The sequence below is a fragment of the Shewanella sp. SNU WT4 genome (assembly GCF_006494715.1).
In the GTDB taxonomy this organism is placed as follows: domain Bacteria; phylum Pseudomonadota; class Gammaproteobacteria; order Enterobacterales; family Shewanellaceae; genus Shewanella.
On the sequence record NZ_CP041151.1, the window covers coordinates 1672474 to 1787816 of the forward strand.

Here is a 115343-nt window from a genome sequence, read left to right on the forward strand (position 1 = left end):
ACTAATGCAAATGCGCGCGAGTTAACTCCAGCTATTCCCGCTAAGCAAGTGTCTGAGCAAGCGCCAGAGCAAGCACCTGAGCCAAAACCAGAGCACGCAACTCATTCATCCTCTGTGATGACCTTATTTGTCGCCGAGATGAGCTGCGCTAGCTGCGTAGCTAAAATCGAGCAAGCCTTTGCTAAGCAATCTGGGCTTGATGCCAAAGTAAATTTGGCGGACAAACAAGTGCGCATCAGCGGCGCCACTGATGATGCGCAAGTGTTAGCTATCTTAGCGTCGGTCGGTTTTCAAGGGCAGTTGATTGTTGATGCGAGTCAAGCGGCGGCTGATAAAGCGCGCCACGATAAGGCGCAGTATCGCACTCGTATTTGGCAAGCGGGCTTTGGTTTAGCGGCGGGAGTGCCGTTAATGCTGTGGGGGCTGCTCGGTGGCAGCATGACCATAGATTCAAGTGCATCGCAATTAGGCTGGGGGATAGTGGGACTGTTAACCTTGGCGTTAATGGTGCTAACGGGTAGCCATTTTTACCGCGGATTTTGGCGTTCATTAAAGGCTAAGTCTGCCAATATGGACACCTTAATTGCCTTAGGTACCGCCAGTGCTTGGCTGTTTTCTATGTTAGTGGTGCTAGTGCCTGAGGTATTTCCCGCAGGCACTGGCCATGTGTATTTTGAAGCCAGCGTCATGATTTTAGGCCTGATTAATTTAGGCCACGCGCTTGAGCTTAGAGCTCGCGGTAAAACTAGTGAAGCCGTGCAAAAACTCTTAGGGCTGCAAGCCAATACTGCTGTGCGTGTTGGCCCGCAAGGCGATGAAGTGGTCGCCATTAGTGATTTAGCCTTAGGTGACGTGCTTAGATTAAAACCAGGGGATAGAGTCGCCCTTGATGGCGTAGTTGTCAGTGGCGAAAGTTTACTGGATGAGTCCATGTTAACGGGAGAGCCTTTAGCTGTGAGCAAAGCCTTAGGCGATGGCGTGAGCGCTGGCACAGTTAATGGCAATGGCGCCTTGACCTATCAAGTCTCTGCCATAGCGAGCGACACCAAACTTGCTAAAATCATCAGCTTAGTGCAAGAAGCGCAAACCTCGAAAATGCCCATTGGCCGCTTAACCGATAAAATAGCCGCCTATTTTGTGCCTGTAGTGGTAGTGATTGCGCTGCTGGCAAGCGCCATCTGGCTCGGTTTTGGCCCAACGCCAGCCTTGAGCCACGCCTTAGTGGTATTAGTGAGCGTGTTAATCATTGCTTGCCCGTGTGCATTAGGGTTAGCAACGCCTATGTCTATCATGGTGGCGGTGGGGCGCGCGGCGCAAATGGGAGTGCTGATTAAAAATGGTGAAGCGCTACAAACTGCCAGTAAAGTCACCACTGTGGTATTAGACAAGACGGGCACTATTACCTTAGGTAAGCCGCAAGTCACTGACATAATGCTGTTTAATCAAGCATCATCTGTTAATGCAGCCTTGACTCAAGAGCAAGTGCTAAGCAAGGTGGCAAGTCTTGAGATGGCCTCATCCCACCCACTTGCGGCCGCGATTATTGATAGCGCGAGTGTTCTTGCAAGTCATGCTAGCAATCAGGCTGATGTGACTGATTTTATTAACCATCAAGGTCAAGGGCTGAGCGCCAACATTGGGGCTGCTACTTGGCTGGTGGGTAATCAAAGTTTGATGTTAAACCATGATATAGCTATTAGCGCTGAGGTTGACGCGCAGCAATTGGCATTTACTGCTGAAGGTAAAACCCCGGTGTGGGTTGGCGCCAGTGGCGAGTTAGTCGCGTTAATCATGATTAGCGATCCGCTCAAAGCCGATGCGAAAGAGGCAGTTACTAAGCTTAAGCAGCAAGGGCTGCGGGTAGTGATGTTATCTGGGGATAATCAAGTCACAGCGCAAGCCGTGGCCAAAAAGGTGGGTATTGATGAAGTGATCGCCCAAGTCTTACCCCATGAAAAACAAGCCGTCGTTTTAGATTTACAGCGCCAGGGCGAAGTGGTTGCTATGGTGGGGGATGGCATTAATGATGCGCCAGCCTTGATGAGTAGCGATGTCGGTATTGCTATGGGCTCAGGCACTGAAGTCGCCATTGAAAGTGCGGATATTACCTTGCTATCACATCAGTTAATGACCTTAGTGGACGCGCTGGCATTGTCTCGTGCCAGTATGCGTAATATCAAACAAAACCTATTTGGCGCCTTTATTTACAATACCTTAGGTATTCCTATTGCCGCTGGGGTGTTATTTCCAGTGTTTGGGATTTTATTAAGCCCAGTCGTCGCGGGCGGGGCAATGGCGTTATCATCCTTAACTGTGGTGATGAATGCCAATCGTTTAAAATCAACGCGTTTGCATTAAGGCTGGGTTTCACTGGCATAGCGTAAGCGTGTGCTGCGTAAGTCGTGAGCTGAAGCGGTAATCCTTTAATAAATAATAACGGCGCCATTAGGCGCCGTTATTGTTTATCGCGGGCGGATTAATCGCGCTCAGTCACTACATCGCGGCTAAATACTTTCTCGCAATATTTGCAGCTTAACTGAATATCACCTTGCTTAAGTGTAACGCCAAAGCGGGTTTCAACCGCCGGCTCAACATGGGTAATACAGTTAGTATTAGGGCAGCTAAACACCCCAGTAATATGGCTAGGTAAGTTTAGCGGCAACTTAGCAACGACTTGATAGTTCTCGATTTTGTTAACCGTCGCATCGGGTGCGTACAAGGCTAAGCGCTGCGCTTGGGCTTCACTAAACCAAATGTTTTCAATCTTGATTAAATCTTTACGCCCCAAGGCTGATGAGGGTAAATTTAAACCAATAGTGACGCGCTCTTCAGAGTTTTGCAGCTTAAACAGCTTAATCACTTTAAAACCGACATTGGCAGGGATGTGGTCAATGACAGTGCCATCTTTAATGGCTTCAACCTGCAGATGATTATCGTTACTCATGACGACTCCTATTAAATGTGTTCGTTTAAGACTAATGCTAACAAGGCTTGGCGGGCATACACCCCGTTTTCAGCTTGCTCGAAATAATAGGCATGAGGGGTCTTATCCACATCAACGCTAATTTCATCCACTCGCGGTAAAGGGTGCAACACTTTAAGATTGCTTTTAGCATGAGTGAGATTGTCAGTGGATAGAATAAAGGCTGACTTAATATGGGCATATTCCGACTCATCAAAACGCTCTTTTTGTACGCGCGTCATATACAGAATATCAAGTTGTGGCACCACCTCATCAATCGTGGCGTGAATGCTATATTCCATGCCAGCATCTTCTACGGTTTTTAATATATAGTCAGGCATAGCTAAAACATCAGGCGCAATAAAATAAAAGCGGTTATTGCTAAATTTGGATAGGGCTTGGGCGAGAGAGTGCACCGTACGGCCATATTTTAAATCCCCGACCATAGCAATATGTAAATTATCTAAGCGGCCTTGGGTCTCATAAATACTGAATAAATCCAGTAAGGTCTGAGTTGGGTGCTGATTGGCGCCATCGCCACCGTTAATAATGGGCACGCCTGCTGAGAATTCAGAGGCGAGGCGCGCGGCACCTTCACGTGGGTGGCGCATGATAAAGGCATCGACATAGGATGAAATCACTCGCACTGAATCCGCTAAGGTTTCGCCTTTTTTACCTGCTGAAGTATTGCCGCCATCAGGGAAGCCAATGACACTGCCACCTAAGCGCTGCACTGCAGTTTCAAAGGATAAACGAGTGCGAGTGGATGCTTCAAAAAAGCAGCTGGCAATCACTTTATGTTTTAGTAGCTCAGGTCTTGGCTCAACTTTTAATTGACCAGCGGTTGCGACGACTAACTCCATTTCTTGGCGTGATAGCTCAGGAATAGAGATGATATGTTTGTTATACAGCGGATTAGGCATAGTTATTTCCTTGGCGGTGAACCCAAAAAAAAACCTCCAATAGGAGGTTTATTCATTTTCTTGCCAACAATAGCAATACAGACGCCCCGCCTGAGGGGAGGCGGTTAACAGCAGTAATAATCATCTTGTTCGAGCTGTTAAGGATCACAGGGTTAATTTCCATGTTAATCATACGATGCATTGTTAGGGCAAAAATCAAATTTTGGTGAATATACTCCGATTAAATAAATATTCAAGCAGCTTGGCAATTTTTTTTAAATAATGATTTTTAAATTCATTAAGACAAAGGAAGGTTCGAATAAAGTTTAAGCTAAACTAGTTTGAGTTGATAAATGGAGGCTTGATTTAGTGAGGCGTAATTTAGGTCGATTGATTGTATTTAAGACAGTAATTGGGACTGTGTATATTGAGGCTATATATAGTTAGGTTGTATATATTTAACGCTATTTATTAGTTGCGGATATATTAGCTGTGGCGATATTAATAACACGGTTGCTGATATCGGCACAGCTAATAGATGCATTCTACTATTGCAAGCTAGATTAGGTAGCAGCTTTGCTGTAACACTGATATTTACTACCCCAGCCAACAATCATAAGTTTTTTCAACTGTATGACTAAGGCTGGAATAGTTCTTAGCTAAATTACTTTACGCCACAGTTGTTGACAGTCACACCACTTTTAACATGGGCAACCTTGCCAGGAATTGGCTCGAAATCAGCAGCTATGATATTTGGGTTTTTCTCAAAATAGTCGCGCAGTACCGCAGCATCGGTTTGCTGGGTATCTAACACGTCAATTTTAGGATAACCATCACCACCATCGGCGCTAAAGCTGATGATAGAGAAGCTATAGGTTTCAGTCGGTGAGAATGTCTTGCCATTGATTTCACTGATGTCTGCAGTTTTAGAATCGCAATAGATAGTGACTGAAATATTTTTCAACTGCGCATAAGCGCCGCCAGTTTTGGTACCGACTTCACCTAAGTACTTAGCGACTTCGGCACCTGTCATAGTCGCCTTAGTCACGAAGTTACCAAATGGCTGCACGGTTAACACATCACGGTAAGCGATATCGCCAGCTTCGATAGAAGCGCGGATGCCACCTGAGTTCATTACGCCAAAATCGGCATCGACTAAGTGATAGCTGCGGTAAGCTTCACCCAGTAACCAACCTAAGTTAGTTTGTTGGCTACGAACCATGTCACGATCGCCGTTGAGCTTAGCATCGGTATGGGAAATCTTAACATCGAGTAATTTTTGACCTTTATCTTTATAGTATTGAAGCTCTTCTAGTACTGCTGAGTCTTGCTCGATTTTATCGCCCACTAAAACCTTATTGCCATTAGCATCTTTTACTAGCAGATTTACAGGAACTAAGTCGTAGCTGACTAAGTCGAGCTTGCCATCTTTCATTTCAAAATCAGCGCGGCCAACATACTTGCCCCATTCATGAGCTTGCATGATCCAAGTTCCATTTTGCTGATCTGGGCGGCAATCATTGCCCGGTTTGAAATCTGCATAGTTCTTGTTATCTGGCTCCATACACACAGGGTTTTGTGAGTGACCACCAATAATGGCCTGCAGCTTACCTTCCGCCACTGAGCGCGCCAGTAACACATCACCAGGGGCTTCAGTGCCATGGTTGCCATCGGCATAGTGACCCATGTGAGTGGTGGCAAACACTAAGTCCACTTTTTCATTAGCTTCAATTTCTTTGAGGGTCTTTTGAATTTCTATCTTTGGATCGGCAAAATGAATCGTGGCGATATTACTTGGATTCACCAAATGGGCCGTATCTTTAGTGGTTAAACCAATCACTGCGATTTTTAAGCCGTTAACATCAAAGACGCGGTAAGCATCAAACAGGCGCTCACCCGTTGGCTGGCCTTGATTATCTCTAAGGTAAATATTAGCGGCAAGCATAGGGAATTTAGCTAATTGTGCCTGCATATCTAAGATATCTAAGGAATTATCAAATTCATGATTACCGACGGCCATAGCATCATAACCAATCAGGTTCATACCGATAAAATCAGGCACAGCATTTTGCATGTCTGATTCTGGTACGCCGGTATTAATATCACCGCCAGAGAGCAGTAATACTTCACCGCCATTACGTTGTACTTCATTCCGAATTTGATCGATTAGGGTTTTACGGGCAGCCATGCCGTATTCACCATCTTCGTTTTGCCAGAAACGACCATGGTTATCGTTGGTATGTAAAATGGTGAAACGGGTACAATTTTCACCACAACTGGTGTTGCTATTATCATCATTGTCATTACAACCGACTAATGCCGAGAGAACAGCAGCAGCAACCAAGCCTTTAACTAAAATGTGACTCATTTTATCAACCTCATCGTTTTATTTTAATAATTACTTATATACATGCGGTTTAACGAGGCGATATTAGCTTGTTGATGGTGTAATGATATAAGTTTTTTGATGATGGATGTCTCATTTCATTAATCTATTGGCAGTAAATTACGGATTATTGTTGTTGAAAAAGCACTGGTGCTGATAATGGTAAATGCTGGCTCACCCAGTTATTCGTAGCTGTGCAAGCTAATTTTGTACAAAGGTTTGGCGCTGGCGATTGTCTTATAATAAAGACAGTGCTTGGCTGTGGCTCATTACCATTGTTGCTAAAAAGTAGTGTTATTTGTTGCTGAAATCGAGAGCTAGCACAATGGCTACATTGGCTAAAGATGATAGATATCACTAAGCCGTCATTTAGTGGCGGCTTAGATTTACACATGCAGCATTAGGCAGTAAACATCAAATAGGCTGAACAAAGTTAGCTCTTTAATCCCAAAACGTGAGAGCTCAACTGGCGATACCTACATCGAGGGCTGCAAACCAATCTAAGAATTGTTTGACCTGCTCGCCCCTAAATATGCGCCCATGTTGCGGGCACATATATTGAATATCTAAACTGCGCACTCTTGCTATCCAATTATCTTTGGCACGGTTGGAAGGCATCCAACGTTGATGGAAAAACTGCATTTTTTGCGTGTGGCTATGGAAATTATCCACATATATCCCCGGATTATCATCTTCAAGGGCGGCGCCAACATCACCAGACATAAGCACTTTGGCTATAGGGTCATAAACATGCATGTTGCCGGATGAATGTAAGTAGTGGGCAGGAATAAACTGTAATTCAACTTCGCCCACCAGTAATTTGCCGCCTTCATCGGCAATCGGCTCAAACTTAATATTATTCATGCCAAAGTGGCGAATAAAACTCTCCCATAGCCAAGGCGAGTAAAGCTTAGCTTTCGGCAGCGTTTGATCCCATAAACCTAAAGACGAAATAATATCTGGGTCTTGATGCGAGGCAAATAGATAGGTGAGGTGCTCTATAGGTAAGTGGCGCACTAAGCTTGCCAGCATAGGCGCAAATAATTCGATCCCACCAGGGTCCATCAATAAGGATTGGTGGCCACTTTGAACTAGGTACTGATTGGTATCAATAATCTTGTCATTGCGCTCAGGATCGCGCCCAAAATACAACCACTTGTGAGTAGGGGTTTCTACGATAACTTCAGTCTTCATTCGTTGTCCTTAACGTTAATTTGCATCAAATAAGCGGATAGCCGTATCGACCCGTTCACGAATTTGCGCGGCCACGACATCGACCTTATTAGCGACATCGACAAATATGGCTTGAAAATGTGTATCAACTCGGCACGCTTCGACCCTACAAATAGAAGCTAGGGCGTTAGCGCTGCGTAAATTTTGTTTTAAATCAGCAAGTTGAACCTCCATCTTAGATAAAACCTTGTTGAACTCAGTATTCTGTTCCTTGTAGTGAGCCCGAGTTTTATCTATGGCCTTATTCATGCTGTCACAATAAGTAGCGTCATGAGCCTTGATGCGTGCTAACTCAAAATAATGCAGCGCCGAGGCGGTTCTGGCGGTATTGGTGGCGATTTTACTGGCATCTTTGGCCAATTCGTTGATTTCATTGGCAGCTTTCTTAGTGTAGCTGGCAAGTTCATCAATATAGTGGGTCAAAGCTTTAAAACCTAAGGCGGCGCTACCAATGCGACTCGATGCGGCTTGGGCATTACTGGCGGTAAGATTGATTTCTTTACAGCTGGCCAAGGTTTGGCTGAGCTCTGCTGCGACTAATGCGGCCGTGACGTAATAGGGGCGCTTTCCATTTGCTAAGTGTTTCATATCCATATCCCTAAGAGGCATAAAGATGAGTATAGACACAGATACTTATAATCAAGAAAGCGAGATAGAAAAATGTGAGAATTTCTAGCTTGTTATGACGCAGTCATCCGCGCGCGTCCCTCTTTGGTTGTTGTAATTGCCACTCAATTTAGGGATAGGCATGAGCCATTGATGTGATGCTATTGAATGGATAGCTGAAATTGTGCAATTTGTAACCAGAGGTGTTAGGTGATAAATTGGTTGGTTGTTAAGGAGCGAGTGTGATTGCGATAGCTGTAACTATGGAAAGTCACTCTCATCAGTCACTCTCATCAGTCACTCTCGCAAGTGACTCGCATATGAATCTATCGCAAGTAGCTAACGTAAGAAACTCTCGTAAGAAACTCTCGCAGTAAACGATGATAAGTGGCTAGGCAAGTCACGGAAATAAACCACTTAACCAGTAATGCAGCGGCAGGATGTACGCCAGTTTAGGGATGAATATGAAATCAATAGTAAAATACTCAAGTATTGCCATGGTGATGCAGTTATCACTAGGCACTATGGCTGTGGCTAGTGACGCGACTAAGCTTAATTTTTCTGATGTCTATCAGCAATATCAAGCCGCTGCGGCCGCCAATAATGGCGTAGATACCTTAACATACGCGCAAACTGCCTATGAATTAGGTCTAGTGAAGTTTGGTAGCGATGACATTAATCGCGCCCACCTTGCCTACAACTTAGCGCGGGCTTTAAATCAACAAGGGCAATGGCAACAGGCCTATGAACTGTTATCGGCGCAAATACCTGCGTACCAAAAAACCTATGGTAATAATGGCTTAGAGCTTATTGATGTATATATTGAATTAGGCACGGCCAGTGTTCCTCATCATAAGCGACAACAAAGCTATTACCGTAAAGCCTTAGAGATTGCTAGCGCCCATAAAGAGCAGCAGCCTGGCATGTATGCCCAAATTCAGTTAGATGTGGGTGCCCTGTTGCTGACGGTAGGGGCAGAAAAAGCTAAGGTGATTATTGAAGCGCAAGAATACCTCACTCAACATTTTGCGGCGAATGATACTAAAGTCATTACCGCTAACTACTTAGCGGGTAAATACTACTTATCTAAAGGTAAGTTTTCACAGGCCGTGACTGAGTTTGAGCGCAATCTAGCCGTATTTGCAGAACTTAAGGGAGCGACTCAGCCATTTGAGCTGCAAACCCGCGCCGCGTTAATTTTCGCTCTTGAAAAGCAAGGCAACAGTGACGCTGCCACCGAGCACTGTTTAGCCATTGGCGCTATGACTCCTTGGGCGGATACTCAAGCGCAAACACCATTGTTTAGAGTCAGTCCTTTGTACCCTATGTCGCTGCTTCAAAAAGGTCAGGAAGGTTTTGTTGAGTTAGCCATTACGGTTAATGACATGGGATTTGTCACCAATCCCCAAGTGCTAAATTCACAAGGCGGTAAGGCATTTGAACGCGCAGCGATTGCGGCGTTAAGTCAGTGGCGTTATGCGCCAAAATTTGAACAAGGGGTTGCGGTTGATTCGACAACCAGTGTGCGTCTAGATTTTAAAACATCTGAGTAAATATTATTGGTGATAAAACAGTTATGCCTGTCATATCAAAGGCTGGCATAGCTTGATTGTTTTGCTCTCCAAGACTTCGCTTCAAATACTCTGCTGTTAATGCCTACAGCTTAATAGGTGTGTCATTGATATGACGGCCAACGGTTGCTAATAATCCCCGAAACTCGCATCGATAAATAATCCTGTGTATTAACTGCATTCATTAAATTTTGTTACTACAGTTATTTGGTGCGTCTGAATTCATGGAGGAAAGGTATGCGTTTAGCTATTGGAAAGAAGCTCATGCTAGGATTCGGCCTAGTGCTATCGCTTATGGTCTTATCATCCATTCTTAGTTTTATTCAACTGCAAAAAATAGCCAGTATAGAAAGTCGAGTCGTAGATTTACGCTTTCCAACCATAGTCAATGGCCGCGATCTCCTTAATGGCATTAACCAGTCACTGGCCGATCTCAGAGGCTATATGATCTTAGGTGCAAACCCTGAGATGGCCGATAAAATGAAGAGTAATCGGGCGCAGGCGTGGGACACAATTGATACTGCGGTGGCTGAGTTTGACCGCTTTGCCCTTAACTGGACAGTGCCTGAAAACATTAAGCTGCTTGCCACCTTAAAAACAACCCTAGAAGAATTTCGTGTTGCCCAGCAGCAAGTTGAAGATATAGCCCACAGCAATAAAAACATTCCTGCTTTTGATATGTTAGTGACCCACGCCGCGCCAATTGCAAGCCAAACCTTAGCGGCCATCACAGCGCTGATTAATATGGAAGAACAGTTACCAGCAACGCCTGAACGTAAAATGTTATTGAAAAATTTGGCCGATTCTCGCGGTACATTGGCCATGGGGCTTGCCAATATTCGGGCGTACTTATTGACGGGTAATGAGAAATTTCGTCAAGAATTTGAGCAGCAATGGCAGACCAATACCGAGGCGCTGACTAAGCTTGAAGCCGCTAAAGCCTTGCTAAGCTCTGAGCAGTTACCGCAGTGGGAAAATTACATTAAGCAGCGGCTGGCTTTTTCAAGCTATCCACGCCAAATGTTTGATTTACGGGCATCAAAAGACTGGAATCAGGCCAATAGTTTATTAGCGAGTGAGGCTGCTCCTCGGGCGGCCACGATTAAGCAAATTCTTGCGAGCCTAAGAACCTCACAAGATCAGCTAGTCAAAGAGGATACCGCCTTGTTAGCGGCAACTAACGCTGTGGCCATTCGCAATCAAACCATAGCCACAGTGATTGCCATTATCGTGTCACTATTCATCGCCTTATACATTGGCCGTCAAATCACCACCGCGATTAGACAAATCTTAGATCGCACCACAGCTATTGCGCAGGGGGATTTATCGGGTCGGCCATTGATTGTGAATGTTGATGATGAATTAGGCGATCTCACCCATGTGCTTAATGGTATGTCGCAATCTTTAAATAGTTTGTTAAAGTCGGTGGATACCGCGGCCAACGATGTTTCTAGCGCAGCCATACAAATCGCGAACGGTAGTCAAAAAACCACAGCAGCATTACATGAGCAAAATCAGCAAGCGCTCACAGTGTCATCGGCAATGGAAGAGATGAGTGCATCGACTAAAGATGTGGCGCACTCGAGCGCCCATGCTGCTACCGGTGCCAATGCCACTAAGTCGCTTGCCTTAACGGGTAAAGAGGCGGTCACTAAAACCATTGTTGATATTGAACTGGTATCAGAGATTATGGAAAGTTCTTCATTATCGGTGAAGCAGTTAGGTGAGCGCGGCGATGAAATTGGCTCAATAGTGTCTGTGATTAATAGCATTGCTGAACAAACGAACTTGCTGGCTTTAAACGCCGCCATTGAGGCTGCGAGAGCGGGGGATTATGGCCGCGGTTTCTCGGTAGTGGCCGATGAAGTTCGCAATTTGGCGCAGCGCACCGTGAGCGCTACCGAAGAAATCAAGCAATCCATTGCTGCCATGCAGCAACAAACCATTATTGTGATTGAGAAAATGGATGGTAGTACTCAGCATGTGCAGCGCGGTTTAGGACTGGCGCAAGATGCGGGAACGCAGCTTGAACGCATAGTCGAGCAAGCGCAGCAAGCGGCCGATAGCATTCAAGCCATTGCCTTGGTCGGTGAGCAGCAAGCCAGCGTCTCGGAAGAAGTGGCACATAACATCACCAATATGGCGGCGGTTATCAACCAAACCTTAGCCGTTACTATCGATGGCGCACATGCGGCGACGCAGCTAGAAGTGAAAGCGCAAACTCTTAACCATTTGACCCGTAAGTTTAAATTAGGTTAAGCCTAGATGGCGAATGGCGAATGGCGAATGGCGAATTGTGAGTGGCGCGACTTTTATCTGGATTATCTATGCCGCTAAATGATGGCGCTAACGTATGGGCTTTGGCGGATACTCGCTGTGTTAACCATTTAAAATTGCAGTGTTAGCGGTTTATAAGGTGCGTCATCTCATCGCTATTTTTAAGCGGCGCCATGACTCAGTGGGATTGAGTCATGGCAAACATTTGGTTTTCCACTTATGAGACTTGAGGATAGTGGGCTTTTAAAAAGTTAAGGTGCGGCGCTAAGGTTAACGCGTTGGGACGCAGCCCTTGAATCAAGCCTTGCACTTGTGGCCACGGCAAGCCTGATTCTAATAATAAGATGGCAGCCATCAGGCCAGTGCGCCCCGAGCCGCCGCGGCAATGAATAGCAAGGGTTTGCTGCGCGGCCATGCGCGCTAACAACTCGTTTTTTACCATGGCAAAGCCAGATAAGAATGGCTGCTGTGGCGCCTCATCATCTTCAATCGGTAGCTGATACCAAGCTAAGCCTTGCTGAACAATGTCATGGCCAAGTGCCGTTACCCCTAAAGTCGCGATTTCATCATCAGGTAACACGCTAATAATGGCATGGGTACCAGCCGCGTTTAAGCTGGCAATGGCATCCCTTAAGTTGGCGTCTTTTGTTCCTGGGCATGGGGTGAAAATAAACGCGGCACCATTAGCTAACGTTAGAACATCAAAAGGATGGGTCATAAATACTCTCTGCATGCTTGATTGAGTTAATAGTGGCGAAATTAAATCCCCAATTTTATGTAGAGTCTCAAAGATCACCACTTATTTTTTATGGGCTTTTTTAGCTCACGCACTTTACTTGCTCGGCATATGCAAACCAGTGATTGGTGCGGTTAGCAAACCACACTAAGCTTAGCATCACAGGCACTTCGACTAATACCCCAACCACAGTGGCTAACGCCGCGCCTGAGTGTAGGCCGAATAATGAAATCGCCACTGCGACCGCTAATTCAAAGAAATTAGAAGTACCTATCATACAAGCGGGCGCCGCAATATTGTGGGCTAAACGCATTTTGTAGGCGATGAAATAGGTGATAGCGAAAATACCGTAGGTTTGGATTAATAACGGAATAGCTATCATCACTATAGCCTGCGGATTTTCAATAATGGTTTGCGCTTGCAAGCCAAACAGCAGTGCTACTGTGCTAAGTAAACCGATAATTGACCAAGGTTTGAGTGACGCGAGCAGTTTATTAAGTGCGCTATGATCATTATTGTCACCATCCTTGTTATCCACCCGTTTACGGGTAATAGCCCCTGCCACTAGTGGTATGACTACATATAACACTACAGATAATAATAAGGTGTCCCAAGGCACAGTAATATCAGACACCCCAAGTAGCAGGCCCGCTAATGGCGCAAAAGCAAAAATCATTATGATGTCGTTTACTGAGACCTGCACTAAGGTGTAGTTGGCATCGCCCTTGGTTAGTTGACTCCACACAAACACCATAGCAGTACAAGGAGCAACGCCAAGTAAAATCATGCCGGCAATATATTCACTGGCGGTTTGTGGGTCGACCCAATCGGCAAATATGCCTTTAAAGAACAGCCAACCTAAAAACGCCATGGTAAAAGGTTTAATTAACCAGTTCACCACGATAGTCAACATCAGGCCCTTAGGTTTAGCGCCCACATTTTTAAGTGATGAAAAATCAATTTGGATCATCATAGGGTAAATCATTAGCCAAATTAACAAGGCGATGATGATGTTGACATGGGCAAACTCAAATGCGGCCACAGCGCCAAAGAAACCAGGCATCAGATTACCCAGCAGCACGCCCACCACAATGGCAAGTCCTACCCAGATACTGAGATAACGCTCGAAGATCCCCATATTAATAACCTTATTAGTTATTGAACGAATAACGCTAAGTTGTCGATTGCGCCTGCAGCGATTGCCTTATCTAAGACACTCCTTTTAGGTGTCAACATTGCTTATGCGATTTCCCATATATCTTAATATAAAATATATATGAAAAATCGAATATGTCAACCGCGATGTGGTTAACTAATGAGCAGAACGAATGACTTGGGCTACTTGATTAAGTCGTAAGCTATCGAGCTTAGATGGCTAAAATATGCATGTTTGCTTGATGTCTATTTTAAATTATCTGAACTGAATATTAATAGTTATTAGTGCATTAAGTGCTCACTTTAATGATGGCCGGTTAGGATTTAATAATCATAAAATATAAATATTAACCATTATTTATATTTTTTGGTTAAGTGTGTTGTTTTTAGCTTTGCTTATGAATTTAAACAAAAAATTAATGCTGCAATAGTTTTATATTTTAATAGCGAACAGTCAGTGCGGCTTATTATTTATTGGAATATTTTTTATTTAAAAATAACCCTTAGTCTGTGATCAGAATCCCTAAACATTTACTGTTTTTCTGGGAATATCGCTGCGTTAAAAACAATCAATAATAAAAGGATTTTATGCATGACTGTGTATCATAAATTTTCGGCGATCGCTTTTGCTGTTGCTGCGGCATTACCGATGATGGCGCCCGCCGGTGTATTGACATCTGAATATGTAGACGGTAGTTCTTATAACACAGGGCTAGAAATTTATAGTTCGGGTGATAGCGTGCAAGTGTTATCACCCTTTAGTTGTCAAGCTGCAATTATTACCCCTATTTATGACGTTCAAGGCGAGGGGGCATCTAGCCCGCTTATTCCTCAAGGCTCATTTACATCAAAGCAAGAATACACAGTTAAAGGTGTAGTAACAGCCCGCGGTGAAAGCTTGTTTAAAGGTTTTTATCTGCATGATCTTGAAGGCGATAATAATCCAAAGACCTCAGATGGTGTTTTTGTGTATTTGGGCGGAGCAGTACCTACGGAACTTGTGCCTGGCATAGAAGTATGTGTGCAAGGACTAGTTGAAGAGAAGTTTGGGTTAACGCAAATCAATATCAGCAAAGATAAAAAGTTTGCTATTGGTGCCAAAGTACCTGTGCCTACAGCCATTCCTTTAAAAATTCACTCTGATGAAAGCTTAAGCGAGGCATTAGAGCGTTACGAGGGCATGAAAGTAGTGCTCGATGCTGGCAGTGATCTTAAAGTCAGCCGTAATTTTAGTTTTGATTACAGTGCCAAACGCAATAACTTAGTCGCCTCATACCGAGCGCCTTTAATGAAGCCAACTCAGTTATACCCTGCGCTCAGCAATGAAGCGTTGGCATTGGCCAAGGCCAATTTAGACAATCAAGTAGTGATTGAATCTGACCTTAAAGCCCCCAACGGTGTTATTCCTTACTTCCCTGATTTTAATGCTGAAACTGGCTATATCCGGGTGGGTGATCAAATCCAAAATCTAGAAGCCATGGTTGGCTATAGCTATGGCAGCTATCGTCTGGTAGCAACTAATACTGTAACTTCTACCGATTTTGTCCGTCTACAAGATAGAGTGACAGCCCCCGCTATTGCCTCTCAAGGCGACATTCGGGTAGCAAGCTTTAACGTCCTCAATTTCTTTAATGAGGTAGTTGGTGGTGACACTAATCCTACGGGGAAAAACCGCGGCGCCTTGAGTGAAGCTGAAATGGTATTGCAGCGTACGAAAATAGTGAACGCGCTTACTGCTATGGATGCCGATATCGTTGGTTTGATGGAAATTGCTAACAATGGTTTTGGTGAGTTAAGCGCGATTCAACATCTGTTAGATGCGCTAAATGCGCAGTTAAGTAACGAAGACGCTTATGCTTTTGTGTCATTGCGCGACCAAGATAAGTATCAGCAAAAATACTTTGGCAGTGATGCTATTACAGTCGGTCTCCTTTATCGACCAAGTGTAGTGAACCTAAAAGGTGATGCCAAGGTGATAATTACGCCTGAGCAACATACCAAACCCGGTACCATTTCGCGGCCTTTAGCTAATGGCGAACAAGAAATGAATCCGGGTAATAGTGCCTATCAGCGTCATAGTTTGCTGCAAACCTTTTTTAGTGAACGAGCAGCCATTAACTGTGGTAGTTAATCATTTTAAATCAAAAGGTTCCGGCTGTTTAGAAGATTGGTTAAGCTTTGAAGAATCAAAAGACCCCGCCGATATGCAAGGTAAATGTAATGAGTTTCGGGTCTCTGCTGCCACTGTATTAGGTGAAGCAGTTAAACAGATTGAAGGCGATGTATTAGTGATAGGTGATCTTAATGCCTATGGCATGGAAGACCCATTATTAGTTTTGACGGATTATGATGCTAAACATTCACAGCGAGACATAGTTACAGCATCGCATACGACCTTAGGGGCTAATACCTTTGAAGAGCAGGGGCGTATTATTGATAAGGGATATGGTCTAATTAATTTAAATACCAAATTTCATGGTCAAGGTACGTATTCATACAGTTATAACGGTGAGCTAGGTAATTTAGACCATGCATTAGGTAATACAAGTGTTGCGGCGCGAGTTATCGCGGTTGAGGATTGGCATATCAATGCATCTGAATCTAATTTATTTGAATACGGCACTAAATATACTGGTGATCTAGTTAAATCAGAAAATGCCTTTTCAGCCTCAGATCACGACCCAGTGATCATAGCACTCGAATATCCTGACTCGTCTGATGATGGCAGTAGTGGTGGATCATTGGGTATATTTAGTTTGGTATTGTTAGGGTTGCTCGGTTTTAGGCGGGGCAGTAAAAATAATAGCCATAGCTAAATAAACGAATAACTCATCAGTCACGCTGACGAAGTAATATTGTTCAGCGTGACCTGATGATATCTTAATACTGCGTACTGAAGGATCCCCTCATAAATCGGCCATAGCATAGCCATATTTGAGTAACTGATTGGCGAATAATACCCACGCCGCCAGCAATTCTTTCTCCGTGATTTGATAATCAGGCCGCCTGAGTACCTCCAATCCCAAGCGAATCGTTGAGAGTACCGTTCGATGCCCAATGGTATTGGCCTGAAAATGCTTATCCCAGCCCTGTTGCTGTGCATGTAAACCAACTAGCCACAACAGGCATTGAACCATTAACGCAATCAGTAGGATGATGTCGAATCGCTCTGGACTGTTGGTACGACTTTGGCGTAAGCCAAAGCCGTATGCCGGGCTTTTGAGGTCACGAAAGGTCTCTTCAATTTGCATACGTTTGGCGTACCGGTTTACCAGCTGTTTTGGGCTCCGAGATCCTGGTGGTAAGTTGCTGGCTAACACCCAAGGTTCTCTCGCCGCTGTTGAGTACGTTTTTGCTGATGGATGGTGGCAATTCGTCCTGGTTGAACGCTGATTTGTACGGCCCTTAGGTTTGCTACGATACAGCGTGAGATAACAATTGATAGGGTTAGATTTGGTTAAGAGCTTACACCCTAGGCTCTTCGCTCGACTGTTGGCCAAGTCATGTGTACTGCGCACTGCACGCCAATTTTCGGCGCCAATATCTGCAAATTGAACTGTACCGCGAATACGGCTTAGCCAAAACCAACCATGCGCCTCAACCTCTTTGTACCAAGGCACTTTGAACCCCGCGTCAGTCACGATGAGAGGGGTAACATGCAAAGGTAAAATCTTGGCTAAGTCCGCTAAAAAACCGTTGTGGGCGGCCTTAGAGCATTGTTCTGATAGGGGATAGGATTTCTCATATAGGGTAATAGAGCGGCCATTGAAGGCTATTGAGGCGCGCAGAGCCATGATGCGTTTATGCTCTCGGATGTCTGACCAATCGACGAGCACAATCGGCATAGGGTTACCTGAACAGATGAGGCTGGCATGCCATTGGTAGACAGCTAACCGCTCTTGATGCAGATGCATGTTGCCGAGCAAACGATCAATGCGCTTGATGTTGTGCTTGGTTCGGGCCGTGGTTGGTAAATTTCGACCTAACTCGGTCAAGGTTAGCGTCTTGCATTCAATCAGCGCCTTAGAGGCCAGCATCAAGCTGTTTAATCGTTTTAGGTGAAGTTCTGGGCAGTATTGGTGTAAAGAATGTTGTAGGATATTGGCTTCGCGCATCTTGTTGTCCAAGTGTAGTTTTTGACGAAACCATTTGATCATGCAACAAGATGCGCTTCCACCCTAATTTGATGATTTATTTGTAAATTATCAGGGGATTCCTCAGTACTGCGTATTCTTTCATCAGTACTATGGCGCTGCATAATAACAATAGTCAGTGGTACAAATTACTGGTGTGATTGCCAAAAAGTTAACTCTATTACTAACAAATGATTGGTACTATTTACGCCTATACTTGTATTAATCCTCGAGACATCATAAACATATATCATATTCAGTGGGCACTATAGTGGTTTTTTAATTCACGCCAATACGAACTGTTGCATAACTATTGTGTTGTCGAGTTCGAGACCATCTGAGGCACGGATGCCTTAGTTAAGCCCACATGGATGTGCTTGCGGCGGGTCGAGAAATTGACAACACAGTAGCCCGCCGCAGGCGATTGACTACGACAACGAATAGATAAGGAAAATAGCATTACCTTTACTCATAACCATCGGATTACAAACACCACTTAATGAAAAAACCTATCGCCAATAACAAAGCCAAACACTGAGCAATTTACGGCTACAAATCACCATCATACTCATACACTCACAACTCAGTCTTGCCCATGACAAGACTTCGCCATGCTGCTATACTCCGCCATTTGTTTAGGCCGACCGTTTGGGTTGGTTACATACCCTCAGCTTGAATTTGGAAGCGAATTTTGATCACAACAGCGAATATAACCATGCAGTTCGGCGCTAAGCCACTGTTTGAAAACATCTCAGTTAAGTTTGGCGGCGGTAACCGCTATGGCCTTATCGGCGCGAATGGTTGCGGTAAGTCAACCTTTATGAAGATCCTCGGTGGTGAGTTAGAGCCTAGCGGCGGTAACGTATCTATGGATCCAAATGAGCGTCTGGGTAAGTTAAGCCAAGATCAGTTCGCTTACGAAAACTTCAGCGTTATCGATACCGTGATCATGGGTCACAGAGAATTATGGGCCGTCAAGCAAGAGCGTGACCGCATTTACTCTCTGCCAGACATGACTGAAGATGATGGTATTAAAGTTGCTGAATTAGAGATGGAATTTGCCGAGATGGACGGTTATACCGCTGAATCTCGCGCGGGTGAAATTCTGTTGGGTGTGGGTATTCCATTAGAGCAGCATTTTGGCCTGATGAGCGAAGTTGCTCCTGGTTGGAAACTGCGGGTACTGTTGGCGCAAGCCCTGTTTGCTGATCCAGAAGTCTTGTTGCTTGACGAACCAACCAACAACTTGGACATCGACACTATTCGCTGGTTACAAGACACCTTGAACCAACGTAACAGTACTATGATCATCATTTCGCACGATAGATACTTCTTAAACTCTGTATGTACTCATATGGCAGATTTGGATTACGGTGAGCTGCGCGTTTACCCAGGTAACTATGACGAATACATGATGGCGGCCACTCAAGCCCGTGAACGTCTGTTATCTGATAACGCTAAGAAGAAAGCTCAGATTGCTGAACTGCAAACCTTCGTATCGCGCTTCTCGGCTAACGCGTCTAAAGCTAAGCAGGCAACGTCTCGCGCTAAGCAAATTGATAAGATTAAGCTGGATGAAGTTAAGGCTTCAAGCCGCGTTAACCCTTATATCCGCTTCGAGCAGGAAAAGAAATTATTCCGTAATGCTTTAGTGGTTGAAAACTTAACTAAGGGCTTTGATAAGCCATTAATTAAAGATTTCAACATCATAGCCGAAGTGGGTGAGCGTATTGCGATTTTAGGTGAGAACGGCGCCGGTAAGACGACCTTAGTTCGTACCTTGATCCACGATTTAAGCCAAGACAGCGGTACTATCCATTGGTCTGAAAATGCCTCCTTTGGTTACTACGCGCAGGATCACGCCAGTGATTTTGAAAATGACATGACAGTATTCGACTGGATGAGCCAGTGGAAGAAAGAAACCGACGACGAGCAAGCGGTACGTGGCATTTTAGGCCGTATGCTGTTTGGTGCTGATGATATTCGTAAGTCAGTAAAAATTCTGTCAGGTGGTGAGCAAGGTCGTATGCTGTTTGGCAAGATGATCATGCAAAAGCCTAACATCTTAGTGATGGACGAACCAACCAACCACTTGGATATGGAATCGATTGAATCATTAAACAATGCGCTGGAAATGTACGAAGGCACCTTGTTCTTCGTTTCTCATGACCGCGCATTCGTATCGTCTTTGGCTAACCGTATTTTAGAAATCACGCCACAAGGCATCACTGATTTCAAAGGCACTTATGACGAGTTCTTACGTCATAAAGGTGTTGATGCTTAATCGTTATTGTTAACGCTTAGGTCATACAGAAAAACCGCGCCGAGGCGCGGTTTTTTATTGGCTGCTTTTTAGGAATTGGCAATAGGTTAGAAATTGACCATAATCGGCAGCAGCAAGTTTAGGGCATTCCAGCATTGGCATGTGGCCTATGCTGGTATATACCCGAGTGCTCGCTTGGGGTAAATGTTGCTGCCACACCGGCAGAGCGCTGATATCTAAAATATCATCTAACTCGCCCCAGCATATACAGGTCGGGCAGCTGGTTTTGGGCACAAAACTGCCATGGCTTGCGGTAAATTCAGCAAACACTCGCTTAAGTAAAGGGCGCCTTTTTTGGTGATAGCTATAAATGGCGTTAAGGATAGGCGCAGGTACCCAAGGTGGCTTGGCCATGGTTTGCTGATAAAAGTGTTCAAACTCAGCATAGGTTTCACCAAAGAATGGGTTCCTACCGGCTAAAATCGCCCGACTAAAGGCGTTGTCCTTGGGCGCAATTATGCCTGAAGGATTAAACAAATAGGCACTAAGGCAGCGCTCGGCAAAATGGGTAGCCATATAGGCGGTAAGCTGTCCGCCCATGGAATTTCCAACTAAGTGGCATTCTGCTATGCCCAAATTATCTAATAACTTAATCAGGCGAAGCGCCTGATTTTTCATATCAAATTGGCAATTATCATCGACCTCTGAATCTCCATGGCCAGTTAAATCCACCATCAGTAATGAGTATTCTTTGGGTAAATGACGGGCAAATGGGCACCAGACAGTTTTGTCGGCACTAAAACCATGCAGCATGACAATCCAAGGGGCATCCTTATCGGTACTGGGGGCTAAGCGCCAATAAGCATGCTGCTTTAAGCCTGAAACTGGGGTAAATAAAGTGTCTACCTGCGCCCAGTTGGCATAAAGTTTTCTGGTCCACTGTAAGGCTTTATTGGGGTAGCGCTGAGCACCAAACCATAAGCCTGTGAGTATTAGGGCAATGAATATGATCAATGACGCCATAGTGTCCCCCTTAATCTGAGGTTGAAGGTTAACTGTTAACTTATATGATCTTGGCTGCTTAAGTCTTAAAACATGACTCTTTAAGTCACTGGGCTTAAGGTTGCAAAAGTGTTGCACTAAGCTAGCTTAACGCTTGGTTGATGTGAGCACAAATGCCGCAACCGAGTTGATAAACTGCTGAATGCATAAACCGGGCGAGCTGGACTGCTTGGTTATCTTTGGTTCAGTGGGCCTTTATGGAGTCATAGTTAGCAGCGGGAGTGCGGTTTAGGGATTTTTCAGTCAACGGCAAAACTTGCATTTTTGGCTGTGATTGGCCAGTGAGCGGGATATTTTTGACACGCACTTGAGTCATATTGTCTCGCTCAGTGAGTTAAGTGCTGAACCCTTGCTCCTAGCTAACTGATTGCCATTCTCATCAAGATGCTTGCCGCTGAAAATTCAAACTGCCACCAAGACAAAACCACAATTCTAGCGCGGTTAAAGGTGCGGTATTGATGTCGGCGGCTATTAATTCTGCGTTTAGCCTGTCAATGCATAAAATTCTCTCTGCGCAAAAGTGGACATTCTGTCTAAGATTGTTGAGACCATTTGTCCTTGTCGGTCGCGTCATGATTTTATGGTGTTGCACTCTGAATTCGCCAGCTAGCATACCGCTTTGCGGCATATTATTTTGCATTCGGCGCATATTTTGGTGTTTGCATCTTTCGCTGTCTTTATGTGATCTCTGTCGTTAGTAATAATTTGGTCTTATAGCGGACTTTGGGGATAATCGCGGCAGTCGGTTAGCCTTGTTTCTGTGCGCAGGAATAAGATGACAGGCAATATCTGCAAATATTCACTGACGACTTATGTTAAGCGTCAGTAATAAATGAATACACCAAAGTGTGAGGGTCTTATGGACAGACGACAGTTTTTTAAACTGTGTGCCTGCGGTGCGACAACCTCAGCAATCTCGGCCTTGGGCTTAATGCCCGGCACTGCGATGGCTGCGCCCCGTGAGTATAAGTTGCTAAAAGCCAAAGAAACCCGCAATAACTGTTGTTATTGCTCTGTGGGTTGTGGCTTGTTGATGTACAGTTATGGCAGTAACGGTAAAAATGCCGAGAAAGCCATTTTTCATATCGAAGGTGATGCTGACCATCCGGTCAATCGTGGCGCCTTGTGTCCTAAAGGTGCGGGTCTGGTTGATTATGTCAACAGCCCTAATCGCAACCATTTCCCTGAAGTTCGCGAAGCTGGCAGCAATGAGTGGAAACGCATTAGCTGGGATGAGGCATTTAACCGCATCGCCCGTTTAATGAAAGATGACCGCGATGCCAACTTAATCGAAAAGAATAGTGATGGCACCACAGTTAACCGCTGGTTAACTACGGGCATGATGACCTCATCTGCTCAGCCTAACGAAGGCGGGTTTATTACCCACAAGTTTGCTCGTTCGCTTGGCTTAGTGGCCATCGATACTATTGCGCGTAACTGACACTCCCCAACGGTAGCAAGTCTTGCTCCAACATTTGGGCGCGGTGCCATGACCAACCACTGGATCGATATTAAAAACTCCAATGTGGTAGTGATCATGGGCGGTAATGCCGCCGAAGCACATCCTGTCGGTTTTGGCTGGGTTACAGAAGCCATGGAACACAATAACGCCAAGTTGGTGGTTGTGGATCCACGATTTACCCGTAGTGCGGCACTAGCCGATTGCTATGCCCCTATTCGCAGCGGTACCGATATTGCATTTTTACTCGGTGTAAGCCGCTACTTGATTGAAACCAATCAAGTGAATCATGAGTATGTAAAGGCTTATACCAATGCCAGTTACATAGTGCGTGAAGATTTTGAATTTACCGATGGTTTGTTCAGTGGTTTTGATGAAAAGACTCGAACCTATGATAAAGAAACCTGGTACTACGAACTCGACGAGCAAGGTTATGCCAAGGTTGATGACAGCCTGACGCATCCACGTTGTGTTTGGAACTTATTGAAAAAACACGTAGATCGCTACGATTTTGACACGGTAAGTAATATTACAGGTACGCCTGTGGCGGATTACGAGAAAGTATGTGCCCTGATTGGTAGCACTCACACTCATGATAAAGCCGCGACCTTTATGTATGCCTTAGGTTGGACTCACCATTCAAAAGGTGCCCAGAACATTCGTTCTATGGCCATGGTGCAGTTGCTGCTGGGTAACATTGGCGTATTGGGTGGTGGGGTCAATGCCTTACGTGGTCACTCAAACGTTCAAGGCGCCACAGATATGGGGCTTTTGTGCCAAAACTTACCTGGCTATCTTAAGTTACCTAACGATAACGACAGAGATCTTAAGACCTATTTAGGTAATTACACGCCTACGCCTTTGCGTCCGGGCCAGACTAACTATTGGTCTAATTATCCTAAGTTCTTCGTGTCGCAAATGAAGAGTTTCTGGGGTGATAACGCCACCGCTGACAATAGCTATGGTTACGACTGGTTACCTAAGTGGGATATACAGTACGACTTTACCAAGCACATAGACATGATGTTCCACGGCAAGGTGAATGGTTATTTCATTCAAGGCGTTAACGCGATTAACTCCATGCCTAACCGTAACAAGGTATTAGCGGCTCTGTGTCAGCTTAAGTACATGGTAGTGCTTGACCCGATTGCGACAGAAACCTCAGTGTTCTGGCAAAAAGCGGGCGAGTTCAACAATGTTGAGCCAAGCGAAATTCAGACTCAGGTATTCCGTTTACCGACGACCCTATTTGCCGAAGAAGAAGGCTGTATCGTGAACTCAGGTCGCTGGATGCAGTGGCACTGGAAGGGTGCTAATGCTCCGGGTGAATCTAAGCCTGATGCGGAAATTTTATCTGGCATCTTGCTGAAACTTAGAGAGCTCTATCGCGATGAAGGCGGGGTATTGCCTGAGCCTGTGCAAGCCATTAATTGGAATTATCACGACCCTAAATTCCCTCATGGTGAAGAAGTGGCAAAAGAGCTTAACGGCCGTGATTTAACCACAGGTAAGCAGCTTGATAGTTTCAGCCAACTTAAAGATGACGGTACTACCGCTTGCGGTTGCTGGATTTATAGTGGCAGCTGGACCGAAGCTGGCAACATGATGGCGCGCCGAGATAACTCAGATCCATCCGGTAAAGGTATTACTCCGGGCTGGGCATTCTCGTGGCCTGCTAATCGCCGCGTGCTGTATAACCGCGCCTCGTGTGATGTCAATGGTAAGCCTTGGGATCCAAAACGTGTGATTGTGCAATGGCATCAAGATAAATGGCACGGCATAGATCAAGGCGACTTTAACATGAAGTTATCGCCGCAAGATTCTGCGCATCCATTCATTATGCAGCCAGAGGGCGTGGGCCGTTTCTTTGCCTTGAAGATGCTCGCTGAAGGACCATTCCCTGAGCATTACGAGCCAGTGGAATCGCCGATTGGTACTAACCCACTGCATCCTAATGTCGTGAGTAACCCAGCGATTCGTATGTTGCCAGGTGTAGCTGAAACCTTAGGTTCGCATAAGGATTTCCCTTATGTGTGTACCACTTACTCGCTAACTGAACACTTTAACTTCTGGACAAGCCATTGCCGTCTAGCCGCGATTTCTATGCCAGAAACCTTTGTGGAGTTAGATGAAGTATTGGCAGCCGCTAAGGGCATTAACAATGGCGATTGGGTCAAGGTGAGCTCTAAGCGTGGCAGCATATTGACGAAAGCCTTAGTCACACAGCGTCTGCAACCGTTAAAGGTGAATGGCCAGTTAGTGCATACCGTGGGGTTACCGCGTCACGGCGGCCATAACGCCTTAACTCGTAAGAGTTATAGCTGTAACGTACTGACCACAGAAGTGGGTGATGCTAATACTCAAGTGCCTGAATTTAAGGCGTTCCTTGTGGATATCACTAAGGCTGAGGGGATGTAATTATGTCTTCACAAGATATCATTTTAAGTTCAGGAACCTCTGAACTGACCCCAGCGGCGCAGGTGCGAAAAAAGCTGAGCAAGGTCGCTAAGTTATTTGATGCCACTAAGTGCAACGGTTGTAAGGGTTGTCAGGTTGCGTGTTCTGAGTGGAACGACTTGCGCGCCCCTATTGGCAGCTTCCAAGGCAGCTATCAAAACCCGATGAACTTATCATCTGAGTGCTGGACCTTGATGAAGTTCAACGAGGTTAAGCAAGACGATAAGCTGCGTTGGCAGTTTACTCATAGTGCTTGTATGCATTGTGAAGACCCTGCGTGTTTGACAGCGTGCTCGACTAAAGGCGCCATCATTCAACGCTCTAACGGTGTAGTGGATTTTGACTCTGACAAGTGTATTGGCTGCGGTTATTGCGTCAGCGCTTGTCCATTTGATGTGCCTAAGCTCGATCCTATCGATCAAAAGGCCTACAAGTGCACCATGTGTTCAGACCGCTTGCAAGTCGGACAAGAGCCCGCCTGCGTTAAAACCTGTACCACAGGCGCACTCAAGTTTGGTACTCGTGAAGACATGCTGTTTATTGCCGATTTACGGGTAAAACAGTTGCAAGAGCGCGGTTTCGCCAATGCCGGTATCTATAACCCTGAGGGCGTAGGTGGCACAGGCATGATGATGATTTTGCATGATGTCAACGAGCCAGAAAGTTACGGTTTATCAGCCGATCCTAAGACCAGCTTACCGGTGAAGTTATGGCAAGACGTAGTCAAGCCATTGGGCGCCGTCGGTATTCTGGCAACAGTAGCGGTGGCCTGTTTGCACCGCATTACTGTGGGTCGCAATATCGTTGAAGAAGATGAGCCGGCGGCGTTTGATCATAGCCATGATCAGCAAGACGCTAGCGCCACGCCAACAACCAAGACAGATAAGGAGTAACGCTCATGAATAAGCAGAATATGATTTTGCGCCATAAGTTGTTCGACCGCATTTGTCATTGGTTTATCGTCGCCACGGGTTTTGTCACCTTTATGACGGGCTTTGCCTTCTTCTTCCCATCGTTTCAATGGTTGGGGTCAATTGCCGGAACGCCGCAAATGGCGCGCTTTGTTCATCCGATTGCCGGATTAATGATGTGCTTACCATTAATGCTGATGTTGGTGCGCTATTACCACCATAACAAATGGGAAAAGAACGATCTGAAATGGATGCTAGCCATCAAGGATGTGATGTTTGAAAACGAGGACAAAATCCCCGCTATCGGCCATTACAACCCTGGACAAAAAGTGCTGTTTCGCACCTTTGTGGTGACATCCATAGGGTTAACTATCACGGGCTTTATTATGTGGCAGCCTTACTTTGCCCCTTATTTTGCCTCATCAACCATAGAGTGGGCCATTCTCATTCATGCGGTTTGCGCAGTCATCATGTTGATTTTTGTGCTGGTACATTTCTGGATGGCGACTTGGGTTGAAGGATCGGTTGCTGGCATGTTGTACGGCAAAGTATCGCGGGCTTGGTGCAAGAAGCATCACCCTAACATGCTAAATGATCCGGAACTTAAAACAATTAAGCAGGAAAAACACTGATATGAGCACAGCAATACTTGATGCCAATAGCATAGCCAAACAAGGCTTAACCATTAAGACCTTGTATCCGGCCAAACCGCACAGCGTTTATCAGCGCCGCGCTGACAGGCTCGCTGAACTGGCTGAAGATTCAGGTTTACCTGAGTGTTTTCGCCTGCTGGAGCAGTTAGTCACAGCGCAAGCGGTAATTGCAGCAAGCACGGATGCTAAGCATCAGCATTGTTTTGGCTCCAAACCCCAAGTGGATTTAGGCCAAGAGCAACCACTGGCGCAGGCTAACTTTGTGTGGGGCAATTATTGGCAGGCGGTATTGCTGGAGCTTATCGGGGAAATGCTGCCACAGGTATCCCCATCATTAGTGACACTGCTTAAAGACTTAGCGGCAACGGATGCTGATAGCTTGCAGTCTTATGCTAAATCGCTGCTTTGCGGCCACTTTAGTGATGTACCAGCGCAATACAGCTTATTTATTTGGGCGGCATTGTCTGTGTACTGGTCCCATTGGGCGGTAGCGGTAGGGGAAACCTTAGCCTCACGCGGCGTGGCCTATAAAACCTTATGCCCAGTGTGCGGCAGTCACCCAGTGGCTAGCGTGATTAAAGATGAACCGCGCTCAGGCTTACGTTATCTGCATTGCAGCTTGTGTGAGAGTGAGTGGCATCAAATCCGCGCTGAGTGTACTTGCTGCGGCGAAAACAAAGGCGTGTTCTTGTGGGCCGAAACAGAAACTAAAGCGGCCATTCGAATCGAAAGCTGCGACACCTGTAAGGGATACACCAAGATGATGTTTACCGACATCAATCCCAGACTTGAAGCCGCCGTGGATGATTTAGCAAGCTTAGTGATGGATAAGCATGTGGTAGAGCAAGGCTATTGCGCAACGACAGTTAATCCTCTGTTACTGGCTCATGAAGAAGAGACGACAAGCTAGGCATTAGGCATTAAGCAAAATGTGCCAATAAGTAATCAACTTCTTGCCGTGATTGTGGCTGCCTTGTTAAGGCTCAATCACGGCAAGATTTTTAAGACCAATTCAAGAAATAGAACAGACCTATGACTCAAGCTATCAATTCCAGCCAAGCCTTATATCGGTGTTTACCCGCCATGGATAGTTTGTTGCTGATACCTCAAGTGATAGGTTTTAGTGATACCTATGGTAAGCCCTGGATTAAATCCTTGCTTACGCAGATGCTAGTTGACGTCAGAGCCAGCATTGCCACACAGCAGCAATTGCCACACTGGTGCCAACAAAGCGCAGGGGTAGTAATAGAGTTACAGCAGCGCATAGATGCAGGTCATCGCGCGAGCATGAGCGCTGTGATGAATCTTACTGGCACTGTGCTGCATACCAATCTTGGGCGCTCGCAAATGTGTGAGGCGGCCATTACCGCTGTGACCAATGTGATGCGTCACCCTGTGCCGGTGGAATTTGATATGGGCCAAGGAAAGCGTGGCCATAGAGATACAGCGGTTAGCAGCTTAATCCATGAACTTACCGGCGCGAAGGCGTGCTGCGTTGTCAATAACAATGCCGCTGCCGTACTACTTATGTTGGCAGCCACTGCAGCTGGCAAAGAAGTGATAGTGTCGCGCGGCGAACTGGTTGAGATTGGCGGCGCCTTTCGTATTCCCGATATCATGGCGCAAGCCGGCTGCAAACTCGTGGAAGTGGGCTGCACTAATCGCACCCATTTACAAGATTATGCCGCGGCCATAACTGATAACACCGCCGCCATTATGAAAGTGCACACCAGTAATTATCATATTTGCGGCTTTACCGCGGCCGCCGATGAAGCAGCCTTAGCCCAATTATGTCGTGAGCGCGGCATAGCCCTTATTTCTGACTTAGGCAGCGGCGCCTTAACTGACTTATCACGCTTTGGTTTATCAAAAGAGCCAATGCCGCAGCAGATGCTAAAAGATGGCGTAAATCTGGTGAGTTTTTCAGGTGACAAGTTACTGGGCGGCCCACAAGCAGGCTTAGTGGTCGGGGATAAAGACTTAATCGCTAAGCTGCAAGCACATCCATTAAAGCGCGCCTTGCGCTGCGATAAGATGACGCTCGCCGCATTAGAAGCCACCTTAAAGCAATATCGCCAGCCAGAAACCTTAGATAATCAGTTACCTATCTTTAGAAAGTTGGCGCGCCCCTTATCAAGCTTAAATTCGTTAGCTCAAGAGTTAATTGGCCTGTGGCCAAATGCTGCCAAAGTTGTTAGCCATGCTTTGGAGTCACACTCAGAGGCAAAAGATGCAAGCGTGCTCGCGCAGCACTTTAACGTCACTATTGAGCCTTGTCATACCCAAGTTGGCAGCGGCTCGCAGCCCGATGTGTTACTGGATTCTGTGGCCTTATGTTTTATGCCAAGCGCCAATGGCACTATGAGCCTCAGCCAATTAGATAGCCTGTTTAAAGCGCAGGCCATTCCCATTCTTGGGCGAATTACTGCTAATCGCTTATGGCTAGATTTGCGCGGCGTTGATGATGAATACTTGCTGAGCGCGGCGCTTAAGGCCGTAAGTTGCTCGCCCGTTTCAATGCCAATTCTACAGGCAGCGCCTGAGTTTATTATCGGAGGCGCGCAATGATAGTAGTGACGGCTGGCCATGTGGATCATGGTAAAACCAGTGTGCTACACGCACTGACAGGCATGAATGCTGATAGATTGCCAGAAGAGCAACAGCGCGGCATGACCATAGAGCTTGGGTACGCCTTTATGAATGTCGGGCTTAAGCAGCCGCTCGCCTTTGTTGATGTGCCAGGTCACAGCAAGTTTATTAATACCATGTTGGCAGGGGTTAGCTGCGCTAAACACGCCTTATTGATTGTGGCGCTCGATGATGGCGTGATGCCGCAAACTCGCGAGCATTTAGGCATATTGCAGCTTCTTAATCTTGATAATTTGCTGGTGGTGTTAACTAAGCAAGATAAGGTTGAGCGCGCACGCATAGTGCAAGTTACACAAGAAGTGACTCAGTTACTTAGCCAATATCAGCGCGCTAGCGAAATTCTGGTGGTATCAGCCCACACAGGCTTTGGCATAGATGCATTAAAGCATTGCATTATGCAGATGGCGATTGAGCATTATGCCTTACTTAATCAAGGCATCAATAATCGCAGTTTTCGCCTTGCCATTGATAGAGTGTTTAGCGTTAAGGGCGCAGGACTTGTGGTCACAGGCACAGTGATTAGCGGCCAAGTGCAAGAAGGCCAAAGCCTGTATTTATCGAGTCAAACTAAAGCGGTAAAAGTTCGCGGTATTCGCCGTCAAAGCCAGCTAGCCAATGAAGCTTATGTGGGGGAGCGCGTTGCTTTAAATCTCACCGGCGTTGATAAGCATCAAGGCGCTAAGCGCGGCGATTGGCTGACATCACAAGCTCCAGCTTTTGAGCCCAAGCACAGCGTGTGCGGAGTGATTGAATTACATCAACCCATTAAGCATTGGCAACAAGTGCAATTGCACTTAGCCCATAATCATACCGGCGCGCGTTTAGGCTTATTGCAGCAATTATCAGAGACACAAGCTTTAGTTGAAATGCAGTGCGAGCAGCCCTTAGCTATGTGGGTGCAAGATAAGCTGATTGTGCGTGATGCCGCCGCAAAAACCACTTTAGGGGCGCTGCGGGTATTAGATATTGCGCCGCCCACTAAGGCCAAGCGTTCGCAAGAGCGCTTAAGCTTGTTAGCTGAATTAATCGATTGTGTTGAACCTGCCAACTTTTTAGCCGTATTGACCGCGCAGGGCTGCGTTAAGCAATCAGACTTTATGTGGGCGCATCAACTGGCCGAGACCCATTTATCTCTTAATGGTCTTAATGGCCTTGAAGTGAATGCGCTTGAATCTACAGCCATGCAGTCTCAACTCATTGAGATTGAAGGCTATATCTTATCAAGGGTGTTAATTGACAAGATTAACAGCCAGTTAGTGGCGCTAATTACGGCATACCACGAACAAGCACCAGAATTATTAGGCTTAACAGTGAATCGCTTGCAGCGCATGACCCATGGCCAATATCCACTGGCGGTATTAATGCGCTTATGCCACGACTTATGCAGCGTTCAAATACTGCAAAATACCCGCGGTTTACTGCATTTGCCTGTGCACCAGTTAGGGTTAAGCGCGGCAGAAGAGCAATTGTGGCAACAAGTTAAACAGCAAATGCTGGCATCGGGCGCGCCGGTATGGAGCACTGATATAGCGACAGCGCAAAATATTGGTATTGATGATGCGCGCAAACTGTGCCGCAAATTAATTCAGTTAGGCCACATATCCAGCCTAGTCAAAGATAGATTTATGCTGACGACTCATATTTATCACTACGCCAACATTATTCGTGACCATATGAATACTTATGGTGAAGTGACGGTAATTAATTTTAATGCTGAGGTTAAATTAGGCCGTAAAGCCAGTATTCAAGTCTTAGAATTTTACGACAGATGTGGATTAACGTGGCGCAAGAAGAAAGATAATTCGCGGGTAATACGAGATGCCGAAATATTTATTAACAGCGCTGTGGTTGAATGAACTTGAAATTAACATTGAGAACAAATCAAGAAAGGATTTAGCGGAAGAACATAAGCTTGGCGGAAGAACATAGGAGTTGAACCTACCTGGGGCTGCTGGCAGCCCCACCTGGATTTGAAATCCAGACGTTTCACCGGAAACGACGTTCTTCCTTAACACTTGCCCGCATACTAAGTAATTAGTGATGGTGGCACAACAACTATTTTTTTATAAGTTTAAAAATGTGATCTAAATATTGATTTGTCAAATGGTGGCGAAGTTTAGATATATTTAACTAAATGATATGGATTATTACTATTATGGCATCGTCATGTGAACTGAATAATGTTACCCATCAATTTGACGTTAAGTGTTTTCGCAATCAACGCGCGCAGCACTTAGTGGAAACTGTGGCAAGTGAAGTCAGGGTTGCCTTGATTTACAATGGCATATCTCATGTGGTCATGATGGCATCGCCTATGTTTATTAAAGAATTTGCCATAGGTTTTAGTCTGTCAGAAGCCATCATTACTCAGTTAAGTGATATTCGCGGCATAGAAATAGAAACAATTTCTTCAGGTTTGTTAGTGTACATCGAAATTAATCAGCGCTGTTTTATGCAATTAAAAGAGAGTCGGCGCAGCATGGCCGGAAGAACCGGTTGCGGTTTATGTGGCGTAGAACAAATAGAGCAAACTATTAAGCCAATAGTGCAAGTGTCAAACAATAAAACATTTAATTTAATTCATCTAAAAACGGCGTTAGATAATTTACACCACCATCAAACCACATTTAATTTAACCGGCGCGACACACGCCGCGGCTATGTTAACTGCAATGGGTGATATATCTTCCTGCTTTGAAGATGTCGGCAGGCATGTTGCCTTAGATAAATTAATTGGCCATATTGTCGCGCATGACAAGGCGAATAATGCCGCTATTTTATTAACGAGTCGCGCGAGTTTTGAAATGGTGCAAAAAGCGGCCATGGCCAATATTAGTATTATATTTGCTATCTCATCAGCAACCTCGCTGGCAATAGAGATAGCGCAGCAATCTAATATTACTTTAGCGGGATTTTGCCGCGATAGTCGCGTGACTATTTATACTCACCCTGAGCGCTTACATTTAACTCCAGAGGCGCAAACCGTCAGCCCATTAGTTGCGGCTGTGATAGATGCTAAACGGCAAGCTATTTAAGCTTACCTGAAATGGCAAAGGCGAACTGATAAAAAGCAAATCTACAGGGTGAAGTCAGAATAAAGGCGCTGCGGTCAAACCGCAGCGCCTTTGTTTTTAGGCGGTTATGCTAAACACTAAACACTAAACACTAAACACTAAACACTAAACACTAAACACTAAACACTAAACACTAAATCCTGTTGCTTAATGCCAATGTCGAGACCTTGTTATTTATTCACCACCGGAGCGCTAGGCTTTTTAGCATAAGCTAGAGCGAGCAGGGCAACACCGACCGCTAAGAAGGGCAGGCTTAACCATTGGCCTGCGCTTAATAGGCTTTCATGGTAGGCCGCTTGACTCACTTTAATGGATTCGATGGCGATACGCGCGCCAAAAATAGTCACTAAAAACAGCCCGAAAATCGCGCCGTGGCGCTGCTTCATTTGGGTGAATTGATAGATGGCATATAGACCAATAAAGATGACTAAATAGGCAAGGGCTTCATAGAGTTGCGCTGGGTGTCTTGGCAGCATATCCACTCGAGCAAAGATAATGCCCCAAGGTTCTTGGGTTGGCTCGCCTAAGATTTCCGAGTTGGCAAAGTTGGCCATACGCACAAAGAAGCCAAAAATGGCGGTGGCAATGGCCAGTCTATCGAGTAAGAATAAGAACGGCAGTTTGACCTTACGTTGGTAATAATAGAGCGCCAAAATCGCCCCTAATCCGCCGCCATGGCTAGCTAAGCCGCCTTCCCAAATGGCAAAAATCTTGAGGGGGTTAGCAAAGTAATAGGCGGGATCGTAAAACAAACAATGAGCTAAGCGGGCGCCGACGACTATGCCGATAACGCAGTACAAGAGTAAATTATCTAAGGATTGAACATCTAAGCCTTCTTTGACATAGATGCGCTTCATCACCTGAAACCCGGCTAAAATTGCCGTCGCAAACAAGGCGCCGTACCAATGGATTTTGAGCCCCATAAATGAAATCAACACTGGGTCGAGTTGCCACACGAAATGTTCCAATTTGCTTTACTCCATTAAACCTAGGTGCATCGACGCACGTAAAAGCCTTGTTTTACTTGGTTGCGCGCCAATAGACAAGTTTTTCAGCACCTTATCTTGGCAAACTTTTGTTAACTTACGCTATAAGCCGTTGCTACTTAGCCGCAAGTTGCCTGGCATTGTGGCTAATAGCATTTTGGCTAATGGCAGGGCGCGCTTTAGGTTATGCTAGTGGCAAAGAGCAGCGATGCGGCTTTATTTGGGTAATGAGCGAAGCCGGCTAACACCATTAAACGGGAAACATCTCATGGGAAAGATTGCCATAGTCCTTGGCGCTACGGGTGCCGTGGGGCGCGAATTAGTGCAGCAATTAAGTCAAACCGATGGCATAGACAAGGTGGTGGCCATTACTCGCAGCCCAGTCACTTATGCCAATGACAAGATTATTAATGAGGTGATTGATTTCAATCACATGGAATCTTTTGCCTCAGTATTTGCGGGCGATATTTTTTGCTCGTGTTTAGGCACTACTTTAAAGCAGGCCGGCACTATTTTCGCCCAGCGGCAAGTGGATGTGGATTATCAATACCGCGCCGCGACGTTGGCTCGGGCGCAAGGGGTGAGTCAGTATTTACTGGTTTCAGCCAGCGGCGCCAATGCTAGCAGTCGCAATGCTTACCTTAAGATGAAGGGCGAGCTTGAACAGTTAGTGATAGCGCTGCATTTTGCGCGCACTGTGGTTATTCAACCGTCACTGTTATTGGGCGATCGCAGTGATTTTCGCTTGGGTGAAGTGATTGGCAGTAGGCTATTGCCTTGGCTGTGTAAGCTGCCAGCGCTTGCTAAATATCGCCCGATCACAGGGCGGCAAGTGGCGCAAAAAATGCGCCACCTTGTGATAACCGCCATGGATGCTAAAACCATTACTCAAACCAATACAGTCACTAATAACGAGGCCGCGAGCGTGAGTTATCACAGGTTAGATAAGCTGTTTGACCTTAGCTGAGGCGGCAGTAATTTACTGCGCCAACAAACCATTTAAACTTGCTAAAAAACCGCTAAAAAACGGAGTGACAGTTACCTGCCACTCCGTTTTTTTACTCAATGCGCTAGCAAGTCAGCATAAAGCACTAAGTTATCAAGCCTTGCGCTATGACTTAGTCACTAACCACTCAATGGTTTCACCGGCGCGAATGGGCACCACTTGGCTGTCACCAAGCGGATAGCTTGCAGGCACAGACCAGGCTTGTTTAGTGAGGGTAATGGTATCTTGATTGCGCGCTAAGCCGTAAAAATCTGGGCCGTTAAAGCTAGCAAAGGCTTCAAGCTTATCAAGCGCATTCACGGATTCAAAGGCTTCTGCATACAGCTCAATGGCAGCATGGGCAGTGTAAGAGCCCGCGCAGCCACAGGCCGCTTCTTTCTTATCTTGATAATGCGGCGCCGAATCTGTGCCTAAAAAGAAGCGTGGGTTGCCAGAAGCTGCAGCACCTAGCAGCGCTTGCTGGTGGATATTGCGCTTTAAAATCGGTAAACAGTAAAAATGCGGGCGAATACCGCCAGCCAGCATATGGTTACGGTTATAGAGCAAGTGATGAGCCGTAATAGTCGCGGCTACATTGTCCGAGGCATTAGTGACAAACTCCACCGCATCTTTAGTGGTGATATGCTCGAGCACGATTTTAAGCTCAGGGAAATTTGCCACTAATGGTCGCAAAATGGTGTCGATAAAGAGTTGCTCGCGATCGAAAATATCAATGGCGCTGTCAGTCACTTCACCATGCACTAATAGCAACATGCCAACCTCTTGCATGGCCTTAAGCACAGGGTAAATCTTGTTAACATCGGTGACGCCAGAATCTGAATTAGTGGTGGCGCCAGCAGGGTAAAGCTTAGCGGCCACAATTTTACCCGTGGCCTTAGCGCGGCGGATATCATCAGGGCAGGTCTTATCAGTAAGATACAGCACCATTAATGGCTCAAAATTAGCGTGCGGGCGCGCCGCCACAATGCGCTCGTAATAGCTCAGCGCAGTATCAGTATCTGTGGCTGGAGGCACGAGATTTGGCATTACAATCGCGCGGCCCATATAGCGGCTAATATCGCGCACAGTATCCTTAAGCTGCGCGCCATCGCGTAAATGAACATGCCAATCGTCAGGGCGAGTAATAGTTATAGTTGTCATCGACTTCTCTTTGGTCATTTTGATGGCGGGATCTTATGTGTCTGCGCTTTCTGGGTAAAGTAAAAAACATCAATTGCTTGAATTAAGCCTCACGGTGATGCATTGCGTGTAGCTAGGCTGAGGTTGCCTCTATCGCAGGCATTTTGACTTAATGCTTTGCTAACGGGGCGGCTGCGGGTAAAATGCGCCGCTTATTCACTGCTAGCAAGCCTGTAATTGGGTATAAGCCGTTAGTAGTGCGTTCTATTGTTATCGATATTATCGCCAGTTTGCCCAAGCAAGATGGCTGAGGACATTCAGTGAAAACCGCCAGCGCCGTTCATATTTTAGTTAAACATCAAAAGCTTGCTGAAGAGATTATTCAGCAACTCAATAAGGGTGCTCGATTTGATACCTTAGCCAAAAAGTATTCCTCTTGCCCATCAGCTAAAAGCGGTGGTCACTTAGGCGAATTTAAGCGCGGCCAAATGGTGCCTCAGTTTGATAAAGTCTGCTTTTCGGGTGAATTAATCGTGCCGCATCTGGTAAAAACCAAGTTCGGCTGGCACGTAGTTAAGGTTTTGTACAGAACATAGGTAAACCAGCCAAGTTGCTGGCAATGATTACGTTACTAAGGTTTTGTACCGCACTTAAGCTTTAGCTGCATTTACCTCTAGTTCCCCCTATTGGCTGAGTCCATTAGCCAATTTGATGCGCTTGCCTTGTGATGCTTTCACCGCAAGCGCCGCTTAACTTGTTACCTATCAATGCTTACTCCTTACTGCTTACATCTCACTTCTTAGTGCTCATATCAGTTGTTATAGCGCATTGATCACCCCTAATAACTTGGGCGAGCTTATGGTGCTTAACCAAAAGCTGACTTGATGGCGCCTTGCAGTAGCGCTTGCCAATGATTGGGGAATACTTGAGTGAGGGTTAGCGCCTCACATTGCTGAAAGGCCATAAAGCTGCTGAGCGCTTCCATGAAGGCCGCTATCACGGCATTAGCATCAAGACTGCCAATCACTTTATCCATTTCAGCTAAATGCAGAGACTTAATTTCTAACAGCTTGATACTGCGATGGGCTTTACAGTCCATACGGCCGATAAACTGCTCGCCATATAATAACGGCAAACAAAAGTAACCGAATTGGCGTTTGGCAGCGGGGACATAGCATTCGATTTGATAATCAAAGCCAAAAAGTGAGCGCAGGCGCTCGCGCTGGATAACGCAGTTATCAAAGGGCGAGAGTATTTTAAGTAGCGGCTCAGTGTCAGCTATTGGGGTATCTAGGCTGCCATTTAGCATCACTAATAACTCGCCGCTAGGCAGGGTAATTTCAAGCAAGTGTTGGCTTGCAATTTGCTGCTGCACTAAGCGCTTCATGGCTTGGCGCAGCGCTTTTGCGCAGATAAGTAAGGCCGGATACTGACATTGCGCCGTGGCATTTAAGCTGCAGGTTTAATAGATGCTGCGCGCACTCATCTGTGCTCGGCAGGCTAATATCAAGGCCGGCTGGCACTACTCGCTCAGTTAAATCATAGGTTTTTTCAAATCCTTGACGCTCACGCACCATAACATCGCCTTGCATATACAGTTGCTCTAAGGCTTTTTTGGCGGGTTTCCAATCCCACCATGCTGAGTTAGTACTTGAATTAGTACTTGAATTAGTGCTTGAATTAGTGCTTGAGTTACTGCCTGTGTCAGTGCTTATGTGACTGCTTGTGGCAGTGCTTGTATGAGTGGCAATGTCGCGCGAGCGCAGCGGTCCATCGGTATTAATGCGGCTTAAAAGCTCAGCCATCAGTTTATGATCGCAGTTTTTATACCAAGAGCGTTGGCCAGTTTTTATCGCCAGTTTATCGGGCAATGAATAGCGATAATCGGCGATAGGGATTAACGCCGCGGCGTGACTCCAATATTCAAAAATAGCCCCTGTTTGTAGCAGGCTATTAGTCATGGTAGAAGTCACTTCTGGCACGCGCGAATGCAGCACATGTTGATGGGCGCGCTCCACCACAGCTATGGTATCCAGCTGCACATAACCCAAATGGTTAATGGCTTGCAGCGCGCCGCTCATCCCCACCCCAAACGGCTGAGCCTGCAATAACCCTTGCGCTTTCAATGCCAAACGGCGCAGGCGCTTCATATCTTCAAGGCCCTCAAGCTTTATAGTCATAGGCTCACTTAGTGGTTAATGACACTGCGGATTGGTTAATGCTCAAGACACTACAAACGATTAAGCATGATTGCAAAAAGTGTAGCTTCATACACTTTTTATGCGTGGCGGCGATTAATTAGGGGGGAAGTGTAGCATCGTACACTTTTCTTAAACTTCTTCAGTGGATAGGCGGCAAAGCAGGGCAGTTAGCTCAGTTATCGCTAGGCGTATTATTAAGCGCTGTCATGCCTGTGACACGCAGCAAGTACATCCTTGTATGCTCGATGGCGGCATCCATGCCGCCAACGGTCACTTTCACGCCAGCGCTTAATATCGGTTAATCATCAGTGATTGATAGACAGGAAACTGATTTAGAGTTTGCATTAGGTTTAAATTTTAATTTAACTATCTCACCGTCTATTTTTGCACCTACATCCATGTCAAAGTAAATGCGTTCAAGCTTTAATGATTTAAGATCAAACTCGAATAGTTTAGGTAAAATATTTTTGTTGCAAAAGCGTAATAGATTTGAGTTGCCTTTTTCTTTGTTTTTTAATATTTCATTATATGTACTTAAATTGGTAGTTATTGCAAATGATTTAATATGTTCACCTATTGAAACGTCTTCTCCATTGAGCAAGTTTGAAGCGTAGGTTAATGAATCGTAATCGTCTGCTGATATTTCAAAGTAATCATAAATAGGAGCAGGTAAGTGATATTTTTCTGCGATTTTTTTATAGCACTCAATAACATGGATAATATTGCCAAATTCTTTTAAATGCTCTATCTCTGATTCATTATTTTCTCCAAGTTGCAACGGCCCAATGGTTTGACCTTCGTCTAATTCCAAACCAATAGTTAATCCTCCTCCGTTTTGCAGGGTATCTTTAGCCATTAATAGCCTGTCTCTACTACACAAATTATTAGCAAAAAATGGAACTTTCTTGACTGGCGATGATCAGATCATGCAAATTCACTCACTTCATCATTTTTAATGTCAATTTTTAACCCGAACAAATGGGCATATGATCACTTTCATCATGCTGAGCTAGGTGATAAACGACGAGCGGCAAGGTTAACCGTCGTCGCTGAACACATGGCGGTTGGCAGCGGTAAATCGGTTGCCAGATCTTGTAATGGTGAAGATGCCAAACTCGAAGGAGCCTATCGATTGATCCGCAATGATAATGTTAGCCCATCTATGATCAGAGCCGCCGGTTTTGCTCGCACCGCCCAAGCGATTGAAAATATAAATGAAATACTTGCTCTCGAAGACACGACAGCCCTGAGTTATAAGCACAGTGTGGCGTCTGAATTAGGGAAATTAGGCAAACCTACCGATAAGTCTCGTGGTTGGTGGGTTCATTCTGTCTTGCTACTGGATAGCCATACTTCTCGGACCTTGGGCTTGATCCACCAAGATTGGTGGTGTCGACCTGATAATCCCAACGAGGCCGATGAAAAAGAGAGCGGTAAATGGGCCGATGCATCCTATTTTACGCGGCAACGCTTGCAGGCTCACATGTCGCGAGTGATCTCAGTGTGTGATAGAGAAGCGGATATCATGCATTATTTATCGGATAAACAATCACATAGTGAACGGTTTGTGGTGCGGGCAAAACATGCAAGAAACCTAGTAGAATACGAGGCTAAGCTGTTTGAGCACATGGATAGTCATCCCGTTACCGGCGGATACACCATCGCCATCCCACAAAAAGGCATAAAGGAAGCCAGTGGGAAAAGCAAGAATCGTCCCTCGCGAACAGCCAAACTCACCCTCAAAGCCAGTGCGGTTAACATCAAACATAATCGTCAGCAGCATGCGATTAATGTGGTGTACGCACAAGAGCTCAATCCTCCCCAAGGTGAAGATGGACTATCTTGGATGCTACTGACCAGTGAGCCGATTGACACGTTGGCGCAGCAACTTCATGTGATTGATATTTATACCACTAGATGGCGCATTGAGGACTTTCATAAGGCGTGGAAAACCGGCGCGGGGGTTGAAAGGTTACGCATGACATCGCCAGACAACCTTGAGCGAGCGGCCTCGATACTTTGCTTTATTGGTGTGCGGCTACTGCAACTTCGGGAAGTGATGAGCCTGCCAATTTATCTGAGAAAAAGAGGGCAAATCGAAGCAGCGCAAAGCATGGAAAATCAAAGCTGCAGCAATGTCTTAGAGAATGATGAATGGCGAGTACTGATGCAGCTCTACAAGCCAAGGGGACATAAAGGCAAAGAAGCCCCAAATATGAAGTGGGCTTATCAATCCTTGGCCAAACTAGGAGGCTTTAATGATAGCAAGCGCACGGGAATGGCCAGCTGGTCCACGATTTGGGAGGGATGGGATGATCTTCAGGCTCAGGTAAAGGGGTATCGCTTAGCCAAAGCCCTATTTGAAGCCGGAGAAACGCTATGAGATCTGATCAAGAGACAGACACTGCGCTGGTCAGTTTATAAGGTTTTCCTTGTGTTATTTATATCTAGCATTGCGCCGCAACCATAAAGCGAGTGCACTAACATTAGTCTCAAAAAAATAGTCTCAAAAAGATAGTCCCAAAAATGAGAACAATAATCCCGGTTAACCCCCCGAGCTTAATAAACATAAGTGTGAAGAACTAACAAGGAATGCTTAATGATGGATGTGACTTATTGTGTCAATCGCCCAATTACGCCGGAGCAATTTGTGGCGTTATTAGAGCAGACAACCTTAGGCGGCAGACGACCTACGGCTAATCGTGAGTGCATGGCCGGTATGCTAGAACATGCGGATTTATTGATATCAGCATGGGTTGGCGACACTTTGGTGGGGCTTGCCCGCAGCGTGACCGATTTTCATTTCTGCTGCTATTTATCTGAATTAGCAGTATCAGAACGCATTCAGGCAAGCGGCATAGGTAAAGAATTAATTCGCCAGACATTTGCCAACTTACAGCCGACCTGTACTTTAACGTTACTCTCTGCCCCTCAAGCCACGGAATATTATCCCAAGATAGGTTTTACTCAGCACGGCAGCGCTTGGGTGATGGCTAACGCTAATGAGCTTAAATAACCACAGCAGCCTTTATGGCGAGCACTAGCTACTTACTGGCAGAGTATTAATATGCGCTGCGCTTAAATTTAGTCGGTCATCAATAGGGGTAAATTAGCCTAAAGTGGAGTACTATGCTGCCACTGCGTTGATTGAAGACAGATATGACTATTCCCATTACCGATGTAACCCACACCGAACTTACTTGCGCCAACTGTCAGGCTTGCTGCTGCCGCTTAGAAGTTATGATCATTACTGACACTGGCGTCCCCGAGCAGCACATAGCGACCGATAAATGGGGCGGTGAGACCATGTTACGTTTAGACGATGGTTGGTGCTCGGCGTTAGATCGCGAAACCTTTATGTGCACCATTTATGAAAATCGCCCTTGGATTTGTCGTGAATTTGAAATGGGCTCTTATGATTGCCACGATGTGAGAGTTGAGGCTAACTGTTTGCCGAGTTAAGTCGGCAAACAGTATCACAATTGATATCTATAACTATATCAATAGCAAGGCGCGGCAGTCAGTCGCCCCTTGCTATCATAAGTGCCATCCATGTAACTCTGCGCGCGATGGCCAATGCCGACAATGGCTTATTTAAAAACGCATTTAAGAACTGATTTAAGTTCTTCTCTCTGCGCTTATGTCAGTGCTTTTATCTAGGCCTTATATCGGGCATTGATCATCGCTGCATTGTGACTGTGTTGGCTTGTTAGCTCCGGTAATTTCGGCAGCATTTGTGGCAGGTGCCCTTTGTTCTTCTAGTAATCCGCCAATAATACTGCCCACTTGCATATCACTCATGCGCCCTAAATAGTTGACTCGCACATAGCCATTTTTATCAATGATGATTAAAGTCGGCGTGCCCTGCATTTGATAACTTGCCATAGTGCACGGCAGGTTGCTGTTAGCGCTTGGCCTATCAATAGCGATAGGAAATGTTAGGCGATACTCATGCACAAAGGCATGTAGTGCTTGGCTAGTCATCACTGCGTGATGCTCAAAAACCGTATGTAAACCTATCACTTGCACTTCATCTTTACTGTACATGGCATGAATGTTATTGGTCTGCGGCAACCCATGGGAGACGCAGCCTGGGCAGAGCATTTGAAAGGCATGTATGACCACCACTTTCCCCCGTAAGTCTTGCAGCGACAACCCTTGCGGGCAGTTAAGCCACTCACTCACTTCTAATGGCGGCGCTACATAGACGGCGTGCTTATTCATGGGGATGCTCCTACTGTTTGGCGGCGTATAACTTATGTGCTGATGTTTAATGGCTATAGATAAATCCTAGCTGATGGCTGAGGTTTGTACGGCGAAGATGGGGTTGATATCTGTAAACGCTGAGATGTTAGCTCTAGTGCGCTATCGCGCCGCATTAAGCGTTTAGCATTAATGACAAGATTAAGACAACCGCCTGCTGGCAGTTGTCTTAAGTACGAGTGGATGGGGGCAATAGGGCTAGCTTAGATCCCAGCGGGTTTATCAATGTCAGTCACTTGCGGTTTATTTTGCGCTAATGCACCAACGACAGTTACAGCCAGACGAGTTTGCTGCCATGAACTGGTCGGCTTGCTATCTGGGGTAAACTGATACTTTCCAGGCTCAGTTTCTATCAGCTTGCCAGTGCAACTGGCTTTAGCATGAGCAGCATTACTGCAAAGCACAGCTTTATGCCAAGGCAGTGAAAACGCGCTGACATTGGCTTGGTTTTTACCAATATAAATCACCTTATAGTCAGCTTGGCTGGCACCTATTACTGGCGTGCCGTCGGCTGTGGTGAGGGCAAAATCAAAGGAGTGATCTGTGTGATTAAAGCCGCCTAAATCCAAACTAAAGGCAGTGGCTGCATCAATATGAGTGGTGGCAATGGCGATAGTATCATCATCACTGTCGCCGCAGGCCGATAACCCCAGTAACAGGGTTATTGCTAACGCGGGCGCCGCTAATATCTTCTTCATGGCTGCCTCCTAGTGGCAATCAGAACATGACAAGTCTTCATGCACAGGCACGCCGCCAGACATATCATGCGAGCTATGGCATGACTGACATTCAATGGTTGAATTAACATCTGAACCTAAATAAGCATCAGGCTCACGTTTAGTGGAACTGTGGCATGAAGTACATTCTTGGTTACCTGGCGCTACCAGTTCGGCATCTAGTGTGCCGTCGAGGGATTGATTTAAGTAAGTCACTAACATAAAGGCTATTTCAGCAGTGACTTGGGCGCAGCGTTCAAACTTGGCCTGATGGCTAGAGCCAAATTGACTGGCCTTGGACCATAAAGTCACTGACGTGTGGCATAGGGTTGAGCGAGCAATGGATTTACCCAGTAAATCAGGTCCAAGTAAGGTGCCATCATTGGTTTTACGCGTCGGCGCGCCAATGGCTGCTAAAAAGTCGGCATCACCTCTTGGCATTTCAGATTTTTCATAAAAACGGAATAAGGCGCGGCTCACCGCTGATTGATTAATCCCTGACAATAAGTTGATTGCCATAGCGCCCGCATTCACGCAGCCGCAAATCGAGCCCATGCCAAAGACTCCGCCTTTGCCAAAGGTTGCCATATTGGTGGGAATGGCCGCAAAGCGGCAAGCATCTTCATGGCCTGCGGCGGCTAACGCTTTGACTATGGAATCGAACACGCCATACATGCAGCCACCGCGATCGTAACCGGCATAGGCTAATTTTGCGACCGCCATAGGGTCGAGTTTCACATAAGTCAGTAGCTTGGCATCGTTACCATTGCTGCCTAAGGCTATGTCTTCATTGCCGTTACATTGAGGCGCCGCTAATACTGAAGGTGCCAGCAGGCTACCTGCGCCAAAGGCCGAAAGTGTCGCAAATCGCTTAATAGCATTACGTCTATTCATCATTTTGCATTCCTTTTAGTTATGATGTTTTATTGTTCTGCTGACATAGTAGGAGTGAAATGTCAGCGATTTATTGACGTGTAGCACACTTTCTTTCGCGGTTATGTCTCGCGCCTGATTTTGGGGATGTTTTTGCTAAAAATTGGCCTTAGGCTCCATTTCTTTGTTCTAGTAATAAGAATTATTATTTTGGGTAATGTCATTGATTTTATTGATTAAAAAATAAAATGGTGGAGCGCTGTAGTAAATGGTGAGCGAGTTAATAGACGCCTTCGGGTTAGTGATTTATTGGTATTAAGCTGAGTGGTTTACAGCACTTAACGTGATGTCTGTAAACCTTAATGCTCAAAGCGTAGACAATTCAGTGTGTGGCCAAATTCAAGTTTTCGGGCTTTGTTAGTAAGTAATTGCGCGCAAATGCTGTACACTTGCCGACCATTTGTTGCTGAGGGGCGGGCGTTATTCCCCAATAATCTTTAGCAATTAAGTTTAATTAGGCCATGGAATATGGCGCTTTAGGCGCAGTATCGTAAATGGCGCCGCCAATTTTTAGGTCGTTAACATGAAAAAATTATCTCAAGTCTCGTTAAGCACTGTGCTGCTGTTAGCCGCAAGCGCAATGGCGCTGCCACAACAGGCGCTGGCGGATGAGCAAATCACTTTAGGTCGCACTATTTTGCTGGGTATTGGCGATCAAGGCGCAAAAATCCCTTTACTGGCCTGCCGTCGAAGCGATGCCATTAAGGTGAAAGCCGAGCGTGATTTAGAGTTAGAGAAAGTCGTGGTGACTTTTAACAATGGCAAAACTAAAACCATTAAGTTCAACCGCCACTTAAAGAAAGATGAAACCACAGATTGGCGCAAATTTGGCTATAAGCGCTGCGTTGATAAGCTGGAAGTGTTTGGTAATTCAGACGGCTCTAAGGCTGGCGTTAAAGTCTATGGCCGTAAATAACTTAGCTAAGCTAACGCTTGCTCTTGGTTAACAGCTTGCTTTACAAATACTAAAAAACGCCTAACTCCAATAAAGTTAGGCGTTTTTTTTATCTGCAGCTGCGTGGGCTGATGTTTGAAATCACTATGTGAGTAACAGGTACGTCCGTAAAGGCACCCACAGTAGTCGTGCGCACTATATTGATTTGATCAACCACATCCATGCCGGCAATCACTTGGCCAAAGACGGCGTAGCCTGCAGAACTCGCACTGGCATCAAGCTGCGGATTATCTAGCGCATTAATAAAAAATTGCGAGTCAGCAGAGTTGGGGGAATTATCAAAACGCGCCATAGCAAGGGTGCCACGTAGATTACGAAATCCAACCTTAGCTTCATTGATAATGGGCGCGCGCGTGGGTTTAGCCACTAAGTCCTTGGTATAGCCCCCTGCTTGGCTCATAAAGTTATAAATTACCCGATGGAAAATGGTGCCGTTATAAAAGCCATCATCCACATACCGAGCGAAGTTTTTACCTGTCACTGGGGTATTGGTCATATCGACGGCAATAGCAATGGCGCCTAAGTTAGTGCTAATTGTGTAGCATTTATCTTGCGCCATGGTCGGCGGGCTAGGGTCTGGGTCCTCGGGCGGGAAGGTGGTAAAAATATCGCTATCACAAGCAGTCAAAGTCAACAATAAACCCAGACCAACCACCGGCTTTAACATGCAATGTCCTTATTGATGAAGGGAAAAATAGCCAAGTGGCTACGTCTATGGCCGCACAATAGGCTGAAAAATACCCACAAACAAGTTAAATGTTACATAAATACAAAGTGTCACATCTGGATGTAACAATTGACGATGCGATTTCCAAAATGGAAATCAGCCTTAAGTGTTTTTTCAATAGTGGCTAGACTCCTGCCTAGTTAATATACCCGCACAATTAATAAGGGTAACTCTCATGACTCAGGCTAATATCGAAAAAATTATCACTAATGCTAATTTATCCGCTAAACAAAAATCTCAGTGGTTGGCGTTAGAAGCTGAAGGCATGATGCCTTATCCTTGTGATGACCCAAAGGTGCTAGCGGCCATGAGCGCTGGGGTCATTTGCGATATGTTTGAAGGCAATGCGCCGTTTAAACCAAGATATGTATTGCCAGATTATCAAGTGTTGTTAACCCAAGGCTCTGAATACTTAGAGTTAGCGCCAGCGACAGATTTTGATGATGCCATCAATCTGCTTACCATCATTTATCACCATGTGCCGTCAGTCACTGGCATTCCAGTATTTTTGGGTCACTTAGATAGCTTATTAATGCCGTATGTGGGCGAGTTAACAGCTGAGCAGGTATACACCAAGTTACGCCGCTTTTGGATAATGCTTGATAGAACTCTGCCCGATGCCTTTATGCATGTGAATATTGGCCCGAGGGATAACTTGGTATGCCGCACTATTTTAACCATAGATGCTGAGCTTAAGCAGATAGCGCCTAACTTGACCTTCTATTATGACCAGCAAGTGACGCCTGACGATTTACTGTTGCAAGCCTGCGCCAATATTGCCGAATGCAGTAAGCCGCATATCGCTAACACCCCAATGCATAACCAAGTGTTTGGTGAAGGCCGTTTTGGTATTGTTAGCTGTTACAACGCGCTGCCACTGGCTGGCGGCGCCAATACCTTAGTACGTTTGAATCTTAAAGAATTGGCTTTGCTTGCCACGAGTCGCGATGACTTCTTTACCAATCTGTTACCGGATTACAGTGAGCGAGTGTTTAGCTTAATGGCGGCACGAAGCGCTTATTTACATGAAAAATCAGGCTTCTTTAATAGCTTTTTAGTGACTGAAGGCCTAATTGCTGAAGACAGATTTGTACCTATGTTCGGCATTTATGGCATGGCTGAGGCGGTTAGCGCCTTGCTTAGCCTTGAAGGCAATGATGCCAGATATGGCCATGATGATAACGCCAATAAACTCGCACTTGAGATATCAGCGCGCCTGCATGACATAGTCACCAACACCGAGGCACAATTTGCATGGCAAGGGCGCGCGTTATTGCATGCCCAAGGCGGCATTAGCTTAGATATTGATGTGACGCCAGGGGTGCGCATTGCTTATGGCCATGAGCCAGATCCTGTGAGCTATGTGCTAGCCACGGCGCCGCAGCATAAATACTACCCTTCTGGCATTAGTGATATTTTGACTATCGATGCCACCATTAAAGCCAATCCCGCCGCCTTAAAAGACTTATGTTTAGGTGCCTTTGCCAATGGCTACCGCGAGTTTACCGCTAACGTTGCCAGTAACGATTTAGTGCGGATCACAGGCTATATGGTGAAAATGTCTGATATCGCCACTTATCAAGAGCAAGGCTCGCGCACTAACACTACCTTTTTAGGCGCAGAAGCGGCTGATAAAACCAAAGTGTTAAACCGCGCTCCAAGAGTAGTAAGCCAAGAAATGTCACCATTATTTATGGCTGCTGCTAAGTAAGGGACTGATGATGGCCGAGCGTATTACGTTAGTAGAGTTGACGGATGACACTCGGCCACTTGTGGTTGAGGCAAGGGCTGAAATGGGGGCTGGCTTAGACGGTGAGTCCGGCGCTGAGTTAGTGGCCAATGTGAGCCGCATCTTACCTTTTTCTTGTGTCGATGGTCCGGGTAATCGGATGGTGATCTTTTTGCAAGGCTGCAATTTTAATTGCGGTTCTTGTCATAACCCGCACACCATTAAAAATTGTAATCATTGCGGTGATTGTGTGGCAACTTGCCCCACAGGCGCCTTAAGTGTTGCCGGTGGCGTTAATGAAAACGCTGGCAAGACTGATATGACGGCCACAACAACTCACAAGCCTGCTCAAAAAGCTGCTCAAAAACCAAAAGTGCTGTGGCAACCTGAGTTATGTACCAATTGCGACAAGTGCCTAGAGGTTTGCAGTTATCAATCAAGCCCGAAAATAAGCCGTTATACGGTAGCGCAATTGCTTGAATTGTTATTGCCGCGCGCGGCCTTTTTAAGTGGCGTGACTGTTAGTGGCGGTGAAGCCAGTATGCAGCTTGATTTTGTAGTGGCGCTATTTAAGGCGATAAAAAGTCATGACAGTTTAGCGCATTTAAGCTGCTACATAGATACTAATGGCCATTTAGCCATGAGTGGCTGGCAGCAATTAATGCCATATCTTGACGGCGCTATGGTGGATGTTAAGGCGTGGGATGAAAGCGTGCATAAAACCCTCACAGGGCGCAGTCATCGCCAAGTGTTTGCAAGCATTGCCTGTTTAGCCGCGGCCAACAAACTGGCGGAAGTGCGGTTACTGCATATTCCAGCGCATAGTGATTTTGAGCACTGGTTCAGTGACGTCGGGCAGTGGCTCGCCGCTTTACCCCCAGACATCATTATTCGCTTAAATGGCTTTAGGCGTCACGGCGTGCGTGGCAGCGCCGCCACTTGGCCTGAATGCACTAAGGCGCAGATGGCTGAATTTAGGCAAGGCTTAATTGCGCACTCAGGGCGCGATATAGCTATGCCCTTTATGGGCTAAATGGGCGTTAAAGAGTTTCACTCAGCTCACTAATTAGCTGCTGTTGCAGCCACTTAATCGCAGGGTTGTTTAAGCTTTGCGGGTGCCAGACTAAACTAAAAGCGACCTTACCATAATCAAAGGGTAAGGTTTTTTGCACTAAGACTTTAGCCTGTAAGGCGCGGCTCGCCCAGACTTTAGAGCAAGTAAAAAGTAACTGACTGTGCTGACACATGGAGGCCGCGCTACCAAAATCCGCCACAGTTAATGCCATATCCCGCGGCCTAAATTGCTGCGCTAGCAGTAATTCAAAATAGGGCTGATTTAGCTCAGTATCATTAATGCCAATATGGCGAAAATTAAGATAATCCGCCGTGGTTATTGCATCAAGTTCCGCCAGCGGATGATTGGCGGCCATCAAACACACCATTTCATCTGTCATTAGTGGTTGCCATAATAAGTCATCATGACGGGTCGGCGGCTGACTTACATCGTGGGGTAAAATCACGACATCCACTAAGCCTTTGAGTAAGGCATCTATGCCGTACTGCTCTTTGGAGTACAAGGTCAATTGTGCCTGCGGGCAATGAGCCAATAAATGCTGACATAAGGCATTGGCAAATAACTCCACACTGCTTTCACGCATGGCAATGCGAAATGAACCTTGGAAGCTTGCGGGTTCAAAAGTTTGTTGCTGCAACAGACCTTGCATGCTGCTTAATACTGAGTGCAGGGCGGGGGCGAGTGTTAAGGCGATTGGGGTGGCGGTAAGCTTATTGCCTTCACGAAAAAACAGCTCATCGCCTAACAATAAGCGTAATTGCGCCAAGGTTTTACTGACAGTCGATGGGCTTAAACACAAGTTTTCAGCCGCTTTAGTGACGCTCATGGTTTGCAGTAACACTTGCAATACGGTCAAGTGTTTAAGGTTAATGCGTGAAAGTTGCAGCGTGTTCATGGGCAATCTAACTGACAAAAAATGCAGTATACCTAATCCCTTAGGGATTGGCTGTTATTCACTGGTATTAGCGCTATATTTGGCTGTTATAAGAGGCGAGTCTCACATGGTCGCCATTTCTTTGGGTGTTACTGTTAACTCAGCTAAGCGCAGGTGAATGATGACTATTACTATCCGTCGTGCCGTTTGCCAAGATATTAAGGCAATTGCGCCCTTGTTTGATGCTTATCGCCAATTTTATGAGTGCCCGCCGGATTTGGCCTTGGCCGAAGACTTTATTGGTAAGCGTTTAACGAGTGGCGAATCAGTGATTTTTGTTGCCAGCCAAGGGGATATATTACTTGGGTTCACTCAGTTGTATTGGAGTTTTTGTTCAGTCGAAGCCATTAAGATAGTTATCTTGTATGACTTGTTTGTGGCTGACAGTGGTCGTCAGCAAGGCATTGCTCGGCAGTTAATGCAAACTGCGTGTGATTACAGCTTTACGGCTGGCGCTGGGCGGGTGGATTTATTAACCGGTAAAACCAATGTCATAGGGCAAGCCTTATATGAGTCATTGGGTTTTTATCGCTCCTTGGATGATTTTTACGGTTACAGTTGCCATAAAAGCTAAGAGTCATTGTAAAAAAACGCTGCGGTTAATCGCAGCGCTTGTGTCTTAGCTCATTGGTACTCGGCCAAAGCCCCAAAGCCAAAAATAGCATTAGCCCATAGGCTTATTCAGAAACTGATACGTGCACGTCATAGCCAGTGTATTTACGGATATTGATGACGCCAGTATCAAACAATAAATACTGCCCCTTAATCCCCATTAATACGCCGCTGATTAACGGTTGCTTATCCGCGTTAAATGATTTTACTTTTGTTGGGAACACAGTCACTGGGAAATCAATGGCTTGAGTTGCTTGATGCAAGACTTCAATGCTATCTGGGCCTTGCTCTGCTAACAGAGATTGTAAGCGCGCTTCAATGTGCGGCAGTAACAATTTTGCCTGCGCGGCTAAATCTAAATCTTCAGCATTGCCCTTAAGCATGGCTTGCCAATGGGTCTTATCATTGACTAATTTTGCCAACTCCACTTCCACTAACCCAGATAATTGGCGGTTTGCGACTTTTAAAATCGGTAATCCTTGGGTGGCGCCTTGATCTAACCAGCGAGTCGGGATTTGGGTGTGGCGAGTAATGCCGACTTTTAACCCTGAGGTATTGGCCAAATAGACATAATGCGGGGTGTAGCAGTTTTTCTGGCCCCATTCAGGCTCGCGGCAAGTGCCTTGATCATAGTGACAAGTTTCGGGCTTCATAATACACATGTCGCAACTGGCCAGTTTTTGCATACAAGGATAACAATGGCCTTGCGCATAACTTTTTTTGGTCTTTTTACCGCAATGGCAACAGAAAATCTGACCGCTGAAATTCAAGGTCAACGTTTTGCCGATCACAGGGTTGAGGTGTAATGATTGATCTCCGACCGGCAAGTGGTACTGCACTCCATTGTCAGCATCGAGGTGAGTGCGCATCTTTACCAATGTGCCTTGCATATTTATTTCCTTGTCATAAAAAAAGCGCGAATTAACGCGCCATTGTATCAGGAATCGCTTGTGCAGGCTGGTAGGTTCTAATCGATTTTATCTATCACTACGTCGTCACCAAGTTGGTAAAGACTATCCATTAAGGCCTTGGCCTTAGTTTCAGACAGATTGGCAAGGCTCAACTGCGCCCTAAATAAGGGGACGCCTGTGTGTTCGGCATGATCCAGTTGGCTGGCGAAATATTCAATGTTAATATTTAGTGAGCTGATTATATTAGCAATATCTCTAACTAAACCGATTCTATCGTAGGCCACGATTTCCCAATTGACACTATGATTGACCTGAGTTTGCCCAAGCTTTTGATACTGTAGACTCAGACCATCGATACATTCGATATTTTCAATCAGAGCATCAATTTGATCTTCTGGAGCGGCAATCTGAATGATGGCGGCAAATATGCCATCGAGATGGATTAACTGCGAGTCGAGCCAAGTGCCATGGTGGCGGCTAATGTCGCTAGCGATGAGTTCAACCAGACCCGTTCTATCGGGAACTTGCAGCGTTAACAGATATCTTGCCATGGGAATGTCCTTATATTGTCTTAGTAACATGATTGTCATATTAGCGTCATATAATGGCGTCAATAAGGTTGTTGGCATTTGAGTCTAGTGATAACACATCACAGTTTTGGATCTCAATACTCGTACAAGCAATAAATAATAGAGGTACTAAATGGACAGCCATCCAAGTCCACTGATGAAACCCGCTAAAAACATCTTAAATAGCACTCGTGGTGCTAAGAGTCGTCTCATTAAAGATAAACTTACTGAGGCCAGCGTTACCTTAGGTGGCGTGTTAGTGTTTGTGGCGCTATTACTGATATTTTTCTATTTGCTGTATGTGATTAAGCCCATTTTTGATGGCGCGGATGTCAGTCTGCAAAAAAACATTCCCTATCAGTTAACGGATAACAAGAGTGTGCTGGTGGGGAGTGACGAGCAAAATGAAGTCTTGTTCCGCTTAGCCGATACTGGCCAAGTGGAGTTTTTCCGTGCGTTAGATGGCAGTGTGATTGAAACCACGACTCCGCCCCTGCCTGCCAATACCAAAATCACTAGCATAGCAGTATCAACTCCTGAGACTAAGCGCTTTGCATTAGGTTTAGATAATGGCCAAGTCGTGATTGGTCAGATTGATTTTGGTGTGAGTTATCCAGGCAATGTGCGTTTAGTCACGCCTAAGGTCAGATACCCGATAGCGCCAGTACAATTGATGACGGGTGAAAGCGTTAATCGTTTAGCGTTTGCTGCTAACTTAAAGAAAATGAGCTTTACCTATCAAGACGCTAAGCAGCAGTGGTGGCTAACGCGGGTGGTGGGTGAAGAAAACCGCATGACCGAAGAGGTGGAGTGGACGCAAACTAGCGTTGCGCTGCCAGAAACGCCTAAAAACGTGCAAGAAATGTTGATGACCCCAGATCAGCGCCAGTTATTCATGCATTCAGGTAACAAGCTATATATTTACGACATTCGCTACGAAGATGAAGTGAATTTATCTCAAGTCGTTGATTTAAAGCGTGCTAATCATAAGATCACCGATATTAACTTATTAGCCGGTGCCAGCTCAGTGCTGGTGGCTTATAGCGATGGCGTGATTAATCAATACTTCCAAGTATTAAGTCCTAAAGGGCGCTTATATGAGTGGATACGTGACTTTAGATTAGAGTCTGGCGTTACCCACATGGCCGCAGAATTTTATCGTAAGAGCTTTGTGGCGATAACTGATAAAGGTGAACTGTCACTGCTCTACACCACCAGTCAGCGGCAATTATTTGATGAGTATTATGACTTAGGTACAGTCAACAGCATGGGCTTTAGCCCGCGCTCAAATGCCTTAGTGGTGGATGCTAACAATAGACTGCACCTGTTTAAGGTTGAAAACTCACACCCTGAGGTTTCTTGGAGCTCGTTATGGAGCAAAGTCTGGTATGAAGGCTACCCTGAACCCAAATATGTGTGGCAATCGACCTCAGGCTCAGATGATTTTGAAGCCAAGTTAAGCTTAATGCCGCTAGTGTTCGGTACCATGAAAGCGGCCATGTACGCGCTATTATTTGCCATACCAATCGCCATCGGCGCGGCTGTGTATACCGCTTACTTTATGTCAGCCAAAGTGCGCGGCATAGTTAAGCCGACCATTGAAATCATGGAAGCCCTGCCCACAGTGATCTTAGGTTTCTTAGCAGGATTATGGCTCGCGCCTTTGATTGAACACAACCTGCCGGCGGTAGTGGCCTTAATTATCTTACTGCCGTTAAGCATGATTATCAGCGCCTTCTTATGGTTCTTAACCCCAGCCCAATTTAAAGAAGTGGTGCCTGATACTTATCGCGAGCTGTTATTGATACCGATTTTGGTGTTAGTGGCCTATGGCTGCTTTAGTCTAAGCCCATTGGTGGAGCTATGGCTGTTTAATGGTAATACTCGCATGTTTATTACCAATGATTTAGGTATCACCTTTGATCAACGTAACGCCTTAGTTGTCGGTATCGCCATGGGTTTTGCGGTTATCCCAACCATTTACTCGATTGCTGAAGATGCGATTTTCTCGGTGCCACGCCATTTATCTAACGGCTCATTAGCCTTAGGGGCTACTCAATGGCAAACCTTAACGCGGGTGGTGTTATTAACCGCAAGTCCAGGCATATTTTCGGCGGTAATGATGGGCTTAGGTCGCGCTGTGGGGGAAACCATGATTGTACTTATGGCCACAGGTAATACCCCAATTATGGAGTGGAGCGTGCTTGAAGGTATGCGCAGCTTATCGGCCAACATTGCGGTAGAAATGCCAGAATCGGCCATAGGCAGTACTCATTACCGGGTATTGTTCTTAGCTGCTTTCGTATTGTTTATATTCACCTTTTTCTTCAACACTATTGCAGAATTGGTGCGCCAGCGCTTACGTGAACGTTATAGCTCACTGTAATCGCCAATAACTTAAATTGATTAAAATAATGATTAGCGGGAGTCACAATGGGTAACTGGTTTAAATCCGGCTCACCTTGGATTTGGATGACAGGTGGGGCAGTTAGCTTAAGCCTAATTTCTGTGCTGGGATTGCTGTTATTAATATCATGGCGCGGCTTAAGTTTCTTTTGGCCGACCACAGTATACGAATGGCAATTGCAAGATAGCCAAGGCAATAGCTCAAGTTTAATCGGCCAAATTTATGACCAAGAGCAAGTGCCAAGCGAGCGCTTAATCGCCTCAGGTTATGAGTTTGCGACGCCGCCAGATGAGTTTATTACGCGCTATTTAATTAAAACCGGTAACCGTGAAATCGTAGGTTTAGATTTTCGCTGGGTACTGGCAACTGACATAGTTAGCCGCTCTGAGCCAAAAGATATTGCGATTTTTGAGCGCGCTAAAAATGGTAATTTTTATGGCTATCCACAGTCGGTGTTAGTGGATGGTGAAGCGCTAACCACCTCTAACTTAGCGTTAAGCCTAAATGAGCATGTGGGCAGAGCCCTTGAGTTAGGTGAGCAAGCACTTACGCTGCAAAAGCGTGATATTGGCGCCATTAACCATGAACTTGAGCGTTTACGCTTAAAGCAACGTAAATTGCAGCTTGATGGTGAGTTAACGGACGCCGCTAAGCTTGAAATTCAAGCGCAAATCGATGTGCTTAATAGCGATTATCTGGTGTTAGAGCAAACCTTGTTTGATTATCGCAAGCAAGCTGAGCGTGATAGCGTGGTGGTTAAAGATATGCGCGGTCAAGACGTGCGCTTAAACCTAAGCCAAGTGCTCGCTATCTCTTACCCTAACGATTTACATTTTGGCCAAAAGGTCACCCATTGGCTAAGTGCTATGGCAGGCTTTGTGGTGGATGACCCGCGTGAAGCCAATACCGAGGGCGGGGTATTCCCAGCCATATTCGGTACCGTATTCATGGTGATGTTAATGGCCGTGATAGTGACGCCATTTGGGGTTATCGCTGCCGTGTTCTTGCACGAGTATGCCAAAAAAGGCCCTATCACTAAGATGATCCGCATTGCCGTGATTAACTTAGCCGGCGTGCCTTCGATTGTGTACGGTGTGTTTGGTTTAGGCTTCTTTGTATACATGATGGGCGGCTCTATCGACCAACTGTTTTACCCTGAAGCATTGCCAGCGCCGACCTTTGGCTCCCCTGGCGTACTATGGTCAGCATTAACCTTGGCCATTTTGACTTTGCCTGTGGTTATCGTCTCCACCGAAGAAGGCTTATCGCGCATTCCAAGTGCAGTGCGCCAAGGCAGCTTAGCCTTAGGGGCAACCAAAGCTGAGACCTTGTGGCGGATTGTTATTCCTATGGCAAGCCCAGCCATTATGACAGGTTTGATTTTAGCGGTAGCCCGCGCGGCCGGTGAAGTAGCACCGTTAATGCTGGTGGGCGTGGTGAAATTAGCCCCGACCTTACCGTTAGATTGGAACTTCCCATTCGTGCATTTAGATAGAAAGTTTATGCACTTAGGTTTCCATATTTATGATGTGGGCTTCCAAAGCCCCAATGTCGAAGCGGCGCGGCCATTAGTGTATGCCACCTCATTCTTATTAGTGGGGGTGATTATGGCCTTGAACATTACCGCCATTGGCATACGTAACCATCTTCGTGAAAAATATCGCTCATTAGAGCATTAATTTTGCAGCATTAATTTGGCATTAGTTTGGTTTTAGTTTGCTACTGAGCACTAGGAATAAAAACATGATTGCACTTGATACCAGTACTATGAGTACCAACAGCTTAGATGTCGCCAATTTACCTGCGGCCGATATTGCCCTAGAAATTGTTAATTTAGGGCTCAAGTACGGCAATAAGCCGGCGTTAATTGATGTGTCGATGAAAATACCTAAATCTAAAGTCACCGCCTTTATTGGCCCGAGTGGCTGCGGTAAGTCGACCTTGTTGCGCTGCATTAACCGCATGAATGATTTGGTCGATAACTGCCATATCACAGGTAAAATTAACCTTAATGGCCAAAATATCTATGATAAAGGGGTGGACGTGGCTGCGCTGCGCCGCAACGTGGGCATGGTGTTCCAACGCCCGAATCCATTTCCAAAATCAATTTATGAGAACGTGGTGTACGGTTTAAGACTGCAAGGCATAAATAATCGCCGCGATTTAGATGAAGCGTGTGAGCGTTCGCTTCGCGGCGCAGCCTTGTGGGAAGAAGTAAAAGACAGATTGCACGAAAACGCCTTTGGGTTATCGGGCGGTCAACAGCAGCGTCTGGTGATAGCGCGCGCCATTGCCATTGAACCTGAAGTGTTATTGCTCGATGAGCCAACCTCGGCCCTTGACCCAATTTCAACCTTGACCATTGAAGAGCTGATTTCAGATCTTAAAAATCAATTCACTGTGGTGATAGTGACCCATAACATGCAGCAAGCGGCGCGGGTGTCAGATCAAACCGCCTTTATGTATATGGGTGATTTGGTGGAATACGGCGATACCAATACCTTATTTACCACGCCAAAACTGAAAAAGACTGAAGACTACATCACAGGACGATACGGTTAATCGAGGCAATTCTTGGGTGGGTTCGGTAAATCACGTAAACTAGCGCAAAGGATAGTGACAATGGAAGATATGAATCTTAATAAACATATTTCTGGTCAGTTTAATGCTGAACTAGATGATATTCGCCATCGGGTACTGACCATGGGCGGTATGGTTGAGCGCCAGTTAGAGTTAGCACTCGATGCCTTAGCCACCATCAATGTGGAATTAGCTCAGCAAGTGATTGAAGGCGATCGCCGCATTAATGGCATGGAAGTGGACATAGATAGTCAGTGCACTCGCATCATAGCTAAGCGCCAACCTGCAGCCAGTGATTTACGCCTGATTATTGCCATTTCTAAAACCATTACTGATCTAGAGCGTATTGGTGATGCTTGTGTGCGGATTGCCAAAGCGGCCTTAGAAAAGCGCACTAATAATCAGCAGCCATTACTGGTAAGCATTGAAAACATGGGCCGCCATGCCACGCGCACCTTACATCAAACTTTAGATGCGCTGGCGCGTATGGACGCTGAAGCCGCCCTTGAAATTCATAAGAGCGATGCCAAGCTTGACGCTGAATATGAAAGCATCATTCGCCAGCTCATGACCTATATGATGGAAGATCCGCGCTCCATTCCTGGCGTATTAGATGTATTGTGGGCTGCCCGCGCTGTTGAGCGTGTTGGCGATCGCTGTAAAAACATCTGTGAATACGTGATTTACTACGTCAAAGGCAAAGATGTTCGTCATACTTCTTATGAAGATATGGAAAAAGACCTCAAGAACTAGGGCAAGCGCGCTATTTCTACAAAAAGTCGCCACTTGGCGGCTTTTTTTGTTTTATCAAAGGGCAACAAAAGTGGAATAATAGTGGTAATTAATGACGTTGAGATAACCCCATGACCATGAGCAAACTAGATAAAGTATTAGCCGAGCAACGCGCTTACCAAGCTAACCGCGAGCAAGGCTACCGTGAAAAGGCATTAAAACTTTACCCTTGGGTATGTGGTCGTTGCTCACGGGATTTTACCCATAAGAATTTACGCGAATTGACTGTGCATCATAGAGATCACAATCATGATAACAATCCCTCAGATGGTTCTAACTGGGAACTCTTGTGCTTATATTGCCACGATAATGAGCATTCACGCTTTGAAGAGTTAGTGCAGTTTGGCGGTACCTCTGAAGGTAAGCAAGCGGCGGCGACCTTTAACCCGTTCGCAGATTTAAAAGCCATGATGAAGAAGTAATATCAGGCGCTAAGTGATGGCATAAGCAAATGCTTAACTTATGTCATCACTCGCGTATTGCCGCACTATCAATTTCCGATAAAGCTCTGTTTGCGCCTTGGCAGCTCAGCCATAATAGCGTGCTTATCCTCATCACTTAACAGTCGCCACTGACTAATTTCGTCGATAGTGCGCGCGCACCCGCGGCAAAAGCCATCACTATTTAACCCACATAAACTAATACAGGGCGTTAACGCAGATTGAACATGGGGTTGATTAGGCTCACGCATTGAGGGATTTAATGAACTTTAGGTGGGTAGATAATGCTAAAATTAGCATTATTTTTCAATCTACTTCTTTATGAAGGTTGTAATGAACAGATATAAACAAGGGCTGTTAACTTGCCTACTAATGAGCGTCTTAAGTGGTTGCTCTTTGCTTGAAGTTAAGCTTGAAAGTGGCATTCAGCCATTACCGCAAGAGCAGCTCAGCATGCGAGTATTTACTCGTGAATACAGCAGCACTTTTTTTGCTGGGGTTGAGCAAACCGCGGACTTTATCGCGCTGCAAACCCATGATGATGCCGCTGCCCAATTATTGATGAAAAGTAATAGCTTACTTTGGAAAATCAATGCTGAACAAACCATGGGAAACAGTATTTTTCAGGTGTCGCCAGTCGCTGCCATGATAGATACTTGGGCCTTTAGTGCCCAAATGGTGCAGTTTTTTGAGTCTGACAAAGGTCAGACCGTATTTGGTGAGCACACCCATCTTGCGGCGGCGACCAGTAAGCAGTTATTGCAAGATTATGAAAAGCGCATGCGCGGTTTAATGAATGCTGGCGCCTTTAGTGATAATCAGGCGTTTATCAAACAATACGTGAGCGAAAAACCGCTGTTTGATCTGCAATTTAGTCGCACCTCGGCCTTTACCGACTGGCTAAGCTATAAAAAAATCGGTGAATTTGATGCTGTGACTACTTTTGGCAGCGTGCCCGAAGTAATGACAGATATGTCAGATAGAATGGCGATGTTGGCAGCGCAGACCCCGAAAATCCTCGGCTGGAAAGCGGAGTTTTTTGCCCTGCATAGCAATATCAATAGTGAAGAGCTGCAGCAAACCTTAACTAGCATTAGTGATACTTCGGCTAAGTTCCAAGTGTTAATGGCGCAAAGCCCTGAATTGATGGGGCAATTAGCCATTGATTTACGCACTGAGTTAACGCCGCTGTTAGATAAGCTTGATGCCAGCGCGGCTAAAAATTTGGCGCAATTATCGGTTGAGCGCCAAGCATTAGAAGTCATGGTTGCCCGTGAGCGTGTAGCCTTAGAGACTATGGTGACTCGCGAGCGAGAAGCCGTAGCGCAAAATGTTGATACCTTAGTGCAGCGCACCTTAGAGCAAGCCTTTGCTGAAGTGAGCGGCCTAATTAAAAGCCTGATCTTATACATAATTCTGTTCTTGCTGGTGGTGTTCTTTGCGCCGCTTGGGCTTGGAGTATGGTTAGGTAAGCGTATGGCAACTAAAAAAGCGAGCTAATTTGCTGCGCCGCCTAAGCACACTTTGGGCGGCGTTTTGATATAGCTGAGTGTGGTGTTGGCAGTGTTGCTACTGTTTTGTACTGTTTTGTGATGTTAGCGGAGTTGTTACTTGTTACTTTCTGATCAGGCCGAAGTGTTAGCGCGGCAATTAACCTTGTTAACTGAGGCGCGGCCGTTATGGCAACTCGCCACCTTTGAACAAAGCTATTTGCCGTGGGCGAGTGATTTCCCAAAGCTTGCAAGTCTAGTCTCAACCCTTGATTTAGCTGAGATAGATAGGCTGGATAGTCAGCAATCTGAGCTAGTTTCAACCTTGTATCCAGCATTAGCCCAAGACTTAGCGGTTTTAGGGTTTGACTGGCAAGCATCGGAGTTAATCTATGGGTTAGCCTCAGAGCCATACTCAATCTCAGACTCAAATCGCAAGCATGTAGACTCAGATCACAAGCCTGTAGACACGGCAGACAAGAGTGATGCTGAACTGCCGCCAATGGATGATGCCCCTTGGCTTAGCCATTTTAGTGCCCACATCAAAGGGCGCAAATGGCAGCAAATCACAGGTTTCACTAAGGCGTTAGCCATCAATGCTAATGACAATGTGCTCGAATGGTGCGCTGGTAAAGGCCACTTAGGCCGCCTTATCGCTAAGCAATATGACGCCACAGTAACAAGTGTCGAGTGGCAAGCGGATTTATGTGAGCAAGGGCGCGACTTTGCCAGTCAGTGGCAATTAAACCAATCCTTTGTTTGTGGCGATGCCTTTGCGGCGCAAAGCCACATTTTCATGGGCAAACAGCAAGCCATAGCCTTACATGCCTGCGGCGATTTACATGTGAGCCTAATGCAGCAAGGCGTGACTCATGGTATTCAACAGCTTGCTATCGCCCCTTGTTGTTATCACTTAATTCGCAGCCAGCACTATCAAGGCTTGAGCAGCACTTGGCAGCAGCAAGCGTTAATCTTATCTAAGCGCGATTTGCAGCTGGCATTAGCACAAAGCAGCTTAGCGAGCCCGCGAGACAAAGAGCTGCGCGACCAAGAGATGTGTTGGCGCTTAGGCTTTGATAGCTTGCAGCGCTATGTGCGCGGTGAAAATAGTTATTTGCCGGTGCCTGCCATCAAACGCAGCCAACTCAGTGCTAGCTTTAACCGTTTTTGTGAATGGGCCATGGCGCAAAAAGGCTTGAACTTTGATGCCAGCATAGAGACTCAAGCATGGCTTGCTATCGGCCAACAGCGTTTATTGCTAGTGCGTCGTCTTGATCTCGTGTCGCACTTGTTTCGGCAATTACTCGAACACGCCTTACTGCTAGATAGAGTCGCATTTTTACAGCAACACGGTTATCAGGTGAGTTTGCAACCATTTTGCCCAAGCTCAGTCACCCCCAGAAATGCCCTGATCTTAGCAAGGCTCACAGTTAAGCACTCGGCATAAGCTGGGCGAGTTGGCATTGGGCTCGTTTACATTTGACGAGCTCAATTGAAGAGCAAACTTAAGCAAAACTATGTCAAAGCAATTAAGCCAATAACACTTAAGCCCTTAAAGCGTAAATTCACAAAAAATGAAACAGGCTTAATTAGCCTAAACTTAGCTCCATTCGTATTATCCTCACCCATTAGCATTAATGCCTAGGATGCCCCTTGAAACGCTTGTTATCTCGCCCATTGACCAAAGTACAAAGTTTGTTAATTCATTCTCACTCTCGTCGGCCAGCCAGTCTATGGTCAGATATCTTTTGTTATGTGCTGCTGCCAAGCATCTTTTTTTTGAGTTTGGGTTATGCCATTGAAGTGAGCCATGTGGATTTAGTGATTGCCGAGAGCTTATACCGTTATCAAGGCGGTCCTGAATTTGGCGGCTGGACCCTGCGATCTAGCTTTTTGGAAGAGGGCATATTGCATAAGGGCATGCATCATCTGGTGGTGGTGCTGGCACTTTCTTTACTTGCTGCATTTGTCATTAGTCTTAAGCGTCAGCCATGGCAAGAGTATCGCGCGCCGCTCTTGTATCTTATTGTCTGTTTTGCCGTGACTACCTTAATAATCGCCGCCTTAAAAAAGTTCACTCACGTGAATTGCCCTTGGGATTTAGTCGCGTTTGGCGGCACGCAGCCCTTTGTTCCAACCTTTAGTGCGCTGCCAACAGGCGTTACCCCTGGGCGCTGTTTCCCCGGTGGGCACGCCAGCGGCGGTTATGGCTGGTTGGGCTTATATTTTGTGGCGTTAGTCTATTGGCCAAGATGGCGTTACTTAGCGCTGGCGGCGGTATTAGTCTGTGGCGGCTTAATGGATATAGGCCAGCAACTGCGCGGCGCCCATTTTATGAGTCACGGTTTTTGGTCATTGGCCATCAGTTGGTGGGTCAGTAGCTTGTTGTATTTATTGATGCTGCGCCGTTATCGAGTGCGCCGCGCTTAGTCACCATCACTTGCTCACCATTGCAATCAAGCTCGCCATTGAGTTCAAAGCCTAGACTTTGATAAAGCTTAATGGCGCCATGGTTATGGCTATAGACACTCAAATAAATATTGTCACACTGATAAAAGTCATAAAGATAATCAAGCATTAAGCTTGCAAAGGCGCGGCCGTAACCCTGACCTTGAAACTGTGCGCCGATAAAATAGCGATCAAACCACACCCTAGGGCCATAGTCCTCATCAAATAAGCCATACATAGCAAAACCTATCACTTGGCTATCTATGCTTAAGGCGGCTGGCACATAACGCTTATCTTGCTGCGCTTCTGCTAAGCATTCATCCACTGATTCTACAAACCCAGCTTGTTCGGGCGCTAAGCTTAACTGTGCTAATGCCTGTAAGCGCAGAGGGGTGATGGGATTAATACTTAAATCGGCGCGCTGATAATAAATGCTCATGGAAATAGTGACCTGAATAAAAAACGCGCCGAGTGTAGCGTTTATTAGGCGCTAACACCATGTGGTTTTTGCTATTGCAGCCATAACCTTTAGCTCAAACCTGTATGCTAAATAAAGGTATTCATCATTATTAGTTAATAGGAGATAAAATGATCGATTAAACTGATCTTATTGGTTCGCTAGCGAATAAATCACTGCCGTTGGCATAGCTAATTATTAATGGGTGTTGTCAAATTGTTGGTTTTGGCTATGGATGATTTAAGCGTTAATGGCATGGCGCGGCTAGGTGAATCACTAATAGTATTTTGGCTATTTATATTAAGGCCGTGCTTTTTACTTAAGCTATCACTGATTTATGCTTTAGCTGTGAATAGGCGCGGCGCTTGTTTAGCGAGTGTTTAGTTTTTTGTCATTCTGGCATAGCCAGGTAGAGGAATAATTTAAATGGTGCTAGCGCTAAAATAAGTGAATAATTAACAGCGATAATATTTCGAACGGATGGCTTTGATATTTGAGTAACAATAGTTATCTGCACTATTTTATCAATATTTACCATTGCGGTTGTACGGCTCGTCAATTAATTGGCGCGACAACTGTTAGTTGTGGTTATTTTGTTGTTGCCGCCAATTATCTGACAAATAGGCTATGGATTAAGTAATTATTGCTTCGCATTAGCTTGCTGCTGGCAACGGCTGCTTATTGCAGCAGATTTGTGGTGGCTTGATTTTCAGTTTGTTTTTTTGTTTAAAATTAATCAGCTATTGACTGAGCTTGAGGTCAGTAAGCAAAGCTTGCAAATGGATTTATATAATGGCTTGGATATTGAACCCCCTTGGTTGTTAATCTGCTTAATAGCATAACGCTGTATTTGTACTCCATGGAGCGGTTATTTAAAAGACGCTATCAAAGTAGTCGTCAGTGGCGTTATATAAGAGGCTTGATTAAGCTACCTAAATAGTGATAAAGCTAAGCTTACATTTATGTAAGTATTTTATTGTCGCTTGAATTTATTGGTGAAATCGATTACCTTGCCGTTTTGTAGTGGCAAGCGTTATGTATTTTACCGCTGCATTGCAATGGACGCTCTGACTTATTTCAAAGGATGCTTTGATTTATCTTAATGGATGATTAGGTATATCTGAGTGTAATGAAATGCTTTTCTCAAAAATAATCTGTCAATATTCGGTCATTAAAAACATTAAACGGCTATTGATACGAGTGTTATCAAATCGTATAAGAAGAAGTCAAATTTGAAGAAGTTAAATAGAATTACTTTATCCATATTATCGACCGCTATGCTGAGCAGTTGTTTATATGCATCGGACGCCAGTGCCAATTCAGGTGTTATCTCTTTTGTTCCCGGTGAAACCAAGGTGAATAACGGTGATATGGTTATTTATAATGGCCAGTGTTTTGTTGCTAAAAATAATCCAGGTGTGTGGGAATCACCAAATGGAAGTTCATGGTTTTGGGATGTGGCTGTATGTTCTGGAGAGCCAGAGCCAGAGCCAGAGCCAGAGCCAGAGCCAGAGCCAGAGCCAGAGCCAGAGCCAGGTCCAAATCCAGGTGATGTGATCCCTTTTATCGAAGGTGAGACTCAAGTTAGCAATGGCGATATGGTGTCTTTTGGTAATCAGTGCTTTATTGCCAAAAACAACCCCGGCGTATGGGAAACACCAAAAGCCGATTCATGGTTTTGGGATGTCGCTGAATGTAGCAGCGAGCCGGGTGAGCCAGATGTGACTAAGTTAGCCATAGTTTCGCCAACGGCTGGTCAATCAGTTAACCTCAGTGAAGCTGTTGCCATTAGCGCTCGCGTTGAAGGTAAGTTGGCTGCAAAAGTTGAGTTTTGGGTCAATAGCCAAAAGCTGGCGGAGCAAGCCATTGTTGCCAACAAGCCGTTGTACTCCCATAACTGGACACCTGCTGAGGCCGGCAGCGCCGTTATCAATGTGTTTGTTTTTGATAAAAACAATCAAAAAATTGAGCAGCAAGCTGTCACAGTGACTGTGAAAGAAGATGATAATTTCACTGCGCCAGTGGTGAGCTTTATCACTCCAACCAATGGTGCAACCTTTGGTGAAGCAGCCACTGTTGCGATTAGCGTTAATGCGTCAGATGTTGATGATGATTTAACTAAGGTCGTTATTCAGGCCAACAATCAGCAAATTTGTTCATTTGATGCAAGCTCTGTTGCCCCATTTAGCTGTGAGTGGCAAGCCACTTACACAGGCCCAGTGACACTTAAGGCGATAGCCACCGATGCTGAGAAGCTGTCAACGTCAGTCAGTGTCAATATCACCATAGAGCAAGACGTGGTAGAGCCACCTGTGACTCCGCCTGTGACACCACCTGGCAGCTTATGCGCCGACTTTAAGGTCTATCCAGATTGGACCCAAGGCGATCATGCCACCGGTGGCGACATCATGGTTCATAGTAACATCGCCTATTCAGCGATTTACTGGACTAAGTCAGTACCAGGCAGCGACAGCTCTTGGGCATTGCACTTAAATTGTGATGGCTCTGAGCCGGGTACTGCGCCCCTGTTATCGCTGCAAAACCCAATGGATCCAGTGCGTTTGGAAGTTGCAGGCTGGCCAAATACCTTAGTGGTAGCAAGCCCGTCTACAGCAGCGCCAAAGACGCAAACCATTGCCCTTGCGAGCACCCAAGAATTGCAAGACGCTAACGCGTTAACCCAAGCCTTTGTGCGAGTGATGGAGCAAGCAGAAACTGCGGGCGCATCAACGATTATCCTGCGCAGCGATGTGTTAGATAATGCCACCAAAGATAAAGGTGAATCCGTAGGCGTTGTGGCAGTTAAAGCCGCGTTAATCAGTGCTATGGATGCTACTGGCAGCCGAATCGACATTGATGCCATTAATGGTTTGAGCGACGATGTTAAAGGTTGGGCGCAGGCGCATAACCTGATCGTTTCAACGCTGGCACCTGATGCGAGCTTTGCATGGTCATTAGCCATTGGTGATTTTGCTTACGCGACTCATTCTGGTCGTCAGTCAGTGTGGGATAAAGCCTCTGTTTATAGCAGCGATGTGTTAGATAGCTTTGAGCTTTATAAAGCCGATTCAGCCACTAAAGCTGACTTTGTAGCCTTCAGTAAATCAAGTGACACCACTGCCTTGTCAAGCGAGCAGTGGCACAATGCCCTTGAGTACGTGAAGCAAGTGACTGACTTTGTGAAGACTCCGGCTATGCTGGCAAACATGCCTACAGCACAAGCCGCGGATTACTTCATGGGTCATGCTGGCGCTAAGTCGCAGCTGCGTAAAGCCGCTTACAGCAACGTGTTTGCCGTCATCTTTGCTGATGATTCTGCGACCTTAACTAGCAAAATCGAAGCTTATCAAGACACTAAAGTTCCGCTCTACTATGTAGGTGCTGACTTAGAGAATGGCTCATTAACTCGTATTGAAGCACTTAACCAAGAATTGGCCAATGCTGAAAATGCGATGAACAATTCAGCCTTCCTCTACGAAACCCCGGAATCACAGTGGGAACCGTCAACGGTTTACAAGTGGACTGATTTCCTTGATGGCTTAAATGCCATGCACAACATAGGCGTTGCTGGTAACAAGTTCTGGTTAATGCACGATGGTGTGGATGATGCGACTAACATCAAATACGCTAAAGTTGCCATTGCAGCCTTCCTTGCGCAAAGTATGCAAGAGACTATTCGTTACAATGCTTGTGACGAGAACAACTGGTCTGAAATGAAATACGGCGCGCCGGCAGATTACCCAATGTCAGCCAGTTGTGGTCAGTTAGGTCAAAAGTATGCTGATTATGGTACTAACCCGACTACCGGTTTAGATCATGCTTACTCTTGCCCACGTGATAACAAGATGGAAGTGAGTGCTCTGACCCACGCTAAGTGGTACGGCGCCCCTGCGCCAGTATTCGCTGCGCCAAATTCAGTATTGGCCGAGCGCGGTTTACTGGTTAATGGCAGCGTAGGTCGTTGGACTAATAGTGGTCACTGTAACGATATTCCAGAGTCAGTAGACACTTCTAAGCAAGTGTGGGAACGCGATGATTGTAAGACTTATGTCGGTCAAAAAGCGGGTACTTTCATTTGGGACGGTAGTAGCCAAGAAAGCGTTGAAGGTTGTGGTTGGTGGGGCCGTGGTGTTATTCAAACCACAGGTCGTCAAAACTTCGGTACCCTTAACCATTACTTAGGTCGCTCGCATGTTGACCCAGCCACTATTGGTCAAACTATAGATGGTGTCGTGGTTGATGCGCCGCCAGCTAACCCTTTGTATGCTGAACTGGATTTCTGTTCTAACCCTGGGCTGATTTGTAGCTCTGAAGAAAACAAAGAAATTAAGTGGATTGCTGGTTTGTTCTACTGGGTTACCTCAGTGCAAGGTTATGCTGATGAAGGTCAATACAGTGACTGGAACTACTACAACGAAATTAAGAAATACGTTGATAGCGGCATGAAAGGCTCACAATTCATTGATGATGTATCAGGTATTGTTAACCGTGGTTGCCCTGATCTAACTTGTAGCAGTGGCGAAGTGCATAACGTTAAAGAGCGTCGCGCTAACTTCAAGTTAGTGTTAGAAACCTTTGGTCTGAGCCCGCAGTAATTTGCTGCCAGCTAGCCTTCAGGTAACACGGTTGTAAATAACCGCCAAGCTAAATCCAAACCAAAACCCTGCTTTTAAGCAGGGTTTTTTATTCAAACTTTTTGCCTTTTAGCCTCAGCGTTTAAGGGGCAGGGTGCAGTGTTATAAGTATATTTAAAGGCCAAGAGTATCAATATGCTTGTATGAGTCATAGAGTATCTGCCCGCCATTAATACCAGCCTGAGCTTATCGACTGCGCCGCCATAATCGCTCATGCCAGAAGATACTCATGCGTTATCAAGCATTAGCTAGTTAGGGGGAAGTTTGTTAGCTTATGCCACGACTGAAACAGTTAACGTATTAATTACAATGCCGAGGTGTTAGCCATGAGGTGACTGCTTTGGTGACGTTTATTGGGCTATCCCAGTCGTCTGGGCAATTGCCTTGAGGATATTTTTGAATAAGGATGTTATTGGATGAAAAAGATTTTAATTCTGGGACTGATTGCTTTTGGCTTGTGGAACCATTTTGATAAGGATTCGGAAGCTACCCCAATAGAGCCATTGAATATGCATGTGCCGGAAATCAGTGCGTTACCAACTCGTGTGATATCTAGCAGTGTTAGCTCTCATACTTTCAGTTGTGATGGACGGCAATATTGCACTCAAATGAATTCTCGAGCAGAAGCTGAATATTTTGTTCGCAATTGCCCAAACACCAAAATGGATGGTGATGATGATGGCATTCCTTGTGAGCGAGATTCACGTTGGTAAGTTGTTGCCCTCGTTTTCCTCGATTTAATAGGTTACTTAGTAGTGACTGCTTATTGGCATTAATCGCTTGAGAGTTGCTTTTGCGCTGCCTAAAAGGTCAGCTCATAAAACTCAGTCCGTAAAAAGTGACCCATAAACAAAAAAAGCGCTAACTAGAGACTAGTTAGCGCTTTTTAATTTATGGGTCACTCTGGTTTTCAGCGGCTTATAACCGCACTACCGTTGACGCTGGCTTACAGATTAAAGAATAATCCGGCTAAGGCGGCGCTCATAAGGTTAGCTAATGTCGCGGCTAATACGGCTTTTATGCCTAAGCCTGCGATTTCACCGCGGCGCTCTGGCGCTAAAATACCAATGGAGCCAATTTGAATCGCAATCGAGCAGAAGTTAGCAAAGCCGCACAAGGCAAAGGCCATAACTACTTGAGTCTGCACTGTTAATTCGCTGCGAATTTCAGTGAAGTTGAGATAAGCCACAAACTCATTTAATACCAGCTTTTGACCAATCAACGAGCCCGCTAACTGCATATCTGTGCTTGGCACGCCAATCAAGAAGGCGATAGGGGCAAACACATACCCTAAAATGCTTTGCATGCTCAGTTGCTGCCAACCGACCAGTTCTCCTAAGTATTCAAGGCCAGCATTCGTCATGGCAATCACACTGATAAATGCCATCAATACAGTACCAATAGCCACAGCCACTTTAGTGCCACTCATGGCGCCAGAAGCCAGAGCATCAATAGCGTTGCTGTGTTCACTCTTGTCTAAGTCAATATCGCTTTGCTCAATTTGTACCTTAGTTTCAGGTACCAGCATTTTCGCCATTAAGATACTGCCAGGCGCGGCCATAAAGCTCGCGGCAATTAAGTACTTAAGCTCAATGCCAAGGGCAGCGTAACCACCAATTACAGAGCCTGCTACCGATGCCATGCCGCAAGTCATGATGGTAAATAACTCTGAGCGAGTCATGTGCGGTAAAAATGGACGGATAAGTAACGGCGTTTCACCTTGCGATAAAAAGATGTTGCCTGTGGCCGCTAACGATTCAGCCTTGCTGGTGCCCAGCAGTTTTTGAATCGCGCCGCCGATGATTTTAATTAACCACTGGATCACGCCTAAATAGTACAAGAGCGAAATCAAGGAGCTGATAAAAATCACTAATGGCAATACGCGAAAGGCGAAGATAAAACCGTTATAAGGCATGTCACCAAATAAGAAGCGAATACCTTCATCGGCGAAACTTAAGATATGGGCAACGCCATTACTGACACTGACTAAGGCACGCTCGCCAGCAGGGATATACAGGGCAATGGCGGCAAACAGGGTTTGTAAGCCTAACGCGGCTAGGATGGTGCGCCAATTAATGCGCTCGCGCTGTTCAGATAACAACCAAGCGATAAAAATAAGACACGCAATGCCAAACAGGCTTAAGAGGAGTTGCATAACACTTTCCCAATGGGTTAGTCGATGCTCAATACTGCGGATAGACGCTATGCCGCAATTGCCCAGTCATTACTGAGCGAGAACATCAAAGTAACAAGCTAATAGAATATGCCGGTCCAGTTCCTTGGGGTCATTCACATCCAGATGACAACTTGTTAAGGAGAGATAAACTTACCCCCAGACTTATAGGTTAGGCGCGCTGCGCGACTAACAGGCTAAGGTTGGATGTATCAATCCGCGGGCGAGTCTAACAGGGCGACCCGTGTGAACAAGGGTTAATCTGCTTGAATTTGCTAATGTAGATCTTGCTCACATTTGGCTTGTGCTCAATGTGCGCTAGGTAGTGTTGCGGCTGGGGGTTGTTAAACGAGTACTCAAGCTATCGCTGTGAACCGAGCCAGTTAGCCCAACATTCACTGTAATCTTGGGCAACTCATGCAGTACTAATCGAGTGCCAAGCCAGTGCTGGTTGAATGTTAGCCAATATTGGTTGGCCAGTATTCGTTAAGTACTAGCCTAGAACTAAGCCACTCACTTAGGGGTTACCGCGCCAGAGTGGTATCAAAGCGCTGCTATCAAAGCTTTAGTATCAAAGGAGTGGCGTCAATGGCGTGACATTAGGCGCGCACGTTAAGCGCAGCGCCATAATTTTTAGGCTTGGGTTATTTAGGCCTGAGTTATTCAGTCTGAGTTATTCAGGCTTGGGATATTTAGACTGGTGCTATAAGCCATTGTGGTATTGTTGGTCGGTTGAGTGAGGCACCATGCTGGCTAAAAGCTCTGAGGCAGCCTCTTGGCCGCTGAGCAATGCTTCAAACTGTTTAATCAAGGCGACCTTATCAGGGGGGGGGTTACCACCGGCGCCTATGTCAGTTAAATCAATCATAAAGCCATCAAACAAATCGCTGAGATCAGCAATGATGTCGGTATTTAAAAATTGGTCTTGGTTATAAATGCTTGGGTATCCAGCCTTTTGCTTATCAATGGCAAATGAATCGCCTTTAAGGTTTTTAATGGTGGTCGATTTATCACACGACAACATACAGCCATTATCAATCCGTGGTTTTTCACAGCCGACACTTTGCTGGAAAAAGCATTGGCGGCTCGCCATCAGCAAAATAGGGTGATAAATGCTGTAGAGCATTTTGAAATTCTTTGGCCGCGCTATGTGGCGAATTTGCTGCTTACTTATTTCATTAGAAATAAACGCGCCGCGACAGTTGAAATGCTGTTGCAGTGACTGCAATACATAAGAGTTAGTGGTATTAAGCAGTGGGCCGGCAATCCAATGAATGCCAAGGCGTTCGGCATGATAAGCAATGCCAGTGTTATTTGTCACAATCCACTGCGGTTTAACCTGCTCTAAAATAGTCAGCGCAACGTCAAAGTCTTTACCGATTAATACCGCCGGGAACCACGGAATAAGGCGCGGATTTTGCTGCAAGAAATCCACATATTGAGTGCAACCACGCTTATAGGCATCGGGCAGCTTAAAATAGATATCGCTATTGGTGACATCCGCAAGCGCGGCATCAGCAGGGTCGCAAATCAGCAGTGAAAGCCGCGGCGCTTGCCCGCTAGGCTTAGGATGATGCTCAAGCTTAGGCAAAGTAACCTCAGCAATGGTCGCTATACCCTCATTTAAGTAAGCTAATAATTCATTTTTAAGCTGAGTAATTTCACGATAAGGGATGGTTAAGCCAGCGTTTAATTGCGCCGTATCTAGCATCACTAATTCATAGTTGGCGTTGGCAATGCTTTTAAAACGTTTTTCTATGGCCGCTGTCATCGCATCGCCATCATCGGCGTTTAACGGTGCAGTGGCTTGCAGTAAGCTGCGCGAAGTTAACACTATGGTTTGCGCAGCCACGCTGTGATTCATTAGATTATCGCTTGGCTCTGTGGTCACAGTTAAGGTGAGCGGCTTGCCAACCACACTGGTAAATTGCAGTGACAGCTTGATTTTTTCTATGCTTAAGTGAGCGATTTTAGCACTTACAGAATGATTGATTTGCTGTTTGTCTTCACGTACTTGCTGTGTGGTATCAAAAATCTGCACCACAGAAATCGTATCCCCCGGAGTGGCGCGCAGCTTACCGATAAAGTGATGCTCAGAATGATCGCGTGGATTATCAATAAACATGGATTGGTTTAAATCACCGCGCAAAAAGGCATTGGTAAAGTCACGATTAAATACTTGGTATAATCGTTCACCATCTTGGGTGAGCTCGCCGGTGGCAATAAAGCCGTCAATTTGCTTACGAAAACTGTCGATGACAGTGTGAACATAGCCCGCGCCTTTAATGCGTCCTTCCACTTTAAACGAATATACGCCGGCATTAATCAGGGCCGGTAAATCAAAAAACGCCGAGTTGTCTTTAATATTGAGCGGAAAATTATGGCCAGATTCAGTGGTTTCATATTCCTCGCGGCACGCTTGACTGCAACGACCACGGTTGCCCGAGTTACCCGCAGACGCCGACGTTGAATAACATAAGCCAGAAAATGCAATACACAGCGAGCCATGAACAAACACTTCAAGCAGCATGTCATGGGTTTGTGCCACCTTAGCCAGCGCCGTAATTTCGCGTAAGTTAAGCTCGCGCGATAAATTAACTCGGCTGGTGCCAAGCTGTTTAAGAAAGGGAATTTGGCCAGCATTATGGGTGGTGAGCTGGGTTGAAGCATGTACATCCAGTGTCGGGAAATATTGACGCAGCACATACAATAAGCCGAGATCTTGCACTATCACGCCATCGAGCGTGGTGTTAACTAAGCGATTAAGCAATTTAACTAGGCTTTTAAACTCATGCTCTAATATCACAATGTTAAGCGTTAAGAAGATGCGGCAATCATATTGGTGAGCGAGGCGGATAGCCCCAACCAGTTGATCGAAAGAAATATTAGCCGCACGATTACGAGCATTAAAGGTATCTAAACCGCAATAAACGGCGTTAGCGCCAGCAATAATCGCAGCTTTAATGGCATCAATATCGCCGCCGGGGGCTAGTAATTCAATCTTTTGCTTCATCACGTCACAAGGTCTCAGTCAACTGTAAGGGCCGAATGGTACCCGCATCTGTTGCTGATGAATATGTTTGCGGGCAATTTATCCGTGGCCGTCGTGAGCTGAAGTGGCGGCTTAAGGTCAACTAAAGGGCAAGCTAATTTAGTTAAATCAGTAAAATCAGGTGATTAGCTGTTATTTAGAATGGTCTGGACTTGACCTGTCAATATTCAAATCACTATGCCTTCACTAGCATCAACCCAATTCTGCCCACAATCTTGTTAGCACTCGTCGAGTGAATCGAAACCTCGGAGTGAGTTACCAGGCAACATCTCATTTATTTACCTAATACTCGGCTCACATCAAGGACTAGCTATGTATGGGAATGCCGTCGGATGTAGACTTAGGTGCTGTGAGTATTGATAAACTCAGTCGTTTGCGCATTGTTACTTGTCTCATGAGCTAAACGCGCAGCCATACTAAAACGTGACGATTGCCCGTGAATTGGCACAATGGGTAGGGCGCAAGCAGCAAGTCTGCTAAAATCCGAGCCTTCCAGTAATCACCTCGATAGCACTGGATTTACCTAAGACTAGGAACTATTTTGACCAATAATGATGTTTTATGCCGCGTAAGCCAAACCTTCAATCTGAATGAACTGGCAATTTCCCAAATATTTTCTTTAGCAGACTTTGCTGTAGTCGATGGACAAGTCTCTAGCTGGCTGAAAAATAAAGAAGATGATTCTTTTGTTGAACTTAGCGATAGAGAGCTAGCTTTATTTCTGAATGGCTTCATCGATTTTAAGCGTGGTAAACGTGATGGTGATGAACCTCGAGCGGTAGAGAAAATAAGCAATAATGTTGTGTTTCAAAAATTACGTATTGCTGCGAACTTGAAAGCTGAAGACATTCTGGAGATTCTGCAACGTGCAGACTGTAGTTTAAGCAAGCATGAACTGAATGCATTTTTCCGTAAGCCAGATAACAAGCATTACAGAGAGTGTAAAGACCAAGTTCTTAAAAGTTTCCTGCTAGGCCTTGAGCGTCAGTTGCATCAAAGTGGTGATAAATCAGAATCATAACTAATGCCTTGTTGGGGCTGTCAACGCGTGGCGTTTTCAGTCCCAATGAACTGCTATGGTTCATGTGGTTGCGATTGAGTTTAGTGGTATGCGTTGCCTGCCCCTTAGGCGGGCGTTATGGCTTGAAAGGTAAATATGGATGAAGTTTGATTTTCGCTTGGGAACGATAGCTGAAGTGTTAGAGGTGGATGCGCAAATACCTGAATTTGATGGCAGAACAACTGCAAATAAATTAATGGCTACATTAACAGCTAAAGCGCACTTAATTCTCATCGCAAGTCACAATGACAAGCCAATGGCATACAAAATTGGTTATGAGATTTCTGATATTGAGTTCTATAGCTGGCTTGGCGGCGTTGCGCCAAATTATAGAAAACAAGGGGTTGCCACTAAGCTTCGCGAGCAACAAGAATTATGGGCGCTTAATCACGGATATAGTGCCATTAGTGTAAAGTCGATGAACCAGTATCAAGCTATGTTGCAGTTGCTCATTGCTAGTGGTTATCAAATATCAGGTTACCAAGATAATGGTAGCCCTGAGAATAGTAAAATTAAGTTTATCAAGCAGTTAAGTAAAACCATCAATGAGAATGCTTGAGGCGTTTAAAAGTGAACGCAATCAATAAGCGGTAACGCCAAAGCTAATTAAGCTGTGACTAATCGTGATTAACTCTTTGGCTAAGATTGCGCTTGCGGCATAATGGCGGCAATTTCATTACCGAGCCGTAAAAATGGATAATCAGCAAGAAAGTTACATGACTGAAGAAACCTTGATTGAAACCGTCGAAAATCAAATCGCCGACGGTGAGCCAAAAAAGGTGAAAGAGACGTTAATGCGTTTAGTGATGACAGGTACGCCGCGCGAAGAAGCGATTGAGTGGATGGCCTGTGCGCTGGCGATTGAAGTCAGTGATGTCATGCTTAATGGCGCCAAGTTTAACGAAAAGCGTTATAGCCAACATTTAGATGCCATGCCAAATTTAGATTGGATGGAAGACTAAACTTAGGTCTTTACCCATTTAAAAAAATGAATATCGCCATTGCTGGCCATATTCATTTTTTTTACCTTAAGCCCCAATAGCTAGCCCCCGCACTTAATACCAAGCCACCATTGCAAGCCACTGTCGCGTGCATCTTCCTAGCTCGCGAGTCCAATCCCTGCGATTAACAGCAACCACAGCAAATTTGTGCCCCAAAAAAGTGGTTTAAAGTTTAGGCGGGCGCGCTTAGCAGCTGGGGTTGGTATCTTGGCTGCGGTTAATGCTGGGGCTAATGTCGGCGCGGCAAGATTGGCTTCAATGCCCATACTTTTAACCAGATTAGTGACCCTAAGGTATTCACGCGAATGCAATAATTCACTGCGAAACGCCAGTGATAAGCGCGGTGAAATCATCTTTAAGCTGGTTTCAAGTAAGCGCACTTCGGGGTAACTCGATTCAATCGTGACCCAATCTTCATAACTGCGTTTAGTTGAAAGCTGCAAATTGTAATGCTGGATAAGCTGGTCTTTATATGCGCTATCATAGGCTTGGCGCGATTCCGGATGCGATAGCAAGCGATAGGCCGCGGTTATGTCATCCAGCATCAATTTGGCATAGACCTTAGAGCCGCGCTCAAAGGCTAAGTGATACTCTTGCTGCAGTTCATCATAGGCTTGTTCAATGTGCGCTAAGGTGGCACCAAAATCTAATTTTAAGGTTAGGTATGGGTTGTTCATGGGTAATTACAAACAATGACAAAATGCAGGTGATGACTCCTTGACCTCACTCTGTCGGTGAATGATTGGACTTAGCCCCTGGCTGAGTCGCTGCGAGATGTTAGTGGCTTACATCAGGTTGCGCCCACTGCTTAGTGGTTACTTAGTTAAGATTGTCTTGTGACTGTTTATGCCAGTAATTAACTGTGGGCGGTATTTATTGCTGATGACTTTAAGTAATCGCAGTGGATTATATCGCTATCGTTTTGTTGTTGTTTGATTTTTGCTCATGCGTGTGAGCTTTGGCACAAAAAATACTGCGCCATTATGTTGGCTGGTGCCGCTATTTTGGCTAAAGGCTGAAAGACAAGCCTAGTCATATTGGTGAGGCCATTAGCCGCTCGATATTCTAACTGGTTGTTTTATTGTAAGATAAAGGCGCTATGTTGCGGCGCTTGAAGAGCTCTCTATCACAAGGAAATCTATGTCATTAGTTCAACAGTTGGCGCTTTTTATCGATGTCGTGCAGCAGCAATCTTTTACTAAAGCCGCAGCGCTGCATGATATGGATAACTCATCCTTATCGAAACAGATTAAAAAGCTGGAAACTGAACTTGGGGTGCAATTACTTAATCGCTCCACGCGCTCGTTTGCGTTGACGCCCGCTGGCGAAGAGATATTGCAGCAAGCCTATCAGTTGGTGGATACCTTGCATCAGGTGCGTTTAATTGCTGACTCGTATCTGGCAGAACCTAAAGGGCGCATTCGCATTACCGCGCCTTTGCATATTGGGCAACTGTACCTGCAACCTGTGATCACTGACTTTATGCAGCGTTTTCCTGAGGTTGAGATAGTGCTGCTGATGGATGATAAGCGCTCGGATATTATTTCTGATCATTTCGATGTAGCGTTTCGCTTAGCGCGCTTAGATGATTCAAGCTTAATCGCCAAAAAGATTGCCGATATTCGAGTTGTGACTTTGGCATCCGATGCCTTTATTGAGCGTTATGGCGCAGTGAAAACCCCAGAAGAACTCTCCCATTTACCGGCGGTGATTTACAGTAACGGCAGCTTAACTGTGGATATGATGCGCTTTAATGAGCAGCCAGGCTCTAAGCGCTTTATTGATTACCCTATGCAGGGCAATTATAAAGTGAATGATGTTAGAAGCTTACTTGAAGCCGTGCAGGCGGGGTTAGGTTACGCCACTATCGCCTCATCTGTGCTTTACCGACCGCTTGCCGACATGCAGTTAAGGCCGCTATTAACTGAGTATGCCCATGATAATCAAGGTTTAGCGTTATATGCCTTGTATCCCCACCGACGCAAAACCGCCTTAGTCACAGAATTTATTGCCGCGGTAGAAAACTACATAGGTGCCATCCCGCGCTGGGAGCAGCATATTCCAGATTTTGATCGTTATTATCACATCAAGCCGTTTGATGATGGCGCGAAGAAGTGAGTGGATCCGTGAGTGAATAGTTGAATGATGAGCCTAGCAATCTAGGGCATGATTCAACATTTGCAACCAAGCAAGCAACTAAGCACTTAGCAACTCAGCACTTAGCAACTCAGTAACCAAGCGCAAATAGCAAAAAGGCCAGAATAGTGTCTGGCCTTGGGTTTGCTGCGGCTAATGTTACATACCAGGCAAGCTAACTAAGTAGACTAACTAAGTAGACTAGCTAAGTAATGCTAAGCCTTAACGTCCGATTAGATAACAGTAATGACATCTTCTATGGGTAAGCGTGCTTTAGGCAGGCCATAGTTATAGTCTTCATTGTCTTTGTGATAGCCAAGCGCCAACGCAAAATCACACACATAACCGTCGAGTTCTTCTTTAAACAACTCACCAATTAAGGCCGAATCTACGCCTTCCATCGGGGTTGAGGCTATGCCCATACGCGCTAAAGTATGCAAGGTGTTGCCTAAGGCGATATAGGTTTGCGCCTTGGTCCAGTGACCATTAAAACCCGACTCATCGGTATTTAATTCAGCAAAAGCGTAAGCATTATCTAGCATGTAATTGTATTTATCCGCGGGCAGATGGCCTGAGGTCACTTCAGCATCCACCACTTTCTTGTACTGATCTTTAGTAAAATGCGGATTGTAAGCAAACAAAATAGTGTGCGACGCTTCTTTAGCATGGGGCTGATTAAACTGGAAGTTATTGGCAAATGAATCATGAAAACGCTGCTTAGCGGCCTCACTTTCTAGCACGATAAACTTCCATGGCTGTGCATTGATTGACGAGGCCGATAAACGAATGGCTTGTTTAATCACCTCCATATCATCTGCACTAATACGTTGGCTAGCATCATATTTCTTGGCAGTATAACGAGACATTAAATCGGCAATAATTGGGTGAGTCATACACTTTCCTCGTCAAAACAATGTGGCAGACCAAACAGGGCTTGGCGTTATTAATGACGGCACAATACCTGAAGCGTTAATCAAGCAACACGGCCGATAATTCCAATCACTATGGACAATTAGTTCCATAATCCGCGCAACGGGCGTGCGGGCAGTCAGACGCATTTCGACTTAAGCAGGTAACAAGGGATTGAGATCCCATTCTGGCTTAGCCAAATAATGTTTCATGTAATGGCAAGGCATTAGTCGGTTACACTCAAGCTAATTAATCGATAACCTAACGAGTATTCATTATGACTTTTACCGCCTTGGTATTAAATCAGCAAGATAAGCGCACGATTGCCAGTATTGAGCAGCTCGATGACAGCGTGTTGCCTGCGGGCGATGTGACTGTGGCAGTGCAATACAGCTCACTTAATTATAAAGATGGCTTAGCTATTACTGGGCGCGGGCGAATTATTCGTGAATTTCCTATGGTGCCTGGCATTGATTTTGTTGGCACTGTCATTGATTCCAGCGACGCGCGCTATCAAGCCGGTGATAACGTGGTGCTAACAGGTTGGGGCGTAGGTGAAAACCATTGGGGCGGCATGGCGCAAAAAGCGCGGGTAAACGCCGATTGGTTAGTGCCATTAGTAGACGGCTTAACGCCGCAGCGCAGCATGATGATAGGTACTGCTGGCTTAACCGCTATGCTGTGCGTGCAATCGTTAATGGATGCTGGCATTACCCCTGAGCGCGGTGAAGTCTTAGTTACTGGTGCTAGCGGCGGCGTGGGTTCAGTCGCGGTAAGCTTATTAGCGCAATTAGGGTATCAAGTGGCCGCTGTGACTGGCCGCGCCGCCGCTAATGGCGCCATGCTGACCGAATTAGGGGCTAAGCGCATTATTGAGCGCAGCGAGTTTGAACAAGATGCTCGCCCACTAGAGAAGCAATTGTGGGCTGGCGCTATTGATACCGTTGGCAGCAAAGTGTTAGCTAAGGTATTAAGCCAAATGGATTATAACGGCGCCGTGGCGGCCTGCGGTTTAGCCGGCGGTTTTGATTTACCTACTACGGTAATGCCATTTATTTTACGCAACGTAAGTTTGCGCGGCGTCGATTCAGTGCAATGCCCGTATCCACAGCGCCTGCAAGCCTGGCAGCGCTTAGCTAAGTTATTGCCAGCTAGTTACTTTAGTGCGGCGTGCCGCGAAGTGGCATTAACAGATGTTGCTAGCTGCGCCGATGCTATTACCCAAGGTCAAATCACTGGCCGCGTATTAGTTAAGCTGTAATCACAGCAATAGTTAACTGAGCTTTTATTTAGCAGAGCTTACTCTTAACCACATTAGTTAAGGGCGAGTTCTGCTAATGCTTTCCTCACTCCTCTTTCCTCAAGCATTCCTCAAATATTTAAGCCTTGGCCTTGCTGCGTTTGTGCCTTACTGAGCTTGCTTTGCGCAAACTCAGCGTTAGATAGATTAAAGCGATAAGCCCAATCTGGCGAAAACGGCGTAAACAGCCTTAAGTGAATGGCGATTAACTTGTCGTGCACCTTGGGATTGCTTATGGTAGATAACATAAGTTCAGCCCATGAGGATGCTATGAATAGCCATTTAACGCGACAAGTGAATCAATGGATTGCTAACGATCCTGACAGTCAAACCCGTGAATATTTGCAAGCGCTGCTTACAAGTAATAATGAGGCTGAGCTTGCATCATTATTTGCTGGCCGCCTAGATTTTGGCACCGCTGGCATTCGCGGCGTGGTGGGCGCAGGCCCCATGCGCATGAACCGCTTATTAGTCAGGCAAACTACGGCGGGCCTTGGGCAATATTTAGCTGCGCAAGTGAGCGATGCTAAGCGGCGCGGCGTCATTATTGGCTATGATGGTCGCAATGATTCTAAGCAATTTGCCCAAGATACCGCGGCCGTACTGCTAGCTATGGGGTATCAAGTTAAACTCACTTATCAAGTGGCGCCCACGCCTTTGGTGGCCTTTGGGGTCAAGCACTTTAACTGCGCCGCTGGCATAGTGGTCACTGCTAGTCACAATCCGCCGCAATACAATGGTTATAAGGTGTATTGGGACAATGGCGCGCAAATTATTACGCCCCATGACACAGGTATAGCGGCTTGCATTCAATCCAAAAGCACTGACATCATTAAGCTAATGCCATTAAATGACGGCCTTGCGAGCGGGCAGTTGCAACGTTTAGAGCAAGATTATTACGATATTTATCAGCAAGCTGTGCTTAATGCTCCTGAGCTTAATGCATCTGAGCTTAAGTCATCGGGCCATGCATCATTGCGCCCCGAACTAGTGTCCATGAGCTATACCGCGATGCACGGCGTAGGCGCGCCTATGGCTGAGGCGATATTAGCGCAAGCTGGGTTTACTCAAGTGTATTCAGTCGCGGCGCAGCGGTTACCCGATGGCAATTTCCCCACTGTGGCTTTTCCTAATCCCGAAGAGCCGGGCGCCATGGATTTAGTGATTGCCGAGGCCAAAGCCCATCAGGCATTACTGGCGTGCGCTAATGATCCCGATGCCGATCGTTTTGCGGTTGCGGTGCGTAAAGATAATGATGGCGGCGAGAGTGATTATCAGATGCTAAGCGGCGATCAAGTGGGCATATTATTGGGCCACTATTTGCTAACCCATGCTAAGCACTTGAGCCAAAAGGACGGCGAGGGCGCGCTGGTGGGCAACACTATAGTGTCATCAAGCTTATTAGCTAAAATCGCCGATAGCATGGGCGCCACAAGTTTTACGACCTTAACTGGCTTTAAGTGGTTGATGAATGTGGCGCAGCAGCGCCAAACCCAAAAACAACCCTTTTTATTCGCCTATGAAGAAGCCTTAGGTTATACCGTTGGCAGCACAGTGTGGGATAAAGATGGCTTGAGCGCGCAGTTAGCCTTTGCGCAGTTAACGGCGGAATTAACTCGCCAAGGTCAAACCATTTGGGACAGATTAAGCGAGATTTATCGTCAATTTGGGCTGCATTTCAATGCGCAAATCAGCATTAAACTTGAGCCTAATACTCCAAATATCGGCGAAGGGCTTCGCGCTAAGCCGCCGCTTAAGATTGGAGATGCCAGCGTTATCAGTATTGATGATATTAAAGTGGGCATCCGCACTTTAGCCGATGGCAGTCAGCAAACCATAGATTTACCCAGCAGTGACGTACTGATTTACCGCCTAGATAATGCTAGCCGCGTGATAGTGAGACCTTCAGGCACTGAGCCCAAAATCAAGTGTTATTATGAGGTTATTACCGCTATGGGTTCGGATGAATCATTGGAGAAAGCCAATATTCGCGCCAAGGCGCAGATGGATAGCTTTATTCAAGCCCATCAAGCATCGCTGCCTAAGGGCTAGGGCTCAGGCTAAGTCCAAGGGCTAGGACTATGAGCTTGGGTTAACACCAGCGCCCCAGGTTGCTAATAATCTGGGGCTCTTTCTGGTTAATTTACAACTATCAGCCGTCATCCTTTGGCAACTGTGGTATAACGCCTAGGTCATTGATTAGGTGTTATGAATTGAGCTTACTCGCTCGTTAAGCACTGGCGCTAAACATTTTATCTAACAATCATGACAGGCGATTAAGCCAAATAACTAAACCAAAAAATTAAGCCAAATCAGCCCCATGAAGCCGAAACTACACCAAAGCCATATTTGTATTGCATTGCCTGCGCTGATTCATCGTATTGGCCGCGAGGTGGTCACTGAAGCGCAGCTTATTGCCGCGCACCATCACTGCGCTATTGCGCGCGTGCGCCGTTCACGCCATTGGCAACTGACTGGCAAGGCTATGGATATCTCGGCATTTAGAGCATGGTTAGCTGCAGCATTAGCCACGCGAGTGGCTGTGATGGGCGGTAATAGTAAAAGTCACAATGACAGTAGCAATACCAAGATCAGCGGGCTTGTGGTTATTAATACCGCTGCGAATTGGCCGTACTTGCTTAAAAAGATGAATGATGGGCTTATCCCCCATGCCGATAAGTTGGAAACTCTCACTCAAAAACTGGCGCGCTTACTGCGGGAGTCGCCCACTATCACCTTGCATGAATTAATGCTGCAAACCGATTGCAGTGAATCGCAAGCGCGCCTTGCCCGTTTAAGTAGTGATACTTGGTAGCGGCTTCTTGATAATCATATTATGGGTGCGCCGACTTAAGTGAAATGGCTAACTATCAGGCTCCATGGCTATTTGCGGTTGATTTATCTTGAAGTGGGATAGAAAATAGCGCCTGATGAGAGTGCTAAATTTTTGCAACACAACAAGGATACGACCTGATGATGACTAAATGGGCGACACGTTTTTTACAAATGGCAGAGCTGGTAGCTTCGTGGAGTAAAGATCCTTCGACCCAAGTTGGCGCTGTGATCACTGAAAATAATCGTATTGTGTCGCTTGGTTTTAACGGTTATCCCCATGGTATTTCCGATAGCGCCGAGACTGATAACCGTGAGATGAAGCTATTAAAAACCTTACACGCCGAAGAGAACGCCATTCTTTACGCTAAGCGCGACTTAAGTGGTTGCGAGATTTGGGTCACTCATTTCCCTTGCCCTAATTGCGCTGCCAAAATCATTCAAACTGGCATAAGCGCCGTGCATAGCCCAGCACCAAGCCCAGATTTCTTATCGCGCTGGGGCGATAAAATCCAAATTAGCCAAGATATGTTTGAGCAAGTCGGCGTGACTGTGGATTGGTTACCGCGCGATGTGAATGCTAAAGAGTAGAAGTTAAGTGCCAAGGGGTTAACGCTTAGAATGCGGCCAATAGCCTAATCGATGTGGGGAGCATTAAAGGTACTATTCCCAGTGCGTTAACCTCAGAGTGTGAAATTGCAGCGGCTGGCAGTGACTTTCACCAAGTCGTGTACTTGTATCCACAATCAACCTCACTTGACAATATGAGTGATTTTAGAGGCGCTGCAACACCAGCACCTCAAGTTGCTCCGATTGCAGCGGCGCGAGTGAACGACATACTCAATGCTAATAAACAAGTGATAGGTCAAGGTTACGAATTAGGTTTTGTGGTCGCGGGCAATTACAGCTTAGGTTATACCTGCGTGGCGCAAAATGACGACCCAGAGGCTATCAATCGGCAAGACGACGCTGCGCCTTTCTTTATCTTTGCTGATACTCAAGCTGTAGTCGTGACTAAAGGCGTTGCGACAGAGGCTAATTTTTAGCGTTGATAACGCTTAAGGCTGGCGTGATTTGGCAGCATGGTTGCCTTTACACGCCAAGCATTAGGTTGCGACAATTGTGGTTCATTGCCTGTGGCAAATCGGCTGTGGTTCATTGCTTGCGCTTCATTGCTTGGCGCGAACTCATGGATTAACACGGTTGGTTGGTTGGTTGGTACTATGTCGCTCAAGTAGTGCCGTTATCTCTTGAGTAGCGGCAGTTTATTAGTGACACCATTCCACTCATCAGCATCACTGGGCGGCGGGATCACGGCAGTTATCACTGGCCAATCTTGCACTAATTCGCGGTTTAATTCGCGATACACTTCCATGCCAGCAGGTAGCTGATCTTCTTGAAAAATCGCGTTAGCCGGACACTCAGCGGCACATAAATCACAATCAATACACACATCAGGATTGATGGCTAAAAAATTTGGACCCTCATGAAAGGCCTCCACCGGGCACACGGCCACGCAGTCGGAGTATTTACACCGAATGCAGTTTTCAGTCACAACAAATGCCATATTTCTCATCGCTATTGTGCGGCAGTTTCTGGTAAACTTTCGCGGTTAACCCAGTGCGTTCGCACTATTTTCAGCGTCAGTATATTACTGGTTGCGCTGTTAAATGCAATATTAAATCCAGCCAAGACAAGGCATTTGAGTACTAGATGCTCGGCATTTATTTATTTTTACTATAACCAAGTAACATAAAGTTTGGATAAACCATGATCCGCATTACCAATGTACAACTCCCGCTTGATCACCAGCCTGAACAATTAACCCAAGCTATTCTTACCGCCCTTTGTATCAGCGCTGAACAATTGCTCGATGTCACCGTATTTCGCCGCGGGTTTGACGCGCGCAATAAGAATAAAATCTCCTTAATGTACACCTTAGATGTGAACACCACAGACAATGACGCTGTGCTGGCTCAGCAGGTGGACAATAACAATGTGCGGCCAACGCCGGATATGACGTATCAATACGTGGCTAAGGCACCAGAAGAGCTCAATGAGCGGCCGGTAGTGATAGGTTTTGGGCCATGTGGCATTTTTGTCGCGTTAGTGCTGGCAGAAATGGGTTATCGACCGATTGTGCTTGAGCGCGGTAAAGAAGTACGGGAACGCACTAAGGATACCTTTGGTTTTTGGCGTAATCGTAAGTTGAACACTGAATCCAACGTGCAGTTTGGTGAAGGCGGCGCAGGTACCTTCTCTGACGGTAAGCTGTGGACCCAAGTGAATGATAAAAAGCATTATGGCCGTAAAGTGTTGCGCGACTTTGTTGACGCGGGTGCCCCGGCTGAAATCTTATATGTCAGCAAGCCACACATAGGCACCTATAAGCTGGTGGGCATGGTTGAAAAAATGCGCGCCAAGATTATCGAACTGGGCGGCGAAATCCGCTTTAACTCCCGTGTTGATGATGTCCATATTGCTGATGGTCAAATCACTGGGCTGACCTTAGCCGATGGCCAAGTGATCCATTCTAAATTTATCGCCTTAGCGACTGGCCACAGTGCCCGCGATACGTTTGAAATGCTGCATCGCAAAGGCGTGTATTTAGAAGCTAAATCATTTTCTATCGGTTTTCGGATTGAGCACAATCAGTCGTCAATTGATGAAGTGTTATTTGGCAAGCATGCTGGTAATCCACTGTTAGGCGCGGCCGATTACAAGTTAGTGCACCACTGTAAAAATGGTCGCTCTGTGTATAGCTTCTGTATGTGTCCTGGTGGCACAGTCGTGGCGGCAACGTCTGAAGAACACAGAGTCGTGACTAACGGCATGAGCCAATATTCGCGCAATGAACGCAATGCGAACAGTGCCATAGTGGTGGGTATCGACCCGAGCGATTATCCTGGCGGCCCATTAGCTGGGATTGAATTCCAGCGTCAGCTTGAAAGCGCGGCCTATGTCTTGGGCGGTGAAAACTATGATGCGCCAGCGCAATTAGTCGGTGACTATTTAGCGGGTAAATCATCGTCGCAAGTTGGTAAAGTTGAGCCATCGTTTAAGCCTGGGGTTAAGCTTACCGATTTGACCGAGATTTTACCTGCCTATTGCCTAGAAGCTATTCGCGAGGCTATTCCAGCCTTTAACAAGAAAATCAACGGCTTTGCTATGAAAGAGGCCATGATGACCGGGGTAGAAACTCGTACCTCGTCACCGGTGTCGATTAAGCGTGGCAGTGATTATCAAAGTGTGAACACCAAAGGGCTATACCCAGCCGGTGAAGGCGCGGGTTATGCGGGCGGCATTATGTCGGCGGCTATCGATGGTATTCGTATTGCTGAAGCCATGGCGCTGGCGATGAATGAGCAGCAATCTGCCTAAGTTTACGTCTATTGATGTGGCATGAATCGCGGTCAATGAATGAAGCGTGGGATGTTAGGTTAACGATTGAATGTTGCACCTGAACTTACGAGGCCGCGAGTGTTAAGCCCGCATTAGCAGCGCACCACTGACAACCTAAGTCAGTGGTGCGTACCTTGGCGTTTAGAGTTTAAAGAAGTTAGTGCCGTTATTGAGCTCGCGCACTATCTCAGTTAAGCGCATGGCTTCACGGTTAACGTTGTCAGACGCCACCACGTTTTGCTTCGACATGGTATTGACCGACTCCACCGATTTTGCCACTTCATTACTCGCGCTTGATTGTTCGTTGAGCATTTGAGTGATATCAGTCATTAAATGCACCACATCTTGCGAGCCTTTATCCACTTGCGCCATCATAGTGCTGGCAAGCGATGCATTGGTTTTCACTGACTCTATGGTTTGCAAATAGGCGTTCATGTTCGCCACTGTGCTATCGGCGGCTTGTTGCACTGTACCTATCATTTGATCAATTTCATGGGTGGCATTAGACGTTCGTGCCGCTAGGTTACGCACTTCATCTGCCACCACAGCAAAGCCTCGACCTTGCTCACCTGCGCGCGCCGCTTCAATGGCCGCGTTGAGGGCTAACAGGTTGGTTTGTTCGGCAACGCCTTTAATCATTACCGAAATTTTGCTTACTTGCTGAATGTTTTCAGTCAGTTTACGTAAATCTTGTGATGAGTCGTTAATAGCGATACTAACGTTAGCTACTTCTGAAGAGACTTTTTCTACTTGCAATTCACCCGATTGCGCCACTTTACCTGATTCTACCGCTAGTCGATTGGCGCCTTTGGCTGAATCTGCTAAATGAGCAATAGATGCGGCCATTTGCTCAAGTGCCGCAGCCGATGTGGTGGTGGCAGAAGCTTGCTCTTTAGAGCTTGCCATCACTTGCTCACCGGCGACGACCAATTTATTACCACAATGACCGAGTTCATTTGAGGCCTGTTTAATATTTTGAACCACATCCCGCAAGCGGCCGCGCGTTGACGCCATCGCCTTTTGCATGCTGGTAATTTCATCGTTACCTTCATTCTTGGGGTTGGATTGCAAGTCCCCTTGAGCTAATGCGTTTAGGTCGGCGACGATTGCAGCTAAAGGTCGGCAAATACTGAAAGCGACCTGCCAACCGGCAAACAACACCAATACCACTACCGCACCAATCACTAGTATCAGAGTGTTAGTGATGTTATCGACTAGCACATCACTATCAACATAAGCGACTTTGGCCAAGTCCATATTAAGCGTTACTAAGGCGGTTAATAAATTATCCGCCGCGTCAAAGGCGGCGGTGGTTGCACCTTGCATGATGGACATGGCTAAGGCGTTGTCACCTTTTATCGATGCCGCTGCCACCTCGGCGGCGGATTTTACATAGACTCCCCAAGATGCTTCAAACTCTTTGAGCAATTTAATTTCTTCATCAGACATTGAGGTTTTACGGTAGACGTCTAACTTTTCTTCCATCTTGGCATCAAAGTCTTTCATCTCTTTGTCAATAGCGTACATCTTGGCTTCATCAGTTTCTATGACTAAGTTGTATAAGGCACGGTTGTGGTAAATGGCTTGCATGTTGGCATCAGAGATTGCGGCAATGGGGGTGAGCTGATTTTCAAACATGTTATTAAGCATGTTATTGACTGTGCCGACAGATTCGCGTTGATAGATGCCAAGAGCAATCATGATGACGAGCAATACCGACAAGAGACTAAATAGGCGAGTTTTTATCGACAAACCCCGAAGAAGCGCTTCCATAGTTTTTCCTTAAACTACACATGTATGTGCATATTAGCGTAAGTGTGAAAGTGTAAATTTTCAAATGACCGCAGTTAATATTTGTTTAAGCTTCACTGAATTAGCCAAAAAAACAGCCAGCGGATAAATCCGCTGGCTGCTTTTTATGGGGGACTGTGACAGATATTATAACAGTCGAGGGGGCTATCGCTTAGGGCGTTAGGCTCACAGTATTACCTGTAATTGTATTGACTATGGTTATTGGTAAATACCCAGTCGTTGCCGTTTGACCACTTAATGCCTTTTATTTGCACGCATTGATTACCAGCATTGATAAAGCCTGCACCGTAAAAACTGTCAATTTTGACGCTGCATAGATTTTCATTACTGTTTTTGGCAGGTACGCGCTCACCAGTATGCTCAGGGTTCCACAATGATAACCACTGGAACTGGTTAATCGGCGACTCAAGCCGCTGTTCTTTGCCTGCTTGCACTAGGCTAATGTCATCGCCGCCAGTACAACGGTAATCGTTTGTGACTAATTGCTCGACAAAACCGTGCACAGTTTCCACTTTACCATTAATGGCAAGATCAAAACGGCATAAAGGCAGTTGTTGATCGCGCACTCTCATGGTGGCGAGCACATTTCTATCGCGCTTAGATAAGTTATCTAAGTCCATGGCTTGTGTGTGATCAAACCAGCCTTGACCTATGGCTGAGTCCAGCACTTGATAGCCATGCTCTTGGCCGATGATCACAGCTTGTGGTAAGTCTTCAATCCCTGTGGTTATTGACGGCGTTAAGCTATCTAGGATGGTGACACCCTCAGCGTCTTGGCAGCTTAGCGTCACGTTGCTGAGTTCTTGCTGCGGCAAGTTGATGTGGAACTTATTGCTTTGGTTAGCGTGTAAGCGCGTAGATGCTAAGTCATAAGAAATTGACTGACCTTGGCGAGTGGTGACATCAAGACGACAGACACTAGTGTGAATGTAGTTGGCTTGTTCAGCAGACCTCACCGCATATTTCCAGTCTCGGTTATTGCTGTGCTTTATCCCTGCAATTTGCACGCAGCTTCCCTCTTGCACGAAGCCGGCACCATTATGGCTTGGGTTATTAATGTCAGTCAGTTGACACAGATTCACTTCACCTATCTCAGGGGTTGGGCTGTAAGTAATTTGCCCTTTGCCATAAGGGAACAGCAGTGAATAATCACCTGCGCTCGATTCCATTTGCTGCCAAGTTCCGCCTAAGTTCCAACGCATGTCATCACTGGCGTGGCAAGTGTTGCTGTTAGGCTCGACATGACCGACTAAGTTGACTGTAGTGTTGTTGGTGGTAGTAAAAGCAAATTGGCATAAACGTTGATGACTGCCGTTGTCGACTATGGTTTTCCACGTTGACATCGCTAAATGCTCAGCGCTTAAGCTTTGGTATTGATGCCAACCTGGGCTCAGTGCTGGCGCTTCAAAGTCGGTGGCTGGCGCTAAATCAAATACATTGCCGTAGTTACCGTAAAGCACGGGATAAATTTGACTTGGGTTTACACCTAAAGGATCGTAAATACCCACTAAGGTTGTCACAGGTATGCCGGTTTTTACTGGTGCTGGTGCTGTAGTGTTGGCTTCTACATAGGTTTGTTGCGCTTGATCCCATGTGGCATAGTGATAATTGCCGTCAGGTGTTTGGTTAAAGCCACTATTTAACCAAGCTTGCGTGCGGCGTGCTTGAGTTGGGTGTTCAAGGGTAAAGTTACTGACTAAACCAATTTTTTGCTTTTCACCACCGGCTTGGGCGTCATGCAAAAAGCGGAATGTCTCTAAATATGGTAATGAGGTTTCGCCGCCCGCACTTGATATCGCTGGCGCACCGCGCCAATCGATATTGCCGATAAAGCGGTTAAATACCTGATCCCAGCCCCAACCGCTTTGCATATCATGCACTGAGGCCATGCTCGGATAGTGGCTTCTGCCAAAGTTATGTCCCACTTCATGAGACCATTCATTACCTGTGGTTGCTTCCAAGGTTAAAATGCCACCACCACCGCTACCGCCATGCACTACGGTTTTGTTTGAGCCATTGTCTGGATGGGTGTAAACGCCGACATTAGTGTGCGCTGTCAGTTGGTTAAAACGGCGATTGTAGGCCTGTGAATACCCCCCTGAGGTAGTAATGCCGACGTTAGCATTATTAATACCCGTTGAAATTAACGCTTTACCAATGGCTTCGCGCATATCACCGCTATGCCAGCCACCATCAGTGTCACTGCGTTCAGTGTACACTTTGCCATTAGGCATAGTGACAGTTTCAAAATGGGCAGGGGCATATTGGCCCATCACTAATTTAGATACTGGGATTTTTTGAAAATAATCACTGGCATGTTCAGCAGTATTGTTAGCCATGGTATTGCGGCCACGTGGCTTAGTTAACATGCCCATGTCGATGTTTTGGATGACTAACTCAGGCGCGCCGCCAAAGGTAATACTGTGCTGCGCCAATTCTGAACTGCGGCCATGATTATCGATAAACTTAAGGGATAAGCCTGGGGTCATCCAATTCCATTGAAGCGGCAAGCTCCAGACATCATGGTCAAAAATGACCATTGGCCGACCGTCAACGGCGTATTGGTCAGTTTTGGGCTGATTGGCGGGCGACTGCATGATTTCGCGCGCGATAAGCTCGCCTTCAAAATACACCTCAACCCATAACTGGTTAATGTCGTTAAGCTCTGGCGTCACTAGCAGCATGGCAGCACGGTTGATCACGACATCCGGCGCATTTAACTCATCATTGCCAAAGGGGGCGGTTAAGCTGTGACTTTGCATCAAGGACACATGGGCGGCAATTTCACCATCAAGGTGATTTAAGTGGCGAATACCATCATGAAAACCCGCTTGACTGGTTTTGGTGGTGAGTGTAATCGGTTCTACGGCTACACACCCTGTGGTATTACAAGCTTCCAGGGCTAATTGATAATCAGTGTTTGGTGACAGATTACCTAGGTAGAACTCAGGGGCGGTGGCGTTAAACATTTGCGTTTTAGTTGACGGTGAACTTAAACTCAGCTGATAGTGATTACCTTCCACATGGCCTTGCCAAGTGGCAGTGGCACCAATATCAAATATGCCAGACAGGGCAAAGTCAGTAATCATAGGCGCGCTGATACACTCAGTCTTTTCAAAGCGCATTATCTTATCTTCGCTGAAACTGGGTTCTGGAAAATATTCGACAAAACAACCCTGAGTGTCGCTACTCATGCTGCCAAAATCATCATGAATGAAATAAAAACCGTAGTTATTATTCATCACTATGTCCCATTTATCATTTAAAAATGGGAACGCGGCATAATAAGGGGCTAGGGCTTCTTCGCCGCCATAAGGGAAAGGAAATTTAGGGTAATTATCATCATGCAGTTCAAAACGATAGTCGTTATAGACAATAAAGCGTTTGTTACCATCAACAATCACGCCATCATTAGCTTCACCGCGCTGTTTCATGGCTTTAATGACGCTAAACGTTTGTTCGGCAGCTTGCTGCATAGTGACTTCGGCCTGCGCCGCTAACGGCACCAATGCACTAGCTATCACTAAGGCGAGAGGGGAAAAACGAGTTTTAAACATATATCTTCCTTATTGAGCGTAGAAATTCAATAAGGCAACACGCATTACTAGACTTGCTGCATAAGGCGACAAGTCTGATACCAATGGCATCGCCGCTATCATAGGTACAAATGCCCCTTAGACCGGTGGTTTTGCGTCCCAGCCTTTCAACTGGTTTGCCTTTTTCAATGTGTCAGCAATTTTTGCTGGCGACCAATATATGGATTAATTAATCCAGTGCCAATGTAAGCATCTGCTTAACTAATTGATTTTGATGGCATTGCTGGTCTTGCTGATTCATCTTGGGCGCGCTAACCTCTAAAATAGCAGAAATGGCGCAAGTTAAGATGATGGTTTAACCATAGGCGCAAAAACCGAGATAGGCCAGGTTGCAATAAGTCGGTATAAGTTATGGAATGATTAATGACTTAAGCTATTAAATTCTTTCAAAATGAGTATGATATTGCACAATATGTTACCTAGCTTGGCTAGTTTCGGATGTAGGGCAATATGCAGCAATCAAGGATAGTTTTCCCGAAAACACGTTTACAGAAGCGCTTAGCGTTATGGCGACCATGGTTATATATGGTGCTATATACACTGGCCTTGTATAGCCTGATTCAAGTGGGGCTTGCGAGCAGTTTTGATGTCGGGGTTTGGCCTGGGGTTTGGGTTAAAGATGCCATTATTCAGCTGGTATTCGCGGCGCTATTATTTGTATTGTGCCGCAATTTTTTAGCTTGGGTCATAGTGTACACCAGCTTTACCTTAGTGCTGCAGGTCAGTAATGCGCTCAAGCTCATGATCTTAGGCAGCCCCATCATGCCTGATGACTTTAGTATCGTCGGCAATATGTTTCAGTTATTTAATGATTGGCGTTACTGGGCCTTATGGGCGGCGCTACTGATCCCATTTGGCGGCTTGATGGTCGCGATTGCTTGGCAGCGGCAGCGCACTTGGTTGCTACTGGCGTTATTGGTTGGGGCTGGATTTTTTTATGTTAATCAATCCAGTAGCTTACAAGCATGGTTTGATGTCCATGTGGGCGATAGGGTGTGGGATCAACCGGGTAACTATAAAGATCGCGGCTTGTTGCTGCATTTGACGGTAGAAGGCAGTCGCGTGATTGCGCGGGGTCAAACGAAAGTAACACAAGAGCAAGTGTTAGCCGCTAAAACCAGTATTTTCCCAGCGCAAGCCTTAGCTCCCGCCGCCAGCATTAGCGATAAGCGCAATGTTTATGTGTTATTGCTGGAATCCTTTTGGGATCCTATGGCGCTTGGCAACGTGGGCTTTAATCAAGACCCGTTTGACCCAAGGTTTCGCGATTTATGGCAAGCCACAGCCAATAGCACAGTGCTAGCGCCGGTATTTGGTGGTTATACGGCCAATAGTGAATTTGAAGCCTTATGCGGGTTTCCTGTCACCCAAAATGCGGTGTTTTTTGAGGGTTGGCTGCGCAATGAAGTGCCGTGCTTGCCGCGCTATTTATCCGATGCTGGCTATCAAACCATAGCTTCACACCCCAATCATGCGGGCTTTTGGAATCGGGTTAATGCTTATAATCGCGTAGGTTTTGATAAATACTGGTCGATTAATGATTTCCGCCAAGATGACATGAACCGCGAGTTTATGAGCGATGTGTCGTTATTTAATCAAGTGTGGGATAAAACGGCGGCTAATCGCGATAATGGCCAAGCGACGCTAAATTACATAGTCACTATTTTTGGACATTTGGATTATCCATTAAACGAGCGCCGCCCTGTGGTGATAAGCGCGACTGGCGCGAATGAGATGGCGGTGAAATATGCCAATCAAATGTACTACAAAACCCGTGAAATCATGGACTTTATTGCCACAGTGCAAGCGCAAGACCCACAAGCGTTAATCGTGATGTTTGGTGATCACTTACCGTTTCTTGGGCCTAATTACGACGGCTATACCCAAACTGGCGTCATTAGTGCTAATAAAGCGGATTTTAGCCCTGAGATGTTTGCCACGTCACTGCGCACGCCGTTAATTGTGATTGATGGTATTAATGGCCCGCAGCAATGGGGCGAGATTGCCTTGTATGAGTTGCCACGCCGGATTTTGGCCTTGCTCGGGGATACGCAGCAGAACTTGTTAACTGTGCTTAAATCGCCGCAAGCTGCCACTGTGCGCCCGCTCGCTGGGATCAGCATAGTGCAGCCGCCCGCCGGTGATAAAATGCTGTGCGCGCAGCAATCACAAACGCCTGAATGCCAAGTGTTTAATGAGTGGTTAGAGCAAGCACTGATTATTTCACAAGATATCTTTAGTGGCGCCCAGTGGAGCTTAGCGCCAACTCAGAAAGACTAGTTGGCCCTTTGGCTAGCTTGTGCTCAGATAATTGCTGTAGCAGCTAAGTCAGTTAACGCTTAAGAGTAAAGGCCGATAACCCTTTGATGGTTATCGGCCTTAATTAGATGGTCCGCCTCACCCCTAAGCTAAGCTTAGGGTTAGGCAAACAAAGAGGCGAACCATCATGTCTACTATTAAAGTAATTGGGATCGATTTAGGCAAATCTTCTTTTCATCTTGTTGCTCATGACTATAGCGGTCGAGAGCAATTTCGAAAGCATTTATCTCGCGCAAAACTTATTGAGTTTTTAGCTCAAACACCCGCAACAATCATAGCCATGGAGTCATGTGGTGGCTCACATTGGCTCGCTCGAAAGTGCCAGTCTTTTGGGCACGAAGTTAAACTCATTCCTCCGCAGTACGTTAAACCTTACGTTAAAACTAATAAAAATGATTACATCGATGCTGATGCAATAGCGGAAGCATCAACACGCCCATCGATGCGCTTTGTTGGTGTTAAAACTGAAACTGCTCAGGTTATCTCAGTGATCCAACGTATTCGTTCTAGTTACGTAAAAGAGCGTACCGCGTGCATGTCCCGTATTGGAGCTATCTTGCTTGAATTTGGTATGAGCTTCCCTAAAGGGCATAGCAAGATGAAGAGCCTATTTCAATGGCTTGCTTATAGTAAAGAATCTATTCCTCAGATGTTAATGCAGGAGTTGATTGAGCATCACGAATACTATTTACAGCTTAATGAGCGTATTGCAGGTCAAGATAACAAGCTGAAACAGCTTGTCGAGCAAAATGAAGATGCTCAACTGCTTAAATCTATCCCAGGTGTGGGAAATTTAACAGCGAGTCAGTGTTTAGCGGATATCTCCGATGTGGGTCACTTTAAAAATGGACGACAGTTAGCCGCCTGGATAGGGCTTGTCCCACATCAATACTCAACTGGCGGCAAAACCACGCTTTTGGGGATAAGTAAGCGCGGCAACAAAGCGTTGAGGACGTTATTCATCCATGGTGCACGGTCGATTTTATCAAGGCCAGAGGTTGCAGTCGCTGTTTTTGGTGAATGGATTTTGGAGTTAAGAGCCAGAAAGCCATTTAACGTAGCGGTTGTCGCTTTGGCGAATAAGTTAGTGCGGATAGCGTGGTCAGTGTTATCGACCAAGCAAGCATTTGAAGTAAGAGTTTAAGCCGAGTTTGCAGATGATAAAAAAGATGGCAGAACGGTCAGACCACTAGATTGAAGACCTGACATAAAAAACAGCAACGCAGTATGCTTTGGGCTTTTTGAGGACAATCTAGCGCGGAACTCATCGTGGAGCGGGTGGTAGCACCTAATGAAGACTCCGAATACATTAGCGCAAACCAACCTCGTTATCGAAAATATCATTTGCAATAACGAGGCGGACCATACATTTTTATGGGGCGATGACAAGTGTTTGCTGACAAGGAAGCTGGTGGCATAAATAGTGAACTGCCGGAATAGTTGCGCTAAGAGTGACTGCTGAGCAGAAGCGCTGCAGCGATAAGCGCCCGAGTCGTTATCGTCCTAACTATTAATACCAGTATTAAAATCATATCAAAACAGGCGTAGCGCTTGATTGCCATGGCATTGATATCGCTTAGCTATCACCAGCATAGTTTCACTTTCATCACCCTAGTTTCACTATCACCACACAAGTTTCACTATCATCACCCTAGTTTCACTCTTATTGCCAGCATTACCAGCGTTTAACGATAGCGGCGTTAGCCTATAAAAAAGCCACCGATTAAGGTGGCTTTCAAGGCTTACGTGTTCAAGGCTTAAGCGCCGCGCTCAGGCTTATTTTTTGACTATGTGCTCTTCACGATTAATCGGGCGCATCGGCTCAATTAACTTAGCGGGAATGCCTGGCATAGCGCTAATTAAGCTCACCACCACTGCCGCAATAAACGGAATACTTTGCACTAAAATCACCAAACGCCACATGTACAAGTCAATTAAGCTGACGTTGTGGGTCAAGCTGCCAGTATTTATACCGCGAGTGATCAGATACACGCCGCCGAGCATAGCAATGGCAAACAGTAACTCTTCGCGGCAATCCATTAATGCCTTTAACAAGCGGTTTTTAGCCGCAAGTTTTGGGGTACGAAAGAAGCCAATCTTACTGGTGACAAAGCCTGCCACCATAGCGCGGCCAATGGTATGAGATAGCGCTAAGCCTGCAATACAAGAGGCGATAGATTGACGCCAATTAGTGCCCACACGGCGGCGATAAAGCACAAACATCTTACTGAGTTTGAACACAAAGAAAGACAGAGGCAATACCGATAATAAGGCTTCTGGCGTAGCAAAGTGCTCAGGGAACAAAACTATTAACACGGTCCAAAAAATCGCAGCAAGGTTAAAGAACAAGTTAATGCCATCGGCTAACCACGGCAACCAGCCCGCGAGGAAGTGATAACGCTGCCCCTTACTTAACTTGGTATCATTCATACCTAATAAGGTGGATAAATGCTCGCGCATAATCACCACAGCGCCATAGGCCCAGCGAAAACGCTGTTTCTTATAGTCGATAAAGGTGTCTGGCATGACGCCTTGGCCATAGCTGCGCGGCACATAAGTGGCATCGTAACCTGCGGCTAAAATTCGCAGCCCAAGCTCGGCATCTTCAGTAATTGACCATTCGCTCCAGCGCATGTCTTGCAACACTTGCGCTCGCACCATAGTCATAGTGCCGTGTTGAATGATGGCATTACGCTCGTTACGGGTCACCATACCTATATGGAAGAAGCCTTGGTATTCGGCGTTGATCATGGCCTTATACAAGGATTCATCGCCATCATGATAATCCTGCGGCGCTTGCACTATGGCCATATTCGGATCTTCAAAGGCCGGCACCAGTTCACTTAACCATTCGGGCGCCACTTGATAATCACTGTCGATAACCGCAATGATTTCAGCATCTTTCGCCGTGTGTCCTAAGGCAAAGTTAAGGGCACCCGCTTTAAAGCCCGAAATTGGGTCAACATGGAAGAATTTAAACTTATCCCCTAAGGTCAAGCAGTGCTGCTCTACGGGTTGCCAGACGTTAGGATCTTTAGTGTTGTTATCTATCACTATCACTTCATAGTCTTGATAATCGAGGCGACTTAAGGCGTTAAGTGTCTCTTTGAGCATCTCTGGCGGCTCATTATAAGCTGGCACATGAATAGAAACTTTAGGGTGATATTCATTTGGCAGCATGCGCTTGGGCGTGCGCCGATACTTTTTAAGCCACTGCGCTTCGGCCCATTCATGAGCTTCGGCCAGCACCACGGCTCCAATCCCCAAGGCCGATAGGGTAATAATACAGCCAGTAATAAAGGTACCTATGGTCATATAGCGCTGGGTAAAGTCGTACACGATCCACACTGTGCCGGTTGCTATGGCAAAACTAATCACAGTTAAGAAGCCGCGGCCTCTGTGGTGTAAACCTTTACTGTCACGGAACAAGATACTGATAAGAATGAGCGAGATAGCCACACAAATACCTGCCAAAGTGCGCCACTCTGGAATTCTCACTACAGGTTCTAATTGCGGGAATTTTAAGGTGCGGTCGGCATTGTATACGCCCCAAAAATCACCTGCTTGACCTTCAATGCTGGATTTCCACGGCTGATCAAAGGCTTCCATTAGGTAATAGGTGTAGCCTTGGCGCTCTGCCACTTCTAAGAAGTTACGTAAAAAGCGCGCTTGGTTGGCAAGAGATGCCTTGGCGGCGCCACGTGTAGGGCCGCGACTGGGCCAACCCACTTCACTGATCACTATCTTTTTATTAGGGAAGGCGGCTTGCAGTTCATTCATTTTATCTTGGATAAAAGTAATGGAGTAATCCACATCCAAGTTTTCCCAGTAGGGCAGTATGTGCACTGCAATAAAATCCACATGCTCAGCAAGTTTTGGGTTAGCTAACCATACGTGCCAAGGCTCGGCGGTACTAATGGGCACATTGAGCGCCTTACGGGTTTTATCTAAATATTGAATTAACTGATTAACGCTGACATCTTTACGCAATAAGGCTTCGTTACCGACTATCACCCGCACTATATTGCGTTGATTGCTAGAGAAAACGGTAAGTAGCTCATTAATTTCTTGCTTGTTTTTTTCAAGATCTGGACCAATCCAAGCGCCAACCGCCACGTTAAGATCATATTGCTTAGCTAAGTGGGCAATCTGACCTTGAGTACCGCTGACGGTATAGCTACGCACCGCATGGGTTTTACCTTGCAATAAGGCTAAATCGCTATCGATTTCTTCAATGGTTGGGAAGCGACCTTGAGTGGGGTCATTGTTGCGCTGCATGGGGCTAAAAGAAAAACCTTGAACCGTTTGTGGCCAAGGTGGCAAGCGATCAGGCTGATTGAGTAGCGCCCAAAGTAGCACGCTAAGACCTGCGATTAAGAGTGGGTAAATAATGTATGCGCGACTCACGTTTACTACCTCAAATGGAAAGCTAGCAGGAAGTTAGGCTTAGAAGTGGTCATTTACATTGCCAGAAGCCACTATCAAAGCGAGGTAACTAAGAAATAAAGAGTTGGTAAATAACTTGCTACATTTAAAAGTAAAAGATTGTCCAAATCAAGGATATATAGCTAAAAAGTGCGATATTACCTGTGATTTTGTTGCGACTTGTATATTAGTTGCTGCTTGTTCATGGATTTATGCGGGGATATGAGCCGTGGCTAAGGAAGCAATGAGTCTGTGGGCTGGTAGTCGTTTATGGATGGGGTTGAATAGTTAGGGTCAGAGCAAGGCTCTGACCCTAACCCTAACTAGCAGTTACTCTGGCGTGTTTTTATGCAGAGTCACAGGTTGTGACTTTTTACGCATCTTGATATTGATCATTTCGACCACTAACGAGAATGCCATGGCAAAGTAGATATAACCTTTTGGTACATGGACATCAAAGCCTTCGGCAATCAGTATTGCGCCAACCATGATGAGGAAAGATAACGCCAAAATCTTGATGGATGGATGAGCATCGACAAATTCACCAATGGATTTGGCTGAGAACATCATTACTAATACCGCGGCAATAATCGCAATCGCCATGATTTCAATGTCATTGACGAGTCCAACCGCAGTGATCACAGAATCCAGTGAGAAGACTATGTCTAAAATCATGATCTGAATTAGCACCATAAATAAGCTATTGGCGACCGCTTTCGGCGCAGACGGATCTTCGTGCTCGCCTTCTAAACTGTGATGAATTTCTTGGGTGGATTTTGCCAGCAAGAATAAACCACCACCAATTAGAATGACATCGCGCCCTGAAATAGCCTGATCTAAGACAGTGAACCAAGTTTCGGTTAATCCCATTACCCACGAAATCGAAAATAACAGTGCTAGACGCGCAAACATCGCCAAGAATAGACCGACCCGACGGGCAAATTCTCGTTGTTTTTCCGGTAAGCGTCCCACTAGAATTGATAAAAATATAATATTATCTATGCCTAATACTATTTCCAATGCCGCTAAAGTGCCAAGGGCAATCCAGGCTTCAGGACTGGCAATCCATTCAAACATAACTATTTTCCTTTATTAGTGTCTTACTTTGTCTGCGGCTAGTCTATCAGTCTAAATTAAAACTGCTAGTAGGTGACTGTGAAAAATAACAACATTATTACTGCTTTGTGTTTACATAAAAGCCAGTTGACTGCAATTCATCCTAGAGCCTAGTGTAAACCTGCGTAATGAGTCCGTTAAAATAAATAATCAAGCTTGAATGTGGGGGATAAAATTATTGAACAGGCAATTAAGTTTACATTCACCATTAATGCCTGAATCTTTAATGGAATAATTAGCATACTCTTTTAGCGTGTTATTTAAGCATTAATTAAGATAATGCATTAAACCAGCCTAGGTATATCTTCTATCTAACGTTTAAATGAATGGTTTGAATGAAATGAACAGTACAAATGAATAGTACAAATGGATATGAAGCGCGGGGGAGGGGGATGGCAATAAATAAGAGCCTATCACTATCATGCTTTGGACAATATATGCCCCCGCAATGCGAGGGCCTGATTGGCTGTGGGTTGGCAATCTATTACCAATTTAGTTTTTACATTTCAGTAAACCACGTGCGGTGACATTCGCTGCACAATGGCGCTTTCTTTTGATGTTCAGAGTGACAAGCAAGGCAGCTAATAGCTTCTGCATAATGCACTGACTGATGTGGATTAGCGTGGCTGTTAACTAACTTATCAGTATCTATCTTGATAGTATCGATAGTGCCATGGCATTCAATACAAGCGGTATCTGTGGTGGATTTAAGCCCTGATGCATGACAAGTCTTACAAGCATTTTTATCGTCATAGATAACGCTGTGATTGTCACGGCCAAAGATTTTGCCTTTAGCTTGGAATAGTTCGCCCGCTTGCGCAGTGCTTCCCAGTGACAAGGTGATAACGAGTGCGGTTAATAACTTTTTCATGATTACCCCTTTAACTGTTCAGCATTGGTGTCGGTAATAGTGTTGGCAACCACAAAGCCCATCGCCAGACCTTCTAAACAGGCGCACGATGACAAACGGTTGACGCCATGAATACCGCCGGTGGCTTCGCCCAAAGCATAAAGGTTTTCCATCGGTGCTAAGGTTTTAGAAGCAATCACTCGCCCGTCAGCATCTGTTTTAAGGCCGCCCATGCAGTAGTGAACTTTTGGCCATAAGCGCGAGGCGATAAAAGGCGGCGCTAAATGCTTAGCGGTATCCATTTCACGGTCAAACAAGGGATCGTTTTGCCGTTTTACGTGTTGATTGTAGAGATCGATGGAAGCTTGTAAGGCTTTGGCATCCATATTAAATTTGTCAGCCAGTGCTTGCACTGAATCCAGTTTCCACGCCATTTCATCGCGTAGGGCGCGGCCGATACGATCGTCATCTAACGAGAAATCGTTAGCATTGAAAAATCCTACCGGATAGGCTGGCGAGTTATCTGGGTTACGCTGCGCCAAAATTCTATCGGAGCAATATTTGCGGTCGAGACGCTCATTCATAAAGCGCTTACTGTCGAGTACGCTCACTATCATGCCTTGGTGAAAAGTAATAGATAACAAGGCATTAGACCAACCAAAGCCGCCTTCATCAGGGGATCCCCAATGGCCGGTTTGGATCATGTTCATGTGCACAGGCAAAGCGCCGTGGGACATAGCGGTTAAAGTCACTTCACCGGTGGCACCATGGGCATTGGTGCAATCCATGCTTGGGTCAATGGATGGGTCAAAAATGGCACACAGCTCTTTGTTCATGGCAAAGCCGCCAGTGGCAATGACTACGCCTTTATCGGCCTTAATATGCACTACTTCGCCAGTTTTTAGATTCGGGAAGCGGAAGTTGCGGCGTACTTTAAGGCCAATAACTTTATTGCCTTCCATGATGAAGTCTTCAACATATTGCTGGTTGCGTAAATCTACGCCTTCATTTTTAGCCACGCGGTAGAGATTTCGGGTAATTTCACCGCCAGTACCATCAACGGTGCGCACCGCTCTTGCAATGTTATGGCCGCCCACTAACTGGTTAAAGCCGTCGCGGAATTTAACGCCTGAATCAACACATAAGTGGTAAGCATCTAAGGCGCGATTAGCAATAGCTAACAGATGTGGCTCAGATGCTAGGCCGCGGCCAGCGATAACCTGATCTTTTACTAATTCTTCAGGGGAGTCATTAACTATGCCTTGTGCTAGTTGAGTCGGGTTACGCGGCACGGCAAACCAGCCGCCGTTAATGGCCGAGTTGCCACCAAACTGCATCATTTTCTCTAGCACTAGCACCTTATTAATGCCTTGGCGCTTAGTGTTAATCGCGGCAGATAAGCCGGCAAAGCCAGAACCTATGATGATAATGTCGTGGGTTTCATCCCATTTAATGGTGTCTTTACATTCTGCGGCTGAGGCAGGTAAGGCTGCCGCTAAACTACCCACAGCCATGCCCGCTGAAAGCTTAAGAAAATTACGTCTGTTATTCATATTAACGCCCCATAAAGATAATGACGTTAATATATTATTGAATTAAACGAGTATCCGTGATTTGCATCGTTTTAAAATTGATAATCCTTAAGTTTACGTGACTCATGTCACGAACAATTTTTTCGGGAAGTGGCACTTAGATTTTTATAATTAGCTATTTTTAATGAGGCCAAAAAGTTACCCGTAATTAACTATTAACGCTTATCGTATTAATTAAGTTTCAATTAATTAAGTTTCAATTAATTTGTTATCAATTACTCTCGTTTCAATTGATATAGTTACCATTAATTAAATTAATAAGCTTAACCCTAGATGCGTGTAACAAATAAGCCCCTTGCGGCCAATAGTTAATAAGGTTGCCGTTGATGATGATTTTTTCATTGAAATGAGATTAACAGGCAAGCTGACGCTTTAAGATTATGAACTCATGATGCCTATGGTGGAATCAACTATCCGCGAAGTGAGTGACCCTGATTTGTATTTATTGTGTGATGTGCGCGAACTTGAAGGCTGGGAAGCCAGAGCCGTGTGGGATGATATTACATTCGGAGTGAAATTTGGCCGCCATTTTGAAAAGGTTACCATAGTTGGCCAAGGGCAATTACAACAATGGATGACCAAGGTTGCGAGCTGGTTTATGGGCGACGATGTTAAGTTCTTTGAAGATAAGGTCGCCGTATTAGCTTGGTTAAAGGACGATTAATCACGTGAATGTCTATTCGTTGCGACTATTTACTGCAACTATTTGCTGCAATAGTGCGCTGCGATAATGCCAATAACTGCGGCATTATGTCTAATTCATTGGCGGCAATGTGCGCTTGTTCAATCAGTACCGCATCAAGAATATCTAGAGTGGTGAGAGGGTTGGCTAATACCACTCTAAATACTACGGATTTTCGTAGTGCGGATTTAGCTTGCGTGAAGCTTGCTAGTGGAATGCGGGTGCGGGACACAAAGGATTTACCCATTTCGCGCTGAGTTTTTTGCATATGTTGGCACAAGTCATCGAGCAGGCTATTTAATTGCTCGAGGCTGGCATCATCATTGTGGATTTTGGCGTGAGCTAAGGCGTGCTTAACTAACGCGGGCACATAGCGATAGGTCAGTAAGCATAACTCGGGCGCGCTAGTCAGTTCAAAATCTGGGTGGTTTGCTATTTTTTCAGCAAATGCGCGGGCATTATTAATGCTGCGATTAATGAGAATTTCATAGCCTTGCTGCCCTATGATTTGCAAACAGGCATGCACTTGTAATGCCATGCCTGGGCGCGAGCCTTCCAACGTCTGACTGCCTAAATCTTTTGAGCCTTTACGCAGAATATATTCGGCGTGATGCACTATGGCGCTGCAAGCCGTCGGGTCTTTAAATAACACCATGCCCGCGCCCATAGGCACGTACATTTGTTTGTGGGCATCAATAGTCACAGAATCAGCAAGTTCGATGCCGCGCAGTAAGTGGCGGTATTGGCTCGATAATAAGGTGGCTCCCCCCCACGCCGCATCCACATGAAAGTGGCAGTGTAATTCTTTTGCCAAGGTTGCTAGCGCCGTTAAATCATCTATGTTGCCGGTTTCTGTCGTACCCGCCACGCCCACAATCGCCATTACCCGAATATTGCGTACTTGTAATTCTTGGGCTTTAGCGCGCATTTGGGCGACATCTACTTTATTGTGGCAATCTGTCGCTATGCTGATGATATTGTCGCGGCCAATACCAAGTAAATCAGCCGCTTTTCCTAGGGAGTAGTGGCTGCGCTCGGACACTAAAATCGCAATATCATCAAAACCATAATGCCGTAATGCCTTGGCTAGGCCATGGCGACTCACGCCTTTAAACTCACCTTGGGCTTTAAGTAAGTTATTGCGGGCTATCCATAGCGCCGTAATATTAGCGAGCGTGCCGCCAGAGCAAAAGGCACCTAAGGCCGTGTCGGCTTGGTGCTGAAATTCAGCATAAAACTGCGGCGCTTGTTGGTACACCAAATGGTGCATCATACCGAGCACTTGGCGCTCTAATGGCGTAAAGGCTTTAGAGGTTTCAATTTTGACGAGATTTTGATTGAGCGCCACCATGATTTTGGAGAGCGGCAGCACAAAGTGGGGCAGGGCGGATGTCATGTGGCCGATAAAACTGGGGGATGCCGTATGTACTGATTGCGCCACTAAAGTGTGCATGATGTCATCGACATAATCTGACACAAACCTTGGCCGAGTGGGAATACTATGGTCATTAAAGTCAGCTTCAATGTCACTTAATGGTTTTTCCAACGCGACTATGTTATCCCGTAAAAACCCTGCCAAATCTTGCGACAATTTTTGCTCTATCTGGCCTAAGGTAGAGTTTGGCGCCTCAGGCACAGTAAAAATTTTGAGTATGGTTTCTGCAGAAGCAATGGCAGTGGCATCCGACGTTGGTGCTTGCGGTTGCGAAACCGGCTGAGGCGAAGCTTTGGACATGGCTGTCATGGGCGCTCTTATTATTAGACTTGGGAACAGGGCGTTGGCGGTTAACTTAAGCTTGCTAATGTCACTTAGTTGTCGCTTATGTCGCCTTATTTAGGCGCAGCCTTGATTTTTATATGTTTGCAAGCAACTAAAGTGTTTGCAACTTTACTGCAACTAGTCGTGCACATCAAGGCATCTGCGTGTGAGCAGATAAATAGTGATTATTTGTTATTTGTGATGATTTGCGATTAGCGCAAGCAGGCAGCAGGGGAATGTCACTTAACATCACAGATTTGATTGTGAGTCTTTAACGATTGACTATGCGCCTGCGCAAAAGGCGCATAGTGATGACATGAATATTGCTTTTATTGAGGCTCTTAAGCCTAAGCACTCTTCACTAACTGTACAAAGTGAGTGAGCGCTTAACACCTAACACCTAAATTTTAAAACCTAACACCTAAATCCTAATGCTGAGCACTTCGCTAGCCATTCACTCGCGCGCCTAATTTAAGCAGAGCCGCGACATTGGCTGCAGTGCGAATTAGATTGGACGTACCTGTGGCTAGTGCTTGTTCTAGGCTGACAGAGGCTGGTACTATCGGGAAAATCGCTTGCATGCCAAGGGCTTTAATCTTGTCGGCATCTACGCCTAAACAGCCACATAACGCAATACAAGGCACTTGATAATCATTGGCCACATTGAGCACGCCCATGGGCGTTTTGCCAGATACGGTTTGAGCATCAATTCGGCCTTCGCCAGTAATGACTAATGTCGCGCCCGGCATATGGCTAGCCAATGCTACGGCTGTAGTCACAAGTTGTACGCCTGGGGTTAAGGATGCACCCAGTAAACTCACCATGGCATACCCCATCCCCCCCGCAGCGCCTGCGCCCGCTAACGTTGACATGTCTGCGGTTTGTGGAAAGTGATGACTGACTATGGCCGCAAAGCTTGCCAAGGCATTATCCAGTTTATCCACCATGGCTGGGCTTGCGCCTTTTTGCCGGCCAAAAACATGGGAAGCGCCGCGCTCTCCACACAAGGGATTATCCACATCGCACGCCACTTCGATTTGACACTCGGCGAGGGCAGGATGCAGACCACTGATATCTATGCTGGCTAATTGCATTAAGGCCGCGCCGCCTGGCGCGAGTGTTTGGCCGAATCTGTCTTTTAATACCACTCCTAACGCCTGCAGCATACCAGCGCCGCCATCGTTAGTGGCGCTGCCTCCTAGTCCTAGAATAATGTGGCGCACGCCACTATTAAGCGCATCTGCTATCAGTTCGCCCGTACCAAAGCTGGTGGTGATATAGGGGTTGCGGTTTTCCATAGGCACTAAATGTAACCCTGAAGCGGCGGCCATTTCTATGATGGCGCGCTTGCTGGTAGCGCTATGGTTATTGTGTTGGCCTGCGCTACCCAATATTCCATAAGTTGCCATGACTTTATTGCCAAGAGGGCCAGTTACTTCTATGGTGCGTCTGCTGCCAGCGGTGGCATCGACCATGGCATTGACTGTGCCTTCACCACCATCAGCCATAGGAACCTTGATATATTCGGCATCTGGAAATACTTGTTTAAACCCCGTTTCAATGGCGCAAGCGACATCAAGAGCACTTAGGCTTTCTTTAAAGGAATCAGGGGCGATAACAATTTTCATGAATAATCCTTGGCACGCGGTAAACAAAGTCGGTTTACCTAAAAAAGCGGGCGGCAGAGGGGTAAACCCCGCCACTCCAGTAAGAACAAATGTTACAGTGACCATAACAATAGGCTTATGACATTCACTGCTGTCATCGCCGAAATGGCCACAGCAATTAGCATCGCCATTGATACTCGGCCCATTTTCGAGCCTATATCAATACCGCCAGGCTCAGTGATTTACTTAGAAATTAACTAGGTAACAGAGTTTATTAACCCATAACGCGCCAGGGTGGTTAGCCTCTTGATGCCAAACCAATCAGTAACATCGGCTCTAATCGGTATTAATTGGCACTATGATAGGCGCAAAGGCGGGCAAGGTACCATAACTTGCGCTAAGGCTTTCATATTGATTGGCTTTATTTATCTGTTTAGCGGGCGTTACGCCCGTAAATAGCTCAGGCATTACAGCGATAGCCACAAGTTCGAGAATTATGGCTATCGCTGCTCTTCATATCGTTATCACTTTTTATATAGTGCTCATTCTGTCTAGCCTTGCCACTTTGCCTGCATGGGAGCTTAAGTTAGCTAACTTGCCGTTAGCTATTCACACACTAACTAAGTAAAACTACGCCAATAATGGGCTGATCATTTGTCCAAGCCAAATCAAAAATACGCCTGCGGCAGGCACAAGAATAACCAGTGCCATCAGGCGCTGCTGCGTAGTGCGCGCTAATCTCAGCGCCAATGCTGCCGCTGGCATAGCAAATAGCGCTATGGGGGCGATAAATAACGCCATGATAAAAAATAACAGGCCGCCAAAACTTAATAAGTGCGCGCTACTTTCCGTAATGGGCTTAGCGCTATGACGCAGATTTAATGGCAGCAAGGCCAGCGCCGTGGCAATTAACACTATGCTGAGATTTAAGCTGCCACTGGCAAATCCTTGCCAATTAAGCACAGTAAATAGCAGGGCAATCAAGGGCGCGATGAGGGCGGTAATCACATGGACGGTAACGAATGTTGGGCGAGAGTAGATGCCGGCAAAATAGAAGAGTAACTGTAAACCAAGGTTTAGCAGGCCAAGGCTTCCTAATCCTAAGATGATGAACATAGACACTTGCGCGCCCGCTAAATCAAAAGCCATGGCTGGCATTGGCACTAAGGTTAAGGCGCCTAGCATGAGGGCGTTAGCGGCTAAGGTTTTAGGCGACGCTTTCGGAATAAAAGATTGGGGGCGAGCGTGAGTATTGGCTTGAGGCATGGGGCGGCTCCATCAAAAAATTGCCCCTACCTTGGGTTAAACCTTGATTTGAATCAAGTGTTAGCGTCTGCTTTTTCAGGGAATTTGAATTTGGTCACAGCCAATACGGGGTCACTCTCTCGATTGTTGCCAATAAAAAGGGCCCGATTGGGCCCTTAACTGTTAGTGCTTAGCTCTTAACCGTTAGCACTTAATGTTTAGTTCTTAGCGAATTTAACAATAGCAACTCAATTAGAGTTTGTATTGCAGGCTTAACATGACCATGTGGGCATTGTAATCATGGTTAAGATTACCAAAGCTCAGTACGTTCCAAATAGCATCTGTGCTTAAGCTATTGGCCGGATCATTGTCTTGATATCTCTCGTACATATAATCCATGCGCACACTGGCTTGCTGGCTTACTTGATAAGTCGCATACAAGTTAACATTGTGCGATTTAGCAAAGAAATCGCCATAGTTACCGGTTACGCCTTGAGTGACTTGAGTATCCCCTTGTGAGTCTGAATAGCTGTAATCCAGTCCTAAGGCTAACTTATCGGCCATCAAGTTGTTGTAAGCAATGCCAGCGCCAGCAAAATGGAAGGTATCGTCAATCTGACTGCTCCAAGTTGGCGCATTGAAGTTACTGCTACCGTTTTGCTTTGAGTTAATCTGCTGATAACCATAGAAAGCATTAACGCTGATATCGTCAGTGATCAGATAATTAGCACCAATATCTGTGCTGTAATCTTGGGTTTCGGTTAAGCCAATTTGGGTATGATCGTAATCATCTAAGGCGTAACGCGCTGACAAATCAAAGCTTAAACTATCCGTTGGGGCATAGCTTGCTTGCGCTTGGATTTGACTACGTTTTCTATCGGCAAGATTGAATTTACGCAGTAAGGCATTGTTTTCAGACGATGTCAGTGTCGAGGCTTGATAACGCGAACCTTCATGCAAACCAAAACTACCTTTAACCGAGAAGTTCCATTGCTCGAAACTGCTTAAGCTAAAGCGCGTCCACAAGGTGCTTTCATCTGTAGTTTCACGGTCTTCATAGTCGCGCTCTTGCCTTTTGAAATCATAGCCACCATCTAACTTCATGCCGCGGCTAATACGGTAATCGAGCGCCAGTTTTAGTTGCTGATTGGTGTAATCATAAGGGGTGTTATAGCTCACCTTACCATTAACATCATTGATGCTAATTTGCGTCCAAGCATCGACATCGGTCTGATTGTCACGGTCGTAATAATCATAACTGGCTTGCATCCGCACTTGGCTGCTGAGCTTTTGCACGACTTTAACCGTGGCGCCAGTTAAATCTACTTTGGCATCAACGGCCTCGGTCGGTAACTGATAACCATAGCCTGAGGTGACTAGCGCTTGATCTTGGCTCATTTGCCCAAGGTACAGGCGGCCATTAACTATGGTGTCACTGTGGCGCCACTGTCCTGTTAAAGCAACAGTATGCGCCTGATTGTCAGGGTCAAGCGCCATAGCGCCTTGGGTTTGCGCGCCAAACGTGGGGTTAAAGGCATTATCAAAATTAAGCTGCGCATAATTATTGCTAAACATTGAGCCTTGATAGCTTAACTGCGAGAACCAAGAGTCTCCCGCTAAGTTAACTCCAGCAGCCAAGGTATCTGTGGTGTAATCCACAGGTTCAGCCAGCATCATAGACTGATTAAAAAAGCTGCCAGACGCCGTTTTTAAGCCAGTTTTATGCTCGCGCTCATAATCAATAAAGCTGCTCCACAGGCTGTCAGCTTGATAGACCAAGCCTAAGCCATAGCGATCGCGCTTAAGTGTTAAATCAATAGCATTAAGGCTGGAATTTAATTGAGTCATGCCCGCAGTATTGCCAGCCGTAACCCAATTAGACGGCAAAGTTAAATCATTACCGCCTATGCCTTGATAAGGGGTTAACGCATTATCATTTTTCCAGGTAGTAATGTTTTGATAACGGGCATTGATATTAAAATCGCCAGGGCTACCGGCATTAACATCAATAAAGCCATTATCCATACCGAGCTGATAAGCATTAACAGTGGCGCGATGACCATTAATGCCAGTCGTAACTAAGTTAGCATCCACTTTGGCGGGCACTTGGTTATCGCTACCGAAATTATTGCCTGAATAGTTATCGTTACTGTCGATATAACCCACGCCCACAGCCACAGTACCGTTAACACCTGTGTCTTGTGTACAGGCTTTACATTGCCAAGCGTCATATTTCACTTTGACGGTATTGGCCTTGTTGAGGTTATAGCCATCGGCCATCGCCATTGAGCTGCTAGCCACTAGGGCTAAGGTGATTAGATTGAGTTTAAAATTCATAATGCCTCCTTAACGCTGTAGCAATTTGCCAGATGGATGATTAGAGCCATGGATTTGGCTGTGACAATTTAAACAGCTGCGGCCACCGGTAAAGGCGTTGTTACCCACTTCACTGCCTTGGGCTGTGTTGCCTAAATAAGCATTGCCCGCATGGCCATCGCTGGCATGGCACTGCTGGCACAACTGAGTCACGCGGGTGTTGAGCATGGCATCGTTAACACTGCCATGAGGGTTATGACAATTGGCGCAGTTCTCGGTCACGGGAGCATGTTCCCATAACTTTGGGCCGCGCTTTTCTGCGTGACAGCTATAGCAAGTTTCATTCAAGCTAGGTTTTACTAAATCGCTGTCAGTCATGCTGCCATGTGGGTTATGGCAATCAGAACAGGTCATTTGCGCCCATTTCATCGGGTGACTAGAACGCTTGTTCAAATCAGCCTTTTGACGGGTATGACACTGGCTACAGATTTCAACTTCATTTTGCTTAGTTAAAATCGGATCTGCGGCGGTATGGATGCTATGACAAGACGCGCAAGCAACATCGGCGTTGTCATGATGACTGCCTTGCCAATTAATGCGGGTATCGTCTTGGTGACAGCTCATACACACACTGTTTTGCTTGGCGGCGCTTAAGCTTGCATCTTTACCAAAGGTAATCATGGGCTCGTTGCCGCCGCGCTGGTGTTGACCCATAGGGCCATGACAGGCTTCACATTGCAAACCTGGCATTGGGCTCTTGCTCGATTCAATTGCGCCATGCACGCCACTAAACAGCGCCATCACTTTTTCTGATTTTTTATGGCACATTAAGCAAGAATCAGCGCCTTTAGGTGAGTAATTCCCTTCTGCGAATTTCTTATCTAAGGTGGCTTCAACTTCCGCTGGCGTGAGCTTAGCATCCCACTTAGCGGCCATGGCCGAGGTTGCCATTAACGACAACACTGCGCTTAACAGCAGCGTTGGAATTAGGGTGGTTTTTTTCATAATAGATTCCTAATCGACTTACCCTTAGGGTCAAAGGCGCAGCAGCGCTGCGCCAGCGTGATTACATTTCAACGTGACCGTGGTTGGCGACAGTAGGCTTGTGACAGAATAAACAGGTTTCAGACTGAGCCGCTTGCGTGGCCGCCGTAAAATCACCGTTAATCACTGCACCAAAGCCTTCTAACTGCGCTTGGGTATGAGCGTCAAAATACTCAGAACCTATGATGTGACATGAGCCACAAGTGGCTGTAATAGGTGTGGTATAGACGCCGCCATCGGTAGCTAATGCACCTTTAGCTTTGAAGGCATCTAAGTTGAAGTCGTTATGACATTGACTACAGTTACCACCAATCAAGCCGTAGAAAGCGCTGTGGGTCTTGTGCAATTTAAGCTCTAAAGCGCCTTTGTTAGCGCCAGAACCGTAAGTGCCATGAGGGGTATGGCAGCTAACGCAACCATCAATGCCAGTCATTAATTTGCCATCAATCTCACGACCTAGCTGTTCCGATAGTACAAAACCGGCGTGATAGCCTTTATGAATATCAAAGCTGTCGCCATGACAATTGATACAAGTATCAATGGCCACAGAGTCGATATGACGAGTGGTAACTTTACCGCCTTGGGCGGCAAAGGCTAAATCAGCTTTCATACCAGTGAAATCAACGCCATCAGCGCAATTAACAAAAGCCGTACCGTCATTACACATACCAAGACCGATAAAGCTAAAGGCGGTATTGGTATCGGCGGCACCTTGATTGAAAGGCAGTACTGGCGTAGTGAACACTAGCTTGCCATTGACTAAGGCCACAGGGGCAACAAGGGCACCATTTTTCACTAAATCTTGCGCTACTTTCTTAAAGCCAGTTTCTGGCGCAGGATTGTAGCCCATGATGGCATATTGAGTGCCAACGTTAGTGATGGTTTCTAACTGCTTAATTTTAGGCAGTAAGCTTGCAGCATCGACTGCAGTACCAGCTTTATCTGTGATAGTGACGGTTAAGGTCGCGGTATTATTGCTATTAGCCACTAACTCGGACGATAAGCCATAGCTGTTGATCAGCTCTTTTTTGGTGTTGACCTTGCCAGTGTGGATTTCTGTGGTCCATTGGCTGTTATGACAGGCCACACAATTGCTGTTATCAACTTGCTGTGAATGGCCTTTGCCAGCTTTAAAATCGATAGTGGTATGGCAGCTAGTACAAGTTTCCATGGTTGGAACTCGTGACCAGTTATTCCATTCAGTTAAACCGTTATCATCGGCTTGCGGTGGAATATGACACGCTTGGCAGTTGTCCTGAATTAAGTTATGAGCAGTTTCTGCTGACTTATCTAAGTTTTTGCCATACATCTTGTTGCTGTTATGCACATTGTGGATCAAGTGGTTAAAGCCCACTTGCACCTTGTTTTTATCTTTAGCCATGTCATCGTTATGACAAGTAGTGCAAGATTCAAGCGAAGTGTAACCGTGGTAAATCTTGACACCTTCAGCGTGACAAGTGTTACAGGTTTCTGTGGCTACTACATTTTTGGTGTAGCGTGGCGCTGAGCCATCGCTGGCTAAATCTTCTGTGTATTCAGTGCGAGGTACTGAGGTGGTGCCATCTTGCAGCGTTGAGGCGGCCGCTATGATATTAAAACGTTGAGTTAAGGCTGGATCAAAGTTTTTGACGTCAACTTTAAAACTATAGCTGCCATCTTTATTATCGATAAATACTTTGGTGGCACCAAGAGTTTGCCATGCTGCGCTGTTGCCTGCGCCAGTAGCACCATGTGGGATGAGCTGGGACAGTTTTTTGATTTCGAGATCTTTTAAGCCAACCACAGGTAAATCTTGTTCGTTAGTCGCAAATACTGTGACTTGTGATTCACTGCCTTGGTGATTGACATCGGTGACATCCAGTTTCAGCTGTGCCACTGTGTTTGCAGCAGGACCTCCTGGTTTACCTGTGCTGCCATTGTCACCGTCACTGCCGCAACCAGCTAGTCCCACTGACAGCATGCTAGACGCTATGAGTAGTGCTATTTTTTTTATTTGTGTGTTCATCATGTTATCCCTGCGTAATAAGAGCAACGTGCTTGAGCTGAGCGACTGAGTCGCTGCTTATGATTTTGTAAGTGACTCAAGCAGTTGCTGGAAAATTTTCCCGAAGATAAAGTACCTTAAGATGGATAAAAAAACTTCAAGTTAGGCGGGGATGTGTGAACTGGATCTGACTATTTCTTTAGGGGTATTTGTTGCAGCATTGAAAACTTGCAGGTCTGCCAAATGCTATGGTAACGGCACTATTAGCTTGTAAATGTTAACAGAGGAGGCATAAGCCTCCTCTGTTATTTAAACCCTATTGTTAATACTTAGGGAATGCCCAGTTTTTGTGCTGTTCAAGCAATCTGTCTGTTGTGTGGCAGGTTGAACAAGTTTCTGCGCCAGCGGCTTTAGCTTCGGCATCATATAAAGATCTCGCAACACCTAAAGCAAAAGTTTTCATATTCTTATCATCAGTAAACTCGCGCACCTCTAACACACCACCAAAAGACTTGATGTGACTGATGGTTTGTTCATTTAAAGAATAAGGCTTAGTGTGACAGCTTACACAAGCGGCAGTTTGCGGAGACACGAGAGTTTGCTCGTTAGTCGCCGATAGTTTCGCGCCATCTGTGGTGCCGAATGCAACCGGCGCCGCATCAACTGTAATCTTGTCTAAACTAAAGCCATCTTTTCCATGACAGGTCTGACAGTCGGTTTTCCTAAAGAAACCTGTTAGATAATGTTCACTGTGAACTATGTAAGCCAAGTTCGATGAGCCTGCACCTTTCTTGTCGCGAGTGCCATTGTGGCAACTTGCACAGCCATCCATATCATTGCTATATCTATGAGTAATAGATGTAGTGTGGCAATCCTGACAAGCCTTCATCTCAGCGTGTTGAGTACGAGGGGACTTATCCACCTTAGTGCCGTCTTGCTTAAAGTAGTAAGTGTCACTGACTAAGTAAGGCGCTGATTGTTTGTCATTGTTTAAGTTAGTCACATCACAATCGGCTCGTACACCTTTGGCGTTATAGCACACATGCAATTGGCTTGATAATGCAATCACAGCATCATCTGCTAGTGCGGCGCTAACTTTATAAGTGGGCTCATTGATTACAGCTTGGATACGACCGTCAGACAATTGTGTGAAATACTCAAAACCAACCTTTTGATAGTTAACGCTAAAGTCATCATCTGCAATGCCATTGAAAACTAGCGCACTATTATAGCCACCGTACTTATATGGGCGAGGATCAATTTGAGCAAGTGGAACTAACTCAGTACCGTCCATGACTTTAAAGATCGCGGTGACAGACATTTTATCGGTAGCAACAGTCACACCGTCAAATACCACTTTGATTTTGGTTGAATGAGCATTGGCATTTTGAGAATAGTGGCCACTTTCAGCGCCACGGTAATCCCCTTTATCACCTTCGCCGCCATGGCAGCTAACACAATTCTTCTTGTCATCTTTAATTTGATTGTTTGCAGCATCCCAATGCCAGCTTGGTACAGCGTAAGCGCTATTGTGGCAATTCATGCAAGTTGCTGTATCTAAGTCAGCTTTCCATGCATCTGCCATTGTCAGATTGTCATCCGCTTGGTGACAAGTTTGACAGTTACTTGCGGCTTGTGGATAAATGCCAGTGTAGAAAGCGTGGCTATGAATTTCGTGTGCCATGCCTTTAATTGAACCATCGAACTTGTATGGTGAACCTACAGGATTTTTATCGGCATCAACGTCTTGCTTCATGTATGTGTTGTAATCGGTATGACAGAAGGTGCACGATTCTAGAGTAGTGTGTTTACCACCATGAAATGCTAATTCACCTTCATGACCTGGACGATGACAACTTTGGCAAGTTTCATTAGCGATGACATCTTTAGGTTGGCTTTGTACCGTATCTGTACTTGGTTGCCAGTAGAAGAAGCTATTATCCACTAATGTTTTTTGTTGTGCGTTTGTGGACTTAATACCTAAATAAATACCATTAGTCGTGTTAGCAGCAAATTTATATTTACCTAGAGTATCAACAGCTTTGTTTAAGGTCAGCGTATATGTGCCATCCGAGTTATCGGTTAAGCAATCGGTGCAATCACTGCCCTTAAAATAGGAAGAACCTGTGAAGTGGTTATCACCTTTATCTTTATTGAAATAACTTAGCCATATCTGTCTCGGCTTACCTTCAATATCTGTAATACCTACTTCATCTTCAGAACCCATGCGTCCAAAAGATACTGCGCTAATGTCGGCATTTTTTAATGCAATAACCGCCGCGCCATTGGCATCTGCTAGCGAAAAATTAATGGCAAGAATGCCATTGTCATTGACAGTTGCTGAATTAATTGTGCTTTTTATGGCGTTGACTGCGGTAATAGGTGATCCAACGACGCCATCCTTGCCAGGCTGTCCGTCATCACCACCACAACCAACTAACGCTAGCGACATGATCCCTGCGCTAATAAACGCAGCGCTGCGAGCAGTTAAGCGAATGTGTTTCATCATAATATTTCCCTGCATCATTATAATCATCACCTTAAACCATCAGAAAGTCCGTATAAGGTGTGTGGAAATTTTTCCAAGGATAGGCTAACAAATAGTTAATGTTTCGCAGCGTTTTTAGGTGCGGTTTGTGATTGACGTCTGACTATTTCTTTAGAGGTATTAGGCGGGCAGTGAGTTATCACTGTGCAGCTGTGTGAAACTAGATTAATTTGCTAGCTCTGAGATAGGTGCTGCTGGTCAAGCGGCGTAAGTCTTTATTTATGTGTCAATATCCGCCATAATCCAAAATGTAATTGAAAACTATTCTCGTTTAAGTTGCTGAACCATGACTTAGCTAGCATTTTTCGCGCCTTAGTTCGGCTAATATGCTCGCAAGTTGTGCTCAAAAGATTCAGGAAATCACAAATGAAGTTAAGTGATCTTAATCCCGGTGATCGTGCGTACATTGCAGAAATCGGCCAATTGTCGTTACCGCAATCAGTAAAACGCAAATTGTTATCTATGGGGATCACCCCCAATACTCATTTTAGTTTGATTCGACGCGCGCCAATGGGCTCAGGAGTAGAGCTCAATATCCGTGGTAGCCGCTTATGTATGCGTCGTGATTTAGCCGATATTATTGAAGTAGAGATTACCAATGACTAAGCCGTTTCATTGTGTCACTGTCGGTAACCCGAATGCGGGTAAATCGACCTTATTTAATGCGTTAACCGGTGCTAATCAACATGTTGGTAACTGGGCCGGGGTGACGGTAGAAAAGAAAACTGGCAGTTTTACCCTTAAGGGAACTGAAGTTAAGTTAACTGATTTACCAGGTATTTATGATTTATTGCCAGCAGGCAGCCAGTGCGATTGCTCGCTCGATGAGCAGATTGCCCAGCAATATTTAGCCGAAGCTAAGATTGATGGCATCATCAATATGCTCGATGCCACCAACATTGAGCGCCATTTGTACCTGACAGTGCAGCTGCGTGAACTTGGCATTCCTATGGTGGTTGTAGTCAATAAGATGGACGTGGCTCGCGAGCACGGCATCGAGGTTGACTTTGAAGCCATGACGGCGGCGTTAGGTTGTCCTGTTATCGGTGTGTGCGCTAAAGATGATGCTGATATTGAACAAATTCAGCAATTAGTGGTAAAGCTGCTTGACGGTAACATTAGTGAGCAAGCCTTAGTGCTCAACTATGATAGCCGCATTGAACATGCGCTGACGCAAACCATGGCGCAGCAAACCGATTTAAGCCGCGGTCGCACTTTGGCTATGTTTGGTCATGGTTTAGGTTGTGGTTCATGTGCTAACGGTCAGTTGCAATCGCAAGTCATAGCTTGTGCTAAAGAATTAACTGAGTCAGGGCTTGATATTGAAGTCATGATTGCCGCCACGCGTTTTGATTTTGTTGAAGTGATTTATCAAAAGACAGTAACCAGTAGCGGTAAGCCGACCTTAAGTGATCGTCTTGATAAAGTGATGCTGCATCCCATCTTAGGCATTCCGATTTTCCTCGGTGCCATGTATTTGATGTTTATGTTTGCCATTAATGTCGGCAGCAGTTTCATTGATTTCTTTGATATCAGTGCTGGCGCTTTATTTGTGGATCATTTTGGCGCCTTGCTGGAAAGCATAGGCTCACCGAGTTGGTTAGTGACTATTTTGGCGGGCGGTATTGGCCAAGGCATACAAACAGTAGCTACCTTTATTCCAGTAATTGCCTTCTTATTCTTAGGCTTATCTGTCTTAGAAAGTTCTGGCTATATGTCACGCGCGGCCTTTGTGGTCGATGGTTTAATGCGCCGCATTGGTCTGCCAGGTAAGGCATTCGTGCCTATGATAGTGGGCTTTGGTTGCTCTGTGCCGGCAATTATGGCGACCCGTACGTTAGGCAGTCAGCGTGAGCGGATTGTGACGGGTATGATGGCGCCATTTATGTCGTGCGGCGCACGTTTACCTGTATACGCCTTATTTGCCGCGGCATTTTTCCCAGAGCATGGCCAGAATCTAGTGTTCTTACTGTATTTATTGGGAATTGTCGCCGCCATAGGTACTGGATTATTATTGCGCTATACCTTGCTGCCAGGCAGCAGTAGTGCGGTGGTGATGGAATTACCTGATTACGAATTACCTAAATTAATGCCATCACTTAAGCGTGCGG

88 protein-coding genes, 1 tRNA gene, 1 pseudogene and 1 riboswitch (1 of these 91 running past the window's edge) are annotated in these 115343 nt (G+C 45.8%); of the genes and pseudogenes, 46 read left to right on the forward strand and 44 right to left on the reverse strand.

Annotated features, from left to right (window positions below; genetic code table 11):
• Positions 1-117: 117 nt before the first annotated feature.
• Positions 118-2358: a heavy metal translocating P-type ATPase gene (locus FJQ87_RS07555; protein WP_140934032.1), complete on the forward strand. Its 2241-nt coding sequence runs from the start codon at positions 118-120 to the stop codon at positions 2356-2358.
• Positions 2359-2476: 118 nt separating this feature from the next.
• Here the strand turns inward: FJQ87_RS07555 and pyrI are convergent, their stop codons facing one another.
• From pyrI to FJQ87_RS07580, 5 genes are all read right to left on the reverse strand, one after another.
• Positions 2477-2944 (reverse strand): aspartate carbamoyltransferase regulatory subunit, encoded by a 468-nt coding sequence (gene pyrI / locus FJQ87_RS07560; RefSeq protein WP_140932054.1) that lies wholly within the window; start codon positions 2942-2944, stop codon positions 2477-2479.
• A gap of 11 nt (positions 2945-2955) precedes the next feature.
• Positions 2956-3885 (reverse strand): aspartate carbamoyltransferase, encoded by a 930-nt coding sequence (pyrB, locus tag FJQ87_RS07565; protein WP_140932056.1) that lies wholly within the window; start codon positions 3883-3885, stop codon positions 2956-2958.
• 643 nt (positions 3886-4528) lie between these two features.
• Complete coding sequence (ushA, locus tag FJQ87_RS07570) at positions 4529-6232, reverse strand: bifunctional UDP-sugar hydrolase/5'-nucleotidase UshA (RefSeq protein ID WP_140932058.1); 1704 nt, start codon at positions 6230-6232, stop codon at positions 4529-4531.
• Between the two features lie 480 nt (positions 6233-6712).
• Entirely contained in the window at positions 6713-7444 is a 732-nt protein-coding gene (locus tag FJQ87_RS07575) for an MBL fold metallo-hydrolase (protein ID WP_140932060.1), read from the reverse strand.
• Positions 7445-7459: 15 nt separating this feature from the next.
• Positions 7460-8071, reverse strand: a complete 612-nt coding sequence (locus FJQ87_RS07580; RefSeq protein WP_140932062.1) for a chemotaxis protein — start codon at positions 8069-8071, stop codon at positions 7460-7462.
• A gap of 482 nt (positions 8072-8553) precedes the next feature.
• Between FJQ87_RS07580 and FJQ87_RS07585 the strand changes: the two genes are divergently transcribed.
• Positions 8554-9642: a TonB family protein gene (locus FJQ87_RS07585; protein WP_168195160.1), complete on the forward strand. Its 1089-nt coding sequence runs from the start codon at positions 8554-8556 to the stop codon at positions 9640-9642.
• Positions 9643-9897: 255 nt separating this feature from the next.
• Positions 9898-11919 (forward strand): methyl-accepting chemotaxis protein, encoded by a 2022-nt coding sequence (locus FJQ87_RS07590; RefSeq protein ID WP_140932066.1) that lies wholly within the window; start codon positions 9898-9900, stop codon positions 11917-11919.
• 235 nt (positions 11920-12154) lie between these two features.
• Here FJQ87_RS07590 and FJQ87_RS07595 read toward each other — a convergent pair whose 3' ends face one another.
• Together FJQ87_RS07595 and arsB are read right to left on the reverse strand one after the other, a co-directional pair.
• A complete protein-coding gene (locus tag FJQ87_RS07595; protein WP_206194376.1) occupies positions 12155-12655 on the reverse strand; it encodes a protein phosphatase in 501 nt (166 codons plus the stop codon).
• Positions 12656-12755: 100 nt separating this feature from the next.
• The gene (gene arsB, locus FJQ87_RS07600) at positions 12756-13811 is read right to left on the reverse strand and encodes an ACR3 family arsenite efflux transporter (RefSeq protein WP_140932070.1); all 1056 of its coding nucleotides are present in this window, start codon (positions 13809-13811) and stop codon (positions 12756-12758) included.
• A gap of 609 nt (positions 13812-14420) precedes the next feature.
• Here arsB and FJQ87_RS07605 point away from each other — a divergent pair.
• A pseudogene (locus FJQ87_RS07605) lies at positions 14421-16644 on the forward strand (ExeM/NucH family extracellular endonuclease).
• Positions 16645-16734: 90 nt separating this feature from the next.
• Here FJQ87_RS07605 and FJQ87_RS07615 read toward each other — a convergent pair.
• Entirely contained in the window at positions 16735-17943 is a 1209-nt protein-coding gene (locus tag FJQ87_RS07615) for an IS4 family transposase (RefSeq protein WP_206194385.1), read from the reverse strand.
• Positions 17944-18652: 709 nt separating this feature from the next.
• Here FJQ87_RS07615 and FJQ87_RS07620 point away from each other — a divergent pair.
• Entirely contained in the window at positions 18653-20245 is a 1593-nt protein-coding gene (locus FJQ87_RS07620; protein WP_140932078.1) for an ABC-F family ATPase, read from the forward strand.
• A gap of 54 nt (positions 20246-20299) precedes the next feature.
• Here the strand turns inward: FJQ87_RS07620 and FJQ87_RS07625 are convergent, their stop codons facing one another.
• Positions 20300-21247 (reverse strand): alpha/beta hydrolase, encoded by a 948-nt coding sequence (locus tag FJQ87_RS07625; RefSeq protein ID WP_140932080.1) that lies wholly within the window; start codon positions 21245-21247, stop codon positions 20300-20302.
• Between the two features lie 898 nt (positions 21248-22145).
• Between FJQ87_RS07625 and fdnG the strand changes: the two genes are divergently transcribed.
• The 6 genes from fdnG (at position 22146) to selB (ending at position 31271) form a co-directional block, all read left to right on the forward strand.
• Positions 22146-25163, forward strand: coding sequence for a formate dehydrogenase-N subunit alpha (fdnG, locus tag FJQ87_RS07630; RefSeq protein WP_140932082.1), 3018 nt, complete (start codon positions 22146-22148; stop codon positions 25161-25163).
• 2 nt (positions 25164-25165) lie between these two features.
• Positions 25166-26095 (forward strand): formate dehydrogenase subunit beta, encoded by a 930-nt coding sequence (gene fdxH, locus FJQ87_RS07635; RefSeq protein ID WP_140932084.1) that lies wholly within the window; start codon positions 25166-25168, stop codon positions 26093-26095.
• A 5-nt stretch (positions 26096-26100) separates the two neighbouring features.
• Positions 26101-26745: a formate dehydrogenase subunit gamma gene (locus tag FJQ87_RS07640; RefSeq protein WP_140932086.1), complete on the forward strand. Its 645-nt coding sequence runs from the start codon at positions 26101-26103 to the stop codon at positions 26743-26745.
• A gap of 1 nt (position 26746) precedes the next feature.
• Complete coding sequence (fdhE, locus tag FJQ87_RS07645; RefSeq protein WP_140932088.1) at positions 26747-27676, forward strand: formate dehydrogenase accessory protein FdhE; 930 nt, start codon at positions 26747-26749, stop codon at positions 27674-27676.
• Between the two features lie 122 nt (positions 27677-27798).
• Positions 27799-29334, forward strand: a complete 1536-nt coding sequence (selA, locus tag FJQ87_RS07650) for an L-seryl-tRNA(Sec) selenium transferase (protein ID WP_140932090.1) — start codon at positions 27799-27801, stop codon at positions 29332-29334.
• Complete coding sequence (gene selB, locus FJQ87_RS07655; RefSeq protein ID WP_140932092.1) at positions 29331-31271, forward strand: selenocysteine-specific translation elongation factor; 1941 nt, start codon at positions 29331-29333, stop codon at positions 31269-31271. The genes selA and selB overlap by 4 nt, the downstream gene beginning before the upstream one ends.
• A 57-nt stretch (positions 31272-31328) precedes the next feature.
• Here the strand turns inward: selB and FJQ87_RS18690 are convergent.
• Positions 31329-31423: transfer RNA gene (locus FJQ87_RS18690), tRNA-Sec, on the reverse strand.
• A 147-nt stretch (positions 31424-31570) separates the two neighbouring features.
• Between FJQ87_RS18690 and fdhD the strand changes: the two genes are divergently transcribed.
• Positions 31571-32449, forward strand: coding sequence for a formate dehydrogenase accessory sulfurtransferase FdhD (fdhD, locus tag FJQ87_RS07660; RefSeq protein WP_140932094.1), 879 nt, complete (start codon positions 31571-31573; stop codon positions 32447-32449).
• Positions 32450-32658: 209 nt separating this feature from the next.
• Here the strand turns inward: fdhD and lgt are convergent, their stop codons facing one another.
• Positions 32659-33456 (reverse strand): prolipoprotein diacylglyceryl transferase, encoded by a 798-nt coding sequence (lgt, locus tag FJQ87_RS07665; RefSeq protein WP_140932096.1) that lies wholly within the window; start codon positions 33454-33456, stop codon positions 32659-32661.
• Between the two features lie 286 nt (positions 33457-33742).
• On the opposite strand from lgt, the gene FJQ87_RS07670 reads away from it, so the two are divergent.
• Positions 33743-34441: an NAD(P)H-binding protein gene (locus FJQ87_RS07670; RefSeq protein ID WP_140932098.1), complete on the forward strand. Its 699-nt coding sequence runs from the start codon at positions 33743-33745 to the stop codon at positions 34439-34441.
• 144 nt (positions 34442-34585) lie between these two features.
• Here the strand turns inward: FJQ87_RS07670 and pyrC are convergent, their stop codons facing one another.
• A complete protein-coding gene (pyrC, locus tag FJQ87_RS07675) occupies positions 34586-35620 on the reverse strand; it encodes a dihydroorotase (protein WP_140932100.1) in 1035 nt (344 codons plus the stop codon).
• Between the two features lie 299 nt (positions 35621-35919).
• Between pyrC and FJQ87_RS07680 the strand changes: the two genes are divergently transcribed.
• A complete protein-coding gene (locus FJQ87_RS07680) occupies positions 35920-36195 on the forward strand; it encodes a peptidylprolyl isomerase (RefSeq protein ID WP_140932102.1) in 276 nt (91 codons plus the stop codon).
• A gap of 269 nt (positions 36196-36464) precedes the next feature.
• Here FJQ87_RS07680 and FJQ87_RS18930 read toward each other — a convergent pair whose 3' ends face one another.
• The 3 genes from FJQ87_RS18930 to FJQ87_RS07690 form a co-directional block, all read right to left on the reverse strand.
• Positions 36465-36986, reverse strand: a complete 522-nt coding sequence (locus tag FJQ87_RS18930; RefSeq protein WP_276613162.1) for a crosslink repair DNA glycosylase YcaQ family protein — start codon at positions 36984-36986, stop codon at positions 36465-36467.
• Positions 36940-37779, reverse strand: a complete 840-nt coding sequence (locus tag FJQ87_RS18935; protein WP_276613163.1) for a crosslink repair DNA glycosylase YcaQ family protein — start codon at positions 37777-37779, stop codon at positions 36940-36942. Before FJQ87_RS18935 ends, FJQ87_RS18930 begins: the two co-directional genes overlap by 47 nt.
• A 319-nt stretch (positions 37780-38098) precedes the next feature.
• The gene (locus FJQ87_RS07690; RefSeq protein ID WP_140932104.1) at positions 38099-38656 is read right to left on the reverse strand and encodes a hypothetical protein; all 558 of its coding nucleotides are present in this window, start codon (positions 38654-38656) and stop codon (positions 38099-38101) included.
• A gap of 99 nt (positions 38657-38755) precedes the next feature.
• On the opposite strand from FJQ87_RS07690, the gene FJQ87_RS07695 reads away from it, so the two are divergent.
• From FJQ87_RS07695 to FJQ87_RS07705, 3 genes are all read left to right on the forward strand, one after another.
• Complete coding sequence (locus FJQ87_RS07695) at positions 38756-40183, forward strand: IS4 family transposase (protein WP_140930426.1); 1428 nt, start codon at positions 38756-38758, stop codon at positions 40181-40183.
• 216 nt (positions 40184-40399) lie between these two features.
• Positions 40400-40816: a GNAT family N-acetyltransferase gene (locus FJQ87_RS07700; protein ID WP_206194377.1), complete on the forward strand. Its 417-nt coding sequence runs from the start codon at positions 40400-40402 to the stop codon at positions 40814-40816.
• Between the two features lie 143 nt (positions 40817-40959).
• Entirely contained in the window at positions 40960-41262 is a 303-nt protein-coding gene (locus tag FJQ87_RS07705) for a YkgJ family cysteine cluster protein (protein WP_140932106.1), read from the forward strand.
• A gap of 201 nt (positions 41263-41463) precedes the next feature.
• Here FJQ87_RS07705 and FJQ87_RS07710 read toward each other — a convergent pair whose 3' ends face one another.
• From FJQ87_RS07710 to FJQ87_RS07720, 3 genes are all read right to left on the reverse strand, one after another.
• Positions 41464-42024, reverse strand: a complete 561-nt coding sequence (locus FJQ87_RS07710; protein WP_140932108.1) for a redoxin family protein — start codon at positions 42022-42024, stop codon at positions 41464-41466.
• Positions 42025-42266: 242 nt separating this feature from the next.
• Entirely contained in the window at positions 42267-42761 is a 495-nt protein-coding gene (locus FJQ87_RS07715) for a hypothetical protein (RefSeq protein WP_140932110.1), read from the reverse strand.
• A gap of 9 nt (positions 42762-42770) precedes the next feature.
• A complete protein-coding gene (locus FJQ87_RS07720; RefSeq protein WP_140932112.1) occupies positions 42771-43676 on the reverse strand; it encodes a C-GCAxxG-C-C family protein in 906 nt (301 codons plus the stop codon).
• Positions 43677-44235: 559 nt separating this feature from the next.
• Between FJQ87_RS07720 and FJQ87_RS07725 the strand changes: the two genes are divergently transcribed.
• Positions 44236-44628, forward strand: coding sequence for a DUF2541 family protein (locus FJQ87_RS07725; protein ID WP_140932114.1), 393 nt, complete (start codon positions 44236-44238; stop codon positions 44626-44628).
• An 88-nt stretch (positions 44629-44716) separates the two neighbouring features.
• On the opposite strand, the gene FJQ87_RS07730 is transcribed toward FJQ87_RS07725, so the two are convergent.
• Entirely contained in the window at positions 44717-45334 is a 618-nt protein-coding gene (locus FJQ87_RS07730) for a peptidylprolyl isomerase (protein WP_140932116.1), read from the reverse strand.
• 235 nt (positions 45335-45569) lie between these two features.
• Between FJQ87_RS07730 and FJQ87_RS07735 the strand changes: the two genes are divergently transcribed.
• Both FJQ87_RS07735 and FJQ87_RS07740 read left to right on the forward strand, forming a co-directional pair.
• Positions 45570-47105 carry a YjjI family glycine radical enzyme gene (locus FJQ87_RS07735; protein WP_140932118.1) on the forward strand — a complete coding sequence of 512 codons (1536 nt, stop codon included), beginning with the start codon at positions 45570-45572 and terminating at the stop codon, positions 47103-47105.
• A gap of 7 nt (positions 47106-47112) precedes the next feature.
• Positions 47113-48156 carry a 4Fe-4S cluster-binding domain-containing protein gene (locus FJQ87_RS07740; RefSeq protein ID WP_206194378.1) on the forward strand — a complete coding sequence of 348 codons (1044 nt, stop codon included), beginning with the start codon at positions 47113-47115 and terminating at the stop codon, positions 48154-48156.
• 7 nt (positions 48157-48163) lie between these two features.
• Here FJQ87_RS07740 and FJQ87_RS07745 read toward each other — a convergent pair whose 3' ends face one another.
• Positions 48164-49093: a LysR family transcriptional regulator gene (locus tag FJQ87_RS07745; RefSeq protein WP_140932120.1), complete on the reverse strand. Its 930-nt coding sequence runs from the start codon at positions 49091-49093 to the stop codon at positions 48164-48166.
• A gap of 157 nt (positions 49094-49250) precedes the next feature.
• Here FJQ87_RS07745 and FJQ87_RS07750 point away from each other — a divergent pair, with 157 nt between their 5' ends.
• Positions 49251-49706: a GNAT family N-acetyltransferase gene (locus tag FJQ87_RS07750; RefSeq protein WP_240778869.1), complete on the forward strand. Its 456-nt coding sequence runs from the start codon at positions 49251-49253 to the stop codon at positions 49704-49706.
• A 103-nt stretch (positions 49707-49809) separates the two neighbouring features.
• Here FJQ87_RS07750 and FJQ87_RS07755 read toward each other — a convergent pair whose 3' ends face one another.
• On the reverse strand, positions 49810-50634 hold the full coding sequence (locus FJQ87_RS07755) for a DUF2797 domain-containing protein (protein ID WP_140932122.1): 825 nt from the start codon (positions 50632-50634) through the stop codon (positions 49810-49812).
• Between the two features lie 77 nt (positions 50635-50711).
• The gene (locus FJQ87_RS07760; protein WP_140932124.1) at positions 50712-51206 is read right to left on the reverse strand and encodes an ACT domain-containing protein; all 495 of its coding nucleotides are present in this window, start codon (positions 51204-51206) and stop codon (positions 50712-50714) included.
• Between the two features lie 175 nt (positions 51207-51381).
• On the opposite strand from FJQ87_RS07760, the gene FJQ87_RS07765 reads away from it, so the two are divergent.
• The 8 genes from FJQ87_RS07765 to FJQ87_RS07805 all read left to right on the forward strand — a co-directional run bounded on the left by FJQ87_RS07765 (position 51382) and on the right by FJQ87_RS07805 (position 61363).
• Positions 51382-53610, forward strand: coding sequence for an ABC transporter permease subunit (locus FJQ87_RS07765; RefSeq protein ID WP_140934036.1), 2229 nt, complete (start codon positions 51382-51384; stop codon positions 53608-53610).
• 47 nt (positions 53611-53657) lie between these two features.
• Positions 53658-55310, forward strand: a complete 1653-nt coding sequence (pstA, locus tag FJQ87_RS07770) for a phosphate ABC transporter permease PstA (RefSeq protein WP_140932126.1) — start codon at positions 53658-53660, stop codon at positions 55308-55310.
• A gap of 64 nt (positions 55311-55374) precedes the next feature.
• Positions 55375-56193 (forward strand): phosphate ABC transporter ATP-binding protein PstB, encoded by an 819-nt coding sequence (gene pstB / locus FJQ87_RS07775; RefSeq protein WP_140932128.1) that lies wholly within the window; start codon positions 55375-55377, stop codon positions 56191-56193.
• Positions 56194-56253: 60 nt separating this feature from the next.
• A complete protein-coding gene (phoU, locus tag FJQ87_RS07780; RefSeq protein ID WP_140932130.1) occupies positions 56254-56964 on the forward strand; it encodes a phosphate signaling complex protein PhoU in 711 nt (236 codons plus the stop codon).
• A gap of 110 nt (positions 56965-57074) precedes the next feature.
• On the forward strand, positions 57075-57425 hold the full coding sequence (locus tag FJQ87_RS07785) for a YajD family HNH nuclease (protein ID WP_140932132.1): 351 nt from the start codon (positions 57075-57077) through the stop codon (positions 57423-57425).
• 351 nt (positions 57426-57776) lie between these two features.
• Entirely contained in the window at positions 57777-58943 is a 1167-nt protein-coding gene (locus tag FJQ87_RS07795) for a chemotaxis protein (RefSeq protein ID WP_140932136.1), read from the forward strand.
• A 111-nt stretch (positions 58944-59054) separates the two neighbouring features.
• Positions 59055-60380, forward strand: a complete 1326-nt coding sequence (locus FJQ87_RS07800) for a methyltransferase (protein ID WP_140932138.1) — start codon at positions 59055-59057, stop codon at positions 60378-60380.
• Between the two features lie 206 nt (positions 60381-60586).
• The gene (locus tag FJQ87_RS07805) at positions 60587-61363 is read left to right on the forward strand and encodes a phosphatase PAP2 family protein (RefSeq protein WP_140932140.1); all 777 of its coding nucleotides are present in this window, start codon (positions 60587-60589) and stop codon (positions 61361-61363) included.
• Here the strand turns inward: FJQ87_RS07805 and FJQ87_RS07810 are convergent.
• The gene (locus tag FJQ87_RS07810) at positions 61308-61820 is read right to left on the reverse strand and encodes a GNAT family protein (RefSeq protein ID WP_140932142.1); all 513 of its coding nucleotides are present in this window, start codon (positions 61818-61820) and stop codon (positions 61308-61310) included. The two genes, FJQ87_RS07805 and FJQ87_RS07810, sit on opposite strands and share 56 nt — an antisense overlap.
• A gap of 1250 nt (positions 61821-63070) precedes the next feature.
• Here FJQ87_RS07810 and FJQ87_RS07815 point away from each other — a divergent pair.
• On the forward strand, positions 63071-66433 hold the full coding sequence (locus tag FJQ87_RS07815) for an Ig-like domain-containing protein (protein ID WP_140932144.1): 3363 nt from the start codon (positions 63071-63073) through the stop codon (positions 66431-66433).
• A 455-nt stretch (positions 66434-66888) separates the two neighbouring features.
• Complete coding sequence (locus FJQ87_RS07820) at positions 66889-67185, forward strand: excalibur calcium-binding domain-containing protein (protein WP_140932146.1); 297 nt, start codon at positions 66889-66891, stop codon at positions 67183-67185.
• 233 nt (positions 67186-67418) lie between these two features.
• On the opposite strand, the gene FJQ87_RS07825 is transcribed toward FJQ87_RS07820, so the two are convergent.
• Both FJQ87_RS07825 and FJQ87_RS07830 read right to left on the reverse strand, forming a co-directional pair.
• Positions 67419-68627, reverse strand: a complete 1209-nt coding sequence (locus tag FJQ87_RS07825; protein WP_140932148.1) for a NupC/NupG family nucleoside CNT transporter — start codon at positions 68625-68627, stop codon at positions 67419-67421.
• Between the two features lie 721 nt (positions 68628-69348).
• Positions 69349-71658: a peptidase U32 family protein gene (locus tag FJQ87_RS07830; RefSeq protein ID WP_140932149.1), complete on the reverse strand. Its 2310-nt coding sequence runs from the start codon at positions 71656-71658 to the stop codon at positions 69349-69351.
• Positions 71659-72238: 580 nt separating this feature from the next.
• Between FJQ87_RS07830 and FJQ87_RS07835 the strand changes: the two genes are divergently transcribed.
• The 3 genes from FJQ87_RS07835 (at position 72239) to FJQ87_RS07850 (ending at position 73719) form a co-directional block, all read left to right on the forward strand.
• Positions 72239-72718 carry a DUF1456 family protein gene (locus FJQ87_RS07835; protein ID WP_140932150.1) on the forward strand — a complete coding sequence of 160 codons (480 nt, stop codon included), beginning with the start codon at positions 72239-72241 and terminating at the stop codon, positions 72716-72718.
• A 139-nt stretch (positions 72719-72857) separates the two neighbouring features.
• On the forward strand, positions 72858-73316 hold the full coding sequence (locus FJQ87_RS07845; RefSeq protein WP_140932151.1) for a GNAT family N-acetyltransferase: 459 nt from the start codon (positions 72858-72860) through the stop codon (positions 73314-73316).
• Positions 73317-73473: 157 nt separating this feature from the next.
• Positions 73474-73719: a hypothetical protein gene (locus tag FJQ87_RS07850; RefSeq protein WP_240778870.1), complete on the forward strand. Its 246-nt coding sequence runs from the start codon at positions 73474-73476 to the stop codon at positions 73717-73719.
• Between the two features lie 137 nt (positions 73720-73856).
• Here the strand turns inward: FJQ87_RS07850 and FJQ87_RS07855 are convergent, their stop codons facing one another.
• The gene (locus tag FJQ87_RS07855) at positions 73857-74435 is read right to left on the reverse strand and encodes a DnaJ domain-containing protein (RefSeq protein ID WP_140932153.1); all 579 of its coding nucleotides are present in this window, start codon (positions 74433-74435) and stop codon (positions 73857-73859) included.
• A gap of 463 nt (positions 74436-74898) precedes the next feature.
• Here FJQ87_RS07855 and FJQ87_RS07860 point away from each other — a divergent pair, with 463 nt between their 5' ends.
• Positions 74899-75876 (forward strand): LysR family transcriptional regulator, encoded by a 978-nt coding sequence (locus FJQ87_RS07860; RefSeq protein ID WP_140932154.1) that lies wholly within the window; start codon positions 74899-74901, stop codon positions 75874-75876.
• Positions 75877-76127: 251 nt separating this feature from the next.
• Here the strand turns inward: FJQ87_RS07860 and FJQ87_RS07865 are convergent, their stop codons facing one another.
• Positions 76128-76787 carry a nitroreductase family protein gene (locus FJQ87_RS07865; protein ID WP_140932155.1) on the reverse strand — a complete coding sequence of 220 codons (660 nt, stop codon included), beginning with the start codon at positions 76785-76787 and terminating at the stop codon, positions 76128-76130.
• 293 nt (positions 76788-77080) lie between these two features.
• Here FJQ87_RS07865 and FJQ87_RS07870 point away from each other — a divergent pair, with 293 nt between their 5' ends.
• Positions 77081-78064 carry an MDR family oxidoreductase gene (locus FJQ87_RS07870; protein ID WP_140932156.1) on the forward strand — a complete coding sequence of 328 codons (984 nt, stop codon included), beginning with the start codon at positions 77081-77083 and terminating at the stop codon, positions 78062-78064.
• A gap of 110 nt (positions 78065-78174) precedes the next feature.
• On the opposite strand, the gene FJQ87_RS18695 is transcribed toward FJQ87_RS07870, so the two are convergent.
• The gene (locus tag FJQ87_RS18695; RefSeq protein WP_168195161.1) at positions 78175-78351 is read right to left on the reverse strand and encodes a hypothetical protein; all 177 of its coding nucleotides are present in this window, start codon (positions 78349-78351) and stop codon (positions 78175-78177) included.
• 22 nt (positions 78352-78373) lie between these two features.
• Here FJQ87_RS18695 and FJQ87_RS07875 point away from each other — a divergent pair, with 22 nt between their 5' ends.
• The 4 genes from FJQ87_RS07875 (at position 78374) to FJQ87_RS07890 (ending at position 81981) form a co-directional block, all read left to right on the forward strand.
• Positions 78374-80155, forward strand: coding sequence for a phospho-sugar mutase (locus tag FJQ87_RS07875; protein ID WP_140934037.1), 1782 nt, complete (start codon positions 78374-78376; stop codon positions 80153-80155).
• A 268-nt stretch (positions 80156-80423) separates the two neighbouring features.
• On the forward strand, positions 80424-80918 hold the full coding sequence (locus tag FJQ87_RS07880) for a ribosome recycling factor family protein (RefSeq protein ID WP_140932157.1): 495 nt from the start codon (positions 80424-80426) through the stop codon (positions 80916-80918).
• Positions 80919-81076: 158 nt separating this feature from the next.
• On the forward strand, positions 81077-81526 hold the full coding sequence (locus FJQ87_RS07885) for a cytidine/deoxycytidylate deaminase family protein (protein ID WP_140932158.1): 450 nt from the start codon (positions 81077-81079) through the stop codon (positions 81524-81526).
• A gap of 53 nt (positions 81527-81579) precedes the next feature.
• Positions 81580-81981 (forward strand): hypothetical protein, encoded by a 402-nt coding sequence (locus FJQ87_RS07890; protein ID WP_140932159.1) that lies wholly within the window; start codon positions 81580-81582, stop codon positions 81979-81981.
• Here FJQ87_RS07890 and FJQ87_RS07895 read toward each other — a convergent pair.
• Positions 81978-82169, reverse strand: a complete 192-nt coding sequence (locus FJQ87_RS07895) for a hypothetical protein (protein ID WP_140932160.1) — start codon at positions 82167-82169, stop codon at positions 81978-81980. The genes FJQ87_RS07890 and FJQ87_RS07895 overlap by 4 nt on opposite strands.
• Before the next feature lie 9 nt (positions 82170-82178).
• Positions 82179-82502, reverse strand: coding sequence for a ferredoxin FdxA (fdxA, locus tag FJQ87_RS07900; RefSeq protein WP_140932161.1), 324 nt, complete (start codon positions 82500-82502; stop codon positions 82179-82181).
• A 203-nt stretch (positions 82503-82705) separates the two neighbouring features.
• On the opposite strand from fdxA, the gene FJQ87_RS07905 reads away from it, so the two are divergent.
• On the forward strand, positions 82706-84316 hold the full coding sequence (locus FJQ87_RS07905; RefSeq protein ID WP_140932162.1) for an NAD(P)/FAD-dependent oxidoreductase: 1611 nt from the start codon (positions 82706-82708) through the stop codon (positions 84314-84316).
• Between the two features lie 162 nt (positions 84317-84478).
• On the opposite strand, the gene FJQ87_RS07910 is transcribed toward FJQ87_RS07905, so the two are convergent.
• Both FJQ87_RS07910 and FJQ87_RS07915 read right to left on the reverse strand, forming a co-directional pair.
• Positions 84479-86110: a methyl-accepting chemotaxis protein gene (locus tag FJQ87_RS07910; RefSeq protein ID WP_140932163.1), complete on the reverse strand. Its 1632-nt coding sequence runs from the start codon at positions 86108-86110 to the stop codon at positions 84479-84481.
• Between the two features lie 212 nt (positions 86111-86322).
• Positions 86323-89706: a M66 family metalloprotease gene (locus FJQ87_RS07915; RefSeq protein WP_140932164.1), complete on the reverse strand. Its 3384-nt coding sequence runs from the start codon at positions 89704-89706 to the stop codon at positions 86323-86325.
• An 82-nt stretch (positions 89707-89788) separates the two neighbouring features.
• Positions 89789-89876: riboswitch (cyclic di-GMP riboswitch) on the reverse strand.
• A 319-nt stretch (positions 89877-90195) separates the two neighbouring features.
• Here FJQ87_RS07915 and FJQ87_RS07920 point away from each other — a divergent pair.
• Together FJQ87_RS07920 and FJQ87_RS07925 are read left to right on the forward strand one after the other, a co-directional pair.
• Positions 90196-92025 (forward strand): LTA synthase family protein, encoded by a 1830-nt coding sequence (locus FJQ87_RS07920; RefSeq protein WP_140932165.1) that lies wholly within the window; start codon positions 90196-90198, stop codon positions 92023-92025.
• Between the two features lie 166 nt (positions 92026-92191).
• Positions 92192-93208: an IS110 family transposase gene (locus tag FJQ87_RS07925; RefSeq protein ID WP_140932166.1), complete on the forward strand. Its 1017-nt coding sequence runs from the start codon at positions 92192-92194 to the stop codon at positions 93206-93208.
• A gap of 632 nt (positions 93209-93840) precedes the next feature.
• On the opposite strand, the gene FJQ87_RS07930 is transcribed toward FJQ87_RS07925, so the two are convergent.
• The 4 genes from FJQ87_RS07930 to FJQ87_RS07945 all read right to left on the reverse strand — a co-directional run bounded on the left by FJQ87_RS07930 (position 93841) and on the right by FJQ87_RS07945 (position 100008).
• A complete protein-coding gene (locus tag FJQ87_RS07930; RefSeq protein WP_140932167.1) occupies positions 93841-96471 on the reverse strand; it encodes a glycosyltransferase in 2631 nt (876 codons plus the stop codon).
• 348 nt (positions 96472-96819) lie between these two features.
• Positions 96820-97566 carry a TerC family protein gene (locus FJQ87_RS07935; protein WP_140932168.1) on the reverse strand — a complete coding sequence of 249 codons (747 nt, stop codon included), beginning with the start codon at positions 97564-97566 and terminating at the stop codon, positions 96820-96822.
• A gap of 538 nt (positions 97567-98104) precedes the next feature.
• Positions 98105-98476, reverse strand: coding sequence for a cytochrome c3 family protein (locus FJQ87_RS07940; RefSeq protein WP_140932169.1), 372 nt, complete (start codon positions 98474-98476; stop codon positions 98105-98107).
• Between the two features lie 2 nt (positions 98477-98478).
• Positions 98479-100008, reverse strand: coding sequence for a flavocytochrome c (locus FJQ87_RS07945; protein WP_140932170.1), 1530 nt, complete (start codon positions 100006-100008; stop codon positions 98479-98481).
• Between the two features lie 427 nt (positions 100009-100435).
• Here FJQ87_RS07945 and FJQ87_RS07950 point away from each other — a divergent pair, with 427 nt between their 5' ends.
• On the forward strand, positions 100436-100711 hold the full coding sequence (locus FJQ87_RS07950) for an STAS/SEC14 domain-containing protein (protein WP_240778871.1): 276 nt from the start codon (positions 100436-100438) through the stop codon (positions 100709-100711).
• 25 nt (positions 100712-100736) lie between these two features.
• Here FJQ87_RS07950 and panP read toward each other — a convergent pair whose 3' ends face one another.
• The 8 genes from panP to FJQ87_RS07985 form a co-directional block, all read right to left on the reverse strand.
• Positions 100737-102464, reverse strand: a complete 1728-nt coding sequence (gene panP / locus FJQ87_RS07955) for a pyridoxal-dependent aspartate 1-decarboxylase PanP (protein ID WP_140934038.1) — start codon at positions 102462-102464, stop codon at positions 100737-100739.
• 470 nt (positions 102465-102934) lie between these two features.
• The gene (locus FJQ87_RS07960) at positions 102935-104116 is read right to left on the reverse strand and encodes a glycerate kinase (protein WP_140932171.1); all 1182 of its coding nucleotides are present in this window, start codon (positions 104114-104116) and stop codon (positions 102935-102937) included.
• A 315-nt stretch (positions 104117-104431) separates the two neighbouring features.
• On the reverse strand, positions 104432-104563 hold the full coding sequence (locus FJQ87_RS18940; protein WP_276613164.1) for a hypothetical protein: 132 nt from the start codon (positions 104561-104563) through the stop codon (positions 104432-104434).
• Positions 104564-104725: 162 nt separating this feature from the next.
• On the reverse strand, positions 104726-105361 hold the full coding sequence (locus FJQ87_RS07965; RefSeq protein WP_140932172.1) for a hypothetical protein: 636 nt from the start codon (positions 105359-105361) through the stop codon (positions 104726-104728).
• A 231-nt stretch (positions 105362-105592) separates the two neighbouring features.
• Positions 105593-107677: an MtrB/PioB family decaheme-associated outer membrane protein gene (locus FJQ87_RS07970; protein ID WP_140932173.1), complete on the reverse strand. Its 2085-nt coding sequence runs from the start codon at positions 107675-107677 to the stop codon at positions 105593-105595.
• Between the two features lie 9 nt (positions 107678-107686).
• Positions 107687-108661 (reverse strand): DmsE family decaheme c-type cytochrome, encoded by a 975-nt coding sequence (locus tag FJQ87_RS07975; protein ID WP_140932174.1) that lies wholly within the window; start codon positions 108659-108661, stop codon positions 107687-107689.
• A gap of 61 nt (positions 108662-108722) precedes the next feature.
• The gene (locus FJQ87_RS07980) at positions 108723-110708 is read right to left on the reverse strand and encodes an OmcA/MtrC family decaheme c-type cytochrome (protein ID WP_140932175.1); all 1986 of its coding nucleotides are present in this window, start codon (positions 110706-110708) and stop codon (positions 108723-108725) included.
• Positions 110709-111006: 298 nt separating this feature from the next.
• A complete protein-coding gene (locus FJQ87_RS07985; protein WP_168195162.1) occupies positions 111007-113193 on the reverse strand; it encodes an OmcA/MtrC family decaheme c-type cytochrome in 2187 nt (728 codons plus the stop codon).
• Between the two features lie 405 nt (positions 113194-113598).
• On the opposite strand from FJQ87_RS07985, the gene FJQ87_RS07990 reads away from it, so the two are divergent.
• Positions 113599-113838: a FeoA family protein gene (locus tag FJQ87_RS07990; RefSeq protein WP_140932177.1), complete on the forward strand. Its 240-nt coding sequence runs from the start codon at positions 113599-113601 to the stop codon at positions 113836-113838.
• Positions 113831-115343: the 5' portion of a Fe(2+) transporter permease subunit FeoB gene (gene feoB, locus FJQ87_RS07995; protein WP_140932178.1), read on the forward strand. 782 nt of this gene lie beyond the right edge of the window; 1513 of the gene's 2295 nt are visible here — the first part of the coding sequence; the start codon lies at positions 113831-113833; its stop codon lies off the right edge, out of view. Before FJQ87_RS07990 ends, feoB begins: the two co-directional genes overlap by 8 nt.

Excerpts from the sequence above, each read along its gene's own strand:
- FJQ87_RS07965 (WP_140932172.1), bottom strand. The coding sequence starts at position 105,361 with ATGCCTCAAGCCAATACTCACGCTCGCCCCCAATCTTTTATTCCGAAA.
- FJQ87_RS07810 (WP_140932142.1), bottom strand. The coding sequence starts at position 61,820 with ATGAGCATTTATTATCAGCGCGCCGATTTAAGTATTAATCCCATCACC.
- FJQ87_RS07735 (WP_140932118.1), top strand. The coding sequence starts at position 45,570 with ATGACTCAGGCTAATATCGAAAAAATTATCACTAATGCTAATTTATCC.
- pyrB (WP_140932056.1), bottom strand. The coding sequence starts at position 3,885 with ATGCCTAATCCGCTGTATAACAAACATATCATCTCTATTCCTGAGCTA.
- FJQ87_RS07730 (WP_140932116.1), bottom strand. The coding sequence starts at position 45,334 with ATGTTAAAGCCGGTGGTTGGTCTGGGTTTATTGTTGACTTTGACTGCT.
- FJQ87_RS07755 (WP_140932122.1), bottom strand. The coding sequence starts at position 50,634 with ATGCAAGGCACATTGGTAAAGATGCGCACTCACCTCGATGCTGACAAT.
- FJQ87_RS07700 (WP_206194377.1), top strand. The coding sequence starts at position 40,400 with ATGATGGATGTGACTTATTGTGTCAATCGCCCAATTACGCCGGAGCAA.
- ushA (WP_140932058.1), bottom strand. The coding sequence starts at position 6,232 with ATGAGTCACATTTTAGTTAAAGGCTTGGTTGCTGCTGCTGTTCTCTCG.
- FJQ87_RS07725 (WP_140932114.1), top strand. The coding sequence starts at position 44,236 with ATGAAAAAATTATCTCAAGTCTCGTTAAGCACTGTGCTGCTGTTAGCC.
- FJQ87_RS07885 (WP_140932158.1), top strand. The coding sequence starts at position 81,077 with ATGATGACTAAATGGGCGACACGTTTTTTACAAATGGCAGAGCTGGTA.
- FJQ87_RS07765 (WP_140934036.1), top strand. The coding sequence starts at position 51,382 with ATGAAACCCGCTAAAAACATCTTAAATAGCACTCGTGGTGCTAAGAGT.
- FJQ87_RS07910 (WP_140932163.1), bottom strand. The coding sequence starts at position 86,110 with ATGGAAGCGCTTCTTCGGGGTTTGTCGATAAAAACTCGCCTATTTAGT.
- FJQ87_RS07855 (WP_140932153.1), bottom strand. The coding sequence starts at position 74,435 with ATGAACAACCCATACCTAACCTTAAAATTAGATTTTGGTGCCACCTTA.
- FJQ87_RS07625 (WP_140932080.1), bottom strand. The coding sequence starts at position 21,247 with ATGGCGTCATTGATCATATTCATTGCCCTAATACTCACAGGCTTATGG.
- fdhD (WP_140932094.1), top strand. The coding sequence starts at position 31,571 with ATGGCATCGTCATGTGAACTGAATAATGTTACCCATCAATTTGACGTT.
- FJQ87_RS07670 (WP_140932098.1), top strand. The coding sequence starts at position 33,743 with ATGGGAAAGATTGCCATAGTCCTTGGCGCTACGGGTGCCGTGGGGCGC.
- FJQ87_RS07575 (WP_140932060.1), bottom strand. The coding sequence starts at position 7,444 with ATGAAGACTGAAGTTATCGTAGAAACCCCTACTCACAAGTGGTTGTAT.
- FJQ87_RS07710 (WP_140932108.1), bottom strand. The coding sequence starts at position 42,024 with ATGAATAAGCACGCCGTCTATGTAGCGCCGCCATTAGAAGTGAGTGAG.
- FJQ87_RS07740 (WP_206194378.1), top strand. The coding sequence starts at position 47,113 with ATGATGGCCGAGCGTATTACGTTAGTAGAGTTGACGGATGACACTCGG.
- FJQ87_RS07750 (WP_240778869.1), top strand. The coding sequence starts at position 49,251 with ATGATGACTATTACTATCCGTCGTGCCGTTTGCCAAGATATTAAGGCA.
- FJQ87_RS07615 (WP_206194385.1), bottom strand. The coding sequence starts at position 17,943 with ATGCGCGAAGCCAATATCCTACAACATTCTTTACACCAATACTGCCCA.
- FJQ87_RS07760 (WP_140932124.1), bottom strand. The coding sequence starts at position 51,206 with ATGGCAAGATATCTGTTAACGCTGCAAGTTCCCGATAGAACGGGTCTG.
- fdhE (WP_140932088.1), top strand. The coding sequence starts at position 26,747 with ATGAGCACAGCAATACTTGATGCCAATAGCATAGCCAAACAAGGCTTA.
- FJQ87_RS18940 (WP_276613164.1), bottom strand. The coding sequence starts at position 104,563 with ATGCCTGAGCTATTTACGGGCGTAACGCCCGCTAAACAGATAAATAAA.
- FJQ87_RS07720 (WP_140932112.1), bottom strand. The coding sequence starts at position 43,676 with ATGATGAATAGACGTAATGCTATTAAGCGATTTGCGACACTTTCGGCC.
- FJQ87_RS18935 (WP_276613163.1), bottom strand. The coding sequence starts at position 37,779 with ATGACTATAAAGCTTGAGGGCCTTGAAGATATGAAGCGCCTGCGCCGT.
- FJQ87_RS07935 (WP_140932168.1), bottom strand. The coding sequence starts at position 97,566 with ATGTTTGAATGGATTGCCAGTCCTGAAGCCTGGATTGCCCTTGGCACT.
- FJQ87_RS07820 (WP_140932146.1), top strand. The coding sequence starts at position 66,889 with ATGAAAAAGATTTTAATTCTGGGACTGATTGCTTTTGGCTTGTGGAAC.
- selA (WP_140932090.1), top strand. The coding sequence starts at position 27,799 with ATGACTCAAGCTATCAATTCCAGCCAAGCCTTATATCGGTGTTTACCC.
- FJQ87_RS07980 (WP_140932175.1), bottom strand. The coding sequence starts at position 110,708 with ATGATGAACACACAAATAAAAAAAATAGCACTACTCATAGCGTCTAGC.
- FJQ87_RS07945 (WP_140932170.1), bottom strand. The coding sequence starts at position 100,008 with ATGAATAACAGACGTAATTTTCTTAAGCTTTCAGCGGGCATGGCTGTG.
- FJQ87_RS07690 (WP_140932104.1), bottom strand. The coding sequence starts at position 38,656 with ATGGCTAAAGATACCCTGCAAAACGGAGGAGGATTAACTATTGGTTTG.
- FJQ87_RS07785 (WP_140932132.1), top strand. The coding sequence starts at position 57,075 with ATGACCATGAGCAAACTAGATAAAGTATTAGCCGAGCAACGCGCTTAC.
- FJQ87_RS07580 (WP_140932062.1), bottom strand. The coding sequence starts at position 8,071 with ATGAAACACTTAGCAAATGGAAAGCGCCCCTATTACGTCACGGCCGCA.
- FJQ87_RS07960 (WP_140932171.1), bottom strand. The coding sequence starts at position 104,116 with ATGAAAATTGTTATCGCCCCTGATTCCTTTAAAGAAAGCCTAAGTGCT.
- selB (WP_140932092.1), top strand. The coding sequence starts at position 29,331 with ATGATAGTAGTGACGGCTGGCCATGTGGATCATGGTAAAACCAGTGTG.
- FJQ87_RS07595 (WP_206194376.1), bottom strand. The coding sequence starts at position 12,655 with ATGACCCATCCTTTTGATGTTCTAACGTTAGCTAATGGTGCCGCGTTT.
- FJQ87_RS07940 (WP_140932169.1), bottom strand. The coding sequence starts at position 98,476 with ATGAAAAAGTTATTAACCGCACTCGTTATCACCTTGTCACTGGGAAGC.
- FJQ87_RS07920 (WP_140932165.1), top strand. The coding sequence starts at position 90,196 with ATGCAGCAATCAAGGATAGTTTTCCCGAAAACACGTTTACAGAAGCGC.
- FJQ87_RS07925 (WP_140932166.1), top strand. The coding sequence starts at position 92,192 with ATGTCTACTATTAAAGTAATTGGGATCGATTTAGGCAAATCTTCTTTT.
- pyrC (WP_140932100.1), bottom strand. The coding sequence starts at position 35,620 with ATGACAACTATAACTATTACTCGCCCTGACGATTGGCATGTTCATTTA.
- pstA (WP_140932126.1), top strand. The coding sequence starts at position 53,658 with ATGGGTAACTGGTTTAAATCCGGCTCACCTTGGATTTGGATGACAGGT.
- FJQ87_RS07555 (WP_140934032.1), top strand. The coding sequence starts at position 118 with ATGACCTTATTTGTCGCCGAGATGAGCTGCGCTAGCTGCGTAGCTAAA.
- fdxA (WP_140932161.1), bottom strand. The coding sequence starts at position 82,502 with ATGGCATTTGTTGTGACTGAAAACTGCATTCGGTGTAAATACTCCGAC.
- FJQ87_RS07745 (WP_140932120.1), bottom strand. The coding sequence starts at position 49,093 with ATGAACACGCTGCAACTTTCACGCATTAACCTTAAACACTTGACCGTA.
- FJQ87_RS07975 (WP_140932174.1), bottom strand. The coding sequence starts at position 108,661 with ATGAAAAAAACCACCCTAATTCCAACGCTGCTGTTAAGCGCAGTGTTG.
- FJQ87_RS18695 (WP_168195161.1), bottom strand. The coding sequence starts at position 78,351 with ATGTTATCTACCATAAGCAATCCCAAGGTGCACGACAAGTTAATCGCC.
- FJQ87_RS07640 (WP_140932086.1), top strand. The coding sequence starts at position 26,101 with ATGAATAAGCAGAATATGATTTTGCGCCATAAGTTGTTCGACCGCATT.
- FJQ87_RS07695 (WP_140930426.1), top strand. The coding sequence starts at position 38,756 with ATGTCAATTTTTAACCCGAACAAATGGGCATATGATCACTTTCATCAT.
- pstB (WP_140932128.1), top strand. The coding sequence starts at position 55,375 with ATGATTGCACTTGATACCAGTACTATGAGTACCAACAGCTTAGATGTC.
- FJQ87_RS07985 (WP_168195162.1), bottom strand. The coding sequence starts at position 113,193 with ATGATGAAACACATTCGCTTAACTGCTCGCAGCGCTGCGTTTATTAGC.
- FJQ87_RS07860 (WP_140932154.1), top strand. The coding sequence starts at position 74,899 with ATGTCATTAGTTCAACAGTTGGCGCTTTTTATCGATGTCGTGCAGCAG.
- FJQ87_RS07905 (WP_140932162.1), top strand. The coding sequence starts at position 82,706 with ATGATCCGCATTACCAATGTACAACTCCCGCTTGATCACCAGCCTGAA.
- FJQ87_RS07705 (WP_140932106.1), top strand. The coding sequence starts at position 40,960 with ATGACTATTCCCATTACCGATGTAACCCACACCGAACTTACTTGCGCC.
- FJQ87_RS07845 (WP_140932151.1), top strand. The coding sequence starts at position 72,858 with ATGAAGTTTGATTTTCGCTTGGGAACGATAGCTGAAGTGTTAGAGGTG.
- FJQ87_RS07715 (WP_140932110.1), bottom strand. The coding sequence starts at position 42,761 with ATGAAGAAGATATTAGCGGCGCCCGCGTTAGCAATAACCCTGTTACTG.
- FJQ87_RS07795 (WP_140932136.1), top strand. The coding sequence starts at position 57,777 with ATGAACAGATATAAACAAGGGCTGTTAACTTGCCTACTAATGAGCGTC.
- pyrI (WP_140932054.1), bottom strand. The coding sequence starts at position 2,944 with ATGAGTAACGATAATCATCTGCAGGTTGAAGCCATTAAAGATGGCACT.
- FJQ87_RS07970 (WP_140932173.1), bottom strand. The coding sequence starts at position 107,677 with ATGAATTTTAAACTCAATCTAATCACCTTAGCCCTAGTGGCTAGCAGC.
- FJQ87_RS07825 (WP_140932148.1), bottom strand. The coding sequence starts at position 68,627 with ATGCAACTCCTCTTAAGCCTGTTTGGCATTGCGTGTCTTATTTTTATC.
- FJQ87_RS07850 (WP_240778870.1), top strand. The coding sequence starts at position 73,474 with ATGACTGAAGAAACCTTGATTGAAACCGTCGAAAATCAAATCGCCGAC.
- arsB (WP_140932070.1), bottom strand. The coding sequence starts at position 13,811 with ATGGGGATCTTCGAGCGTTATCTCAGTATCTGGGTAGGACTTGCCATT.
- FJQ87_RS07990 (WP_140932177.1), top strand. The coding sequence starts at position 113,599 with ATGAAGTTAAGTGATCTTAATCCCGGTGATCGTGCGTACATTGCAGAA.
- fdxH (WP_140932084.1), top strand. The coding sequence starts at position 25,166 with ATGTCTTCACAAGATATCATTTTAAGTTCAGGAACCTCTGAACTGACC.
- FJQ87_RS07875 (WP_140934037.1), top strand. The coding sequence starts at position 78,374 with ATGAATAGCCATTTAACGCGACAAGTGAATCAATGGATTGCTAACGAT.
- FJQ87_RS07915 (WP_140932164.1), bottom strand. The coding sequence starts at position 89,706 with ATGTTTAAAACTCGTTTTTCCCCTCTCGCCTTAGTGATAGCTAGTGCA.
- FJQ87_RS07830 (WP_140932149.1), bottom strand. The coding sequence starts at position 71,658 with ATGAAGCAAAAGATTGAATTACTAGCCCCCGGCGGCGATATTGATGCC.
- FJQ87_RS07880 (WP_140932157.1), top strand. The coding sequence starts at position 80,424 with ATGAAGCCGAAACTACACCAAAGCCATATTTGTATTGCATTGCCTGCG.
- FJQ87_RS07585 (WP_168195160.1), top strand. The coding sequence starts at position 8,554 with ATGAAATCAATAGTAAAATACTCAAGTATTGCCATGGTGATGCAGTTA.
- FJQ87_RS07590 (WP_140932066.1), top strand. The coding sequence starts at position 9,898 with ATGCGTTTAGCTATTGGAAAGAAGCTCATGCTAGGATTCGGCCTAGTG.
- phoU (WP_140932130.1), top strand. The coding sequence starts at position 56,254 with ATGGAAGATATGAATCTTAATAAACATATTTCTGGTCAGTTTAATGCT.
- FJQ87_RS07865 (WP_140932155.1), bottom strand. The coding sequence starts at position 76,787 with ATGACTCACCCAATTATTGCCGATTTAATGTCTCGTTATACTGCCAAG.
- FJQ87_RS07950 (WP_240778871.1), top strand. The coding sequence starts at position 100,436 with ATGATGCCTATGGTGGAATCAACTATCCGCGAAGTGAGTGACCCTGAT.
- FJQ87_RS18930 (WP_276613162.1), bottom strand. The coding sequence starts at position 36,986 with ATGAAGCGCTTAGTGCAGCAGCAAATTGCAAGCCAACACTTGCTTGAA.
- FJQ87_RS07870 (WP_140932156.1), top strand. The coding sequence starts at position 77,081 with ATGACTTTTACCGCCTTGGTATTAAATCAGCAAGATAAGCGCACGATT.
- panP (WP_140934038.1), bottom strand. The coding sequence starts at position 102,464 with ATGTCCAAAGCTTCGCCTCAGCCGGTTTCGCAACCGCAAGCACCAACG.